The organism is Mesorhizobium calcicola (assembly GCF_042682105.1).
Lineage (GTDB): Bacteria > Pseudomonadota > Alphaproteobacteria > Rhizobiales > Rhizobiaceae > Mesorhizobium > Mesorhizobium calcicola.
The window spans coordinates 1-101,597 of record NZ_JBHUGY010000002.1; the positions used below are offsets into that span (position 1 = coordinate 1).

At 63.7% G+C, this 101,597-nt stretch carries 102 protein-coding genes and 1 pseudogene; 59 read left to right on the plus strand and 44 right to left on the minus strand.

The genetic code is table 11. The features are described 5' to 3' along the window. The 7 genes from ACFSQT_RS00660 to ACFSQT_RS00690 form a co-directional block, all read right to left on the minus strand. A partial coding sequence (locus ACFSQT_RS00660; RefSeq protein ID WP_379016541.1) for a 3-deoxy-7-phosphoheptulonate synthase occupies positions 1 to 999 on the minus strand: 999 nt, incomplete at its 3' end. Positions 1,000 to 1,455: 456 nt separating this feature from the next. Next, entirely contained in the window at positions 1,456 to 2,250 is a 795-nt protein-coding gene (locus tag ACFSQT_RS00665; RefSeq protein WP_379016542.1) for an SDR family oxidoreductase, read from the minus strand. Positions 2,251 to 2,275: 25 nt separating this feature from the next. After that, positions 2,276 to 3,277 carry an inositol 2-dehydrogenase gene (iolG, locus tag ACFSQT_RS00670; protein ID WP_379016543.1) on the minus strand — a complete coding sequence of 334 codons (1,002 nt, stop codon included), beginning with the start codon at positions 3,275 to 3,277 and terminating at the stop codon, positions 2,276 to 2,278. 112 nt (positions 3,278 to 3,389) lie between these two features. Then, positions 3,390 to 4,157, minus strand: coding sequence for an ATP-binding cassette domain-containing protein (locus tag ACFSQT_RS00675; protein WP_095083257.1), 768 nt, complete (start codon positions 4,155 to 4,157; stop codon positions 3,390 to 3,392). 2 nt (positions 4,158 to 4,159) lie between these two features. Next, the gene (locus tag ACFSQT_RS00680; protein WP_379016545.1) at positions 4,160 to 5,236 is read right to left on the minus strand and encodes an ABC transporter permease; all 1,077 of its coding nucleotides are present in this window, start codon (positions 5,234 to 5,236) and stop codon (positions 4,160 to 4,162) included. Between the two features lie 101 nt (positions 5,237 to 5,337). Beyond that, positions 5,338 to 6,279, minus strand: coding sequence for a sugar ABC transporter substrate-binding protein (locus tag ACFSQT_RS00685; protein ID WP_379016546.1), 942 nt, complete (start codon positions 6,277 to 6,279; stop codon positions 5,338 to 5,340). A 300-nt stretch (positions 6,280 to 6,579) separates the two neighbouring features. Beyond that, the gene (locus ACFSQT_RS00690; protein WP_379016548.1) at positions 6,580 to 7,611 is read right to left on the minus strand and encodes a LacI family DNA-binding transcriptional regulator; all 1,032 of its coding nucleotides are present in this window, start codon (positions 7,609 to 7,611) and stop codon (positions 6,580 to 6,582) included. 167 nt (positions 7,612 to 7,778) lie between these two features. Here ACFSQT_RS00690 and ACFSQT_RS00695 point away from each other — a divergent pair, with 167 nt between their 5' ends. The 6 genes from ACFSQT_RS00695 to ACFSQT_RS00720 all read left to right on the plus strand — a co-directional run bounded on the left by ACFSQT_RS00695 (position 7,779) and on the right by ACFSQT_RS00720 (position 12,811). Next, the gene (locus ACFSQT_RS00695) at positions 7,779 to 8,870 is read left to right on the plus strand and encodes a fatty acid desaturase family protein (protein WP_379016549.1); all 1,092 of its coding nucleotides are present in this window, start codon (positions 7,779 to 7,781) and stop codon (positions 8,868 to 8,870) included. Between the two features lie 37 nt (positions 8,871 to 8,907). Continuing rightward, entirely contained in the window at positions 8,908 to 9,222 is a 315-nt protein-coding gene (locus tag ACFSQT_RS00700) for a MocE family 2Fe-2S type ferredoxin (protein WP_379016550.1), read from the plus strand. Continuing rightward, a complete protein-coding gene (locus ACFSQT_RS00705) occupies positions 9,219 to 10,457 on the plus strand; it encodes an NAD(P)/FAD-dependent oxidoreductase (RefSeq protein ID WP_379016552.1) in 1,239 nt (412 codons plus the stop codon). Before ACFSQT_RS00700 ends, ACFSQT_RS00705 begins: the two co-directional genes overlap by 4 nt. Before the next feature lie 311 nt (positions 10,458 to 10,768). Then, complete coding sequence (locus ACFSQT_RS00710; protein WP_379016553.1) at positions 10,769 to 11,722, plus strand: transglutaminase family protein; 954 nt, start codon at positions 10,769 to 10,771, stop codon at positions 11,720 to 11,722. Beyond that, a complete protein-coding gene (locus ACFSQT_RS00715) occupies positions 11,698 to 12,552 on the plus strand; it encodes a colicin E5-related ribonuclease (protein WP_379016554.1) in 855 nt (284 codons plus the stop codon). The genes ACFSQT_RS00710 and ACFSQT_RS00715 overlap by 25 nt, the downstream gene beginning before the upstream one ends. Continuing rightward, complete coding sequence (locus ACFSQT_RS00720; protein ID WP_379016555.1) at positions 12,524 to 12,811, plus strand: hypothetical protein; 288 nt, start codon at positions 12,524 to 12,526, stop codon at positions 12,809 to 12,811. The genes ACFSQT_RS00715 and ACFSQT_RS00720 overlap by 29 nt, the downstream gene beginning before the upstream one ends. Here ACFSQT_RS00720 and ACFSQT_RS00725 read toward each other — a convergent pair. The 6 genes from ACFSQT_RS00725 to hslV form a co-directional block, all read right to left on the minus strand. Next, positions 12,803 to 13,756, minus strand: a complete 954-nt coding sequence (locus ACFSQT_RS00725) for a DUF1402 family protein (RefSeq protein ID WP_379016556.1) — start codon at positions 13,754 to 13,756, stop codon at positions 12,803 to 12,805. The genes ACFSQT_RS00720 and ACFSQT_RS00725 overlap by 9 nt on opposite strands. A 229-nt stretch (positions 13,757 to 13,985) precedes the next feature. Next, positions 13,986 to 15,299: an ATP-dependent protease ATPase subunit HslU gene (gene hslU, locus ACFSQT_RS00730; RefSeq protein WP_379016557.1), complete on the minus strand. Its 1,314-nt coding sequence runs from the start codon at positions 15,297 to 15,299 to the stop codon at positions 13,986 to 13,988. A gap of 4 nt (positions 15,300 to 15,303) precedes the next feature. Further along, complete coding sequence (locus tag ACFSQT_RS00735) at positions 15,304 to 15,903, minus strand: DUF2585 domain-containing protein (protein WP_379016559.1); 600 nt, start codon at positions 15,901 to 15,903, stop codon at positions 15,304 to 15,306. Between the two features lie 48 nt (positions 15,904 to 15,951). Beyond that, a complete protein-coding gene (locus ACFSQT_RS00740; protein WP_379016560.1) occupies positions 15,952 to 17,112 on the minus strand; it encodes a hypothetical protein in 1,161 nt (386 codons plus the stop codon). Further along, a complete protein-coding gene (locus tag ACFSQT_RS00745) occupies positions 17,109 to 17,624 on the minus strand; it encodes a GNAT family N-acetyltransferase (RefSeq protein WP_379016561.1) in 516 nt (171 codons plus the stop codon). Before ACFSQT_RS00745 ends, ACFSQT_RS00740 begins: the two co-directional genes overlap by 4 nt. Next, complete coding sequence (hslV, locus tag ACFSQT_RS00750) at positions 17,614 to 18,165, minus strand: ATP-dependent protease subunit HslV (RefSeq protein WP_379016562.1); 552 nt, start codon at positions 18,163 to 18,165, stop codon at positions 17,614 to 17,616. The genes ACFSQT_RS00745 and hslV overlap by 11 nt, the downstream gene beginning before the upstream one ends. 213 nt (positions 18,166 to 18,378) lie before the next feature. Here hslV and hisB point away from each other — a divergent pair, with 213 nt between their 5' ends. From hisB to coaA, 9 genes are read left to right on the plus strand one after another with little or no spacing between them, the layout of a single operon-like run. Further along, positions 18,379 to 18,978 (plus strand): imidazoleglycerol-phosphate dehydratase HisB, encoded by a 600-nt coding sequence (gene hisB, locus ACFSQT_RS00755; protein WP_379016563.1) that lies wholly within the window; start codon positions 18,379 to 18,381, stop codon positions 18,976 to 18,978. A gap of 4 nt (positions 18,979 to 18,982) precedes the next feature. Further along, positions 18,983 to 19,459: a DUF2628 domain-containing protein gene (locus tag ACFSQT_RS00760; RefSeq protein ID WP_379016564.1), complete on the plus strand. Its 477-nt coding sequence runs from the start codon at positions 18,983 to 18,985 to the stop codon at positions 19,457 to 19,459. Position 19,460: 1 nt separating this feature from the next. Then, on the plus strand, positions 19,461 to 20,111 hold the full coding sequence (hisH, locus tag ACFSQT_RS00765; protein WP_379016565.1) for an imidazole glycerol phosphate synthase subunit HisH: 651 nt from the start codon (positions 19,461 to 19,463) through the stop codon (positions 20,109 to 20,111). A 6-nt stretch (positions 20,112 to 20,117) separates the two neighbouring features. After that, positions 20,118 to 20,408 (plus strand): DUF1330 domain-containing protein, encoded by a 291-nt coding sequence (locus tag ACFSQT_RS00770; RefSeq protein WP_379016566.1) that lies wholly within the window; start codon positions 20,118 to 20,120, stop codon positions 20,406 to 20,408. A 4-nt stretch (positions 20,409 to 20,412) separates the two neighbouring features. After that, positions 20,413 to 21,156 carry a 1-(5-phosphoribosyl)-5-[(5-phosphoribosylamino)methylideneamino]imidazole-4-carboxamide isomerase gene (hisA, locus tag ACFSQT_RS00775; RefSeq protein ID WP_379016567.1) on the plus strand — a complete coding sequence of 248 codons (744 nt, stop codon included), beginning with the start codon at positions 20,413 to 20,415 and terminating at the stop codon, positions 21,154 to 21,156. After that, positions 21,153 to 21,989 (plus strand): arginase family protein, encoded by an 837-nt coding sequence (locus tag ACFSQT_RS00780; RefSeq protein WP_379016568.1) that lies wholly within the window; start codon positions 21,153 to 21,155, stop codon positions 21,987 to 21,989. The genes hisA and ACFSQT_RS00780 overlap by 4 nt, the downstream gene beginning before the upstream one ends. After that, positions 21,986 to 22,780, plus strand: a complete 795-nt coding sequence (hisF, locus tag ACFSQT_RS00785; protein WP_379016569.1) for an imidazole glycerol phosphate synthase subunit HisF — start codon at positions 21,986 to 21,988, stop codon at positions 22,778 to 22,780. The genes ACFSQT_RS00780 and hisF overlap by 4 nt, the downstream gene beginning before the upstream one ends. Positions 22,781 to 22,788: 8 nt before the next feature. Then, positions 22,789 to 23,112 carry a phosphoribosyl-ATP diphosphatase gene (locus ACFSQT_RS00790; protein WP_379016570.1) on the plus strand — a complete coding sequence of 108 codons (324 nt, stop codon included), beginning with the start codon at positions 22,789 to 22,791 and terminating at the stop codon, positions 23,110 to 23,112. 24 nt (positions 23,113 to 23,136) lie between these two features. Beyond that, a complete protein-coding gene (gene coaA / locus ACFSQT_RS00795; RefSeq protein WP_379016571.1) occupies positions 23,137 to 24,096 on the plus strand; it encodes a type I pantothenate kinase in 960 nt (319 codons plus the stop codon). A 19-nt stretch (positions 24,097 to 24,115) separates the two neighbouring features. Here the strand turns inward: coaA and ACFSQT_RS00800 are convergent, their stop codons facing one another. Further along, entirely contained in the window at positions 24,116 to 24,757 is a 642-nt protein-coding gene (locus tag ACFSQT_RS00800) for an alpha-ketoglutarate-dependent dioxygenase AlkB family protein (RefSeq protein WP_379016651.1), read from the minus strand. Positions 24,758 to 25,150: 393 nt separating this feature from the next. On the opposite strand from ACFSQT_RS00800, the gene ACFSQT_RS00805 reads away from it, so the two are divergent. Genes ACFSQT_RS00805 through ACFSQT_RS00815 form a run of 3 tightly spaced genes read left to right on the plus strand, consistent with a single transcriptional unit; the run spans position 25,151 to position 28,178 of the window. Next, positions 25,151 to 26,218 carry a type III polyketide synthase gene (locus ACFSQT_RS00805; protein ID WP_379016572.1) on the plus strand — a complete coding sequence of 356 codons (1,068 nt, stop codon included), beginning with the start codon at positions 25,151 to 25,153 and terminating at the stop codon, positions 26,216 to 26,218. After that, on the plus strand, positions 26,215 to 26,934 hold the full coding sequence (locus ACFSQT_RS00810; protein ID WP_379016573.1) for a methyltransferase domain-containing protein: 720 nt from the start codon (positions 26,215 to 26,217) through the stop codon (positions 26,932 to 26,934). The genes ACFSQT_RS00805 and ACFSQT_RS00810 overlap by 4 nt, the downstream gene beginning before the upstream one ends. Further along, complete coding sequence (locus ACFSQT_RS00815; RefSeq protein WP_379016575.1) at positions 26,931 to 28,178, plus strand: NAD(P)/FAD-dependent oxidoreductase; 1,248 nt, start codon at positions 26,931 to 26,933, stop codon at positions 28,176 to 28,178. The genes ACFSQT_RS00810 and ACFSQT_RS00815 overlap by 4 nt, the downstream gene beginning before the upstream one ends. Positions 28,179 to 28,298: 120 nt before the next feature. Here the strand turns inward: ACFSQT_RS00815 and arfB are convergent, their stop codons facing one another. Continuing rightward, on the minus strand, positions 28,299 to 28,736 hold the full coding sequence (gene arfB / locus ACFSQT_RS00820; RefSeq protein WP_379016576.1) for an alternative ribosome rescue aminoacyl-tRNA hydrolase ArfB: 438 nt from the start codon (positions 28,734 to 28,736) through the stop codon (positions 28,299 to 28,301). Between the two features lie 86 nt (positions 28,737 to 28,822). Continuing rightward, entirely contained in the window at positions 28,823 to 30,433 is a 1,611-nt protein-coding gene (locus ACFSQT_RS00825) for a phosphoenolpyruvate carboxykinase (RefSeq protein ID WP_379016577.1), read from the minus strand. A gap of 343 nt (positions 30,434 to 30,776) precedes the next feature. On the opposite strand from ACFSQT_RS00825, the gene ACFSQT_RS00830 reads away from it, so the two are divergent. From ACFSQT_RS00830 to ACFSQT_RS00890, 13 genes are all read left to right on the plus strand, one after another. Then, a complete protein-coding gene (locus tag ACFSQT_RS00830) occupies positions 30,777 to 31,478 on the plus strand; it encodes a response regulator transcription factor (protein ID WP_010912942.1) in 702 nt (233 codons plus the stop codon). Between the two features lie 85 nt (positions 31,479 to 31,563). Beyond that, a complete protein-coding gene (locus tag ACFSQT_RS00835) occupies positions 31,564 to 33,348 on the plus strand; it encodes a stimulus-sensing domain-containing protein (protein WP_379016578.1) in 1,785 nt (594 codons plus the stop codon). A gap of 382 nt (positions 33,349 to 33,730) precedes the next feature. Continuing rightward, positions 33,731 to 34,192 (plus strand): HPr kinase/phosphorylase, encoded by a 462-nt coding sequence (locus ACFSQT_RS00840; protein WP_379016579.1) that lies wholly within the window; start codon positions 33,731 to 33,733, stop codon positions 34,190 to 34,192. 164 nt (positions 34,193 to 34,356) lie between these two features. After that, entirely contained in the window at positions 34,357 to 34,758 is a 402-nt protein-coding gene (locus tag ACFSQT_RS00845; RefSeq protein ID WP_056589309.1) for a PTS sugar transporter subunit IIA, read from the plus strand. Then, positions 34,755 to 35,051, plus strand: a complete 297-nt coding sequence (locus tag ACFSQT_RS00850; RefSeq protein ID WP_379016580.1) for an HPr family phosphocarrier protein — start codon at positions 34,755 to 34,757, stop codon at positions 35,049 to 35,051. The genes ACFSQT_RS00845 and ACFSQT_RS00850 overlap by 4 nt, the downstream gene beginning before the upstream one ends. Positions 35,052 to 35,232: 181 nt before the next feature. Beyond that, on the plus strand, positions 35,233 to 36,633 hold the full coding sequence (ahcY, locus tag ACFSQT_RS00855) for an adenosylhomocysteinase (RefSeq protein WP_379016581.1): 1,401 nt from the start codon (positions 35,233 to 35,235) through the stop codon (positions 36,631 to 36,633). Positions 36,634 to 36,833: 200 nt separating this feature from the next. Then, the gene (locus tag ACFSQT_RS00860) at positions 36,834 to 39,389 is read left to right on the plus strand and encodes a sensor histidine kinase (protein WP_379016582.1); all 2,556 of its coding nucleotides are present in this window, start codon (positions 36,834 to 36,836) and stop codon (positions 39,387 to 39,389) included. Between the two features lie 8 nt (positions 39,390 to 39,397). Then, positions 39,398 to 40,909, plus strand: a complete 1,512-nt coding sequence (gene tsaE / locus ACFSQT_RS00865) for a tRNA (adenosine(37)-N6)-threonylcarbamoyltransferase complex ATPase subunit type 1 TsaE (protein WP_379016583.1) — start codon at positions 39,398 to 39,400, stop codon at positions 40,907 to 40,909. After that, positions 40,906 to 41,634: a nucleotidyltransferase family protein gene (locus ACFSQT_RS00870; RefSeq protein WP_379016585.1), complete on the plus strand. Its 729-nt coding sequence runs from the start codon at positions 40,906 to 40,908 to the stop codon at positions 41,632 to 41,634. Before tsaE ends, ACFSQT_RS00870 begins: the two co-directional genes overlap by 4 nt. Continuing rightward, positions 41,631 to 44,765, plus strand: coding sequence for a double-strand break repair protein AddB (addB, locus tag ACFSQT_RS00875; protein ID WP_379016586.1), 3,135 nt, complete (start codon positions 41,631 to 41,633; stop codon positions 44,763 to 44,765). Before ACFSQT_RS00870 ends, addB begins: the two co-directional genes overlap by 4 nt. Then, positions 44,762 to 48,274, plus strand: a complete 3,513-nt coding sequence (gene addA, locus ACFSQT_RS00880; RefSeq protein ID WP_379016587.1) for a double-strand break repair helicase AddA — start codon at positions 44,762 to 44,764, stop codon at positions 48,272 to 48,274. Before addB ends, addA begins: the two co-directional genes overlap by 4 nt. Before the next feature lie 75 nt (positions 48,275 to 48,349). Further along, positions 48,350 to 48,673 (plus strand): thioredoxin, encoded by a 324-nt coding sequence (gene trxA, locus ACFSQT_RS00885; RefSeq protein ID WP_111545430.1) that lies wholly within the window; start codon positions 48,350 to 48,352, stop codon positions 48,671 to 48,673. A 132-nt stretch (positions 48,674 to 48,805) separates the two neighbouring features. After that, the gene (locus tag ACFSQT_RS00890) at positions 48,806 to 49,087 is read left to right on the plus strand and encodes a cupin domain-containing protein (RefSeq protein ID WP_379016588.1); all 282 of its coding nucleotides are present in this window, start codon (positions 48,806 to 48,808) and stop codon (positions 49,085 to 49,087) included. Positions 49,088 to 49,117: 30 nt separating this feature from the next. On the opposite strand, the gene ACFSQT_RS00895 is transcribed toward ACFSQT_RS00890, so the two are convergent. From ACFSQT_RS00895 to ACFSQT_RS00920, 6 genes are all read right to left on the minus strand, one after another. Continuing rightward, a complete protein-coding gene (locus ACFSQT_RS00895) occupies positions 49,118 to 49,537 on the minus strand; it encodes a VOC family protein (protein ID WP_379016589.1) in 420 nt (139 codons plus the stop codon). A 35-nt stretch (positions 49,538 to 49,572) separates the two neighbouring features. Continuing rightward, the gene (locus ACFSQT_RS00900; RefSeq protein WP_379016591.1) at positions 49,573 to 50,898 is read right to left on the minus strand and encodes a bifunctional folylpolyglutamate synthase/dihydrofolate synthase; all 1,326 of its coding nucleotides are present in this window, start codon (positions 50,896 to 50,898) and stop codon (positions 49,573 to 49,575) included. A gap of 129 nt (positions 50,899 to 51,027) precedes the next feature. Then, positions 51,028 to 51,948 carry an acetyl-CoA carboxylase, carboxyltransferase subunit beta gene (accD, locus tag ACFSQT_RS00905; protein ID WP_379016592.1) on the minus strand — a complete coding sequence of 307 codons (921 nt, stop codon included), beginning with the start codon at positions 51,946 to 51,948 and terminating at the stop codon, positions 51,028 to 51,030. A 36-nt stretch (positions 51,949 to 51,984) separates the two neighbouring features. Beyond that, the gene (trpA, locus tag ACFSQT_RS00910) at positions 51,985 to 52,824 is read right to left on the minus strand and encodes a tryptophan synthase subunit alpha (protein WP_379016652.1); all 840 of its coding nucleotides are present in this window, start codon (positions 52,822 to 52,824) and stop codon (positions 51,985 to 51,987) included. A 2-nt stretch (positions 52,825 to 52,826) separates the two neighbouring features. After that, on the minus strand, positions 52,827 to 54,077 hold the full coding sequence (trpB, locus tag ACFSQT_RS00915; protein ID WP_379016594.1) for a tryptophan synthase subunit beta: 1,251 nt from the start codon (positions 54,075 to 54,077) through the stop codon (positions 52,827 to 52,829). A gap of 87 nt (positions 54,078 to 54,164) precedes the next feature. Continuing rightward, the gene (locus tag ACFSQT_RS00920; protein ID WP_379016595.1) at positions 54,165 to 54,824 is read right to left on the minus strand and encodes a phosphoribosylanthranilate isomerase; all 660 of its coding nucleotides are present in this window, start codon (positions 54,822 to 54,824) and stop codon (positions 54,165 to 54,167) included. A 113-nt stretch (positions 54,825 to 54,937) separates the two neighbouring features. Here ACFSQT_RS00920 and ACFSQT_RS00925 point away from each other — a divergent pair, with 113 nt between their 5' ends. Continuing rightward, positions 54,938 to 55,156: a hypothetical protein gene (locus tag ACFSQT_RS00925; protein ID WP_379016596.1), complete on the plus strand. Its 219-nt coding sequence runs from the start codon at positions 54,938 to 54,940 to the stop codon at positions 55,154 to 55,156. 105 nt (positions 55,157 to 55,261) lie between these two features. On the opposite strand, the gene ACFSQT_RS00930 is transcribed toward ACFSQT_RS00925, so the two are convergent. The 3 genes from ACFSQT_RS00930 to ACFSQT_RS00940 all read right to left on the minus strand — a co-directional run bounded on the left by ACFSQT_RS00930 (position 55,262) and on the right by ACFSQT_RS00940 (position 57,396). Next, complete coding sequence (locus ACFSQT_RS00930) at positions 55,262 to 56,020, minus strand: M48 family metallopeptidase (RefSeq protein WP_379016597.1); 759 nt, start codon at positions 56,018 to 56,020, stop codon at positions 55,262 to 55,264. A gap of 203 nt (positions 56,021 to 56,223) precedes the next feature. Beyond that, complete coding sequence (locus ACFSQT_RS00935; RefSeq protein ID WP_379016598.1) at positions 56,224 to 56,706, minus strand: DUF2852 domain-containing protein; 483 nt, start codon at positions 56,704 to 56,706, stop codon at positions 56,224 to 56,226. A gap of 225 nt (positions 56,707 to 56,931) precedes the next feature. After that, positions 56,932 to 57,396: an Lrp/AsnC family transcriptional regulator gene (locus tag ACFSQT_RS00940; RefSeq protein ID WP_095083161.1), complete on the minus strand. Its 465-nt coding sequence runs from the start codon at positions 57,394 to 57,396 to the stop codon at positions 56,932 to 56,934. Positions 57,397 to 57,559: 163 nt separating this feature from the next. On the opposite strand from ACFSQT_RS00940, the gene ACFSQT_RS00945 reads away from it, so the two are divergent. Next, entirely contained in the window at positions 57,560 to 58,573 is a 1,014-nt protein-coding gene (locus ACFSQT_RS00945) for a 1-aminocyclopropane-1-carboxylate deaminase (RefSeq protein ID WP_379016599.1), read from the plus strand. 88 nt (positions 58,574 to 58,661) lie between these two features. Here ACFSQT_RS00945 and ACFSQT_RS00950 read toward each other — a convergent pair whose 3' ends face one another. Together ACFSQT_RS00950 and ACFSQT_RS00955 are read right to left on the minus strand one after the other, a co-directional pair. Next, entirely contained in the window at positions 58,662 to 59,846 is a 1,185-nt protein-coding gene (locus tag ACFSQT_RS00950) for a benzoate/H(+) symporter BenE family transporter (protein ID WP_379016600.1), read from the minus strand. Beyond that, positions 59,846 to 60,616, minus strand: coding sequence for an alpha/beta hydrolase (locus ACFSQT_RS00955; protein ID WP_379016601.1), 771 nt, complete (start codon positions 60,614 to 60,616; stop codon positions 59,846 to 59,848). The genes ACFSQT_RS00950 and ACFSQT_RS00955 overlap by 1 nt, the downstream gene beginning before the upstream one ends. 224 nt (positions 60,617 to 60,840) lie before the next feature. On the opposite strand from ACFSQT_RS00955, the gene infC reads away from it, so the two are divergent. From infC to ACFSQT_RS00995, 8 genes are all read left to right on the plus strand, one after another. Beyond that, positions 60,841 to 61,377, plus strand: a complete 537-nt coding sequence (gene infC / locus ACFSQT_RS00960) for a translation initiation factor IF-3 (protein ID WP_010912915.1) — start codon at positions 60,841 to 60,843, stop codon at positions 61,375 to 61,377. Positions 61,378 to 61,577: 200 nt separating this feature from the next. Continuing rightward, positions 61,578 to 62,204 carry a methyltransferase family protein gene (locus tag ACFSQT_RS00965; RefSeq protein WP_379016603.1) on the plus strand — a complete coding sequence of 209 codons (627 nt, stop codon included), beginning with the start codon at positions 61,578 to 61,580 and terminating at the stop codon, positions 62,202 to 62,204. Between the two features lie 226 nt (positions 62,205 to 62,430). After that, positions 62,431 to 62,634, plus strand: coding sequence for a 50S ribosomal protein L35 (rpmI, locus tag ACFSQT_RS00970; protein ID WP_006201248.1), 204 nt, complete (start codon positions 62,431 to 62,433; stop codon positions 62,632 to 62,634). 93 nt (positions 62,635 to 62,727) lie between these two features. After that, entirely contained in the window at positions 62,728 to 63,129 is a 402-nt protein-coding gene (gene rplT, locus ACFSQT_RS00975) for a 50S ribosomal protein L20 (protein WP_006201247.1), read from the plus strand. A 143-nt stretch (positions 63,130 to 63,272) separates the two neighbouring features. Beyond that, complete coding sequence (gene pheS / locus ACFSQT_RS00980) at positions 63,273 to 64,370, plus strand: phenylalanine--tRNA ligase subunit alpha (RefSeq protein ID WP_379016604.1); 1,098 nt, start codon at positions 63,273 to 63,275, stop codon at positions 64,368 to 64,370. Next, on the plus strand, positions 64,367 to 64,789 hold the full coding sequence (locus tag ACFSQT_RS00985; RefSeq protein ID WP_379016605.1) for a GFA family protein: 423 nt from the start codon (positions 64,367 to 64,369) through the stop codon (positions 64,787 to 64,789). The genes pheS and ACFSQT_RS00985 overlap by 4 nt, the downstream gene beginning before the upstream one ends. Further along, on the plus strand, positions 64,786 to 67,194 hold the full coding sequence (gene pheT / locus ACFSQT_RS00990) for a phenylalanine--tRNA ligase subunit beta (RefSeq protein ID WP_379016606.1): 2,409 nt from the start codon (positions 64,786 to 64,788) through the stop codon (positions 67,192 to 67,194). Before ACFSQT_RS00985 ends, pheT begins: the two co-directional genes overlap by 4 nt. Before the next feature lie 39 nt (positions 67,195 to 67,233). Further along, positions 67,234 to 67,836: a nucleotidyltransferase family protein gene (locus ACFSQT_RS00995; RefSeq protein WP_379016608.1), complete on the plus strand. Its 603-nt coding sequence runs from the start codon at positions 67,234 to 67,236 to the stop codon at positions 67,834 to 67,836. Between the two features lie 260 nt (positions 67,837 to 68,096). On the opposite strand, the gene ACFSQT_RS01000 is transcribed toward ACFSQT_RS00995, so the two are convergent. Then, a complete protein-coding gene (locus ACFSQT_RS01000) occupies positions 68,097 to 69,092 on the minus strand; it encodes an aldo/keto reductase (protein ID WP_379016609.1) in 996 nt (331 codons plus the stop codon). Positions 69,093 to 69,274: 182 nt separating this feature from the next. On the opposite strand from ACFSQT_RS01000, the gene ACFSQT_RS01005 reads away from it, so the two are divergent. The 8 genes and pseudogenes from ACFSQT_RS01005 to dapA all read left to right on the plus strand — a co-directional run. Then, on the plus strand, positions 69,275 to 70,165 hold the full coding sequence (locus ACFSQT_RS01005) for a LysR family transcriptional regulator (protein ID WP_379016611.1): 891 nt from the start codon (positions 69,275 to 69,277) through the stop codon (positions 70,163 to 70,165). Between the two features lie 186 nt (positions 70,166 to 70,351). After that, complete coding sequence (locus ACFSQT_RS01010; protein ID WP_379016612.1) at positions 70,352 to 70,930, plus strand: cytochrome b; 579 nt, start codon at positions 70,352 to 70,354, stop codon at positions 70,928 to 70,930. A gap of 70 nt (positions 70,931 to 71,000) precedes the next feature. Continuing rightward, entirely contained in the window at positions 71,001 to 71,576 is a 576-nt protein-coding gene (locus ACFSQT_RS01015) for a YceI family protein (protein ID WP_379016613.1), read from the plus strand. A 79-nt stretch (positions 71,577 to 71,655) separates the two neighbouring features. Then, positions 71,656 to 72,642, plus strand: a complete 987-nt coding sequence (locus ACFSQT_RS01020; RefSeq protein ID WP_379016615.1) for a Gfo/Idh/MocA family protein — start codon at positions 71,656 to 71,658, stop codon at positions 72,640 to 72,642. Positions 72,643 to 72,722: 80 nt separating this feature from the next. Continuing rightward, complete coding sequence (locus ACFSQT_RS01025) at positions 72,723 to 74,381, plus strand: FAD-binding dehydrogenase (RefSeq protein WP_379016616.1); 1,659 nt, start codon at positions 72,723 to 72,725, stop codon at positions 74,379 to 74,381. A 196-nt stretch (positions 74,382 to 74,577) separates the two neighbouring features. Further along, on the plus strand, positions 74,578 to 74,769 hold the full coding sequence (locus ACFSQT_RS01030) for a hypothetical protein (RefSeq protein WP_379016617.1): 192 nt from the start codon (positions 74,578 to 74,580) through the stop codon (positions 74,767 to 74,769). A gap of 20 nt (positions 74,770 to 74,789) precedes the next feature. Next, the gene (locus ACFSQT_RS01035; protein WP_379016619.1) at positions 74,790 to 75,011 is read left to right on the plus strand and encodes a hypothetical protein; all 222 of its coding nucleotides are present in this window, start codon (positions 74,790 to 74,792) and stop codon (positions 75,009 to 75,011) included. A gap of 443 nt (positions 75,012 to 75,454) precedes the next feature. Continuing rightward, positions 75,455 to 76,333, plus strand: a pseudogene (dapA, locus tag ACFSQT_RS01040) (4-hydroxy-tetrahydrodipicolinate synthase); the annotation flags it as partial. 607 nt (positions 76,334 to 76,940) lie between these two features. On the opposite strand, the gene ACFSQT_RS01045 reads toward dapA, so the two are convergent. From ACFSQT_RS01045 to bcoG, 7 genes are all read right to left on the minus strand, one after another. Further along, positions 76,941 to 77,876, minus strand: a complete 936-nt coding sequence (locus ACFSQT_RS01045) for an alpha/beta hydrolase (RefSeq protein ID WP_379016620.1) — start codon at positions 77,874 to 77,876, stop codon at positions 76,941 to 76,943. Between the two features lie 222 nt (positions 77,877 to 78,098). Further along, positions 78,099 to 78,881 (minus strand): carnitinyl-CoA dehydratase, encoded by a 783-nt coding sequence (locus ACFSQT_RS01050; protein ID WP_379016622.1) that lies wholly within the window; start codon positions 78,879 to 78,881, stop codon positions 78,099 to 78,101. Then, positions 78,874 to 80,952, minus strand: coding sequence for an acetate--CoA ligase family protein (locus ACFSQT_RS01055; RefSeq protein ID WP_379016623.1), 2,079 nt, complete (start codon positions 80,950 to 80,952; stop codon positions 78,874 to 78,876). The genes ACFSQT_RS01050 and ACFSQT_RS01055 overlap by 8 nt, the downstream gene beginning before the upstream one ends. Positions 80,953 to 80,955: 3 nt before the next feature. Further along, a complete protein-coding gene (locus tag ACFSQT_RS01060) occupies positions 80,956 to 82,119 on the minus strand; it encodes an acyl-CoA dehydrogenase family protein (RefSeq protein ID WP_379016624.1) in 1,164 nt (387 codons plus the stop codon). Positions 82,120 to 82,123: 4 nt separating this feature from the next. Then, positions 82,124 to 83,227, minus strand: a complete 1,104-nt coding sequence (locus ACFSQT_RS01065; protein ID WP_379016626.1) for a carnitine 3-dehydrogenase — start codon at positions 83,225 to 83,227, stop codon at positions 82,124 to 82,126. Then, a complete protein-coding gene (locus ACFSQT_RS01070; protein WP_379016628.1) occupies positions 83,224 to 83,853 on the minus strand; it encodes an HD domain-containing protein in 630 nt (209 codons plus the stop codon). Before ACFSQT_RS01070 ends, ACFSQT_RS01065 begins: the two co-directional genes overlap by 4 nt. A 100-nt stretch (positions 83,854 to 83,953) precedes the next feature. Further along, complete coding sequence (bcoG, locus tag ACFSQT_RS01075; RefSeq protein ID WP_379016629.1) at positions 83,954 to 84,871, minus strand: 3-dehydrocarnitine:acetyl-CoA trimethylamine transferase BcoG; 918 nt, start codon at positions 84,869 to 84,871, stop codon at positions 83,954 to 83,956. A 133-nt stretch (positions 84,872 to 85,004) separates the two neighbouring features. Between bcoG and ACFSQT_RS01080 the strand changes: the two genes are divergently transcribed. Continuing rightward, a complete protein-coding gene (locus ACFSQT_RS01080; protein ID WP_379016630.1) occupies positions 85,005 to 85,988 on the plus strand; it encodes a GlxA family transcriptional regulator in 984 nt (327 codons plus the stop codon). Here ACFSQT_RS01080 and ACFSQT_RS01085 read toward each other — a convergent pair. The 4 genes from ACFSQT_RS01085 to xylA form a co-directional block, all read right to left on the minus strand. Then, entirely contained in the window at positions 85,972 to 86,730 is a 759-nt protein-coding gene (locus ACFSQT_RS01085; RefSeq protein WP_379016631.1) for a TIGR01458 family HAD-type hydrolase, read from the minus strand. The two genes, ACFSQT_RS01080 and ACFSQT_RS01085, sit on opposite strands and share 17 nt — an antisense overlap. A 77-nt stretch (positions 86,731 to 86,807) precedes the next feature. Further along, on the minus strand, positions 86,808 to 87,011 hold the full coding sequence (locus ACFSQT_RS01090) for a hypothetical protein (RefSeq protein WP_379016632.1): 204 nt from the start codon (positions 87,009 to 87,011) through the stop codon (positions 86,808 to 86,810). Between the two features lie 165 nt (positions 87,012 to 87,176). Beyond that, positions 87,177 to 87,590, minus strand: coding sequence for a GNAT family N-acetyltransferase (locus tag ACFSQT_RS01095; RefSeq protein ID WP_379016633.1), 414 nt, complete (start codon positions 87,588 to 87,590; stop codon positions 87,177 to 87,179). A 285-nt stretch (positions 87,591 to 87,875) separates the two neighbouring features. Then, positions 87,876 to 89,201: a xylose isomerase gene (gene xylA, locus ACFSQT_RS01100; RefSeq protein WP_379016634.1), complete on the minus strand. Its 1,326-nt coding sequence runs from the start codon at positions 89,199 to 89,201 to the stop codon at positions 87,876 to 87,878. Positions 89,202 to 89,336: 135 nt separating this feature from the next. Here xylA and ACFSQT_RS01105 point away from each other — a divergent pair, with 135 nt between their 5' ends. Next, positions 89,337 to 89,699 (plus strand): nuclear transport factor 2 family protein, encoded by a 363-nt coding sequence (locus ACFSQT_RS01105; protein WP_379016636.1) that lies wholly within the window; start codon positions 89,337 to 89,339, stop codon positions 89,697 to 89,699. Between the two features lie 32 nt (positions 89,700 to 89,731). Here the strand turns inward: ACFSQT_RS01105 and xylB are convergent, their stop codons facing one another. From xylB to ACFSQT_RS01125, 4 genes are all read right to left on the minus strand, one after another. Next, the gene (xylB, locus tag ACFSQT_RS01110; RefSeq protein WP_379016637.1) at positions 89,732 to 91,186 is read right to left on the minus strand and encodes a xylulokinase; all 1,455 of its coding nucleotides are present in this window, start codon (positions 91,184 to 91,186) and stop codon (positions 89,732 to 89,734) included. Between the two features lie 82 nt (positions 91,187 to 91,268). Beyond that, on the minus strand, positions 91,269 to 92,591 hold the full coding sequence (locus tag ACFSQT_RS01115) for a tetratricopeptide repeat protein (protein ID WP_379016638.1): 1,323 nt from the start codon (positions 92,589 to 92,591) through the stop codon (positions 91,269 to 91,271). Positions 92,592 to 92,639: 48 nt separating this feature from the next. Then, positions 92,640 to 93,263: a LysE family translocator gene (locus ACFSQT_RS01120; RefSeq protein WP_111545008.1), complete on the minus strand. Its 624-nt coding sequence runs from the start codon at positions 93,261 to 93,263 to the stop codon at positions 92,640 to 92,642. 156 nt (positions 93,264 to 93,419) lie between these two features. Then, complete coding sequence (locus tag ACFSQT_RS01125) at positions 93,420 to 93,701, minus strand: hypothetical protein (protein ID WP_379016639.1); 282 nt, start codon at positions 93,699 to 93,701, stop codon at positions 93,420 to 93,422. 80 nt (positions 93,702 to 93,781) lie between these two features. Here ACFSQT_RS01125 and ACFSQT_RS01130 point away from each other — a divergent pair, with 80 nt between their 5' ends. The 3 genes from ACFSQT_RS01130 to ACFSQT_RS01140 all read left to right on the plus strand — a co-directional run bounded on the left by ACFSQT_RS01130 (position 93,782) and on the right by ACFSQT_RS01140 (position 96,554). Beyond that, positions 93,782 to 94,549: a L,D-transpeptidase gene (locus ACFSQT_RS01130; RefSeq protein ID WP_379016641.1), complete on the plus strand. Its 768-nt coding sequence runs from the start codon at positions 93,782 to 93,784 to the stop codon at positions 94,547 to 94,549. An 84-nt stretch (positions 94,550 to 94,633) separates the two neighbouring features. After that, complete coding sequence (locus tag ACFSQT_RS01135) at positions 94,634 to 95,800, plus strand: diphosphate--fructose-6-phosphate 1-phosphotransferase (protein WP_379016642.1); 1,167 nt, start codon at positions 94,634 to 94,636, stop codon at positions 95,798 to 95,800. Positions 95,801 to 95,834: 34 nt separating this feature from the next. Then, positions 95,835 to 96,554: an MBL fold metallo-hydrolase gene (locus ACFSQT_RS01140; RefSeq protein ID WP_379016654.1), complete on the plus strand. Its 720-nt coding sequence runs from the start codon at positions 95,835 to 95,837 to the stop codon at positions 96,552 to 96,554. A gap of 134 nt (positions 96,555 to 96,688) precedes the next feature. Here the strand turns inward: ACFSQT_RS01140 and ACFSQT_RS01145 are convergent. Further along, positions 96,689 to 97,634, minus strand: a protein-coding gene (locus ACFSQT_RS01145) for an IS630 family transposase (RefSeq protein ID WP_379016644.1) whose coding sequence is annotated in 2 segments (ribosomal slippage) — positions 96,689 to 97,294 and positions 97,296 to 97,634 — 945 coding nt in all. Because the reading frame shifts where the segments join, the coding sequence is not laid out codon by codon here. Positions 97,635 to 97,858: 224 nt separating this feature from the next. Here ACFSQT_RS01145 and ACFSQT_RS01150 point away from each other — a divergent pair. From ACFSQT_RS01150 to ACFSQT_RS01170, 5 genes are all read left to right on the plus strand, one after another. Then, entirely contained in the window at positions 97,859 to 99,382 is a 1,524-nt protein-coding gene (locus tag ACFSQT_RS01150; RefSeq protein WP_379016646.1) for a DegQ family serine endoprotease, read from the plus strand. Positions 99,383 to 99,533: 151 nt separating this feature from the next. Next, complete coding sequence (locus tag ACFSQT_RS01155; RefSeq protein ID WP_379016647.1) at positions 99,534 to 100,145, plus strand: sulfite oxidase-like oxidoreductase; 612 nt, start codon at positions 99,534 to 99,536, stop codon at positions 100,143 to 100,145. Then, the gene (locus tag ACFSQT_RS01160; RefSeq protein ID WP_379016648.1) at positions 100,142 to 100,891 is read left to right on the plus strand and encodes a ferredoxin reductase; all 750 of its coding nucleotides are present in this window, start codon (positions 100,142 to 100,144) and stop codon (positions 100,889 to 100,891) included. Before ACFSQT_RS01155 ends, ACFSQT_RS01160 begins: the two co-directional genes overlap by 4 nt. 88 nt (positions 100,892 to 100,979) lie before the next feature. Then, positions 100,980 to 101,213, plus strand: coding sequence for an AbrB/MazE/SpoVT family DNA-binding domain-containing protein (locus tag ACFSQT_RS01165; protein WP_379016649.1), 234 nt, complete (start codon positions 100,980 to 100,982; stop codon positions 101,211 to 101,213). After that, positions 101,210 to 101,597 (plus strand): type II toxin-antitoxin system VapC family toxin (locus ACFSQT_RS01170; protein ID WP_379016650.1); only part of this gene is annotated, 388 nt, incomplete at its 3' end. The genes ACFSQT_RS01165 and ACFSQT_RS01170, both read left to right, overlap by 4 nt.

Sequence of the window (101,597 nt, forward strand, 5' to 3'; positions counted from 1 at the left end):
GGTCGCCCAGTCGATGCAGCCATCGGTGATGCTCTGGCCGTAGACGAGCGGCTTGCCGGGCACCCCGTCCTGCCGGCCGGCGACGAGATTGCTCTCGATCATGACGCCGATGATGCGCTCGTCGCCCGCCGCCACCTGGCCTGCGACATCGGCCGCGACCTTCGGCTGGTTCTCGGGCTTCTTGCCGCTGTTGGCGTGGCTGACATCGATCATTAGCCTGGGGGCCACGCCGATGCGGGCGAGTTCCACGCTGGCGGCCTCGACGCTCGTTGCGTCATAATTGGGCGCGATGCCGCCGCGCAGGATGACGTGGCAGTCCTCATTGCCGGTGGTCGTCGCGATGCCGCTGCGGCCGCCCTTGGTCACCGCCATGAAATGGTGCGGCTGGGCGGCCGATTTCACCGCCTCGGCGGCGATCCGCAGGTTGCCGTCGGTGCCGTTCTTGAAGCCGACCGGGCAGGACAGGCCGGAGGCGAGCTCGCGATGGATCTGGCTCTCGGTCGTGCGCGCGCCGATGGCGCCCCAGGCGACGAGGTCGGCGATGTATTGCGGCGTGGTCATGTCGAGGAATTCGGTTGCCGCCGGCAGGCCGAGATTGTTGACGGCGGAAAGCACGTTGCGCGCCATCCGCAGCCCCTTGTCGATGTTGAAGCTGCCGTCGAGGTCGGGATCGTTGATCAGGCCCTTCCAACCGACCGTCGTGCGCGGCTTCTCGAAATAGACCCGCATCACGATCTCCAGCCGGTCGGACAGGGCTTCGCGCAGCGCCGCCAGACGGCTGGCATAGTCTACTGCCGCGACCGGGTCGTGGATCGAACAGGGGCCGACGATGACGAGCAGTCGATCGTCGGTCCCGTTCAAGATGGCGTGGGTTGCATTGCGTGACGCGGCAACGGTGCGCGTCGCCGTCAGAGTGCGCGGTATCTCCCGCATCACCTGGTCCGGCGTGCTCAGTTCTCGGATTTCCTTGACCCGAAGGTCGTCTGTGGTGGTCAACACGGCTTTCTGCTCCTGATTGGGAGACCTGCCGGCTGAAACAAAAAAGCCGCCAGGTCTGGCGGCTGTTCGGATCTTGTTGCTGCAATCTTCAGATCGAGCGCAATCCTCCCGCCGCCAGCGAGCTCCTAAAGTACCAATACGTGGCGGTCAGGTTGATCATGAGGCTCATATAGTCGAAGCGGAGGCGCTTGTCACGTGTCTGATGACAGCCAATTCGGGATTGGCCGAAGCGCCTAAACTTCGTCATCCCTGGGCGGAGCAGGAGCGAAGCTCCGTCGCGGAGACCCTGGGATCCATGCCGCGACATTAGCCGACGAATGCTGCGGGGCAGAATTCTGCACCGCAGCAGCGCTTTGAAGTCGCGGCATGGATCCTCGGGTCTGCGCTGCGTCGCTACGCTCCTTGCTCCGCCCGTGGATGACGAAGCGAGGGCGTTTTCGCTAGACTTCCGTGATCCTACTCCGGTGACGCCCCGGCAATGCTCTGGTCATAGTCGACCAGCGATCCGGTCATCACGCCGGACTGCGGGCTGACCATGTAGCTGATCAGCCGGGCAAGCTGGTCCGGCTTCACCAATTGACCCATCGGCTGCGCGGCTTCGGCCTTTGCCAGCCAGTCGTCCGGCGCGTCGTGCCATTTCTTCTGCACGATGTCCTCGCCCTCGGTGTCCATCCAGCCGGGCAGCACAGCGTTGCTGCGGATGCGATTGTGCCGATACGCATTGGCGACGTTCTTGGTTAGCGTCATCAGCGCGCCCTTGCTTGTGGAATAGGGCGTCAGGAACGACTGGCCGCAATGCGCCGACATCGACAGCACATTGACGATCGAGCCGGGCGCCTTGCGCTCCAGCAGATGGGCGACCAACCCCTGCATCAGGAAGAAGGGTCCACGCACATTGGTGTCGAAGATCTGGTCGAAAAGCTCTTCGCTCGTCTCGACCAGCGACCCGCGCGCCGATGTCGCGGCGGCATTGACCAGCGCATTGATGGTGCCGAAATGCGAGATCGCGGTGGCGACAGCGCGCTTGCAGTCGACCACCTTCGAGACGTCGGCGCTGATGAAGATCGCGTCGACGCCCAACTTCTTGAAATGAGCGACGGCCTTGTCGCCCTTTTCCTGCGAGCGCCCGACCAGTGCCAAGGCCCGGCAGCCTTCGTCGGCCAGCGCCTCGGCGACGGCAAAGCCGATGCCTTGCGCGCCGCCGGTGACGATGGCGCGTGTTTCATGATTGCGACCGGCTGATGCGCTCATCGCTGTGCTCCTGTGTCTGGCGTTCTTACTTTGCCGCGTCGAGGCGGACGGTCTTGCCCGATGTCGCCGACTTCAGTGCCGCATCGGCCAGCTTCAGGGCCACGAGGCCGTCCGCACCGCTCGGCGCCGCCTTCTTGCCTGACGTCGCTGCCGTGATGAAGGCGGCGATCTCGATGGCATAGGCGTCGAGGTAGCGGGTCATGAAGAAGTCGTGCAGCGGCGGCCGCGTATAGCCCTTCTCGTTGGCCAGTTCGATCGACACCGGCCTCTGGTTCTCGGCCGCTACCATGCCCTTCGAGCCATGCACCTCGATGCGCTGGTCATAGCCATAGGTGGCGCGGCGCGAGTTGGAGATCACCGCCTGCTTGCCGGAAGCGGTCTCGAGGATGACGCTGACGCTGTCGAAATCGCCGGCCTCGCCGATCTTCTTGTCGACCAGCACCGAGGCATGGGCGCTGACCGCCACAACCTCTTCACCCAGCAGGAAGCGCGCCATGTCGAAATCATGGATGGTCATATCGCGGAAAATGCCGCCCGAGCGCTTGATGTAGTCGATCGGCGGCGCGCCCGGATCGCGCGAGGTGATGGTGACCATCTCGACGGTGCCGATGGCGCCGTCGTCGATCGCCTTGCGCACGGCGGCGAAGTGCGGATCGAAGCGCCTGTTGAAGCCGACCATCAGCGTCGCCTTGGCCTTCTCGACCACGGCCAGGCACTTCTCGACGCGCTTGACGTCGAGGTCGATCGGCTTCTCGCAGAAGATCGCCTTGCCGGCCTTGGCGAAACGCTCGATCAGGTCGGCATGGGTGTCGGTCGGCGTGCAGATGACGACGGCGTCGATGTCTTTGGACTTTTCAATGGCGTCGATGCTGCGCACTTCGGCGCCATAGGCCGTTGCCAGTTCGGTCGCCGCTTTCTCGAAGGCGTCGGCAACCGCGACCAGTTTGGCCTGCGGGTTGGAGCCGACGGCGCGGGCGTGGACCTTGCCGATGCGGCCGGCACCGAGGAGGGCGAAGCGGAGTACCATGGAATGTCCTTTGAGGATGGTTCGAAGCGGGGCGCCGGTCATGGGCGCGGTTGATTTTCCGGTCAAGACGACATCGACAGGGAGGCGATGACCATCGCCTCCGTGCCCGGCCCTAGGCCGCGAGTTCCGCCTCCCCGGTCTTGGCGCCGGTGATGTAGGAGACGATATCGTTTCCGTCGGTGTCCTGCTTGCGCAAATTGGCGACGATGCGGCCGCGGCGGAAGACGACGATGCGGTCGCAAAGGTCGAACACCTGGCGCATGTTGTGGCTGATCAGGATCAGCGGCTCGCCATTGTCCTTCAGCGTGCGGATGATGTTTTCGACCTGCGCGGTCTCCTGCACGCCGAGTGCGGCCGTCGGCTCGTCCATGATGATCAGCTTGGAGGCGAAGGTCGCGGTCCTGGCGATCGCCACGCACTGGCGCTGGCCGCCCGACATGTGGCGGATGGTGTTGGACAGGTTGGGGATCTTCACCGCCGTGCGGACCAGCGCTGCCTCGGTCGCCTTGCGCATGTATTTGCGGTCCAGGATCGAGAAGGGCCCGAGATTGAACAGCACCTTTTCGCGGCCGAGGAACAGGTTCGACGGCACGTCGAGGTCGTCGGCCAGCGCCAGGTTCTGGAACACCGTCTCGATGCCGGCTTCGCGCGCCGCGATCGGCCCGGTGAAGTTCACTTCCTTGCCGTCGAACCAGATCTTGCCGTCGGTGCGCTGCTCGACGGCGGTGATCTGGCGCACGAAGGTCGACTTGCCGGCGCCGTTGTCGCCCATGATGGCGACATGCTCGCCCTTGCGCAGTTCGAAATTCGCGCCTTCCAGCGCATGCACGCCGCCATAGCGCTTGGTCAGGTTTTCGGTCTTCAGGACGATGTCTGCCATGATCAAGCCCTCATTGCCCGCAGGCGTTGACGCCACTGGTCGAGAACGACCGCACCGACGATGATCACGCCCTTGACCATCTCCTGGTAGTAGGCGTCGAGGCGCAGGAAGGTGAAACCGGAGATGATGACGCCGAAGATCAGCGAGCCGATCACCGTGCCGACGATCGAGCCGCGGCCGCCCGACAACGAGACGCCGCCGATGACCGCCATGGCAATCGCGTCGAGTTCGTACATGACGCCCATGCCCGACTGCGCGGTGAGGTTCTTGGAACTCAGCACCACGGCGGCGAGCGCGGCGAGCACGCCGGCGATGACGTAGACGAGGATCTTGTGGTTGGCGATCTTGATGCCGGACATGCGCGCGGCGTCCTCGTTGGAGCCGATCGCGTAACAGTGCTTGCCGTAGCGCGTGTAGGTCATGATCAGCTGGAACAGCACCGCCAGCGAGAGGAAGATGATGACCGGCATCAGGCCTTTGCCGATGCCTGCGAAACTATCGGTGGGAAACGAGATCGGCTGTCCCTTGGACCACCATTTGGCGATGCCGCGCGCGGTCACCATCATGCCGAGCGTGGCGATGAACGGCGGAATGCGCGTGTAGGCAATCAAGGCGCCGTTGACCAGGCCGGCGAACAGCCCGCAGCCGATCGCCACCAGCAGCGGCACGATGACAGGCAGGTCGGTCCAGCCCTGGGCCAGGAACATCGCCTTGGGGTTGGGGTTGCCGTTGACGGTCGCCACCTGGGCAAAACTCATGGCGATCATCGCGGTCGCGCCGACGATCGAACCCGAGGACAGGTCGATGCCGCCGGTGATGATCACCTGCGTGACGCCGATGGCGATGATGCCGACAATCGATACCTGCAGGATGATGATCTGCAGGCGCGCCTCGTTGAAGATCGCGCTGACGTCGCTGCGGGTGTTGAACAGGAAGCTGTCGCCGAGAAAGATCCGGCCGATCAGTTCGAAGACGACGACGAGGATGACGAGCGCCAGGAAAACGTTGATTTCGGCGGGCCATGCGCGCTTCTTCGCGTCATAGCCGACCCCGCCGACGCCATGAGATGTCTGTGCCAAAGCTTCTATCCTCCGTCAGCCGCGGTCGCCCCTCGCTGCCTTGCCGGCGCTGAGGGAAAGGGAGGAGCGGCGCTCTAAGCGCCGCTCCTTATGTCCGCTGCTCAGTTCTTCTTCAGGAACTTGTCGATATTTGCCGGCGTCACCAGCTGGAAGGGCACGTAGACCTTGTGTTCGACCTTCTCGCCCTTGGACAGTTTCAGGGCCGCGTCCAGCGCGCCCGCGCCCTGGCCGGCCGCGTCCTGGAACACGGTTGCGTCAAGGTCGCCGGCCTGCATCGCGGCAAGCGCGTCCTGGGTGGCGTCGACGCCGCCGACCACGACCGACTTCATGTCGATGTTGGCGGCCTTCATCGCCTGGATGGCGCCGATGGCGCTTTCGTCATTGTTGGCGATGACGCCATCGAACGGCTTGCCGGTCGACAGCCAGTTGGTCATCAGGTTCTGGGCCTCGTCGCGGTTCCAGTTCGACGTCTGCTTGTCGATGATCTTGATGAAGCTGCAATCCGGCGTGGCGATCACCTCTTCGATATCCTTGGTGCGCTGCACGGCGGCCTGGTTGGACAGCTCGCCCATGATCACATAGACGTTGGCTTCCTTCTTGCCGGCTTCCTTGAACAGGCGGCAGACTTCCTTGGTCTCGAGCGTGCCGGAATCGGCCTCGTTCGAAGCGACGAAGGCCTGGTTGTCCGGCAGTTTGTCGACATTGACCGGTTCGCGGTTGACGTAGACCAGCGGGATCTTGGCGGCCGCCGCGGCGTCCGACATCGCCTGCGTGGCCGAAGTGTCGACCGGATTGACGATGATCGCGTCGACGCCCGAGGCGGCGAAGTTCTTGATCTGGTCGAGTTGCTTGGCAACGTCGTTCTGCGCGTCCTCGACCTGCAGCTCCACGCCGCTCATGCCCTTGGCCTGCTCGATCATGCCGTTGCGCAGCACGGTCAGGAAGTTGTCGTCGAACTTGGCCATCGACACGCCGACCTTGGCGGCCATGGCGGATGAACTCATCAGCGCCGCGAAAGCGACGCCCAAAACCAGTTTCTTCATTGTGTTTCTCCTCCACATATTGGTGTCCGGTTGCACCGATCTATCCGGAATCCCCGATCTCCCCGGGGAATCTCTCCCTGATATCGCTTCGCTCCCTGTGGCATTCCCTGTTTGGGCTGGAACGCCAAACCCTCTGTTTGAAACAGACGTTCCGGAACGAAAGAACCAAAATGCGCGGTTGGTGAAATATTTATTCCATTTCAACGGAACGTCAAGGGCGATTCCGCGGCCTGCCGCCGGATTTTCGGATCGTTCTGATGGATTCTATCATTTCCGGCGGCTGCTCTCGCCCGGCAAAGGTTAGATATTTTCCGGCAGATAGATGTCGAAGGGCAGGAAGGTCTGGCCAGGCGCGTTGGCTGCGCCGGTTTCGATGGCATGCACCATCCGATCGACCAGTTCGCGACAGAGCGCGGCCAGCGGCGTCGAGATCACCATGGTGAGGATGTTGTCGGCGAGTGCCGCGCGCGACTCGGCGTTGATCTCGTTGCAGACGACCACAGGCATATGTGCGGGTCTTGCTGCCCGCAGCGCCGAGACCGCGCCTTCCATGCCACCGCCCGCGACGTAGCAGCCGGCAAGATCCGGATAGCGCGCCAGAAGATCGATCATCGCATCATGGGTTACCTGGTTTGCCTCCAGGTTGACCAGCGTTTCCAGCACGCTGAAGTCGGGTGCATGCTCGCGAAAGAAAGAGCGGAAGCCGATCTCGCGCAGCTCATGGCCATGGAAGCGATGGCTGCCGACGAACAGCGCGACCTTGCCCGGCCGCCTGGCGGCCTTCGAAATCATCCAGGCCGCGGTGCGGCCGACCTTGCGGTTGTCGAGGCCAACATAGCCCTCGCGGATACCGGCGGCAAAGTCGGACAGCAGTGAGAAGACCGGTTGCCCCTTCGCCTTCAACGCCTCGACCGCCGCCGTCAGGGTCGGATGGTCCGGGCCGACAACGGCGATGGCTCTCGATTTTGCCGCCAGCCTGCGCATCTGGGCGGCGATCTCGTCGGGGACCAGGGAACTGGCGAAGTCGATGGTTGCGACACCACGGAATCGCTGCGATTGCGAGACCGCCAGTTCGAGCTCCGCTGCGAAATCGCCGTAGAAGACATCGTTGCCTCGCAAAAGCAGGAAGCCGAGCCGGTACTCCGGCAGTTCATGGCGCATCCGCTGCTTGATCAGGCCGGCCGCGTGATAGCCGATCTCGGTCGCGGTCTCATAGACGCGCCGCGCGGTCTCCTCGCGCACCGGCAGGCGGTTGTTGAGCACGCGGTCCACCGTGGCAACGCTGACGCCGGAGATGCGCGCCAGATCGGATATGGTCGGCCGTTTCGCCATGCTTGCCCCCTTGGATTGTTCGCTCTTCATACATCATTCTGATAGGAAATGATAGAAACTATCTTCGTGATGTTGAGTCTATCATGCATCGGCGTTATTTTCAGCCTCGAAGCCAAAGGGCTATCGGGCATTCGCTGTGGCGAGCGCCTTTGCCAAGGGAGGCAACCATGTCCACTGCGCCGTCCCGGCGTGACTACAGCCTGATCGGCCGCGACGCCAAGCTCGCCGTCGAGACCGGCCTGTCGGCGGCCGAGTGGTATCATACCGACATCCCGCGTAAGCAGATGAAGGAGCTGATGCAGCGCTCCGACGGGCCGGCGATCCGCGACACCATCATCTGGCTCGCCGCCTTGATCGTCAGCGGCGCCGGCGGCGCCTGGTTCTGGGGCACATGGTGGTGCGTGCCGTTCTTCTTCGCCTATGGCGTTCTCTACGGCTCATCCACCGATTCACGCTGGCACGAATGCGGCCATGGCACCGCCTTCCGGACGCAGTGGATGAATGATGCGATCTATCAGATCGCCAGCTTCATGATCATGCGCAATCCGGTGACCTGGCGCTGGAGCCACACGCGCCATCACACCGACACCATCATCGTCGGCCGCGACCCGGAAATCTCGGTCATGCGGCCGCCGGATCTGCTGCGCGTCGTCCTTGCCTTTGTCGGCGTGCTCGACGCCTGGCATGCGATGAGCGACATGCTGCGCAACGCGGCCGGCAACATCAGCGCGGCGGAAAAGACCTTCATTCCCGAGCAGGAGCAGCCGAAGGCGATCCGCATCGCCCGCATCTGGACGGCGATCTATGCCGCAACCATCGCGCTGGCGCTCTCTACCGGCTCGTTCCTGCCTTTGATGCTGGTCGGCCTGCCCAGGCTCTATGGCGCCTGGCACCACGTCATGGTCGGGCTGCTGCAACATGGCGGCCTGGCCGACAACGTCACCGATCACCGCCTCAACAGCCGCACCGTCTACATCAACCCGATCAGCCGGTTCATCTACTGGAACATGAACTATCATGTGGAGCATCACATGTTTCCGATGGTGCCCTATCATGCGCTGCCGAAGCTGCATGAATTGATCAAGCATGATTTGCCGGCGCCGACCCCGTCGATCCTGGCCGGCTACCGCGAGATGATCCCGGCCTTCCTGCGACAATTGCGCAACGAGGACTATTTCCTCAAGCGCGAGCTGCCGCCGACCGCCAGGCCATACCGCGAGGAATTCCACGACGATGCCGTCGCCGCCGCGGCGGAATGATCGCGCGCTGGCTATCCGATTTTCCAGGGAGGACCGAATGAGCGACTGGGTCGAGGCGTGTGCCGCCGGCGATATCGACGAAGAGGATGTGATGCGCTTCGACCATGGCGGCCGCACCTTCGCCATCTATCGCAGTCCCGACGATGACTATTTCGCCACCGATGGCCTTTGCACGCACGAAAAGGTGCACCTTGCCGATGGCCTGGTGATGGACGACATCATCGAATGCCCCAAGCACAATGGCCGCTTCAACTACAAGACGGGGGACGCCCGCGGTGCGCCGGTCTGCGTCAACCTCAAGACCTATCCGGTCAAGGTCGACGCCGGCAAAGTCCTGATACGGATCGGATGACTGGTGTGGCGCGGGGAATGGTCATCATCGGCGCCGGCGAATGCGGCGGCCGGGCAGCACTGGCGCTGCGCGATCTCGGTTATGAGGGGCCGGTGACGCTGGTCGGCGACGAACCGCATCTGCCCTACGAGCGCCCGCCTCTGTCCAAGGAGGCGATGGCCAGCGATGCGCCCGAAATCAAGGCGATCGCCAGCGACGCAATTCTGGCCGAAAAATCGATCCGCCATATCCATTCCGTCCAGGCGGTGGCGATCGACCGTGCCGCGCACAGGGTGCGTCTGTCGGACGGTTCGGCCCTGCCTTACGAGAAGCTGCTGCTGGCCACCGGCTCGACCCCGCGCAAGCTGCCGATGCCGGGATTGGGGGCGCGCTGCGCCTATCTCCGCACCTTCGCCGATGCGCTGGCCATTCGCGCCCATCTCAGCGCCGGCAACCGTATCGCCATTGTCGGCGGCGGCTTCATTGGCCTCGAACTCGCCGCCGCGGCCCGCAAGCTCGGCGCTGCGGTCACCGTCATCGAGGCGCAGCCGCGCATCCTGATGCGTGGCGTCCCGGCCGAGATTGCCGAGATCGTCCATGATGCGCATATCGCCGAGGGCGTCGACATTCTGTGTGGCGACGGCATTGCGTCCATCGCCGACGACGGCAAGGAGGTGCGCGTGACGCTTGCCGGCGGATGGGAGATATCAGCCGATCTCGCCGTCATCGGCATCGGGGCCGTGCCGGTGACCGGGCTGGCCGCCGAAGCGGGGCTGGCGATCGACAACGGCATCGCTGTCGATGCCGAGCTGCGCAGCAGCGATCCCGACGTCTTTGCAGCCGGCGATTGCTGCTCGTTTCCGCTCGCCGTCTACGGCGGCCGCCGCGTGCGGCTGGAAGCCTGGCGCAATGCCCAGGAGCAGGGCGCACTGGCGGCGAGGAACATGCTGGGCGCCGGCGAGGCGCATGCCGCGGTGCCGTGGTTCTGGTCGGATCAGTATGGCCTGTCGCTGCAGATCGCGGGGCTTTCCGACGAAGGCCGCAGCGTCGTGCGCCGCGATCTCGGCGACGGCGCCTTCATCCTCTTCCACCTCGCCGAAGACGGCAGGCTGGTGGCAGCCAGCGGCATCGGCCCCGGCAACGCGGTCGCCCGCGACATCCGGCTGGCCGAAATGCTGATCGGCAAGCGGGCGAAGCCGGCGCCTGAAGCGCTGGGATCCCAGGCCGTCAAGCTGAAGTCGTTGCTGGCGGCCTGAGCCGTGGTTTCACAGCATGCTCTCGGCGCGGTTGCCGAGGAGTTGCGCAAATTCGACGCGTTTCTGAGGTCCGAACAGTAATGGAGTGTACCTCCATTTCACTTGTTCCCTGCTGTTCGACGGCATTTCGCATACCCGGTCCTAGGCTGGCATGTCGGACGTTGTCTTGTCTCACCCTGGAAACAAAACTCATCCACAACTTTCAGCGCCTAACTTTCATACGGCTCTATCTCTGGTTGGGCAAATAAAGGTATCAATCCTGCACTTGCGGTCAGTGGCGAGCGTGCATGATTAGACGGCTAATAGCTGGATTGACCTTTGCATTACTGCTCGGCCTGACTGTTGGCCGTCCGGCCGCGGCGGATCAATTGCCGACGTCGAATCCCGCAACTTTCGTGCGGATACTGCTCGATGCGCGGGAAGGCGAGACGGATTTTGCCCGCGCCAAGCTTGCTGTCGACAGGTTCATCGATCCTTCCGTCGATGAAGCCGCCGCGCTTGCTGAAATCGACGGCATGGTGGCGACCGTCAACAAGATGCTGGGCACGCTGCCGCCAGATGCCGCTTCAACCAGCATGGAGAAGATGAAGGCCCTGCGTACGTTTCTCTACGAGGGCGGCTGGTGGAACAATGGCAGGCCGTTCCAGTACGATCTTTCCGACCCCTGCGGCCAGCAACCCGGCGCACAGCTGCTTTCCAACTATCTCGCAACCCGAAAAGGCAACTGCGTCTCGATGCCGGCCCTATTCCTCGCCTTGGGGGAGCGGCTGGGGCTGAATTTGACGCTGTCGACGGCACCGCTACATGTGTTCGTGAAGTTCACCGACGACGCGACGGGCAAGACGTGGAACCTCGAAACCACGAGCGGTGCGGGTTTTACGCGGGACATATGGTATCGGCAAAAGCTCGAGATAACCGACAAGGCAATCGTCAACGGCGTCTATCTCAAGACGCTGTCGCGCCGGGAAGCGCTGTCGATCATCGCAACGGCGGTTCTCGACAACCTCACCACCACCGGCCGCTATGACGAAGCCATCGCTGTCGCCGATGTGCTGATCGAGGCCTATCCGGCCAACGCCTATCCGTTGGTGAAGAAAGGCACGGCCTACTATCGGCTGCTCGACGCCAACATCATCAAGAAATACCCGAAGCAGAGCGACATTCCGGCCGACAAGATCGCCTATGCGAACGACCTCTACCGGGCCAATCAAGACGCTTTCGCTAAGGCTGAGGCGCTCGGATGGCGCCAACCGAAGCTGAATTAGAGACCAAGGACGATTTGAGAGGCGGGGGATATGATGATTGGATCGAGCGGCACAGGATCGTTCAACGCATACTGGCGGCGGTGCTGGCTATCTCCATAGTGGTTTCGGGCACGGCAGGGGCCTATGCGGCGTCCGCATTTGGCCCGCACATGCTGTGGCAACGCACGCAATCCGACATTCTGCCTGCCCGTTTCATCTCGCCCGATACGATGGACCCGACATTGCCCGGCGTCGGCACTAATCGCTATTCGTATTCGCAGAATGACCCGATCAATAAATCCGACCAGAACGGACATACGGCAGGTGTTGAAGCGGGCGTAAAAGGCCTCTTGGGCGCTCTCCACGATTTTTTCGGTGGACTATTTGCAGGAGCAAGCGAAGGGCTTGGTGCAAGAGCCGGTGCATTCTTGGGTGGGCCTATTGTCGGAGTTGTAGTTGCCGTGATGGCACCCGTGCCGATGGCCGACGGCAAGTTAACTGACAAAGACCGTGCCGATGCCGCAGCCAGTGCTGCCTCATCGCCTTCCGATCCTGGAGATGATAAGGACAAAAAAGATAAAAAGGATGAAAATAAAACTGATGAGACTAAGACTAGGGCAAGCGATCCGATTAAGGATAAGGCAAAATTAGAAAAACAAATGGCTGAGCGTGGCTGGACACCCGATCAACTCGAAGAGGCCATAGCGAAAGGCGAGAAACATCCGGCTGTAAACAATCAAACAGGTGAACCAGCTACGCGATATGTAAGCCCTACAACAGGTCGGTCTGTTGTGGTGGACAACAAAACAGGCAGTATAATACATGTTGGTGGCGATGGATTCCAATACTAATTCGGCCGAAAAATTCATCATTCATGTGGTTCTGTTAAGTGAGAATGTTTATGTATCGCGCCCAGTGCTGGCAAAAAAAATAGCAAAAAAAATATTCTTTATTTGCGAACAGAAAGTACCTGACCATGAGGTCTGGGAATTTGAACCCGGTACTTTTGTGTCTGTAGAGGAGAGGCGTGGTGACGACGAAGCGTATCTTCTAGCTGTGGCGGTCGCCAAGGGCGGACGTCAAAGCCGAAGCGCTCGGCCTTTAAAATAACGCCTTCAGCTCCGGCAGCTTGTCGTTGACCAGCCAGCCGTAATAGTTCTCTTCCGGCAGCTTTTCCGGTTCGCCGGCGGCGCGGCGCTTGTCGTTCTCCGCCTTCAGCGCATCGGCGCGCTGCTCCGGATTGCCGACATTGTAGAGCGTCGCGGTAACCCCCGGATTGCCCGAAATGTCGAAGCCGGCAATGTTCTTGTAGGCATCGATCGATTTCCGGATCGTCGCGGCGACGTAGGGCAGCGTCAGGTCCGGATCCATGATGGTCTTGTAGACCGAATTGGGATCGGCGACGTCGAGCTTCGGCAGGCCGGAAACCTTGTGTACGAGATCGCTCATCTGCAAGGCGGTCAAAGGATTGAGCTGGCCGAGGCCGAAGGTCTGGCCGGCATAGTAGGGCTGGAAGAAGGTGGCGCCGAAACGGTCGTCGGGGAAGCTTTCGCCGCCGACGCTCTTGCCGCGAAACGAATGGTTCCACACCTGCTCGCGGCATTCCCACAGATCATAGCTGTCGCCCGCGCATTTCTTGAATTCCGGCCGTTGCACGAAATCGGTGATGTCCTCGCCGTCATAGGCGAAGGAGAGCTTGCTCGAGAGATAGGAGATTGCCTTGACGTAGTAGGTCTGCAGCCGGTCGTAGGCGTCGACATTGTAGGTGTGCTCGCCGACGATGGCGCCGACGATGTGCAGCGGATCGATACCGTAGGCGGCCGCCGCCTTCTTGATCTTGCCGCGCAGATCGGCATCGTTTTGCAGCAAGGCGTAGACTTTGCGGTACTTTGCCTGGAAGGTGGTGTTGGTCGCTTGCGTGCGCCGGCTCGAGGCGCCGGGTATATCGGGCTGCTCGGCATTGCGGTTTCCCGGCGGCACCAATGTCGCCGCATCGGCGGCGAACAGCGTCGCCGCCAGCGTCAAGCCGAGAATGACCAGTGTCAGTTTTTTCATGCGCCGCCGCCTGCGAATTTGCGGGCAAACTAGGGTAGTGCTCTGGGTTGAGTCGAGAGCACCCCTTCACCCGGTAAGACGAAAGGTGGCCAGATGGTACCATCTGGCCACACATGATCTGTTTGCCGGACCGTGTTGCAGCGCATCGGCCCAAAATCGGAATCGATTTTTGGAAAGCACGATGCGCCACTTTGAAGAAGCCCGCGCCGGAAAAGCCCGGCGCCGTCGTTTAAAGGATGAATCGCGACAAATCTGTGTTTCTGGAGAGATCGCCGACATGCTTTTCCACATAGGCGGCGTCGATGGTGACCGTCGTGCCGTTGCGGTCCGGCGCGTCGTAGGAGACCTCGTCCAGCACCCGCTCCATCACCGTCTGCAGCCGCCTGGCGCCGATGTTCTCGACGCTGTCGTTGAGGTCGACGGCGATGCCGGCCAGCGAATCGATGGCGTCGGCGGTGAAGGCCAGGTCGACGCCCTCGGTCTTCATCAGCGCGATATACTGCTTGATCAGGCTGGCTTCGGTCTCGGTCAGGATGCGGATGAAATCGTCCTTCTCCAGCGCCCGCAATTCGACGCGGATCGGCAGGCGTCCCTGCAATTCCGGCAACAGGTCCGACGGCTTCGAGACATGGAAGGCACCGGAGGCGATGAACAGGATGTGGTCGGTCTTCACCGGCCCATATTTGGTCGCCACCGTGGTGCCTTCGATCAGCGGCAGCAGGTCGCGCTGCACGCCTTCGCGAGAAACGCCGGCGCCCATGCCGCCTTCACGCGACGCGATCTTGTCGATCTCATCGAGGAAGACGATGCCGTCATTCTCCGTCGCATCGAGCGCCTGGCGCACCACCTCGTCCTGGTCGAGCAGCTTGTCGGACTCGTCGTTGACCAGCAGCGCGTAGGACTCCTTGACCGTCGTCTTGCGCGACTTGGTCTTCTTGCCGCCCATCGCCTTCGACAGCATGTCGTTGATGTTGAGCACGCCGATATTGGCGCCCGGCATGCCGGGAATCTCGAAGCCGGGCATGCCGCCATTGCCGGTGTCGGCCACTTCGATCTCGATCTCCTTGTCGTCGAGTTCGCCATCGCGCAGCTTTTTGCGGAAACTATCGCGCGTGGCCGGGCTCGCCGTCTTGCCGACAAGCGCCTCCAGCACGCGTTCCTCGGCGTTGAGGTGGGCGCGCGCCTTGACGTCCTCGCGCATCTTCTCGCGCACCAGGCCAATGGCAATCTCGACCAGGTCGCGGATGATCTGTTCGACGTCGCGGCCGACATAGCCGACTTCGGTGAACTTGGTCGCCTCGACCTTGACGAAAGGCGCCCCGGCAAGGCGCGCCAGGCGGCGCGAGATTTCGGTCTTGCCGACGCCCGTCGGCCCGATCATCAGGATGTTCTTCGGCATCACCTCTTCGCGCATCTGGCCTTCCAGCTGCTGGCGGCGCCAGCGATTGCGCAGGGCGATGGCCACGGCGCGCTTGGCGTCCTTCTGGCCGATGATGAAGCGGTCGAGTTCCGAAACGATTTCGCGGGGAGAAAATGTGCTCATATCACTAAATTCCACTTTGCCACTGCTTGATGGCCTCGAACGGATGCAGCAGCATGATCACGTTGAGTGTCAGATTATCCCTGATGAGATAGCCGGTACCCAGTTCGAAGATGACGGCGAGGCTGACGATCACCCATATAGGTAGCCTTCGCGCCATCACAAATCCCAGCACCATGGCCAGTGTATCGGACACCGAATTGATGACGCTGTCGCCGTAATAATCGAGCGAGATGGTGCCGGCGCGGTAGCGGTCGATGATGAACGGGCTGTTCTCGAGCAACTCCCAGCCGCCCTCGATGAGGACCGCGAATGCCAGCCTCAAGCCGATTGGCGAGCGCGGAAACAGGAACCGCGCCAGCGCGTAGAACAGGAAGCCGTGGATGATGTGCGAGAAGGTGTACCAGTCCGAAATGTGCTGGGAGTTCTCCGAACTCTGCACGACACCATGCCAGAGCTTCACATAGCCGCAGGTGCAGATCGGTGTCCGGCCCATCAGGTAGAGCGTGACGGCCTGGACGATGACCAGGCCAAGCACGATCAGCAGCCCCATCCGCCAGCTGTTTTCGTAGGCCGAGAGCTCTTTGTCCTCGACGGATGCGATCATGCCTTATTCCCCCTCATGCGCGTTGCGTCTCGACCATCACAAAGCCCGTCACGCCTTCAGCGGCGGCAGCCGGCGAATCACGGCCGCCGGCAAAGTGGGTTTGACGACAATCCGCCGGATACGCTGCCAGCCAGCCCCGAACAGAATAATCAGCGCGCCGACAACTACCAGGATCAAGGCAAAAGGCGGGATACCCGTCGAATCGGAGGCTGAATTCACCAGATAATAGATACCCAGCGAGCCGAAGTAAGCCAATGTAGGAACCAGAAGCGAACGGCGGTCTATGGCGAGCGCGACATAGAGGAAGCCGAGGATCAGGACCGTCAGCATGATGGTTGCATTGGCGTCCGGCGCGATATGTCCGAATACGACGTTCTGGCCGGTTGCCATGATAAAGAGCGGATGCACCAGCATAGGCGCCGAGACGACATGCAGCCAGAAAGCGCAATCTGACCAGATCTTGCGTCGATCCCTATCGTAAATGTCAAAAGCTACACCCGTCGCGAACACGATCAGGCCGCAGACCAGCGGCATGTAGAGTGCCGCGCGGAGCAATTCGGGAACATCCTCAAGGCGTGGCGGCGCAATCGCGCCCGTTGTCACACTATCATACAGGATTATCGCCGTTTGCAGGAAGGCAAGCAGTGTGAAGGCGATGGCGATAGCCCCGGCAATGATGGGGACGCGAAAGCGCCAGAAATAGATCGCCGCCGCAATTATTCCTCCTCCCAGGAACAGATATCCGGCCCGGGACGCCGTCTGGCGCAACGCCAATAGCTGCCAGATAGTCTCCGGCTTGCGTATGCCGAAGCTGGCCTCCACTCGTAGCGCCAGAGCGACCAGAATGGCGGCCATGAAAATCAGGGCAAGCACGGACGACGATAATTTCATCCGGTGCTGACGCGTGACAATTTCGGCGAGCCCCCAGGCGAAAACCGCGAGGATGCCAGCGATCCAGAATGTCTGGCCTGGAAGCAAGGTGGTGAGGACAAAGAAGAAGCCGGCGCTAAGCAGAACTGTTCCCACGGTGACGAACAGATCGTTGCCGCCGCCGACCAGCCGCAGGTTTTCCTCGTCACCCTCGTCATCGGCGCGCCTGGCCTCGGGGGCGAGAGCGCCCGCGCGTTCCATGGCCTCCAACTGATCGCGCAGGGTTTGCGAGATCAAACCTTTCGCGACCGCTTTGTCGAGTGTTTCGGCGCTGATCAATTGGGCTCCTGCGGCGCGTCGCGCGCCATCATCAACGCCGGGCCGAACTCCGATGTTCTGGTGTCAAAGGCAACAAAGCCAGCCTTTTCATAGGCCCGGATGGCCCGAGCATTGCCCCGGTCGGGGTCGATGATGACGCGCGGCACGCCTTCCTCGAACAGCTGCTCGACGAATTGCCGCACGATCGCCGAGCCGTGGCCGAGGCCGACCAGTTCCGGCCGGCCGATCGACAGGTCGATGCCGAGCGTCCCAAACGGCTGGTCGGCATAGGGGTGGTCGTCTTCAAGATGCGGGTCGTAGCTCTGCAAATAGGCGATCGGCTTTCCGTCGAGCTCGACGATCAGCGGCTCGACGGAAATGCTGTCGATATGGTCGCGAATCTCGGCGATTTCCGTCTCGGGGTCGTCCCACCATTCCGCGACATGCGGTTCGGCGAGCCAGCCGGCGATCATCGGCAGGTCTTTTTCCGTCACCGGCCGAAAATCGTAGAGCACGGCCTGCTCAAGCGGCATCGAGCGTTTCGACGACGAAGTTGTTGTTGGTGTAGACGCAGATGTCGGACGCGATCTGCATCGCCTTGCGGGCGATCTCCTCGGCGTCCTTGTCGGTGTCCATCAGCGCGCGCGCGGCCGCCAGCGCGTAATTGCCGCCGGAGCCGATGGCCATGACGCCATGTTCGGGTTCGAGCACGTCGCCGGTGCCGGTCAGCGCTAGCGAGACCGACTTGTCGGCAACCAGCATCATCGCCTCCAGCCGGCGCAGATAGCGGTCGGTGCGCCAGTCCTTGGCGAGTTCGACGCAGGCGCGCGTCAGCTGGTCGGGATATTGTTCGAGCTTGGCTTCCAGCCGCTCCAGCAGCGTGAAGGCATCGGCGGTGGCGCCGGCGAAACCGGCGATCACATTGCCGCCCTTGCCGATGCGGCGCACTTTCCTGGCGTTGCCCTTCATGATGGTCTGGCCGAGGCTGACCTGGCCGTCGCCGGCAATGACCACCTTGTTGCCCTTGCGCACCGTCACGATGGTCGTGGCGTGCATGGTCAGTGTATCAGACATTTCCTGGCTCCGATTCGCGCGATCCCTAAAAGGCGATTGGCGCGGTACGAGTGACTTGACCGGCCATATGTATGCACAGGCCCGGTGATTGCAAACGGCTCGATAGCGACCCGGATGGCAACTGGCAATCGCTGGATCATGCTGCTAGAAGGCTCTCGTTTTCAAGCCGGTGACGGCTTGGAACGCGTGAAACCCTGGGACAAGGACAAGGTCATGTCGCCCCGTTCCGCCGAAGCAAGCCGCAAGACCAAGGAAACCGATATCGCCGTATCGGTCCATGTCGACGGCTCGGGCAAGTCAGATATCTCGACGGGCGTCGGTTTCTTCGACCATATGCTGGATCAGCTGTCGCGCCATTCCTTGATCGACATGACGGTCAGGGCCAAGGGCGATCTGCATATCGACGACCACCACACCGTCGAGGATACCGGCATCGCGCTCGGCCAGGCACTGGCCAAGGCACTCGGCGAACGGCGCGGCATCATGCGCTATGCCTCGATCGACCTCGCCATGGACGAGACGCTGACGCGCGCGGCGATCGACGTTTCCGGCCGGCCGTTCCTGGTCTGGAACGTTTCCTTCTCGTCGCCGAAGATCGGCACGTTCGATACCGAACTGGTGCGCGAATTCTTCCAGGCGCTGGCGCAGAATGCCGGCATCACGCTGCATGTCACCAATCATTATGGCGCCAACAACCACCATGTCGCCGAGACCTGCTTCAAGGCGGTGGCGCGTGCGCTGCGCGCCGCACTTGAACGCGACCCGCGCCAGCCGGACGCAGTTCCCTCCACCAAGGGATCGTTGAAGGGGTAAGGTGATGGCCATCTATGTCGTGATGGAACCGCCCGGCCGCAGCGACAAGGCCGATGCAACGGCCTTTGTCCGCGATGGCTTCGCCTGGCTCGGGTTCCTGGTGCCGCCGCTATGGTTCGCCTGGCACCGGCTGTGGATCGAAGCGGCGCTCGCCTTCGTCGCCGCCGGCCTGCTTTCGATGCTCGGCCAAAAGCTTGGCCTTGGGCTGGCCGGCTCGCTGCTGTCGCTTCTGGTTTCGCTCTATGTCGGACTGGAAGGGCAGGGGTTGCGGATCGCGGCGCTCCGCCGCCGTGGCTGGCACGAATGGGGTGTGATCGAGGCCGGTCGGCTCGACGAAGCCGACATGCGCTATGCGCTGGAAGCGGAAGCACTTTCCGATCAAGCCGTGCCAGTGCCGCGCATCGTCCCGGATGCCGCCATGGCGCGCCCGGCGCAGCCCGGCATGGCGCTGGGCCTGACCCACATTCCGGGAAGATCCTGACATGCGGGTTGCGATCATCGATTACGGTTCGGGCAATCTGCGCTCGGCCACCAAAGCCTTCGAGCGCGCCGCGCGCGAAGCCGGCATATCGGCTGAAATCGACCTGACTGCCGATGCCGAACGGGTCCGCACCGCCGACCGCATCGTCCTGCCCGGCGTCGGCGCCTATGCCGACTGCGCGGCCGGCTTGCGTGCCGTCGACGGCATGTGGGAAGCGGTGGAAGAGGTCGCGATCGCCAAGGGTCGACCCTTCCTCGGCATCTGCGTCGGCATGCAGCTGATGTCAGAGCGCGGCCTGGAAAAGACCATTACCAACGGTTTTGGCTGGATCGCCGGCGACGTCAAGGAGATCACCCCGGCCGATCCGGCGCTGAAAATCCCGCAGATCGGCTGGAACACGATCGAGCTCAGGCGCCAACACCCGCTGTTTTCCGGCATCCCGACCGGGACCAACGGACTGCACGCCTATTTCGTGCATTCGTATCATCTCGATGCGCAGAAGTCCGACGAGGTTCTGGCGATCGCCGACTATGGCGGCCCGGTAACGGCCACCGTCGCCCGCGACAACCTGGTCGGCACGCAGTTCCATCCAGAAAAAAGCCAGGCCCTTGGCCTGGCGTTGATCACCAATTTCCTGCGCTGGAGGCCCTGAAGAAACATGAACAAGAAGGGCTACTGGATGGCGATGATCGATGTCCGCGATCCCGAAATGTACAAGCAGTACATCGAGGCGAATGCCGTTGCCTTCACGAAATACGGCGCGAAATTCCCCGTGCGGGCCGGTCGCTACGAGAATCCGGAAGGACCGACCGGCAATCGTCATGTACTGGTCGAGTTCGAATCCTACGACCAGGCGGTCGAATGCTATCATTCGCCGGAATATCAGCACGCCTCGAAGTTCCGGCTTGCCGCCTCGACCGGCCATTTCGTCATTGTTGAAGGCGCTTGAACGGATGATCCTTTTTCCCGCCATCGATCTCAAGGACGGCCAATGCGTGCGCCTGAAGCAGGGCGACATGGCGACCGCGACCATCTACAACGACGACCCGGCCGCCCAGGCAAAAGCCTTTGAGCAACAGGGCTTCGAATGGCTGCATGTCGTCGACCTCAATGGCGCCTTCCAGGGCCAGAGCGTCAACAGCGCGGCGGTCGGAGCCATCCTGAAGGCGACGAAGAACCCGGTCCAGCTCGGCGGCGGTATCCGCTCGCTGGAGCAGATCGAGGATTGGCTCGATCGCGGGCTGGCCCGAGTCATTCTCGGCACGGTGGCTGTGCGCGACCCCGATCTGGTCAAGCAGGCCTGCAAGGCGTTCCCGGGCAAGGTGGCCGTCGGCATCGATGCCAAGGGCGGCAAGGTGGCCGTCGAGGGCTGGGCCGAGGCGTCGAGCCTCGGTGTCATCGAACTGGCGAAGAAATTCGAGGGCGCCGGCGTCGCCGCCATCATTTACACCGACATCGACCGCGACGGCGTGCTGACCGGCATCAACTGGGATGCCACCATCGACCTCGCCGACGCCGTGTCGATCCCCGTCATCGCGTCCGGCGGCCTCGCCTCGATCGCCGACATCGTGCGCATGACCATGCCCGATGCACAAAAGCTTGAGGGCGCGATCTCAGGCCGGGCGCTCTATGACGGCCGCATCGATCCGGCCGAGGCGCTGGCGATCCTGCAAGGCAGGCCGGAGACGCGGCCGTGAAAGTCTCCATCATCCTGGCCTCATACGACAGCGGTCACTACCACGGCGGCATGGGCCAGGGCCCGGACGCGCTGATATCGGGCGGGCTCGTCGAAGCCCTGACCATGGCCGGTCACGACGTCGCGGTCGAGGACATCGGCAGGGTCGGAGAGGCCCAGGAGCGCGAGATCGCCACTGGCTTTGCCGTCTGCAACGCGGTCGCGGCCGAGGTTCGCCTTGCCCGCGACAGCGGTCGCTTTCCCATCGTGCTGGCCGGAAATTGCCTGACCAGCGCCGGTGCGGTCGCCGGCGAGGGTGCCGATGCGATCATCTGGGCCGACCAGCATGGCGACCTCAACACGCCCGAGACATCGATATATGGCTTTCTCGACGGCATGGCGCTGGCGACCGTGCTTGGCCTTTGCTGGCGGCCGATGGCGGCCGCCATTTCCGGCTTCCAGCCGATCGATCCGTCGCGCTGCGTGCTCGTCAACGCGCGCGATCTCGATCCGGCGGAAAAACAGCTTCTCAAGACATTGCCCATCGTTCGAACGGAATGTCCCGGGGTGGCCCAGGCGACCGAAAGGCTTAAGGCCGCCGGCGCCAAACGCGTCCACATGCATCTTGATCTGGACGTGCACGATCCGGAAGACCTGCAGGCGAACCGCTACGTCAGCCAGGGCGGGCCGAGCCCGGAACAATTGCGCGGCGCGGCTTGCGCCATGGCGCTTGCGGTGCCGGTCGTCGGCATCACCGTTTCCGCCTACGATCCGGCCTTCGACGCGCAGGGCGACGTCCCGCCGCTGGTCGGCGAACTGCTCAACGATCTCATCGCCACGATAGAGGGAAGGTGATGCTGAAAGCCCGTGTCATCCCCTGCCTCGACGTCAAGAACGGCCGGGTCGTCAAGGGCGTCAACTTCGTCGATCTCATCGACGCCGGCGATCCGGTCGAGGCGGCCAAGGCCTATGACGCAGCCGGCGCCGACGAACTCTGCTTCCTCGATATCACCGCTTCATCGGACAATCGCGAGACCATCTTCGACGTCGTCGCCCGCACCGCCGAACAATGCTTCATGCCGCTGACGGTCGGCGGCGGCGTGCGCCAGGTCGCCGACATCAGGAAGCTGCTGCTGGCTGGTGCCGACAAGGTGTCGATCAACACGGCGGCGGTGAAGAACCCGGATTTCGTCGCCGAGGCGGCCGATAAGTTCGGCAACCAGTGCATCGTCGTCGCCATCGATGCCAAGAAAGTGTCCGGCGCCGGCGAAGCCGACCGCTGGGAGATCTTCACCCATGGCGGGCGCGAGAAGACCGGCATCGACGCGGTCGAATTCGCGCGCCAGATGGTCGATCGCGGCGCCGGCGAGATCCTGTTGACCTCGATGGACCGAGACGGCACCAAGGCCGGCTACGACATCGCGCTCACCCGCGCGATATCAGACGCGGTGCGCGCGCCAGTCATCGCTTCCGGCGGCGTCGGCACGCTCGATCATATGGTCGAAGGCATCCGCGACGGCCATGCCGGCGCGGTGCTGGCTGCCTCCATCTTCCATTTCGGCACCTACACGATAGGGCAGGCCAAGGCGCATATGGCCCGGGCCGGGCTGCCGATGCGGCTGGACTCCGTGAATAATCGGACCTAAACGGCGCAATGGCTGAGTTTTCGCTGTCAGATCTGGAAAAAATCATCAGGGAACGCGCCCATTCCGGCGACGCGGAATCGTGGACGGCGAAGCTGTTTGCGCGCGGCATCGACAAGGCGGCGCAAAAGCTCGGTGAAGAGGCGATCGAGACGGTGATTGCCGCCGTCAAGGGCGACAAACAGGCCCTCGTTTCGGAAAGTGCCGATCTTATATATCATTGGCTTGTCGTTCTCGGCATCTCAGGGGTTCCGCTGAGCGACGTGCTTAGGGAGCTCGAAGGCCGCACCGGGCGTTCGGGCATTGCCGAGAAGGCGTCACGGCCCAAGGGCTGAGCGCGAGGGAGGGCAGGTATCTCGATGGATCAGCTCGCGCCGACCGAGAAATATTCCCCCTTTCGTTTCTTCTCCGCCGAGCAATGGTCGCAATTCCGCGCCGACACGCCGCTGACGCTGAGCGAGGATGAATTCCGCCGCCTGCGCTCGCTCAACGACCCGGTCGACCTCGAAGAGGTCAAGCGCATCTATCTGTCGCTGTCGCGGCTTTTGTCGGCGCATGTCGAGGCCAGCCAATTGCTGTTCAGGCAACGCCAGGCCTTCTTCAACGCGGTGGACGTGGAAAAGACGCCTTTCATCATCGGCATTGCCGGCTCCGTCGCGGTCGGCAAATCGACCACCGCCCGCGTGTTGAAGGAACTGCTGGCGCGCTGGCCCTCGAGCCCCAAGGTCGATCTCATCACCACCGACGGTTTCCTGCTGCCCAACGAGATCCTGCGCCGCGACAATTTGATGGAACGCAAGGGCTTTCCCGACAGCTACGATGTCGGCGCGCTGCTGCGCTTCCTGTCGAGCATCAAGTCGGCGCAGCGCAATGTCCGTGCGCCGGTCTATTCGCACCTGACCTATGACGTCATTCCCGGCGAGTTCGTCACCATCGACCGTCCGGACATCCTGATCTTCGAAGGCATCAATGTCCTGCAGCCGGGCAAGCTGCCGCAAGACGGCAAGATCGTGCCCTTCCTGTCGGACTTCTTCGACTTCGCCATCTATATCGATGCCGACGAGAAGCTGATCCACCAGTGGTACACCGCCCGTTTCATGCGGCTGCGCGAGACCGCCTTCCGCAATCCGGACTCCTTCTTTCACCGCTATTCGCAGCTTTCGGAAGATTCTGCCCGCGCCATCGCCGAAGGCTTGTGGACCAACATCAATCTGAAGAATTTGCGCGAGAACATCCTGCCGACGCGGGCCCGCGCCGACCTCATCCTGCGCAAGGGCGCCGATCACCTGATCGAGGAAGTGGCGCTCAGGAAACTCTGACGACGGCGACCAGGCATGCCTATCGCCCATCTCCGGAGACTTCGTTCGCCGGGCGCGTCACCCGCCTCAGCGTCAGATTGATCCGGCCGCCATTTTTCAGCACCGCCGAGGTCGAGGGATAGATGCGGTCGACGCCGTGAAAGCTGAGACGCCCCTCGCCGCCGAGCACCACCACGTCGCCGCTTTTCAGCCTGAACGACTTCGTGCCGCCCTCGCGCGTCGTTTGGCCGACCCTGAACAGGCAATCGTCGCCCAGTGAGATGGAAACCACCGGCGCCGAAAAATCAGCCTCGTCGCGGTCCTGGTGGAGGCCCATTTTTGCATCCGGGGTATAGAAATTGACCAGGCAGGCTTCCGGCGGGTGCCGATAGCCCGACACCTGCCGCCATAGTTCGAGCAGCCCGTCCGGAATTGGTGGCCATGGCAATCCGGTCACCGGGTGCGTCGGCTGGTAGCGGTAGCCACCTTCCTTGTCGGTGACCCAGCCGAGCGGGCCGCAATTGGTCATGCGCACGCTCATCTCCTTGCCGGTGCGCGGCATGGCCGGCACGAACAGCGGCGCCTGCTGCACGATGCTTCTCACTTCCTCGACCAACGCTTCCTGCACGGTGCGTGACAGGTAGGCCGGCATGTGGCGTATGCCTTTGGGCAGGACGAGCATGAGGTCGGTCGCTTGATCCGTTTCGTCGGAAGCCAAGCATGCCACTGCCAAATGAAAACGGCGACCCGAAAGCCACCGCTCCTGTCAAATTGGCAAACGCCCCGATCAGGCGAGGTCTGGGCCTGGGGCATACGAAAGGGACGACATGGCGGTGATATCGAGTCTGCTCTTTCGCCCCTTGCGATGAGCCGCGCCACCCGCCGGCAGGAGGCCTGAGCTACGGCAAGATCAAGCCGGGCCGGCAGGCGGCCGCCCCGTCAGGGACGAAATTGGTTTCTCAAACGTTTATCGAACAGGCAACGCCCAAACCAGGCGCCCTACACTGGTGCCAATTGAAACAAAGGCCCTCCGGCAGCTGGCGCCACGCAGCGCAGGGCGCCCAGGGAGAACGGAATGCCCGCTAACGCCTATATCAACCGGATCGCGACAGCGGTCCCGGAACATGAGGTTCATCAATTCTATCTGCGGTTCGCGGCTTCCATGCTCGCTGCCAATCGCCAAAGGATATTCGAACGCATGGCCGGCCTTGCCGGTATCGACAGCCGCTATTCATGCTTTGCACCTGCCCTGGACCCCACGGGGCAATCCGTCGATCTTCAGGGAGACTTCATCCGCGGCGCGTTTCCCGGAACGGCCGCGAGAATGGCGCTGTTTCGCAAAGCCGCCCCCATACTGGCGCAAAAAGCCGTCGACGGATTGCAGCTTGGCGACCAAGCGTCACGCATCACCCATCTCATCGTGACCACCTGCACGGGGTTTTCCGCCCCAGGTATCGACTTGGACCTGGTTCGGCGTTGTGGCCTGTCGGACAGGGTCGAGCGCACCATGATCGGGTTCATGGGCTGCTACGCTGCGGTCAACGCCCTCAAGCTTGCCCGTCACATCGTCAGGTCAGATCCGCAAGCCAGGGTCCTGCTGGTCAATATCGAGATCTGCACCTTGCATCTCAAGGAAACCCCCGAACTGGAAGAGCTGCTGTCCTTCTGCCTCTGGGGCGACGGCTGCGCGGCCGCACTTGTCACCGCCGAGCCGTCCGGCATCGAACTCGACAGCTTTCATTGCACCGTCGTCGACGAGCGGCGGGACCTGATGCGGTGGGACATTCGCGACCACGGCTTCGACATGGTTCTCTCCGGCCAGGTGCCGGCAGCGATTCATGAAACTTTGCGAAGCAAGCAGGGCGCCATCCTCGGCGACCGCCCAACCGAAGCGATCGATCTCTGGGCCGTGCACCCCGGTGGACGTTCAGTACTCGACGCCGTCGAAAGAGCGCTGAACCTCGCGCCCGCCGCACTCGCGGCGTCGCGCGAGGTGCTGCGGCGATACGGCAACATGTCGTCGGCGACGATCATGTTCGTGATGGAAGAGATGCTGCGGGCGCCGCCCGGGCTGCTTGGCTGCGGCATGTCGTTCGGACCCGGATTGACGGCCGAAACCATGCTTTTTCGAACCGTGTCATGAACACGCTCAGCCATCGCAGCCTCGTCCCGGAAATCCTTGACGGGCTTGCGGCCGACGATCCGCGGGCGCGCGCCTCGCGCCGTGACCTTCGTCGTATCAATGCGTTGATGTTTCAGGCGCCGATCATGGCGTCATTGCTGCGGAAATTTGTGCCAACGCCACAGCGCCGCATTCTGGAGATTGGCGCTGGCGACGGCACATTCATGCTCGCGGTGGCGCGGCGCATCGCCAGGCACCGGCCTGCGGTCGAGCTGACGCTCCTCGATCGCACCGGCCTCGTCACGGCTGCGCTTGCCGCCGATTTCGGTAGGCTCGGATGGAAGATCGAGACCATCACCTGTGATGTCTTCGATTGGGCGGAAAGGCCCGACGGTAAGCACTTCGACGCAATCACCGTCAATCTGTTCCTGCATCATTTCCATGACGCCCAACTGGTGCATCTGTTTTCGTTGCTGATGCCCAAAGCCCCGTTGCTCCTGGCGACCGAACCGCTGAGGGCGATGCCGGCGCTAGCCGCGACCCGACTTCTGCCAGTGCTCGGCGCCAACGACGTTACTCGACATGACGCAGCCCAGAGCGTGCGCGCAGGCTTTCGCGGCAGCGAGCTTTCCGCTCTCTGGCTTGCGGCGAACGGCAAGCCGCTCGAGGAGCGGCGTGCCGGTCTCTTTTCCCACATCTTCGTCGGCGCCAGCACCAAAGCCGGTGGTAACCCATGACGCGATTGTCGACCTACGATGCGGTCGTCATAGGCGCCGGCCCGGCAGGTTCCTCCGCCGCGCTGACGCTGGCCCGGCGCGGATGGGCGGTGGCGATTGTGGAAAAGAGTGCATTCCCGCGCCGCAAGGTCTGTGGTGAATACGTCTCGGCGAGCAACATCGGGCTGCTCGACCGCCTGGGGATCGGCGACGCGTGGCGCGCAAATGCCGGCCCCGAAATCCGCCGCATCGGCTTCTTTTCCGGCGAGACCTGCGTCGAGGCGCCGATGCCGGCCGCAAAATATGGGCCTCCCGCAAATGACGGCTTCGGCCGGGCACTGGGCCGTGACCTTCTCGACACGCTGCTCTTGCAGGCGGCGCGATCGGAGGGCGCCGAAATTTTCCAGCCTTGGCGGGCGGTCGCTATCGAGCGGGATGGAGACATGCACAGGGTGCACATTCAAGCGAGGGACGACAAATCCGCCGATGCGACGACGACCTTGCGCGCGCCGGCGATTATCGCCGCGCACGGTTCCTGGGAGCCGGGAGCGCTGCCAAGCCAGGTTGAAAAGACCAGCCGCCCGTCGGACCTGCTCGGCTTCAAGGCGCATTTCACCAGTGCCGCGCTCGCGCCCGATCTGATGCCTCTGCTGGTGTTTCCCGGCGGCTATGGCGGCATGGTTTCGACCGATCATGGCCGGCTGTCGATCTCGTGCTGCATAAGGCGCGACATGCTCGCGCGGCTGCGCAGGAGCCATGGTTCCGGACCTGAAGCCAGACAGGAGGGCCATGGGTCGGCCGCTGACGCGGTCTTTCGTCATCTCACGGCTTCTTGCCGGGGCGTGAGCGATGCACTGGATGGAGCCTGCCTCGACGGTCCGTGGCTTGCAGCCGGTCCGATCCGGCCTGGCATCCGCATCTGCTATGAAAGAGATATCTTCCGCGTCGGCAATGCCGCCGGGGAATCTCATCCGATCATCGCCGAAGGCATCTCGATGGCGCTTCAGTCCGGCTGGCTGCTGGCCGAGGAACTCGTGCGCGCGTCAAGCGGCCGAGCCGGGCGTGAAGTGGCCGGCAGACGCTATCAAGCGGCCTGGAGAGACTTGTTTTCGACGCGGGTTCACGCGGCTGCGGTCCTCGCGCGGATGGCCCTCGGCCCCGCCGGCCCCGCCTTGATGGCAGCGGCTGTTCGGCATTTCCCACAAGCACTGACGCTGGGTGCCCATATGAGCGGCAAGACGAGGCCGATCCCCGGTCTTGTTTGACCGGTGCTGCCGACGTTTGGCCATCTGCACCAGGCCGGCACGGAGGCGTTCATCGTCTCCACCGCCAAGCCATCTGTCATGAATGCCATGCAATCGGACGGGGACGCGCCATCGTGGTGCTTAATCGCTTTCCACCCGGCCGCGCAGTTTCTTGATCGTGCCGCGTCCGGCCTTGCTCTTCAGCCGCCGCTCCACCGCGCCTTTCGACGGCCGCGTCTTCTTGCGGGGTGGCGGTGGCGGTTCGGCGGCCTTGGCGACCAGTGCCGTAAGCCTTGCCCGTGCGTCGGCCCGGTTCTGTTCCTGGGTGCGAAAGCGGCCTGCCTCGATGACGATGACACCGTCCTTGGTGGCGCGTTGGCCGGCAAGCTTGATCGTCCGGATGCGCACGCGCTCCGACAGGCCCGTCGCATTTTGCGCGTCGAAGCGCAGTTGCACCGCCGTCGCCACCTTGTTGACGTTCTGGCCGCCAGGCCCCGACGAGCGGATGAAGTCCTCGTGCAGGTCGCCCGGATAGATCACGGCATCGTCGGCAATGATGATGTTGTCGTCGGTAGGCATGCCGCAGTCATGGCGCGGCGGGCCGAAAAAGAAAAGGCCCGATCGAGACCGGGCCTTTCAAGGATAGGTCGCGCGGGATGTCGCGATTACTCGGCCGCTTCCTGCATGCGGGGGGCGGCACCCAGCACCACGGCGTCGACATGGCTTTCGAATTTCTCGAAGTTGACGGCGAACATGCCGACCAGCCTTGCCGCCTGCCGGTCATAACCGGCCTTGTCGCCCCAGGTCGATCGCGGATCGAGAATGGCGCTGTCGACGCCGCGAACTGCCACCGGCACCTCGAAACCGAAATGCGGGTCGGTGCGGAACTCGGTTGCCTTCAGCGAGCCGTCGAGTGCGGCGGCAAGCAGCGCCCGCGTTGCCTTGATCGGCATCCGCTTGCCGGTGCCAAAGGCGCCGCCGGTCCAGCCGGTGTTGACCAGCCAGCAATCGGCGTCATGGCGGGCAATCAGCTCGCGCAGCAAATTGCCGTACTCCGACGGATGGCGCGGCATGAACGGTGCGCCGAAACAGGTCGAAAACGTCGCTTCGGGCTCGGTCACGCCCTTTTCGGTTCCGGCCACCTTGGCGGTGTAGCCGGACAGGAAATGATACATCGCCTGCGCCGGGGTCAGCCGGGCGATCGGCGGCATCACGCCAAAGGCATCGGCGGTCAGCATGATGATGTTGTTCGGATGATTGGCGCGTCCCGTCTTGCTGGCGTTGGGGATGAAGTCGAGCGGGTAGGCGCAGCGCGTGTTTTCGGTCAGCCTTGCGTCGTTGAAATCCGGCACGCGGTTCGCGTCCAGCACGACATTCTCCAGCACCGTGCCGAAGCGCTGCGTGGTGGCGAAGATTTCCGGCTCGGCTTCCGCCGACAGCTTGATCGTCTTGGCGTAGCAGCCGCCTTCGAAATTGAAGATGCCGTGCGGTCCCCAGCCATGCTCGTCGTCGCCGATCAGCGTGCGCGAGGGATCGGCCGACAGCGTCGTCTTGCCGGTGCCAGAAAGGCCGAAGAAGACGGCGGCGTCTCCGTCCGGCCCTTCATTGGCCGAGCAATGCATCGGCATCACGCCCTTCGCCGGCAACAGATAGTTGAGCATGGTGAACACCGACTTCTTCATCTCGCCGGCATAGGAAGTGCCGCCGATCAGCACGATCTTGCGCGTCAGGTCGACGGCGATCACCGTTTCGGTGCGGCTGCCGTGGCGGGCGGGATCGGCGCGGAAGGACGGCAGGTCGATGATCGTCATCTCGGGCACGAACTGCCCGAGCTCGGCGGCATCCGGGCGGATGAGCAGATTGCGGATGAACAGCGAGTGCCAGGCAAACTCGGTGATCACCCTGGTGGGCAGTTTCAGCTCCTCATCGGCGCCGCCGACCAGATCCTGCACGTAAAGGTCCTTGTCCGCGGCATGGGCGCGGAAATCGGCGAGCAGCGTATCGAACTGGGCCTGCGAGATCGCCTTGTTGTTGTCCCACCAGACATGCGGTTCGGTGGCGCTGTCGCGGACGACAAATTTGTCCTTCGGCGAGCGGCCGGTGTGCTGGCCTGTCTCGGCGACCAGCGCGCCATGCGCGGTAAGCCGGGCTTCGCCGCGCCTGATCGATTCCTCGTAAAGGGCGGCCGCGCCGAAATTATAGCGCACCACGCCGGTGGTTTTCAGGCCGATATGATCGATCGCGCAGGCAGAATTGCGTTTGCCGACTTCCGACATCAAGTGTCCCTCTTCGATTTTCCGCATCGTTGCCGGCACGTTTCCGGCATGCCCACGACGTAGGCTGAGATGGTCAGAACCAGAAAAGCCGAATGATATCAAATCATTAATCGATTTAAATATTTTGAAAGTTGTTTAAATCGTTTATATGTGCAAAAAGTTTCACGGTTGCCCAAAGGATTGGCGGTGTTCGTTCGTCCAATCCATATCGAGGTGGGATTGTGGCCGCCGGCATGCCGCGCGTGACAGCGGACAAGGCCTATGCCACATTTTGTACCTAATTTGTCCTGCAAAAGCCCCTTCTCTACGAAAGAAGGGACAGCTCATGAGGGAGCCGCTTGAAATGGCAACAATCGCGCTTGTCGATGACGACCGCAACATTCTGACGTCGGTGTCGATCGCCCTTGAATCCGAGGGTTATCGCGTCGAGACCTACACGGATGGTGCGTCCGCGCTGGAAGGACTGGCGGCCCGCCCGCCGAATCTTGCCATCCTCGACATCAAGATGCCGCGCATGGACGGCATGGAACTGCTGCGCCGCATGCGCCAGAAGTCCGACCTTCCGGTGATCTTCCTGACCTCCAAGGATGACGAGATCGACGAATTGTTCGGCCTCAAGATGGGCGCCGACGACTTCATCCGCAAACCGTTCTCGCAGCGTCTGCTGGTCGAACGGGTGCGCGCCGTGCTGCGCCGCGCCAGTGCCCGCGAGGCCGCGGCCAAGGCGCCCAGCCAGCAGGCCCGCTCGCTCGAGCGCGGCCAGCTCGTCATGGACCAGGAGCGCCACACCTGCACCTGGAAGGGCGAGCCGGTGACGCTGACCGTCACCGAATTCCTGATCCTGCATTCGCTGGCGCAGCGTCCCGGTGTCGTAAAAAGCCGTGATGCGCTGATGGATTCGGCCTATGATGAACAGGTCTATGTCGACGACCGGACCATCGACAGCCACATCAAGCGGCTGCGCAAGAAGTTCAAGGCCGTCGACGACGACTTCGAGATGATCGAAACCCTTTACGGAGTCGGATACCGGTTCCGCGAAGCGTAAGTCGATGCATGTCGCCCAAAAGTGGTCCCGGTTTTGGGACAACGACATGCATCAAACCAAAGACTAGGCAGGGAACTGCTATTCGATGGCAGTGGAAACACAGCGAACAAGACCGGCGGGCGCTGCCAGGCGGCCGTCGCGCATCATGCCGTCATTCGTGTCGAAAATCACGGTGCCGATGCGCCGCTTCCTCGGCCATCATATCTTTTCCAGCCTGACGCGGCGCATTCTCTTCCTCAACCTCGCCGGGCTGGCTGTCCTGGTCACCGGCATCCTCTATCTCAACACCTTCCGCGACGGGCTGATCGACGCCCGCGTCGAAAGCCTGATGACCCAGGGCGAGATCATCGCCGGCGCGATCGCCGCGTCGGCGACGGTCGAGACGGATTCAATCAGCATCGACCCGGAAAAGCTGCTTGAGCTGCAGGCCGGCGAAAGCCTCGGGCCGGGCTCGGATCAGCTCGACAATCTCGACTTCCCGATCAATCCGGAGCGCGTCGCGCCGGTGCTGAGAAGGCTGATCTCGCCGACCCGGACGCGCGCCCGCATCTATGACCGCGACGCCAATCTGCTGCTCGATTCGCGCCATCTTTATTCGCGCGGCCAGATCCTGCGCTACGACCTGCCGCCGGTCGACGAGGAAGAGCCTGATCTGGTCGAGCGCATCCAGAAATTCGTCTTCGATTTCTTCCGCAACACCGAGCTGCCGGTCTATCACGAGCAGCCGGGCGGCAACGGCGCCGCTTTCCCGGAGGTGGTCAAGGCGCTCACCGGCAGCCCGTCGACCATCGTGCGCATCTCGGAACAGGGCGAGCAGATCGTTTCGGTGGCGGTGCCGATCCAGCGTTTCCGCGCCGTCCTCGGCGTGCTGATGCTGTCGACCGAGGGTGGCGACATCGACAAGATCGTCGCCGCCGAGCGCAAGGCGATCCTGCGCGTCTTCGGCATCGCGGCCCTTGTCACCGCCATCCTGTCGATGCTGCTCGCCTCCACCATCGCCAATCCGCTGCGCCGGCTGTCGGCGGCGGCGGTGCGGGTGCGGCGCGGCGTCAAGAGCCGCGAGGAAATCCCCGACTTTTCCGACCGCCAGGACGAGATCGGCAATCTGTCGATCGCCATACGTGACATGACCAATGCGCTCTATGCCCGCATCGAGGCGATCGAAAGCTTTGCGGCTGACGTCTCGCACGAATTGAAGAACCCGCTGACGTCGTTGCGCAGCGCGGTGGAGACCTTGCCGCTGGCCAAGAACGACAATTCGCGCAGCCGGCTGATGGATATCATCCAGCACGATGTCAGGCGGCTGGACCGGCTCATCACCGATATTTCCGACGCCTCACGCCTTGATGCCGAGCTGGCGCGTGAAGATGCCGGGACGGTCGACCTGAAGAAATTCATCACCGATCTCGTTGCCGTTTCGCGTGAAGCCACGCGCAACAAGAAGGCGGTCGAGATCGAGTTCAAGGTCGCCAAGCTGCCGCAGGGCGTCAAAGGCTATATGGTCGTCGGCCATGACCTGCGCATCGGCCAGGTCATCACCAACCTGATCGAGAACGCCCGCTCCTTCGTCCCCGAGGACCATGGCCATATTAGCCTGTCGCTGGCGCGCGTCGGCAAGTTCAACATCGTCACCGTCGACGACAATGGTCCCGGCATTCGCGCCGACAACATCGACCGCATCTTCGAACGCTTCTACACCGACCGGCCTGCCGGCGAGGCATTCGGCCAGAATTCGGGCCTCGGCCTGTCGATATCCAGGCAGATCGTCGAGGCCCATGGCGGCACCTTGACCGCCGAAAACATCCCCGGCACCAAACCCGGCGAGATCAAGGGCGCGCGTTTCGTCGTGACGCTGCCGGCCGAAGCATGATCCCGAAAAGTGGGAACCGGTTTTCGGACAGGATCATGCTTCATGCAAAAGGCATGATCCCGAAAAGTGGGAACCGGTTTTCGGACAGGATCATGCTTCATGCAAAAGGCATGATCCCGAAAAGTGGGAACCGGTTTTCGGACAGGATCATGCTTCATGCAAAAGGCATGATCCCGAAAAGTGGGAACCGGTTTTCGGACAGGATCATGCTTCATGCAAAAGGCATGATCCCGAAAAGTGGGAACCGGTTTTCGGACAGATCATGCTTCATGCAAAAGGCATGATCCCGAAAAGTGGGAACCGGGTTTCGGGCAGATCATGCTTCATGCAAAAGGCATGATCCCGAAAAGTGCTTCATCCGAAAACATGATCGGGCAAGATCGTGCCTGATCCAGTTGCGCAGCCTGAAAACATTCACGGAACCGCGATCCTGATCGGCGAGCGCGGCGTCCTTATCACCGGGCCGTCAGGCGCCGGCAAGACGACACTGGCGCTGACACTGGTGGACCATTGCCGGGCGCGCGGGCTGTTCTCGCGGCTGATCGGCGACGACAGGCTGCTTGCCGCGGCCCGCGCCGGGCGGCTGGTCTGTCGCGTGCCGGCGCCCATCGCCGGTCTCGCCGAAGTCCCTGGGTTCATGCCGCGGCCGCTGCCGTTCGAGCCGGGCGGAGTGATCGACCTGCATGTGAGGCTGGTGCCAAAGGCAGAGATGGCCCGTTTCCAGGAGGAAATCAGCGAGCCGGTCGCAGGCTGCCCGGTGCCGCGTATCGACCTTGCCGAGCGTAACGCCGCCACGGCCTTGCCGGCCGTGATGGCGCGGCTGTCGATCGCGCCTTTTCTATGATCCGCTTCGGATTTTTTGCTGCAATGCGTCAAAATGGCATGGGCCGGCGCAATTTTGGGCTTGTCAACGGGCCGCGCGTCGACAAGATAGCGCTCCCGCCGCCTGGAATGGCTGGCGAGCATAAAATGCGCCTGTGAAGCGGCGATGACGGGAGCCACCAAAGAATGATCGGACTCGTGCTTGTAACGCACGGTCAACTGGCCGCCGAGTTTCGACATGCCGTGGAACATGTCGTCGGGCCACAAGACAATTTCGAAACCGTGGCGATCGGCGCCGATGACGATATGGAGCAGCGTCGCCGCGATATTGTCGACGCTGTTGCCCGTGTCGACACCGGGACGGGCGTCATCGTGCTGACCGACATGTTCGGCGGCACACCCTCCAACCTTGCCATTTCGGTGATGGAGTCCGGCCGCACCGAGGTGATCGCCGGCATGAACCTGCCGATGCTGATCAAGCTCTCCTCGATCCGCAAGGGCGACAACATGGCGGCCGCACTTGACGAGGCGCAGGCGGCCGGCCGCAAATACATCAATGTCGCCAGCCAGCTTTTGAGCAGCAAATGAACGCGCTGCCCCCGGAAAGAGATCTGATCGTCCGGGACTTCCCCATCATCAACCAGCGCGGCCTGCATGCACGCGCCTCGGCGAAATTCGTCCAGCTCGCCAGCGGCTTCGACGCCTCGGTGCATGTCGAGAAGGATGGCGTCAAGGTCGGCGGCACCTCGATCATGGGCCTGATGATGCTGGCGGCAAGCCCGGGCTACTCGATCCGTGTCACCGCCAGCGGGCCGGAGGCGTTGCAGGTCATCGACGCGCTGGAGCAACTGGTGGCGTCCCGCTTCGGCGAGGAAAGCTGATCCTCTACATCGCCAAAACATGTCCACAAGGACATGCACGGATAAAGATTTCTTTATATCCCATTGTCGTCCAAGCCCCGATCTGCTAGTCAGGCCGGCAATTCGCGCCCTTCGACGCGCCGACCGGCGTGGGCGCATCCGCAACCAATTCGCAGCACAACAATTCGCAGGGAGTACTGCCATGACGGGTAGCAAGGACTATGTGGTCGCCGACATCTCGCTTGCCGGCTGGGGCCGCAAGGAAATCGAGATCGCCGAAACCGAAATGCCGGGCCTGATGGCCAGCCGCGAGGAATTCGGCGACAAGAAGCCGCTCAAGGGCGCGCGCATCACCGGCTCGCTGCACATGACCATCCAGACAGCGGTGCTTATCGAGACGCTGAAGGCGCTCGGCGCCGACATCCGCTGGGCTTCCTGCAACATCTTCTCGACCCAGGACCATGCGGCCGCGGCCATCGCCGAAGCCGGTATCCCAGTGTTCGCCGTCAAGGGCGAGTCGCTCGAGCAGTACTGGGACTACACCGACAAGATCTTCCAGTGGGCCGACGGCGGCACCTCCAACATGATCCTCGATGATGGCGGCGACGCCACCATGTACATCCTGATCGGCGCCCGCGCCGAGGCCGGCGAGGACGTGCTGTCCAACCCGCAGAGCGAAGAGGAGGAATACTTCTACGCCCAGGTCAAGAAGCGCCTGAAGGCTTCGCCAGGCTTCTTCACCAAGCAGAAGGCGGCGATCCGTGGCGTCACCGAGGAGACGACCACCGGCGTCAACCGGCTTTACCAGCTACAGAAGAAGGGCCTGCTGCCTTTCCCCGCCATCAACGTCAACGACTCGGTCACCAAGTCGAAGTTCGACAACAAATACGGCTGCAAGGAATCGCTGGTCGACGGCATCCGTCGCGGCACCGACACCATGATGGCCGGCAAGGTCGCGGTCGTCTGCGGCTATGGCGACGTCGGCAAGGGCTCGTCGGCCTCGCTCAAGGGCGCCGGCGCCCGCGTCAAGGTTACCGAGGTCGACCCGATCTGCGCCCTGCAGGCGGCGATGGACGGTTTTGAAGTGGTTACGCTGGAAGATGCGGCACCCACCGCCGACATCATCATCACCACCACCGGCAACAAGGATGTCGTCACCCTCGACCACATGCGCTTGATGAAGGACATGGTGATCGTCGGCAACATCGGTCACTTCGACAACGAGATCCAGGTGGCCGCGCTGCGCAACCTGAAATGGACCAACGTCAAGCCTCAGGTCGACATGATCACCTTCCCGGATGGCAAGCGGATGATCCTTTTGTCGGAAGGCCGCCTGCTCAATCTCGGCAACGCCACCGGCCACCCGAGCTTCGTCATGTCGGCATCCTTCACCAACCAGGTGCTGGCCCAGATCGAGCTGTACACCAAGCCCGGCCAGTACGAGAACCAGGTCTATGTCCTGCCCAAGCATCTCGATGAAAAGGTCGCGCGCCTGCATCTCGACAAGCTCGGCGCCCGCCTGACCGAACTGTCCGGCGAGCAGGCTGCCTATATTGGCGTCACGCCGCAGGGCCCGTTCAAGCCGGAACACTACCGCTATTAACCAAAGCTGAAATTACTACCAGATATTGAGGCCGGGCGATTGACTTTTCGCCCGGCTTTATTTTTGCGCGCCACCAGCCTTCACGGCGATTCGGCGAGGGTTTATTGTCCGGTGATTCGCGACGCTTCCTGCCCGAGAGGGGATCTGGAGAGGCGCGTATCAGGGCGGTCTTGCATTCAGGCGGCGGAGAGGACCAAGACATGCCGGGGCAACACCCGCACAGAGCGGGACGGGCCGTTTCCGGCGGCCATGACGATTCGGGGATCACTGGCTCCGCCTTGCAAGGCGGAGACCTGTCATTGCGCGCCCGCGTGGCGCTGTTCCTTGCCACATCCGCGTTTGCCGGCCCCTTGGCCAATGCGGTTGCGCATGCGCAAGCCGCCGGCGTGGCCACGGCCGGGGTGTCGATCGGCACGGTCGAGGTCATGCAGTTGGCCGTGTTTGTCGGCGTGACGGGCGCCGCGTTTCTGTCGGCCATCGTCCTCATCCGCGAAAGAGCCCGCACCTCGGCGGAAAATGTCGAACTCAGGAGCCGCCTCGCCGACATCAACGCGGCCCTGCGCCGCTCGGAGGCGCTGCTCAATCTGCGCGACCAGCGCGTGGTCGTCTGGGCCGCGGAAAACAAGAAGCCCGAACTTATCGGCACATTGCCCGTCGAAAGCGGCGCTCCCGAGGACCGGGCCGCTTTCCTCGCTTTCGGCCGCTGGCTGATGCCGCGTTCGGCGGCGGCGCTCGAACATGCCGTCGCCGGATTGCGCGAAAAGGCGAAACAGTTCGACCTCGTCATCGAATCGCAGGCCGGCGCACCGCTTGAGGTGCATGGCCGCAAGAGCGCGGCACATGTGCTCGTGCGTTTCGTCTCGCTCTCGGAGACGCAGCGCAGCCAGGCCAGGCTGAAGATCGACAACCAGCGGCTGGCCGCCGACCACGACACGATGATCGGCCTGCTCGACGCGCTGAATATGCCGGCATGGCTTCGCAGCGAGGATGGGCGGCTGAAATGGGTCAACCGGGCCTATGCCGACGCGGTCGAGGCCGACAATGCCGAAGCCGCGGTTCGGGAGGCAAAAGAATTCCTCGGCGGCCAGGCACGCGACGCGATTGCCGCCCAGCACAAGACGCATCCGGTCTTCGAGCAGTCGCTTTCCACCGTGATCGAAGGCGACCGCCGTGTGTTTGCGGTCACCGATTTCGCCGGCGCGGATGGTTCGGCCGGCCTTGCCTGCGACACCAGCGCTATCGAGGCGGTTCGCGGCGAGTACGAACGGACCGTCAGGAGCCACGCCGACACGCTCGACCAGCTCAATACGGCGGTCGCCATCTTCGACACCGACGAGAAGCTGCGCTTCTTCAACCAGGCTTTCCAGAAGCTGTGGGGTCTCGACAGCGGCTTCCTGCACAGCGCTCCCGACAATGCCTTGCTGCTCGACCGGCTGCGCAGCGAGGGCAAGATCGCCGAGCAGCCGGAATGGCGCCGCTGGAAGGAAGGTCTGCTCGGCGCCTACCGCGCGGTCGAATCGCAGGAACATTGGTGGCATCTGCCGGACGGCAAGACCATCCGCGTCGTCGCCAATCCGCAGCCCAAGGGCGGCGTGACCTGGGTGTTCGAGAACCTGACCGAGAAGATGGACCTCGAAAGCCGCTACCAGACAGCGGTGCGGGTCCAGGGCGAGACGCTCGACAATCTTGCCGAAGGCGTGGCGGTGTTCGGTCCCGATGGCAGGCTTCGGCTGTCGAACCCTGCCTTTGCCAGGCTCTGGGGCCTGAGCGGCGAAGCGGCCAAGCCCAATGTGCACGTTTCCACGATCCGCGACCTTTGCGACCGGCAGGCGGCGGACAGTCCCTGGCCGGGCTTCGTCGCCGCCATCACCGGGTTCGACGACGAGCGCCGCGATCGCCACGGCCTGACCGAACTCAACAACGGCAATGTGCTGAGCTACGCCATGATCCCGCTGCCCAACGGGCAGGTGATGATGACCTTCGTCGACGTCACCGACAGCGTGCATGTCGAGCGGGCGCTGAAGGACAAGAACGAGGCGCTGCAGAAATCCGACCAGCTCAAGAACGAATTCGTCCAGCATGTCTCCTACGAATTGCGCTCGCCGCTGACCAATATCATCGGCTTCACCGAGCTGCTGTCGCTGCCGGCAACCGGCCCGTTGACGCAGAAGCAGCGCGAATATGTCGAGCATGTCGGCTCGTCCTCCTCGGTCCTGCTCACCATCGTCAACGACATCCTCGACCTAGCGACGGTCGACGCCGGCATCATGCAGCTCGACATTTCCGAGGTGCATGTCGACCGCACCATCGCGGCCGCGGCCGAACTGGTGGCCGACCGGCTGGAAGAGCATTCGATCAGGCTCGAGGTCGACGCGGCAGCGGCGCCGAAGACGTTTCACGGCGACGAGATCCGCGTCCGCCAGATACTTTACAATCTGCTCAGCAACGCCGCCAACTACGCGCCGGAAGCCAGCACCATCCGGCTGACTTGCCGCCATCTGGCGGACGGGGTGGAATTCTCGGTTCATGACGACGGCCCCGGCATGCCGCCGGACCTGCTCGATTCGGTGTTCCGCCGTTTTGAGCCGCGCGCCAATGGCGGCCGCCGGCGCGGCGCCGGTCTCGGTCTGTCGATCGTCAAGAGCTTCGTCGAGCTGCATGGCGGCAGCGTTCGCATCGAAACCGGCAAGGACAAGGGCACGACCGTCATCTGCACCTTTCCCGACATGCCGGGCATCCGCGCCGCGGCCGAGTAGCGCGCTTGATGACGGGATTGGTGCTGGAGCGTTTGCTCGCCGACGAGACACAGACAGCTTTGCTGGGCGAGGATCTGGCGTTGTCGCTGCGTCCAGGTGACGTCCTGGCGCTCAAGGGCGACCTCGGTGCCGGTAAGTCCACCTTGGCGCGGGCGTTGATCAGGGCTTTGGCCGACGATGCCGGCCTCGATGTTCCGAGCCCGACCTTCACGCTGGTGCAGAGCTACGACACCCGCGTCCCGGTCCATCATTTCGATCTCTACCGCCTGTCCTCGGCGACTGAGATCGATGAATTGGGTTTCGAGGAAGCCCTGGTGCAAGGCGCTGCCCTGGTCGAATGGCCGGAACGGGCGCAGGACTATCTGCCGAAAACGTCGGTTCTGGTCGAACTCGTCCAGCATGGCGAGGGTCGGCTGGCCCGGCTGTCGGGCGAGGGTGCTGCCTTCGACCGCGCGGCGCGGTCGCTGGCCATGCGCCGCTTTCTCGAGAATGCCGGCTGGGGCGAGGCAAGGCGCCGCCATTTCATCGGCGATGCCTCGGCCCGCTCCTACGAGATCGTCTCGCTTGCGGGCGCGGAGCCGCGTGTGCTGATGAACTCGCCGCGGCTGGTGCTCGGCCCGCCGGTCCGCGACGGCAGGCCCTATGCCGAGATCGCCCACTTGGCGCAATCCGTCACGGCCTTTGTCGCCATCGACCGCGCCTTGCTGGCTCAAGGTGTCAGCGTCCCCGTGATCCACGCCAAGGACCTCGATCAAGGTTTCCTGCTCACCGAACATCTGGGTTCCGAGAGCTTTCTCGACAGCGATGGCCTGCCGGTGGCCGAACGCTACGCGGCAGCGGCCGAACTGCTGGCCATGATGCATGGCAAGGCATGGCCGGAGCGGATTGAGGCGGCGCCCGGCGTCTTCCACGACGTGCCACCCTTCGACCGCGATGCCATGATGATCGAGGCCAGTCTTTTGGTCGACTGGTATGTGCCGATGATTACCGGAAAGCCGGCGAGCGAAGCCTTGCGGGTTGGCTATGACAGGGAATGGAACGCGCTCCTCGACCGGCTGCAAGGTCGCGAATATACGCTGATGCTGCGCGATTTCCATTCGCCCAACATCATCTGGCGTGGCGACCGCACCAAGCATGATCGGCTGGGCATCGTCGATATCCAGGACGCGCTGATCGGTCCGTCCGCCTATGACGTCGCCTCGCTCGCCATGGATGCTCGTGTTACCATCTCGCCCGAGATAGAGAGACAGACGCTCGACGCCTATGTCGCGGCGCGCCACGCAGCCGGCGTTTTTGATGAAGCAAGCTTCCTGGAATCCTACGCAATCATGGCGGCGCAGCGAAACTCCAAGATCCTCGGCATCTTCGTTCGCCTCGAAAAGCGCGACGGCAAGCCCTATTATCTGAAGCACCTGCCGCGCATTCGCGATTACCTGCGCCGGGCGCTGTCTCATCCGGCGCTGGCAAGCCTGCGGGAGTTCTACGACGCCAACGGTTTGCTGGAGGAGCGGGCACTGTGACAGCAAGACCGGACACTGCGATCGTGCTCGCCGCCGGGCTTGGCAAGCGCATGCGGCCGATCACCGACACCATTCCCAAGCCGCTGGTCAAGATTGCCGGCAAGACGTTGCTCGACTGGGGGCTCGACAGCCTGGCCGCCGCCGGTGTCGGCAAGGCCGTGGTCAACGTCCACTATCTTCCCGAGCAGATCGTTGCCCATGTCGCCGCGCGCCGTGCGCCGCGGATCATCATTTCCGACGAGAGCGAAAAGCTGCTGGATTCCGCCGGCGGCATTGTCAAGGCGTTGCCGGAGCTGGGCGAGCAGCCTTTCTACATCCTCAACGCCGATACCTTCTGGATCGACCAGGGTCCTCTCAATCTCGGCCGTCTTGCCCTTGCATGGGACGCCGCGAAAATGGATATTCTGCTGATGCTGGCGGATCTCCATCAGGCGACCGGACACTGCGGCAGCACCGATTTCCTGGTGGCGCCGGATGGCGCCTTGCGGCGTTCAAAAGGTGATCCGGCGGGCCGGATCTATGCCGGGGCGGCGATCATCCATCCGCGCCTGTTCGAGAATGCACCGGCCGGACCGCACTCGCTCAACGCCTATTTCGACACGACTATTGCCACCGGCCGCCTGTTCGGCATGCCGATGCATGGCCATTGGATCACCGTCGGCACGCCGGATGCCATTGCGCTCGCGGAAGCGGCGGTCGCCGGCGCGCTAACCGATTCGCAATGAGCGGCTCAAGCCGCGTTTTCTCAATTCCTTCCGGAGCGCCGTTTCTGCCGACGCTTGCCGAGGCGCTGCTTGCCGGCCGTCTCGTCCCGGGGTTTCGGTTTGACGGCGATCCGCTCGCTTTGGCCGATGTCACCATCTACGTGCCGACGCGCCGTGCCGCGCGTGCCTTGCGAGGTGTCTTCGTCGACAGCCTCGCGGCACACGGTGGCGGCGGTTCGGCGATCCTGCCGGTCATCCGGCCACTCGGCGAGTTCGACGAGGATGAGGCGGCATTCGAGACCGAGGCGTCCGCCGCGATCGACCTCGCGCCGCCGATCGCGGCAACCGAACGCCTGTTGCTGCTGGCGCCGCTGGTGCGCGCCTGGAAACGCCGGCTGCCGGCGCATGTCGCCGCACTCTTCGCCGAAGAGATCGTCATCCCGGCCTCCACCGCCGATGCGATCTGGCTGGCGCGCGATCTCGCCCGGCTGATGGACGAGATCGAGACGGAAGGCACCGACTGGGCCAAGCTCACCGACCTGGTGAGCGGCAACCTTGCCGGATGGTGGCAGGTGACGCTCGAATTCCTCGGCATCGTCACCGACGCCTGGCCGAAATTCCTTGCAGAGCGCGATCGCTCCAACCCGGCCGCGCATCGCAGCGCATTGATCCGCACCGAGGCCGCGCGGCTGCAACGCAATCCGCCTGCCGGGCCGGTCATCGCCGCGGGCTCGACCGGCTCGATACCGGCCACGGCCGAACTGCTTGCCGCGATCGCGCGCCTGCCAGGCGGCGCCATCGTGCTGCCTGGTCTCGACCGCACGCTGGACGAAGCGTCGTTCCAGGCAATCGCCGCGCCCGGTGCGCGTCCGGCCGTGCTCGGCCATCCGCAATACGGTCTCGCCAGGCTGATCGGCAAGATCGGCGTGCTGCGCGGCGATGTCGAAGAGATCGGCTTGGCCGAACCGCGGCTCGCGCTTCGCGCCGCCCTGGTCGGCGAAGCGCTGCGGCCGGCCGAGACCACCGAATTGTGGGCCGGGACGCGGAGCAGTTTTTCGGCGTCCGACGTCGCCGGGGCCTTCGCCGGCGTGACCCTGCTCGAAGCGGCCAGCGAACGCGACGAGGCCGTCGCCATCGCCGTCGCGCTCAAGCGCGCGGTCGAAGAGCCGGGCCAAAGGGCGGCTCTCGTCACCGGCGATCGCGCGCTGGCGCGGCGCGTCTCGGTCGAGCTCCAGCGCTTCGGCGTCGTTGCCGACGATTCCGGCGGCACGCCGCTCGCCAACACGCCGGCGGCCAGCCTGCTCGGGCTGGCGCTCGAGGCGGTGTTCCGGCCAGGCGATCCGGTCGGCCTTTTGTCGCTGCTCAAGCATCCGCTGCTTGGCCTTGGCCTCGAACGGGCTGATGTGCGCCATGCGGCGGAACTGGTCGAACTGGTGGCGCTGCGCGGCGGTACTGGCCGCCCCGACATCGTTTCGCTGCCGGAACTGTTCGAAACCCGCCTCACCGGCCTTGGCGGCGGCAGCCGGCAGCCCTTCTGGTTTTCCCGGCTGACCGTGCGCTCCATCGAAAGCGCGCGGAATTTGCTCGAACGCCTCACACAGGCACTGGCGCCGCTAGCGGTGTTTCGCGGCCAGGATGACGCCGACCTTGCCGCGCTGGTCGGGGCCAGCGTCGTGGCGCTCGAAAATCTCGGCCGCACGGCGGATGGCGGCCTTGGCGAACTCTATGCCGGCGACGCCGGCGAAAAGCTTGCCGAACTGCTGCGCGGGCTGGTCGCGGCTTCGGCGCCGCTGTCGTTCGCCGCGAGCGAGTGGCCCGATGTGATGGCGGCGCTGGTCGCGCCTGAAACCGTCAAGCCCGCACAAGGCACCGACAGGAACATCGCCATCTGGGGCGCGCTGGAAGCGCGCTTGCAGAATGTCGACACGCTGGTCATCGGCGGGCTCAACGAAGGCGTGTGGCCGCGCAAGCCCGAGAGCGACCGCTTCATGTCGCGGCTGATGAAGACCGGCATCGATCTCGAACCGCCCGAACGCCGCATCGGCCTTGCCGCGCATGATTTCCAGATGGCGATGGGCGCGAAGAGGGTGGTGCTGGCCCGCTCGGCGCGTGCCGGCGACGCACCTGCCGTGCCGTCGCGCTGGCTGCAGCGCCTCCTCACCTTCATCGGCGACGACCAGGCGGCGGAACTGCGCCGGCGCGGCGATGAGCTGCTCGCCTGGGCGCGCGCGCTCGATACCGGCCCAAGGCGGGACTTCGTGCCGCGGCCGCAGCCGAAGCCGCCCCTGTCGGTGCGGCCAAGCCATTTCTCGGTCACCGAGATCGAGACCCTGCGCCGTGATCCCTATGCCGTCTACGCAAGGCGGATCCTCGGCCTGATGCCGCTCGATCCGGTGATCCGCGATCCCGGCGCCGCCGAGCGCGGCACGCTGTTTCACGCCATCCTGCATCTGTTCTCGGCGCGCGTCGCCGATCCGCGCGCAGCCGACGCGCTCTCCGGCCTGATCGCTGCCGGCCGCGCCTGTTTTGCCGAAGCCGCACTCCCAGCCGATGTCGAAGCCGTGTGGTGGCCGCGTTTCGAAAAACTCGCCGCCAACATCATCGAGTGGGAGCGCACGCGCGCCGACGCGGTGATGCGACGGCATGCCGAAGAGCGCGCGGGAAAGACCGTCGTCGGCCACTCCGGCGTGACGCTGTCCGGCTATGCCGACCGGGTCGACCTGCTGGCCGGCGGCATGGCCGACATACTGGACTACAAGACAGGCTCGTCGCCGTCCAAGGCGCAGGCGCATACGTTGCTTGCGCCGCAACTGGCGCTGGAAGGCGCACTGCTCAGGCGCGGCGCCTTCAAGGATTTGGGCGCACGCGAACCCTCTCAGTTGGCCTTCGTGCGGCTGAAGCCGAATGGCGAGGTGTTCGAGGAATCCATCCTCGAACACAACCGCCAGCCGAGAACCGCTACCGATCTTGCCGAAGAGGCCTGGTCGCGGCTGGAAAAGCTGTTGATCCACTATGCCGACCCGGCGACCGGCTATCTGTCGCGCGCGCTGCCGTTTCGCGAAGGCGAGACCGATGGCGACTACGATCATCTCGCCCGCGTACTCGAATGGTCGGCCGGCGGCGATGCCGGCGACGAGGGAGGGGAGGCATGAAGAAGGCCTATCCCATCCCCAGCGACACCGCGACCAGCCAGGCCCGCGCCGCCGACCCCGGCAATTCCGCCTGGGTCTCGGCCAATGCCGGCTCCGGCAAGACCCATGTGCTGGCTCAGCGCGTCATCCGGCTGCTGCTGCGCGGCACAGATCCGTCGAAGATCCTGTGCCTGACCTATACGCGCGCCGCCGCCGCCAACATGTCGAACCGGGTGTTTTCGACGCTGTCGGAGTGGACGACACTGGGTGACGCGGATCTGGCGTCGAAAGTTGAGGCGCTGGAAGGCCGCCGGCCCGATCTTGAGACCATGCGCCGGGCGCGGCGCCTGTTCGCCGAGGCGCTGGAAACGCCCGGCGGGCTGAAGATCCAGACCATCCACGCCTTCTGCGAATCGGTGCTTCACCAGTTCCCGCTGGAGGCCAACATCCCGGCCCACTTCGAGATGCTCGATCCGCCGATGGAGGCATCGCTGTTTGCCGCCGCCCGCCGCGACATGATTTCCGGCACAGCCGCCGGCGACAGGGATCTGCCCGAAGCGTTTGCCACCATCCTCGATCGCGGCGGCGAAGCCGGGCTCGACGCCTTGCTGGGCGAGATCGTGCGCAAGCGCGACGGCTTGCGCAATTTCATCGACGCCGCCGGGCGTGACGGCACGCCTTTCCAGGCATTGTTCGACGAATTCCATTTCCGCCCCGGCCAGACCGCCGAAGGCATAGCGGCGTCGATCTGGCCGTTGCCGGGTTTTCTGCCCGACTATTTTGCCGGCTTCATGCAGGCCGCCAATGCCACCGACGCCAGGACGGTGCTGAACAACATCCTGCCCTATGCGCATCAGGCTTTCACCGAGGCCGACCCGGTTCGCCGTCTGCAGCAGCTTGCAAGAGCCTTCCTCAAGACCGACGGTGGCGCCTACGATCCGGCCAAGGCTTTCAAGAAGGCGCTGGTCGACCGGCTGCCGGACCTGGCGGAACGCTACGTTTCGGCGGCCAATGCCATCGTCGAAACCACCGATCGGCTGGCGCTGTTCCGGATGCTGGAAGGCACGCGCGCCGCGCTGACCATCGCCGACTGGCTGATCGCCCGCTACGAAGTGCTGAAGCGCAGCCGCGGCTTTCTCGATTTCAACGATTTGATCACCCGCACGGTCAACCTCTTGGCGCGACCCGATGCCGGCCCCTGGGTGCAATACAAGCTCGATCAGGGCATCGACCACATCCTGCTCGACGAGGCGCAGGACACCAGCCCGGATCAATGGGAGGTGGTGAAGCGGCTGGCGGAGGAGTTCTTTGCCGGCTTCGGCGCCCGCGACAGGGTCCATCGCACGGTCTTTGCCGTCGGCGACGAAAAGCAGTCGATCTATTCCTTTCAGGGTGCCGCGCCGGACTCCTTTGCCGACAGCCGGCTGTTGTTTGCCGGAAGGGTGCGGGACGCCGAGGCATCCTTTGCCGATCTCAAGCTGACCTGGTCGTTCCGCTCGACCGATGACGTTCTGGCCGCCGTCGACCGCGTCTTTGCCGATCCCATCGTGCGGCGCGGCATCAGCCATGATCCCGATCCGCTGAACCACAAGGCGATCCGCACCGATGCACCCGGCTATGTCGAAGTTTGGCCGTCGGTCGGCGCCGACGTCGTCGACGAGCCGGACGACTGGACGCAAGCCATCGACCATGCGCATGCGCCGGCAGTGCGCGTCGCCGAGAATGTCGCGGCCACCATTGCCGGCTGGATCGGCGCCGGCGAGATCATCGAAGGCCGCGGCAAGCGGCTGCGGCCGGGCGACGTGCTGGTGCTGGTGCGCAAGCGTGATCGCTTCGTCCATGCGCTGACCCGCGCGCTCAAACGCCGCGACATCGCGGTCGCCGGCGCCGACAGGCTGAGCCTGCCCGGACACATCGCGGTCAAGGATCTGATCGCACTCGGCCATCTGCTCATCCAGCCGCAGGACGACCTGTCGCTCGCCGCCGTCCTGCGCAGCCCGATCTTCGACCTGCCGGAGGAGACGCTGTTCACCCTCGCGGCGGAGCGGCTGCCTGGCCTGTCGCTGATCGCATCGCTGCGCCAGCATGCCGGCGAAAGCGAGCTACTGGCGGCGGTCGTCGCCCAGCTCGACATCTGGACGAGCGAGGCCGCCTTCAAGCCGGTGTTCGAATTCTATGCCGGCCTGCTGGCGCGCGATGGCGTGCGCCGGATGATGATCGCGCGGCTCGGACCCGAGGCCGGCGATATTCTCGACGAGTTCCTGAGTTTCTGCCTTGCCGAGGAGCGAACCGGCCTGCCGGGGCTGGAAGCCTTCCTGTCGACGCTGGAGAATTCCGGCCCCGAGATCAAGCGCGAAATGGACCAGACCCGCGACGAGGTCCGCGTCATGACCGTGCACGCCGCCAAGGGCCTTGAGGCGCCGGTCGTGTTCCTGGTCGATGGCGGTTCCGCCCCGTTCAGCGACCAGCATTTGCCGCGCCTGATGCCCTTCGATGCCTCGGGCTGGTACGGCAAGGGCTATCTCTGGCGCTCGGCCAGCGACGTCGCCAATGGTTTTTCGAAAGCGGCGGCGGCGCGGGCACGGGAACTCGCCGACGACGAATACCGCCGGCTGCTCTATGTCGGCATGACCCGCGCCGAGGACCGGCTGATCGTCTGCGGGTACCACGGCAAGCGGGCGCCGAACACCGGCAGCTGGCATTCGATCGTCAGCCGCGCGCTGATCGGCGCGCCGGAAAGCGAACAGCGTCCGCATCCGGCCGGCGGCGAGCCGGTGCATCGTTTTCACGTCACCAGGCTGCCGCCTGTCGGCTTGGTTTCCAGCGAGCAGGCACGGCCAGCGCACACTTTCGGGCCATTGCCGGCGACGCTGTTCCGGCCCTTGCCGCCTTTCGAGGACCTGCCACGTCCGCTGTCGCCGTCAGGCGCCTCGGCGCTCATCGACGAAGGCAAGGAAGCCGTGGTCGACAAGGCTTCGCCGGTGCTGGACGCTGATGCCGAGCCGGGCTTTGCCGTGCTGCGCGGGCTCGTTTTGCACAAATTGCTGCAGATGTTGCCCGCCATTGCCGAGCAGGATCGCCAGGGCGCGGCGGAACGCTATCTCGCCCGCACCGGAGCTCAATGGCCTGCCGGCGAGCGTGAAAAGGCCCTGGCGTCGGTCACCGCCATCTTTGCCGATCCCGGCTTCGGTCCGCTGTTTGCGCCATCGTCGCGGGCCGAGGTCGCGATCATGGGCAGCCTGGCGGTAAAGGGCAAAAAGCGCTCGATTTCCGGCAAGATCGACCGGCTGGCGGTGACATCCGACACGGTCTCGATCGTCGACTACAAGACCAACCGGCCGGCGCCCGCCTCTCTGGCCGAGGTCCCGCCGGCCTATGTCCTGCAGCTGGCGCTCTATCGCGCCCTGTTGCAGCCGCTTTATCCTGGACGTGCGGTCCAGGCGGCCTTGCTATTCACCGAGGTGCCGCGGCTGATCGAACTGCCGGCCAGCGCCATGGACGACGCCCTTGCTCGACTCACGGGAGCGTGACACAACACCTGCTTGAAGAAGGGCCCGATCACCACCACATTTGGTGCGACAAAAACTTTCGAAAGGATTTTCCGCATGACCACCGTCAAGGTCGACAAGAGCAATTTCCAGGCCGATGTGCTTAACGCCAGCGTACCGGTCGTCGTCGATTTCTGGGCGGAATGGTGCGGTCCCTGCAAGATGATCGCTCCGGCACTGGAGGACATCGCCACCGAACTCGGCGCCAAGGTGAAGATCGCCAAGCTCAACATCGACGAGAATCCCGAGCTCGCCGCGCAGTTCGGCGTGCGCTCGATCCCGACCCTGATGATCTTCAAGGGCGGCGAAGTGGCCGACATGAAGGTTGGCGCGGCACCCAAGACGGCGCTGTCGCACTGGATCAACGGCAGCCTTGCCTGATCCGTCCGAAATTCCTGATATCAAGCCCGGCCTCGCGCCGGGCTTTTTTGTTGGCGTCATCGGTGGGTGGTTCTGGCCCTCACGTCGAGGCACGCCATGTCTTCTGTTGGCGCGAGAAGCAGGGAGAACGCTATGACTGGATCCGCCAAGGCCACCGTCTTCATCGACAATGAGCGCGTCATCGTCACCGAGTACCGCTTCGCGCCGGGCGACAACACCGGCTGGCACCGCCACGGCCACGACTATGTCGTCGTGCCGCTGATGGACGGCAAGGTGAAGCTGTTGACCAAGGACGGTGAATCCTTCGCCGAGATGAAGAAGGGCGCGCCCTATTTCCGCACGGAGGGCGTCGAACACGACGTCATCAATGCCAATGAGGGCGAATACGCCTTCATCGAGATCGAGCTGAAGTAACCCGCGAAGGCCATCAGGCGGCAGGCGCGGCTACCAGTCGGCGATGCGATCGCCTCCGGTGAATTGCGCACTTTTCCCGGTATATTCGAACAGCTCGATCTTCACGTCGTTGGGGTCGCGGATCCAGGCCTGGAAGGTGTCGTCACACGCGTGCTTCTTTGCCGTGACGTCGATGCCCTTCGACCTGATGTGGGCGATCGCTGCGTCGATGTTTTCCACTTCGAGGCAGAAATGGTTGATCTGGTTCAGGTCGCTGTAGCGGGCTCCGTCCTTCTGGAACACCTCGACGTGGCTGCGGCCACCGCAATTGAGGTAGAACCCGAAAATCTTGCCGTCGCGCAGGAAATTGAACTGCGTGTCCAGGCCGAGGACATTGCGATAGAAGCTTCGCGTCGCCTCCAGGTCACTGGCGAAGATGCAGACGTGAGCGACCTGCTTGACCTTGATCATGACTGCTCCCTTGCGGTGATCGCCGAAAGCCGGCCTCAGGTCGGCGGCGTGCCGTTCTCGGCCAGCACGGCACCGGCAAGGTAAAGCGACCCGCCGATCAGGATGCGCGGCGCCGGGCCGTCCCAGGTGTCGCGCAGCAGCATCAGCGCGCTGGCGACGGAACTCATCGGCTCGGCCGTCAGCCCGGCTTCCGTCGCGCGGACCGCCAGTTCGTCGTTCGGCACGCCGGCGTCGCTGAGGCTCACCGGCACCGTATAGACATGCCGGGCGAGGCCCTTGAAGGCACGGAAATAGCCGCTCTGGTCCTTGGTGTTGATCATGCCCGAGATGAGGAACAGCGGACGCGGGTTCTTTTCTTCCTGCTCGGCCAGCGCCTCGGCAACGACCACGCCGGCGCCCGGATTGTGGCCGCCGTCGAGCCAGATCTCGGCGCCCTTCGGCGCCAGCTCGGCCAGCCGGCCCTGCGCCAGCTTCTGCATGCGGCCGGGCCAGGCGACACTGGTCATCGCCTTCTCGGCGGCACGATGGCCGATCTCGAAGCCGGCCGCCTTGACCGCGGCGATCGCCGCCGCCGCATTGGCGAACTGGTGGCGCCCTGGCAGCCGCGGCGGCGGCAGGTCCATCAAGCCGTCTTCGTCCTGGTAGACCATGCGGCCGTTCTCCTCGAAGGCGAGGAAATCCTGGCCGTAGACGAAGGTCGGACACTCAAGCCGCTCGGCGGTTTCGATCAGCACCTGCAGCGCCGTCTCGCTCTCCTGCGCACCGATGACCACCGGGCAGCCGCGCTTGATGATGCCGGCCTTCTCGGCGGCGATCAGTTCGACGCGGTCGCCGAGATAGGCTTCATGGTCGAGCGACACCGGCATGATGACTGAAACCGCCGGTTCCTTGACGACATTGGTGGCGTCGAAACGGCCGCCAAGCCCGACCTCGATGATGACGGCATCGGCCTGGTGCTCGGAAAACAGCAGGAAGGTGACGGCGGTGAGGATCTCGAAGACAGTGATATGCTCGCCTTCATTGGCCCTGGCGACGCGGGCGATGGCATCGGCGAACACCCTGTCGTCGACCAGCCTGCCGCCGCCATCGGCGGCCAGCCGGTAGCGCTCATGCCAGTTGACCAGGTGCGGCGAGGTATGGACATGGACGCGGTAGTCCGCCGCTTCGAGCAGTGCGCGCGAAAACGCTGCACACGAGCCCTTGCCGTTGGTGCCGGCGATGTGGATCACCGGCGGCAGCCGGTCCTGCGGATTGTCCAGCCGCTCCAGCAGCCGCGAAATGCGGTCGAGCGAAAGGTCGAAACCTTTCGGGTGAAGCGCCATCAGGGCTTCGATTTCGCGGTCGGCGGCAAGCGTTGTCATGGGAGAATCCTAGCGCATGGCCCCGAAAATCGGAATCGATTTTCGGAAAGGATCATGCGCATCAAGAAGCTACAGCGCGCGATGGATCGCGCGCAATCGCGGTTTGCGGCCAGGAATGTCGCGTCAGGCCTATGGGCGGGCTTCCTGGGAAATCACCGCCGGCGGCAGGATTTCGGGCTCCAGCGGCTTTTGCTCCTCCGGCACCTTGAGCAGCATCTTCAGCAGCCTTGCGATGGTCTGGCGCATCTCCAGGCGCGACACCACCATGTCGACCATGCCGTGTTCCATCAAATATTCGGAGCGCTGGAAACCGTCCGGCAGTTTTTCCCGGATGGTCTGTTCGATGACGCGCGGTCCGGCAAAGCCGATCAGCGCGCCGGGCTCGGCGATGTGCACGTCGCCCAGCATGGCGTAGGAGGCGGTGACGCCGCCGGTGGTCGGATTGGTCAAAACGACGATGTAGGGCAGGCCGGCTTCCTTCAGCCGGTCGACGCCGACCGTGGTGCGCGGCAACTGCATCAGCGACAGGATACCTTCCTGCATGCGGGCGCCGCCTGAGGCGGCGAACAGGATCAGCGGCCGCTTGCGCTGCAGGGCGACTTCGAAACCGTGCACGATGGCGTCACCCGCGGCCATGCCGAGCGAGCCGCCCATGAAGGCGAAGTCCTGCGCGGTCACCACCACCGGCAGGCCTTCGACGGTTCCCAGCGCATTGATGATCGCGTCTTCCAAGCCGGTCTTGGCCTTGGCGTCTTTCAGCCGGTCGACATAGCGCTTCTCGTCGCGGAATTTCAGCGGATCCTGCGTGACCTTGGGGTTGTCCAGGGTCTCGTATTTGCCGTCGTCGAAAAAGAACTTCAGCCGCTCCTTGGCCGAAATCTTCATATGATGGCCGGAGGACGGAATGACGAACTGGTTGGATTCCAGGTCCTTGTGGAACACCATCTCGCCGGTCTCCGGGTCCTTGATCCAGAGATTCTCGGGCATGTCGGTGCGCCGGCCGAGCATCGAATTGATCTTCGGGCGAACGTAATTGGTGATCCAGTTCATCGCTTCGGCTCCTGTCGTGACGAAGACGTAGGAAAACTATTCGGCGGCAGCAAGGCGGGCCGAGCGCACACCTTGCGCAAGGCCGCTGACCAGCGTGGCGACGGCTTCGGCCGGGTCGGCGGTCTTTTCGCCCTTCGGCCCCAGCACATTGGCCACCGCATTGACGATCGCGGTGCCGACGACGACGCCATCGGCATTGGCGCCGATCACCCGCGCCTGCTCGGCGGTCTTGACGCCGAAACCGACGCAAACCGGCAGGTCGGTGTGACCCTTGATGCGCTTGACCGCCGCCGCCACCTTGCCGGTGTCGGCCAGCGCCGAACCGGTAATGCCGGTCATCGACACGTAGTAGACGAATCCCGACGTGTTCTGCAGCACCTTGGGCAGGCGCTTGTCGTCGGTAGTCGGCGTCGCCAGCCGGATGAAGTTGATGCCGGCTTTGAGCGCCGGGATGCACAGCTCCTCGTCCATTTCCGGCGGCAGGTCGACGACGATCAGCCCATCGATGCCGCTGGCGATGGCGTCCTTGAGGAAGCGGTCGACGCCGTAGATGTAGATGGGATTGTAGTAGCCCATCAGCACGATCGGCGTCTCATTGTCGCCGGCGCGGAATTCCGACGCCATCTTCAGTGTCTTGACCAGCGTCTGGCCGCCTTTCAGCGCCCTCAGGCCCGCCGCCTGGATCGCCGGGCCGTCGGCCATCGGATCGGAGAACGGCATGCCGAGCTCGATGATGTCGGCGCCCGCTCCAGGCAGGGCCTTCATGATCGACAGCGAGGTGACGTAGTCTGGATCGCCACCCATGAAATAGGTGACCAGCGCCGGGCGGCCTTCGGTCTTCAGCTTCGCCATGCGGCGGTCGATGCGCGTGGTCATCATCAGATCTCCATGCCCAGCATGCTGGCCACCGTATGCACGTCCTTGTCGCCACGGCCGGACAGGTTGACGATGACGATCTGGTCCTTGTCCATGGCCGGCACGATCTTCACCGCATGCGCGATGGCGTGCGCCGATTCCAGCGCCGGGATGATGCCTTCGACGCGCGTCGTCAGCTTGAAGGCCTCCAGCGCCTCGTCGTCGAGGATCGGCACATAGTCGACGCGGCCGGAATCGCGCAGCCAGGAATGCTCCGGGCCGACGCCGGGGTAGTCCAGCCCGGCCGAGATCGAATGCCCGTCCATGATCTGGCCGTCGGCATTCTGCAACAGATAGGTGCGGTTGCCGTGCAGCACGCCCGGCGCGCCGGCATTCATCGAGGCGCAATGCTCGATGCCGTCGAGGCCTCGGCCGCCGGCCTCGATGCCGATGATGCGAACCTCTTTGTCGTCGAGGAAGGGATGGAACAGGCCGATGGCGTTGGAGCCACCGCCGACAGCGGCGATGATGGTGTCCGGCAACCGGCCTTCCTGTTCGAGGATCTGCGCGCGGGCCTCGGTGCCGATCACCGACTGGAAGTCGCGCACCAGTTCCGGATAGGGATGTGGGCCGGCAGCGGTACCGATCAGGTAGTAAGTGTCCTCGACATTGGTCACCCAGTCGCGCAGCGCCTCGTTCATGGCGTCCTTCAGCGTGCCGTGGCCGGCGGTCACCGGCCGCACCTCGGCGCCAAGCAGCTTCATGCGGAAGACGTTGGGGCTTTGGCGGGCGACGTCGGTGGCACCCATATAGACGACGCAGGGAAAACCGAAGCGGGCGGCAACCGTGGCCGACGCCACGCCATGCTGGCCGGCACCCGTCTCGGCGATGATGCGCTTCTTGCCCATGCGCTTGGCCAGCAGGATCTGGCCGAGGCAGTTGTTGATCTTGTGCGAGCCGGTGTGGTTCAGATCCTCGCGCTTGAAATAGACTTTTGCGCCGCCCCCGAGGCCCTTCGCCGAGGAAACCTCACGAAGATGCCTGGTCAGCCCTTCGGCGAAATAGAGCTTCGATGGCCGGCCGGCATAGTGGGTCGACAGGTCCGTGAGTTCAGCCTTGAAATCCGGATCGTTCTTGACCTCGTTCCAGTGCCGCTCCAGATCGAGGATCAGCGGCATCAGCGTTTCGGCAACGAAACGACCACCGAAGATGCCGAACATGCCCTGTTCGTCGGGTCCGGTGCGGAAGGAATTGGGTGTCGCCGGCTTGTCCATCGCCGATCTCCTGGTCTCGATGTGGGAGCATGTCCTTGTCGGAAAACCGGTTCCCACTTTTCCGGGACATGCTCAGGTTTGAGCCGGTCAGGCGGCGCGGTTGTCGCGCGCTGCCCTGACGGCCCGGAAAAACTGTTCGATCAGCGCCGGGTCCTTGACGCCCGGCGCGCTTTCCACGCCTGAGGAAATGTCTATTCCGGGCGGATTGGCAAGCCGAAGGGCGTCGCCGATGTTGGCGGCGTTGAGCCCACCGGAAAGCATGTAATCGACGCCGGCGTCAAGGCCGGCGAGGATGCGCCAGTCGAAGGCCACCCCATTGCCGCCCGGCAGCTCAGAGCCCTTTGGTGGCTTGGCGTCGAACAGGAACCGTTCGGCAATGCCGACAAACGGCTTTATCCGTTCGAGATCTGCGGCCTCGCTGACCGACAGCGCCTTCATCACCGGCAGCCCATAGCGGGCCTTGATCTCCGCCACGCGGGAAGGCGTTTCCGAACCGTGCAGCTGCAGCATGTCGGGCTGCATCGCGGCCACGATCTCGTCCAGGAAGGCGTCGCTGGCATCGACGGTGACAGCGACCGCTTTTGCCTTGCCGCGCGCCGCCTCGCGCAGACGGCCAGCCTCGGCCGGTTCGACATAGCGTGGACTTTTGGCGAAGAAAATAAAGCCGACATGACTGGCGCCGCCGGCCAGCGCCGCGGCCATTGCCGCGTCGGTCTTCAAGCCGCAGATCTTGATGTCGAGCGCCATGGCGCGGGAATTGGCACGAAAAGCGCGAAGAGTCGAGAAAAAGCATGCTGTTTGCCGGCAAGGCCAAAGGCGCTACCTATTGAAGGACAGGGACACAAGGCGGGAGCAAGACCATGGCCGACAGAACCATTCCCGAACTCAGGCAGAAGATCGCGCAGGCGCGCGAGGTGATCGCCCATCTGATGGACAAGGCCGCCTTCAACGGCGCCGAAGCGCATCGCGCGCTCGACTATTTCGGCGGCGATGAATTCGACGGCAACTTCCTGCCGTGGCCGCATCATGGCGATGAAGGGCTGCGGCCGGAGGAGCTCAACGCGGCGAATGACGATTGAGCCCGTGCGGCCAGTAGGAGCGTAACGCTGGGGGCAGAGGGGGGAAGGATCGCCACAGACGGCTTTCTTTCTCCGCCTCCGCATCACGCCGCCGGTGCAGACGCCCTACTCGAAAGCAATCGCTTGCAGCGCGCCGCCATTGCGCTTCAGCCAGGCCTTGCAGCGCTCGGTGTCCGGGCAAAGCTGCTCGCACAGCTTCCAGAATTTCGGACCATGGTTCATCTCCTTGAGATGCGCCACTTCATGCGCCACGAGGTAATTTATGACCGGCGACGGCGCCATCATGATGCGCCAGGAAAACGACAGATTGCCGTCCGAGGTGCAGGAGCCCCAGCGGCTCGACGTGTCCTTGAAGCGGATCGCCTTGGCGCGCTTGCCCAGCGCCTCGGTGTGTTTGCCCACCAGCTTCTCGATCTCGCGCTTGGCCTCGCGCTTGAGGAAATCGGCGATGCGGCGCGGCAGGTGCACGCGGTCGCCATGCACGATCAGCAGTGGACCGCGCTCGTCGCTCGATATGGTCACCGTGCCGCGCTGTGAAGGCTCATGCACGATGCGGTGCGGCACGCCGCGTACCGGGATCTTGATGCCCGGCCGCACCTGCGGCCGGGCCGGTACCTTGGCCAGCCGCTGCTCCAGCCAGTCCTGGTGACGGTCGAGGAACTTTTCCACCTCGCCGCGGCGCAGGCCCGGCGGCACCGTGATGCGCAGGCCCTGACCGCCCGAATCGATGCGCAGCGTCAGCCGCCTTGCGCGGTCGTTCTCAACGATCTTGAGCGGCAGGGTACGGCCGGCGACGCAATATTCGCGCTCCACGACGGGCGTGCGCTTCGGCTTGGTCAGATTGCGGAAGAATCCGAGGGTCATGGCGGGACGATACGTGATTCGAGAAAGACGAATAGAACAAAAAAGAAACGGCGCCGCTCGCGCGACGCCGTTTTTTCACGATGTGGCTCGTCGCCCGGCCATTAGAGCGACGTGTGTCCAATTGGACGCACAAAGTGCGCTCTAACACTTTTGAATCTACGCATCGTGCTTTCCGAAATCGATCTCGATTTCGGGCCGATGCGCTAGTCGTCAAGCAGGTTCGAGCCCTTGCCACGCTTGGTGGTCGTCGTCCCGGTGCTCGGATCGGTCTTCGTCGGCGCCGTCGACTTGTTGCGGTTCGCCATGAAGCGGTCGAACTCGTCCTGGTCCTTGGCGCGGCGCAATTCGCGGGCGTAGTCGTCGAACTCGGTCAGCATCTCGTCGAGTTTGCGGCGTTCCTCGGCGAGGCGCTCCAGTTCCTTTTCGCGCCAGTCGTCGAAAGCGACGTTACCGGTGCGGGAGGAACCATGGCCCCAGCGCGCAGCCTTGTCGGAACCGCGGCGGCAGCCGGCGAAGATGCCGTCGGTCGCGCGGTTGACGTCACGCTTGAAGCCATCGAGGCGGTCGCCCCAGATGATGTAGGCAAGCATGGCGAAGCCGAGTGGCCAGAACACCATGAAACCGATCACCATCAACGCGATGGTTGCCGGCGTCCAGGCCGGACGGATCAATGCAGATGTGTTCATTTTCTCCCATTCCTTCGGTTGGAGACAGCCAAACCCGGCTGCGTGGAATCGAAATGGGAAGGAGAAAACGGCGATTCAAGACAATGTCGGCCAAAACCGGACAAGCTCATGAAATGATTATCGCTTTTCGAGCGTATCGAAGAAAAACACGACCAGGCATGAGAAACAGTGGCAGTGCCGCCGGCGGTGCAATGGTTTGATGCATCGGCGGGGGACCCATTCCTATCAAAAATCCAGCGGCGCGTTGTCGACGACCTCCTTCATGACGAAGAACGTCCTCGTCTGGCGAACGCCGGGCAATGCGATCAATTGATCCCCGTGGATCCGGTTGAAGTCCGCCATGTCGCCGACCCTGATCTTCAGAAAATAATCGAAGTCGCCTGCCACCAGATGGCAATCAAGAATGAACTTCAGTTTCGCGACTGCCTTCTCGAATTCCGCGAAACTTTCCGGGGTCGAGCGGTCGAGCACGACGCCAACCATCACCAGCGCGCCTCTGTCGACCTTCTGCGGCGTCACCACTGCCCTGACATGGCTGATGTAGCCTTCATCGAACAAGCGCTGCGTGCGGCGGTGGCACGTCGCCGGGCTGACAGCAACCGACTGCGCCAGCTCCGCATTGGTCAGCCGCCCATTGTCCTGGAGCAGGCGCAACATTTTGAGGTCGATCCGGTCGAGCGATGCTTTCATGGAAGATTCTTCCGTGATTGTGGCGATTCATCGAAGTAATATAGCATTTTGGACGCCAGAAAGTAGGATTTCTGGCATTTTCTGATCGCTCTTAGAGAGCACCTTTCAAGCGAAAACTGATAGTGTTTCCAGCATCAAAATCACAATCAGAGGAGGATATCTCATGCTGGAGAAGTTCGAACGCTATCCGCTCACATTTGGACCGACCCATATCGAGAAACTGGATCGGCTCAGCGCTCATCTCGGCGGCAGGGTCGATCTCTATGCCAAGCGGGAAGATTGCAATTCCGGCCTCGCCTTCGGCGGCAACAAGCTGCGCAAGCTCGAATACATCATCCCGGACGCGATCGCCTCAAACGCCGACACGCTGGTTTCGATCGGCGGCGTACAATCCAACCATACGCGCATGGTGGCAGCCGTGGCCGCGAAAATCGGCATGAAATGCCGCCTCGTGCAGGAAAGCTGGGTGCCCCACGAGGACGCCGTCTATGATCGCGTCGGCAACATCCTTTTGAGCCGGATCATGGGCGCCGATGTCCAGATGGTCGATGAGGGCTTCGACATCGGAATCAGGGAAAGCTGGGAACAGGCGATCGCCGATGTGAAAGCCAAAGGCGGCAAGCCTTATCCGATTCCGGCCGGAGCTTCGGTGCATAAATATGGCGGTCTGGGCTACGTCGGCTTCGCCGAAGAGGTGCGCGCGCAAGAGAAGGAACTCGGCCTTGCCTTCGACTACATCGTCGTCTGTACCGTAACCGGCTCGACCCATGCCGGCATGGTGGTCGGCTTCGCCAAGGACGGTCGCGAGCGCAAGGTGATCGGCATCGACGCATCCTGCACCCCGGCGCAGACCAAGGCGCAAGTGCTGGACATCGTGCGGACCACGGCGACGCTGGTCGAACTCGGCAAGGAACTCGGTGAAGACGATGTGATCCTCATCGAGGATTATGCCTACCCGGTCTACGGCGTACCCTCGCAGGAGACGAAGGAAGCGATCCGTCTCTGCGCGCGCCTTGAAGGCATGATCACCGATCCTGTCTACGAGGGGAAATCCATGCAAGGCATGATCGACCTCGTGAGGAAGGGCTATTTCCCCGAAGGGTCGAAGGTGCTCTACGCCCACCTTGGGGGCGCTCCAGCCATCAACGGCTATGCTTATACGTTTCGTAATGGCTGAATGCCCGCAGGGCGTGGCAGGTGACCTCGGACGACTATCCCGCCCGCCGCAGCATGTTGCGGTGGACGGGAAGGGGAAAGGCGGCGCTTCAGGACAATGTCCGCCAAATCCGGACAAGCGGCCGAAACGATTGCCGCATTTTGAGTTCTTCGAGGAAAAGCACGACCACCCCGGCGACCAGGCCCCAGAATGCCGCGCCGACGCCGAACAGCGTCAAACCCGAAGCGGTGACGGCAAAGGTGACGGTGGCGGCCATACGGTGACCTTCGTCCTTGAGCGCGATCGACAGGGCGTTGGCAAGCGGCGCCATCAGCGCGAGACCCGCCACCAGCACGATCAGGCTCTGCGGCAGAACGGCGAAGATCGCCACCAGCGACGCACCGAAGATGGCGAAGACAAGATAGGCGAGCGCATAGAACGGGCCGGTCTTCCAGCGTTCGGCGGGGTCGGGGTGGACGTCCGGCCCGGTGCAGATCGCCGCCGAGATCGCCGCCAGATTGGTGGTCGAGCCGCCAAACGGCGCCGACAGCAGCGAAAACAGGCCGGTGACGCCGATCAGCGGGCCGGGCTCCGGGTGATAGCCGGCGGCGCGCAGCACGGCGAGGCCGGACAGGTTTTGGGAAGCCATGGTGACGAGGTAGAGCGGCAGCGCCAGGCCGATGATCGCGGCGACGCTGAAGTGTGGCGCGATCAGCGTCAGCGTCGACAGTTCCGGTGTCGGCAAGCCGCCGACGCGGCCGGTCAAGAAAGCGGCGAGGCCGCCGCCGATCAGCACCACCAGCACCGACACCGCCGGATTGAACAGCCGAATGACGAAGAAGGCCGCGATCAGCGGCAGCATCAGCCAGGGATCGGCGGGGATGGCCTTGACCGCGTTGATGGCGAAGCTGACGAGGATGCCGGCCAGCATGCCCGATGCCACCGACGGCGGTATCCTGGCGATCAGCCGCGTCAGCGGTCCGAACAGGCCAGTGGCGATCAAGAGGATGCCGGTGACGATGAAGGCGCCGACCGCTTCGCCCATCGAGAAGCCGCTCGACGCGGCGATCAGCGCCAGGCCCGGCGTCGACCAGGCGGTGATGACCGGCATCTTCGTGCGCCAGGACAGCCACAGGCACTCGATTGCCATCGCTAGGCAGATCGCCGTCACCCAGCTCGCGGTCTCGATCTGTGTCGCGCCGACCGCCTTGGCGGCGGCGATGACGATGGCCAGCGTGCCGCCGAAGCCGACGATTGCCGCGACAAAAGCGGATATCGGAATGGAGATGCGCATCAGTTTCCCCTCTGCGCCATGGCGTCGACGGCCCGCACCAGCATGTCGAGATCCTGGGGACGCGACAGGCGGTGGTCGCCGTCTGATATCAGCGACAAGGTCACATCGTCGGCCGGCAACAGGCTGACCAGCTTCAGCGCGTGGCTTGCCGGCACGTCCGCATCGGCCAGTCCCTGCAGGATGTGGACTGGGCAATGCGTGTCGATCGGGCCGGTCATTGTCAGGTTGTTGCGGCCGTCCTCGATCAGCGCGCGGGTGTAGATGTAAGGCTCGGCGGAATAGTCCGACGGCTCCTCGAAGAAGCCTTTTTCGGCGAGGGCGCGTTTCTGCGCCTTGGTCAGCGCCGGCTCGACCAGTTCAGCGGTGAAGTCCGGGGCCGGCGCCAGCAGCACCAGGCCGGCGACGTTTGTGTCGCCCGCCTTGCGCAGCTCCTGCACCATGCGCAGCGCGATCCAGGCACCCATGGAGGAGCCGACCAGGATCTGACTGCCCCTAGTGAAGTGGCGGAACACGGCGAGGCTCTGCGAAAGCCATTTCGAAATCGTGCCGTCGGCAAAGGCGCCACCGGATTCGCCATGACCGGAATAGTCATGGCGCAGGAAGGCGCGGCCTTCTCTTGCCGCCCAGTCCGACAGCGTCTGTGCCTTCGTGCCCAGCATGTCGGACTTGTAGCCGCCGAGCCAGACGATGCCGGGCACGGCGCCTGTCGTATGGCGCACCGCTATGCTCGATCCGTCGACATCCAGAAAGACAGGAGGCGTGTCGGTCATGGTTTCTTCCTTACGCCCGTCTTTTTGGCGCAGGGCGTCTTGTGGCACAGCCAATGGCGTGGCGAAAAGTGCTCGCGATGGTTCTTTGTTTGGTGCAGGGCAGCGATCAGGGTGATTTCCTGTCAATGCTGTGCTATTGACTTCGCCCGCGCGCTTACCACATTGGCGCGTCCACGCATCAAGATCCGCAAACCCTGAACGAAACGGCCAAGGAGACCACGACCATTCGCAGACCTTTCAAAGCAGCGGCGCCGACCAAGGATGGCCCGCGCTCCAACCGCGATATCCGGGTTCCCCGGGTCCAGCTTATCGACGCCGAAGGCCAGAACCGCGGCGATGTTTCCATCAACGACGCATTGCTGCTCGCCGAAGAGGCTGGGCTCGATCTCGTCGAGATATCGCCCAATGCGGTGCCCCCCGTCGTAAAGATCCTCGATCTCGGCAAGTTGAAATACGCCAACCAGAAGAAGGCGGCCGAGGCGCGCAAGAACCAGAAGGTCATCGAGATCAAGGAGATCAAGATGCGCCCGAACATCGACAGCCATGACTACGAGACCAAGATGAAGGCAGTTCGCCGCTTCTTCGAGGAAGGCGACAAGGTCAAGCTGACATTGCGATTCCGTGGCCGCGAGATGGCGCATATGGAACTCGGCATGCAGCTTCTGAACAAGGTTCGCGAGGAAGTGGCGACCATCGCCAAGGTCGAAGCGGAACCGAAGCTCGAAGGCCGCCAGATGATGATGGTGCTGGCGCCGCGCTAGATCACGATGACGTCAGGCCTGTTATCGCGATCTAAATCCGCCTGAATTGTGCTACAGGGCGTCCCGGCGACCGGCGGGACGCCTGTTTCTTGTCCAGATGCTGCGATCGCCGGCTCTGTTTTTATGCATGTCGTCCTCCCATAACCGGGGCCATTTTTTGGGCGACATGCATTAGGCTCTTCGACGATCGGATTCCGACTTTGGACAAAGAACTCAAATACGGGCTGGGTAACTACCAGCGCACGCGCAGGATGGTGCTTGCCGGGCTCGTGGTCGTGCTGTTCGCAGCGCTGCTGTTTGGCCAATCCACCTTCCCGCCCGACACGCCGATACATGAAACGATCGAGATGTTCGGCGTGCTGCTGATTTTCCTCGGCATCGTCGGGCGCCTTTGGGCGACGCTCTACATAGGCGGGCGCAAATCTTCCGAGGTGGTGACGGGCGGGCCTTACTCGATCACCCGCAACCCGCTCTATGTCTTCTCGACCGTGGCTGCGGCCGGCGTCGGCGCGCAGATCGGCTCGTTCTCCGGCATCATTCTCTTCGCTGTTTTGTGCGCGGGCGCCTTCCACATCGTCATCCTGCGCGAGGAGAAATTCCTCAAGGAAGCGCTCGGCGCTCCATATCAGGCCTATCTGGCGAAAGTGCCGCGCTTCTTCCCGAAATTGTCGCTCTACCAGGAGGGCGATACGGGCAGCTTCAAGCCGCGCCTGCTGTTGACCACGCTGCTCGACGGCCTGGTGTTCCTCGTCGCGCTGCCGGCCTTCGAACTGATCGACGGCGCCCAGCAGTCAGGCATTTTGCCGGTATTGTTTACGCTCCCCTGATCGAGGACCGAGCGTCGCGTCCCGACATCGCGGAAATGCGGGCGCAGTGGGTGTTGCACAGCGGGCTGCTTTGACGTATAGGACCGCGTTCCAAAAAACCGCCCGGCAGGGCATGCCGTGGCGGTTTCATTTGCTTTTCGGGCTTTGGTCGGCCTGAAGCGAACAAAACAAGAGGTGCTGCGTGCCAGAGGCACGGACAGCGACCTCATAGAAACGGAGTAGCAAAATGCCCAAGATGAAGACCAAGTCCGCCGCCAAAAAGCGGTTCAAGATCACAGGTACGGGTAAAGTCCTGTCGGCTGCGGCCGGCAAGCGTCACGGCATGATCAAGCGTTCCAACAAGTTCATTCGAAATGCCCGCGGCACGATGGTTCTGGCTGAACCGGATGGCAAGAAGGTCATCAAGAATTTTCTGCCGAACGGCCTCTAAGGCATTCGGTCCGGACACGCATTTGTTTTACGCAATTCCGAACGGAAAACCGCTAGGCACTTTTCCTGGAATTGCTTTTAAGGAGATCATGACATGGCACGCGTAAAGAGAGGCGTCACCTCGCACGCCAAGCACAAGAAGGTCCTGAAAGCCGCCAAGGGCTTCTACGGCCGCCGCAAGAACACCATCCGCATCGCCAAGCAGGCGGTGGAAAAGTCGCTGCAGTACGCTTACCGCGACCGCAAGAACCGCAAGCGCTCGTTCCGCGCGCTGTGGATCCAGCGCATCAACGCAGCGACCCACGAGCACGGCCTGACCTATGGCCGCTTCATCGACGGCCTCAACAAGGCCGGCATCGAGATCGATCGCAAGATCCTGTCGGACATGGCCATCCATGAGCCGCAGGCTTTCGCCGCGCTGGTGGCCAAGGCCAAGGTTGCGCTCGAATATCTGAAGAACACCACGCCGAACGCTTTTGAAAGCGCTGTCGCCTAAGCCAGCGCTTCCCAAGCATTCGCAATTCTGATTTTGGGGAACCCGCGCTGGCACGGCTGGCGCGGGTTCTTTTTTGACCCTGATGTAACCAAGTTGGTGACAGGCCTGATGGAGGTGGGTCGCCCGATCGAGAGAGTTTCGCCGTGAACGCCACCGCTGGAAATCTTGAAGCCCTGGAAGCTTCGCTGCTTGCCGACATCGCCTCAGCCGCCGACGAGGCGTCGATCGAAGCTGTGCGCGTCGCCGCCCTCGGCAAGAAGGGCTCGGTTTCCGAGATGCTGAAGACGCTCGGTGCGATGAGCGCCGAGGAGCGCCAGCTGAAGGGTCCGGCCATCAACGGCCTCAAGAACCGCGTCACCGATGCGCTCTCGCTGCGCCGGGCAGAGCTGAGGGATGTGGCGATCACCGCCCGCCTGGCCGCCGAAAGGGTCGACGTGACGCTGCCGGTGCGGCAGTCGCCGGCCGAGCGCGGCCGCATCCATCCGATCAGCCAGGTCATCGACGAGATTGCCGCGATCTTCGGCGATCTCGGCTTCTCGATCGCCGAAGGTCCGGACATCGAGACCGACTATTACAATTTCACCGCGCTGAATTTCCCGGAAGGCCATCCGGCGCGCGAGATGCACGACACCTTCTTCTTCCAGCCGGACGAGAAGGGTGAGCGCAAGCTTTTGCGCACCCACACCTCGCCGGTGCAGATCCGCACCATGGAGACGAAGAAGCCGCCGATCCGCATCGTCATTCCCGGGAAAACCTACCGCCAGGATTCGGACGCCACCCACTCGCCGATGTTCCATCAGGTCGAGGGGCTGGTGATCGACAGATCAGCCAATGTCGCCAACATGAAGTGGGTGCTGGAGGAGTTCTGCAAGGCCTTCTTCGAGGTGCCGAGCGTGAAAATGCGCTTCCGGCCATCCTTCTTCCCGTTCACCGAACCCAGCCTCGAGGTCGACATCCAGTGCGACCGTTCGCGGCCGGGCGAAGTGCGCTTCGGCGAAGGCTCCGACTGGATGGAGATCCTCGGCTGCGGCATGGTGCATCCCAATGTGCTGCGCCATGGCGGGCTCGACCCGGACGAATATCAGGGCTTCGCCTGGGGCATGGGCATCGATCGCATCGCCATGCTGAAATACGGCATGCCGGACCTGCGCGCCTTCTTCGATGCCGATGTCCGCTGGCTGTCGCATTATGGTTTCAGGCCGCTCGACATGCCGACGCTGTTCGGAGGCTTGAGCGCATGACGGCGCCCCATACCGGCGGCTGCCGCTGCGGCGCCGTGCGGTTCGAGGCATCGGTCGAACCGCATCACGTCAGCTATTGCCATTGCGGCGATTGCCGGCGGGCCAGCGGCGCGCCGGTGTCGGCCTTTGTCGGCTTCCTCGTCGATCAGGTGGCGTTCACCGGCAAGGCGCTGAAGATGTACGAGAACGGGCCGGTGACGCGTTCGTTCTGCGGCGTCTGCGGCTCACCGATCGCCTATGTCGACGAGCGGCTGGAGGACGTCATCTATTTCACGCTCGGCGCCATGGACATGCCGGCCGATTTCAAGCCGACGCTGCACGCCTATGTCAGCGAGCAGCTTCCCTTCCTGCATATGTCCGACGATCTGCCGAGACATCTGAAAACAAGCGTCAAAAGACCAGACGGAACAGTCCCATGAAACTCACCCTCTCCTGGCTCAAGGACCATCTCGAGACCGACGCCACGCTCGACGAGATCGTCGAGCGGCTGACCTCGATCGGCCTCGAAGTCGAGCATGTCGACGACAAGTCGAGCCTGAAACCGTTCGTCATCGCCAAGGTATTGACGGCGGTGCAGCATCCCGATGCCGACCGGCTGCGCGTGCTCACCGTCGATACAGGCGACGGCAAGCCGCCGGTGCAAGTGGTGTGCGGGGCGCCTAACGCCCGCGCGGGTCTGATCGGCGCCTTTGCTGCGCCCGGCACCTATGTGCCCGGCATCGACGTGACGCTTGCGGTCGGCAAGATCAGGGGCGTCGAAAGCCATGGCATGATGTGTTCCGAGCGCGAGCTGGAGCTTTCCGACGAGCACAACGGCATCATCGATCTGCCTGAAGATGCGCCTGTCGGCATCAGCTTCGCCAGCTATGCGCATCTCGACGATCCGGTCATCGAGATCAACCTGACGCCGAACCGGCCGGACGCCACCAGCGTCTACGGCATTGCCCGCGATTTGGCGGCGAGCGGGCTTGGACGCCTGGTCGGTGGCGCCATTATGCCGCATGTCGGCAACGGCATGTGTCCGGTCAAGGTGACGATCGAGGCGCCGGAGCTCTGCCCCGGCTTTGCGCTGCGGCTGGTGCGTGGAGTCAAGAACGGCCCATCGCCGAAATGGCTGCAGCAGCGGTTGATCGCCATTGGGTTGAGGCCGATCAGCGCGCTGGTCGACATCACCAACTACGTCACCTTCGACCGCGGCCGGCCGCTGCATGTATTCGACGCCGGGAAGGTCGCAGGCAATCTGACCGTGCGGCGCGCGCGCGATGGTGAAAAGGTGCAGGCGCTCGACGGCCGCGAATACGCGCTGACGCCGGAGATGTGCGTCATATCAGATGAGGACGGCGTCGAGTCGATCGCCGGCATCATGGGCGGCGAGCATTCGGGCTGTGACGAGAACACGTCGGACGTGCTGATCGAGTCGGCGCTCTGGGATCCGATCACCACCGCCCGCACCGGCCGCACGCTCGGCATCATCACCGACGCGCGCTACCGCTTCGAGCGCGGCGTGGACCCTGAATTCATGGTGCCCGGCGTCGAATTGGCAACGAAACTGGTGCTCGATTTCTGCGGCGGCACGCCGACGGAGACCGAAGTCGTCGGCTACGCCGGCCACCAGCCCAAGATCGTTTCCTTCCCGCTTTCGGAAGTGAAACGGCTGACCGGCATCGAGGTGCCGAGCCGGACAAGCCTCGACATCCTGTCGCGCCTCGGCTTCGAGCCGCGGGGCTCGGGCGAAATTGTCGACGTGAAGGTTCCGTCCTGGCGTCCCGATGTCGACGGCAAGGCCGACCTTGTCGAGGAGGTGATGCGCATCCACGGCGTCGACAACATTGCACCGCAGCCGCTCGGCGCGCATAACGCGGTCAATGCCAGGATCCTCACCACGCTGCAGGTCCGCACGCGCACGGCCAAGCGCGCGCTTGCCGTGCGTGGCATGATGGAGGCCGTCACCTGGTCGTTCATTCCGGCCAAGCATGCCGAGCTGTTCGGCGGCGGCCAGATGGCGCTGAAGCTCGCCAACCCGATCGCCGCCGACATGTCCGACATGCGGCCGTCGCTGCTGCCGGGGCTGATCGCCGCTGCCCAGCGCAATGCCGACAGGGGCATTGGCGACGTCGCCCTGTTCGAAGTGTCGGGCACCTACGAGGGCGACGGCGCCGACCAGCAGCGGCGCGTTGCCGCCGGCGTGCGGCGCGGCACGGCAAAGCTCGACGGCTCAGGCCGCAACTGGGCCGGCAATTCAGGCCCGGTCGGCGTGTTCGACGCCAAGGCCGATGCGATCGCCGCACTCGAAGCCTGCGGCGCGCCGGTCGACCGATTGCAGGTCGAGGCCGGGGGGCCGGCCTGGTATCATCCCGGCCGCTCCGGCACGATCAAGCTCGGGCCGAAAACCGTGCTCGGCACCTTCGGCGAATTCCATCCCAAGACGCTGGAGGGGCTCGATGTCTCCGGGCCGCTCTGCGGCTTCGAAGTCTTCGTCGACGCCGTGCCCGAGCCGAAGGCCAAGCCGACGAAAACCAAGCCGAAGCTGGAACTGTCCGCCTTCCAGGCGGTGAAGCGCGATTTCGCTTTCGTCGTCGACAGAGCGGTCGAGGCCGGCACGCTGGTGCGCGCCGCCCTTGCCGCCGACAAGAAGCTGATATCAGGCGTTTCGGTCTTCGATATTTTCGAGGGGACGTCGCTCGGCGCGGCCAAGAAGTCGATCGCCATCGAAGTGTCGATCCAACCGGTCGAGAAGACGCTGACCGACGAGGATTTCGAGGCCTTGGCCAGGCGCATCGTCGAGAATGTCGGCAAGCAGACGGGTGGCGTGCTCAGGACTTGAGGGATTGCGGGCAAGTGGCGAATCGCTCTCCAAAGGGCGATGGACCATCTGCGCTATTCCGGGCTCCCGTTCGAAGCACAACGTGCGGCGTTTCTCGACATCGTGTCGAGAGACGCGATGCTGAGTGACGCTTTGGGCCTGGCGCGGCGTCTTGCCTTGCCCGACTGGCTGCTGGTGTCCGGCGCGCTCTACAACACCGTCTGGAACGAGCTGACAGGCAAGCCATCGGGCTACGGCATCAAGGATGTCGACCTGTTCTATTTCGATGAGAGCGACCTCTCCTATGAGGCTGAGGACGGCGTCATTCGGCGAGCTGCAAAGCACTTCGAGGGGCTGACGCTGCCGGTCGAGGTGCGCAATCAGGCCCGCGTTCATCTCTGGTATCCGCTGAAGTTCGGACAGCCGTGCCCGCGCTATACAAGCTCCAGCGACTCGGTCCGCCACTTCGCCTCCAAAACCCACGCGGTCGGCGTCCGCTTCGATGCAGCCGGGCAACTCGAACTTGTGGCGCCGTTTGGCCTCGACGACATCTTCTCGTTTCGCATCACGCCCAACCGGGTGATGGACAACCGGCAGACGCATGAGGCCAAGGGGGCGCGTGCGAAGGGTAATTGGCCGGAGATATCAGTCGTGCCGTGGTAGGCATAGAGAAGATTACATGTCGCGGGACAGCACCCCCCTCTGTCCTGCCGGACATCTCCCCCGCAAGGGGGGAGATTGGATGTCACGCCGGCCTTCGCTAGTCGCCAGCGTTGGAGAAAAGGCGATAGCCGTGGAACTGCCAATCTCCCTCCTTGCGGGGGAGATGTCCGGCAGGACAGAGGGGGGTGTTTCGCGCCAACATCTCGCACAGCAATCGAAGGGGCGCCGCAGCGCCCCTTCGATTGATCCGAGGTCAACGCTCACCTATTCACCAGCGCCAGCAGCTCCTCGGTGTAGCGCTTGCCGACCACCTTGTCCGGTGACAGTGCGTCGCCGATGGCTTGCACCTCGGCCGCGCTCAGCTCGATCCCGGCCGCCGCCGCGTTCTGCTCCAGATGACGGATTTTCCGCGCGCCGGGGATCGGCACGATGAAGTCGCACTGGTGCAGCACCCAGGCCAGCGCCAGCTGCGCCGACGTCACGCCCTTCTCGGCCGCCATCTTTTCCAGCGTGGCGATGACCGCGGCGTTGGCGGCCATGGCGTCGGCCTGGAAGCGCGGCAGGCCGCGGCGCCAGTCGCCGTCGCTCAAGGCTTCGGGTTTGGCGATCGTGCCGGTCAACAGGCCACGGCCGAGCGGGCTGTAGGGAACGAAGCCGATGCCAAGCTCGCGGCAGACGGCGAGCACCTCGTCTTCCGGGTCGCGGCTCCACAGCGAGTATTCGCTCTGCACGGCCGATATCGGATGCACGGCATGCGCCCGGCGGATGGTTGCCGCGCTCGCCTCCGACAGGCCGAGCGCCCGCACCTTGCCTTCGCGCACCAGTTCGGCCATGGCGCCGACCGTATCCTCGGTCGGCACGTTGGGATCGACGCGATGCTGGTAGTAGAGGTCGATGACATCGGTGCCGAGCCGCTTCAGCGACGCCTCGGCCACCGCCTTGACATGTTCGGGGCGGCTGTCGACGCCGGCCATGCGGTCGATGCCTGTGCCTTCCTCCAGGATCTTGAAGCCGAATTTCGTGGCGATGGTCACCTTGTCACGCACCGACTTCAGCGCCTTGCCGAGCAGGATCTCGTTCTCGTAGGGGCCATAGACTTCAGCCGTGTCGAAGAAATTCACACCGATCTCGACGGCGCGGCGCAAGGTGGCGATCGCCTCGGCCTCCGGCTGGCCGCCATAGACGAAGCTCATGCCCATGCAGCCGAGGCCGACGGGGTAGACGTTCAATTCAGTTCCTAGCTTGCGGGTTTGCATCACGCGTCTCCTTGTTGTGATGCTTAAAGCGCGTCGACAACGCGCTTTAAGTCTTTGTTTTATGCAATCGTTGCCCCCAAAACCGCTGCGGACTTTTGGGCGACATGCATGAGGAGATAGCGCCTTGCAGTCTGTTCGATAATCAGCTCTTCTTCGTACGGGCTGTTCCAAGAAATAGATCAATGAACCGAGCACATCTTTCACAGCTTGCCGTGCTGGCAACCGTTGCCCAATGCGGCAGTTTTCGCGGCGCTGCCAGGGAATTGGCCATTGCGCCGTCGGCGGTCAGCCATGCGGTATCCAGCCTGGAGGCGCGGCTCGGCGTGCGGCTCTTGGCGCGCAGCACCCGCAGCGTCGCGCCGACGGAAGAAGGCGCGCAGCTGCTGGAGCGATTGCATCCGGCTTTATCGGAAATCGACCTGGCTCTGGAGACGGCGGTCGAGTCGCGCGACCGGCCGGCCGGCAATCTCCGGCTCAGCGTGCCGCGCACCGCCGCCCATCTGGTGTTGACGCCACGGCTCGGTGCGTTCGCGGCGGCCTATCCCGACATCGTCCTGGAGATTGTCATCGAGGACCGCTTCACCGATGTGGTGGAAGGCGGTTTCGATGCCGGCGTGCGGCTTGGCGAGAGCCTGCAGCGCGACATGATCGCGGTGCGTATCGGGCCGGACATTCGCGGCGCAGTGGTTGGCGCGCCATCCTATTTCGCGGCCATGCCGAGACCGCATCATCCGCGCGACCTTGCCGATCATCGCTGCATCCGCTTCCGCTTCTCCAGCGGCGTTCTCTACCGCTGGGAATTCGCGAAGGGCGGCGAGGAAATCGAGATCGCCGCGCAGGGGCCGCTGATCCTCGACGAGGACCATCTGATCGCGCAAGCGGCGGTCGACGGCACCGGGCTCGCCTTCGTCTTCGAGGATTATGTCCGCACGCCGCTCGCCGACGGCCGGCTGATCCGCGTGCTGAAGGACTGGTGTCCGCCCTTCGACGGTTTCTTCGTCTACTATCCCAGCCGCCGCCAGATGCGGCCGGCACTCAGGGCCTTCGTCGATTTCTTCAAGGTGAGCGGATGAAGCGCGACCACCCTCCCCTTGTGGGGAGGGTCGATCCGTGAAGCGGAGCGGGGTGGGGGTACTCGTAGGGCGCACCCCCACCCCGTCTCGCAATCTCCGCTTCGCTCCGACTGCGAGCCGACCCTCCCACAAGGGGGAGGGTGAAGAACGCTGGAAGAAACCCGCCCCACCCATCGTTCACGTTCCATGCAGGCATCCATCACAAACAGCACGACCCGCTACGGTTGGGGGGCGATCATTCTTCACTGGCTGATTGCGCTGATCTTCATCGGCCAGTTCGGGCTCGGCTTCATCATGGTGCGGCTGACCAGCCAGCGCACCGCCTTCGAACTGATCCAGCTGCACAAATCCTTCGGCTTTCTGCTGCTCGGACTGGTGATCCTGCGCATCGGCTGGCGCCTCGGCAATGTCTGGCCGGCGCTGCCGCGATCGGTCGGAACCTTGGAGCGGCGGGCCGCGCCGCTCGCTCACCTTGCGCTCTACGCGTTCCAATTGGCCCTGCCTTTGTCCGGCTGGGCGCTGGTGTCGGTGTCGATGCTGGAGATCCCCAGCCTGCCGTTCAATCTTTTCCTCATGCCGAACCTGCCGCTGGCCGAATCGGATGCGGCCGAAAGCTTCTGGGCGGCGGCGCATTGGTATCTCGCCTATGCCGGCATGATGCTGGTTGTGCTGCATGTCGCGGCGGCGCTGCGTCACCATTTCCAGCTCAGGGATGCCGTGCTCACGCGCATGATCACGCCTTCGTCAGACGATGGTGCGGAATAGAGCGGCCGGATCATTCGTTCATGGGGTGAGGCGCGCAGGAAATGCGCTGCCTACAACAAGGAATAACCCCATGTATATGCGCATCCTCGGATTTGCGGCGGTCGCCGTTTGCCTTGCCATGCCGGTTTCAGCGGCCGTCGAGCTTGGTGACGCCGCCGGCAGCTATGGGATCAGCCCGGCCGGCTCCAGCATCCGCTTTTCCATCGGCAAGGTCGGTGGCGGCGGCCTCAATGGCGCCTTCGCCCGCTTCAAGGGCTCGATCCGCATCGACAACACCGACGTCGCCCGCTCGCAGGTCAATTTCACCATCTTTCCCGAAAGCGTCGGCACCGGCCAGGGCCGCATCGATTCCTTCCTGCGCTCCGACGCGGTGTTCGACGCCGCCAACAGCCCGGAGATCCAGTTCCGCTCGACCAGCGTGACCCGCACCAGCGACACCACGGCTCTCGTCAGCGGCCGGCTGACGGCGCGCGGCAAGACGTTCCCGGAGAAGTTCACAGCCGAGCTTGGCGGGCTGAAGGCAGGCACGATCAAATTCCATGTCACCGGCCAGGTGCTCAGGTCACGTTACGGCATGGATGTCGGCACGCCGATCTATTCGAATATCGTCGACTTCGACATGACGCTGACCGGCAAAAGGGGCTGAGCGGAACTCAGCACCCGCATTGGCTTTTCCCGAGATTTCGGGCAAACCTCGTCGCCTGTAGTCGATAGGGAGAAGCCTGATGTTCCGATGGGGTGTTTTGTCGACGGCCAAGATCGGCCGCGAGCAGTTGTTGCCGGCAATGGTCGAGGCGGAGAACGGCGTTCTGGCGGCGATCGCCAGCCGCGACCTGTCGAAGGCCAAGGCACTGGCCGAACGCTTCGGCGCGCGCCACGCTTTCGGTTCCTACGAGGACCTGCTCGCCTCCAGTGAGATCGACGGCGTCTACATCCCGCTACCGACCTCCCAACACGTCGAATGGACAGCCAAGGCCATCGAGGCCGGCAAGCATGTGCTGGTCGAAAAGCCGCTGGCGCTCGACGCCAAGGACATTCTCCCGCTGATCAAGCTGCGTGATGCCAAGAAAGTGCTGGTCTGCGAAGCCTTCATGGTCATCTACCACCCGCAATGGATCAAGGTGCGCGACCTGATCGCCAGCGGCGCCATCGGCCGGCTGCGCCATGTGCAGGGCGCGTTCTCCTACTACAACGTCGACCCCAGCAACATGCGCAACCAGCTCGATCTCGGCGGTGGCGCGTTGCCCGATATCGGCGTCTACCCGACGGTGTCGACGCGCTTTTCCACCGGCAAGGAGCCGCTGCGGGTGCAGGCGACGATCGAGCGCGACAAGACATTCGGCACCGACATCTATTCCTCGATCCGTGCCGATTTCGGCGATTTCGAACTGTCCTTCTACCTGTCGACGCAGATGGCGGCCCGCCAGGTCATGGTCTTCCACGGCGAGAAGGGTTTCATCGAGGTGTTCTCGCCCTTCAATGCAGGGCTCTACGACCACCACCGCGTCGAACTGCACAACCAGAGCCACACGGAGGCGCAGGTCTTCCGCTTTCCCGGCACCCAGCAGTACCGGCGGGAAGTCGAGACCTTCGCGCGGGCCGCACAGGGCGGCGAGGAGCGTGTGTTCACGCTGGAGGAATCGGTGCTCAACCAGAAGGTCATCGACGCCATCTTCCGCGCCGGCGGCAAGGACGGCTGGGAGGCCGTCTGACCCTTGCTTGATGCATTCCGGAGGGAAAGTTTTTTCACGTTTTGCCTGAAGTTGATTTAGCCGGCTAATTGGGAGAAAAGATGGCTGACGACGCGGATGTGATCATTGTCGGCGCCGGCCTCGCCGGGCTGGTTGCCGCCGCCGAGCTTGCCGAGGCCGGCAAGAAAATCATCATCGTCGACCAGGAGCCGGAACAGTCGCTCGGCGGCCAGGCGTTCTGGTCGTTCGGCGGCCTTTTCCTCGTCGATTCGCCCGAGCAGCGGCGCATGCGCATCCGCGATTCGCATGATCTGGCGCTCGAGGACTGGCTGGGCACCGCCGCTTTCGACCGCCCGGAGGATCTGTGGCCGCGCCGCTGGGCTGAAGCGTATGTCGGCTTCGCTGCCGGCGAGAAACGCTCGTGGCTGATGCAGCGCGGCCTGAAATTCTTCCCCGTGGTCGGTTGGGCCGAGCGCGGTGGCGGCAATGCCATCGGCCACGGCAATTCGGTGCCGCGCTTCCACGTCACCTGGGGCACCGGGCCCGGCGTGCTTGAACCCTTCGTCCAGCGCGTCCGCGAAGCCGAGAAAAGCGGATTGATCCGCTTCAAATTCCGCCACCAGGTCAACGAATTGACCCGCACGGGTGCCACCGTCGACGGCGTGCGTGGCGACATCCTGCAGCCGAGCCCGGTCGAGCGCGGCCACAAGAGTTCACGCGACATATCAGGCGATTTCGAGCTTCACGCGCAAGCGGTGATCGTCGCCTCCGGCGGCATTGGCGCCAACCATCAGCTTGTCCGGGAAAACTGGCCGCGGCGGCTCGGCGCGGCACCGAAGCGCATGATCACCGGCGTGCCCGACCATGTCGACGGCCGCATGCTGGCGATATCAGAAGCGGCTGGCGGCTCAATCATCAACCGCGACCGCATGTGGCACTATGTCGAGGGCATCAAGAACTGGGCGCCGATCTGGACCGACCATGCGATCCGCATCCTGCCCGGCCCGTCATCGCTGTGGCTCGATGCCAGGGGCAAACGGCTGCCGGTGCCGCTCTATCCCGGCTTCGACACGCTGGGCACGCTCAGCCACATCATGAGCACCGGCTTCGATTATTCCTGGTTCATCCTGACCAAGAAGATCATCCAGAAGGAGTTCGCGCTGTCGGGTTCCGAGCAAAACCCCGACCTGACCGGCAAGAGCTGGCGCCAGGTGCTCGGCCGCGCCACATCGGGCATTCCAGGACCGGTGAAAGCCTTCATGGAGAAGGGTGAGGATTTCATCGTCGAGGTCGAGCTGCCGGCGTTGGTCGCCCGCATGAACAAACTGGCCGGCGGCGAGCCGTTGCTCGAGCTCGGCCAAGTCGAACGCGAGATCCGTGCCCGCGACCGGCAGCTCGACAATCCGTTCTCCAAGGACATGCAGGTCACGGCGCTGCGCGGTGCCCGCGCCTATCTCGGTGACAGGCTGATCCGCACGGCAAAGCCGCACAAGATGCTCGATCCCGCGAATGGCCCGCTGATTGCGGTGCGCCTCAACATCCTGACCCGCAAGACGCTGGGCGGCCTGCAGACCGATCTCGACAGCCGCGTGCTGGGTGCGGATGGCCAGCCGGTGGCGGGGCTTTTTGCCGTCGGCGAAGCTGCCGGTTTCGGCGGCGGCGGCGTGCATGGCTATGCGGCGCTCGAAGGCACGTTCCTCGGCGGCTGCATCTTTTCTGGCCGCAGCGCCGGCCGAGCGGCGGCCGCCGCGGTGGCGTGAGACAGCGCCATCTCGGTCTGGTTTCCTGCGTGGGCCCCACATGCGCCCCGGCGATAAACATATGACTTTTTTATATTTTTCAGTTTTGGGCCGCCTCGAAATGCGGATGCTTTTATCTTTCTGAGTGCAGCCGGTCCTGAGCCGCTGCAGGCAGTCACCACCTCGTGGCGACAGTTAAGAAAGAAAGAAGTCTTCGATGTTCCTTTCAGACGGGCTCTATCTGCCCACCCATCGTCCGCTGCCGGCGTCGCAGCTCGAACAAATCAGGCGTGCTGCCAACAACAATCGTCGGCCGGCCAGCCTGGTCGCTCCCTTCACGCCGACGTGGTGGCTTCTGGTCGTTGGCGCCTTGCTGGCCGCCGCCGCTGTCGCTGCCCAGCTCTCCTGATCGCAAGGCAGGAGATCAAGATGCAACGTTCTCATATTCCCCCTGACGGAAACGCGCTTCACCGCTTCGTGGTCGGACGCGACGGCGAAGGTTACTGGATTGCGCGTGACGAGGAAGGCCTGACCGGCGGGGTTTTTGCCGACAGGAGTTCCGCTGTCCGTTTTGCCACGATGGAAAGCGGTCATCGGGCCGGCGCGATACGCTTCGCGCCGGCGAGCATCCGCCTTTCCCTGTTCAATTGATCCTGTTTCCGGCCGCATCATCTTGCGGAAATCTGACCATGGACACTTCCAGCACTGCCGACCTGACAGGGTTGCTTGATCGCCTGCCGCATGTCGGCAGGCTGCTCGAACACCAGCTGTGGGAAGCCGCCTACGCTCTGTCGCTGGACAGATCATCCCGGCAAGGCCGCCGGTTTGCCGGCCTGGTCGAGGCCGGCGCCACGCTCGACGCCGTCCTCCTGCTCGTCGCCCTGTCGAAGCCGGAGCGTTCGGTGTCATCGATCGGCAGGATCGGCGAGCGTTGGCTTTGCGGCATTCAAGCCATGCCTGAAGGAACGCCGGGCAAGTCCGGCAAATTCGAAGCTGACCACATCGACCTGGCTGCCGCGGTGCTCTCGGCCTTGCTTGCCTCGCATCTCGAACAGGCATCGTACCAAACAATCACCAAGGAGAATTTGATTCCCATGACGTCAGAACAAGCACGAACGCGCCTGACCGGAGCGATGACCGCACTGGCAACGCCATTCACCGACGGCGAGGTCGATCTGAAACAGCTGACCACGCTGTTGCGTTGGCAGATCGAGCAAGGGATCAACGGGCTGGTGCCGTGCGGCACCACCGGTGAGTCCCCGACCCTATCGTGGGAGGAGCGCCTCGACATCATCGCGCTCTGCGTGAAAATCGCCGAGGGCAGGGTGCCGGTCATCGCCGGCACCGGGACGAACAGCACCGAGACGACGATTGCCCTTTCGACAGCCGCCGAAGCTTTCGGCGCCGACGCTGCCCTGATCGTGACGCCGTACTACAACAGGCCGAGCCAGGAGGGGATTTTCCGCCACTTCGAAGCCGTCGCCAGCAAGGTCAAGATACCGATCATCGTCTACAACGTCCCGGCGCGAACCGGCGTCGACCTGTCGTTGGAGACGGTCGAGCGCCTGGCGCAGATTCCAACCATCGTCGGCATCAAGGACGCCACCGGCGATGTGAATCGCCTGTCATCGCTTCCCGCGGTGCTCAGGCGTCGCTTCATCTGTCTGGCCGGCCACGACGCGACATCGTTCGGCTTCAACACCATGGGCGGGCGAGGAACGATCTCCGTGGTCTCCAACGTCGCGCCTCGACTGTGCGTCGAGATGCATGATGCATGCCGGCAAGGCGACCACCACACCGCCCGGGCCATCCATCATCGCTTGCTGCCGCTGATCGCCGCACTTGAGCTGGAGAGCAATCCGATACCGGTCAAATACGCCCTGCATCTGGCGCTGGGGCTGAGACCGGACGTCCGCTTGCCAATGACGCCTGCCCGTCCTGAAACCGTGACGGCAATTCGAGAGGCGATGGTGGCCCTGAACGAGGGTGGATCCGGCCAAAAGCAATTCCAGGAAAAGTGTGAAACGGTTTTCCCGGGAAAGGCGCGTAGCGCTTTCCCTTGGGAATTGCGTCAGAACAGAGAGACGGAGCGGCCTTGCCGTTTCCGTGAAACGGTGAACCGCTCCAGTGCAATCAGGGCGGATTGCGGCCGCGCCCGCGCAGCAGCGGCTTTGACGGAGCGGCCTTGCCGTCGGCGGCATAGACCAGGCCCGGCTGGACGATCCATTCGCCAGTCCAGAGCGCTTCGACATCGAATCGTCCATTGGCGTCGCGCGTTGCAACGCCGACATAGCGATATCGGGATCCGCTCGCATCGACGACCGTATCGGCGATCGGATGGCCGGCCAGCCGGCCGATGATCGCGCCCTGTTCTCTGAGGTTTGCCAGGACAAAATATTCCGTCGGCACCCTGCGGCTGACCCTGGAGGTCAGCCAGACTGAATGTGATCTCATGTTTGAAGCCAATCCGTCGTTCCGGCCGCCAGTCAGGCGGCTGGGAATTACATAGTCGCGGGCCGCATAGGAATTCGAGAGCAGGTTTTGGCCTGAATTATATACGCCGCATATGGATGACGGCGCTCACGGGATCCATTCGCCCCTTCCCAAGGCTGCTACCGCCTCAGTGATCCGGGTGAAGCTCGCGCGGGCGCGGCCGACCGTATTCCGTGCCCTGAGATAGCCGTGCACCAGGCCTGGTTCCTCGAACCAGGTGGCGCGCCCGCCCGCTGCGACGATGCGGTCGCGATAGGCCTCGCCGTCGGATGACAGCGGGTCGCACTCCGCGGTGATCAGCACCGTCGGTGGCAGGTTGGAGAAGTCGGTGTCGGCAAGCGGAGCCAGCGTCGGATCGCCGTTGCGGTCCTGCCCGCCGGTGCGGATGTGCTTGTAGAATTCGAGATCGCGCATGGTCAGCATCGGCGGCTCGGCATGCCTGAGATAGGATCCCTTCGAGCGGTCGCCGCCGAGGCCGGGACAGATCAGCACCTGGCCGACCGGCCTTTTCGCGTGGCCGCGCGTCGCATGGCTGACGGCGGCGCAGAGATTGCCGCCGGCGCTGTCGCCGCAAAGCACGACAGGGTGTGAGCGGGTAGCGGCGGCCCATTTGAAAGCACTCTTCACGTCGTCGAAGGCCGCCGGATGCAGGTGTTCCGGCGCCAGCCGGTAGTCGACAGAAACCACCTCATAACCGGTGCGGGCGCAGAGTTCGGCACAGACATCGTCATGGCTGTCGAGGCCGCCGAGGATAAAACCGCCGCCATGGACATAGAGCACAGTCACTGCTGCTTGTGCGCTTCTGTAGATGCGGATCGGGATGTCGTGCGTGGGCGTGGCAATGGCAGAGGTTTCGACCGCAACGCCATCGGGATAGCCGGCAAAGAATTCGCGGCACATCCGGTCGTAAGTCTGGCGCTGCTGCGCGATCGTGTAGTCGATCGCATCGGGCGGATAATAGGAATTGGTCCGCTCGATGAAGGCCCAGGTCTCGGCGTCGGTGAGGGTTTTGTAGTCGGTCATGGGCGTGGCAAGGGGTGCGAAGGTTGAGCCCAGGCACCCCCCTCTGGCCTGCCGGCCATCTCCCCCGCAAGGGGGGAGATCGGCGGCTCCACCCGCGGCGCTCTTCTTGCAGCATCGACAATTGGCGAAAGCGGAAATGACATCCAATCTCCCCCCTTGCGGGGGAGATGTCCGGCAGGACAGAGGGGGGTGGGAAGGAACGCCATCACGTCGGTAAACCCTTCACTTCCCCTTCCACACCGGATCGCGCTTCTCGCCGAAGGCGCGAAAACCTTCCATATTGTCCTCGGAGCCATAAAGCGCATCGACGGTCGGCAACTGGCGGCGCGTCACCTTGTTCATGGCGTCCTGGAAGGTGAGCGCCTCGGCCACGCGCGCGGTCTCCTTGATCGCGGCAAACACCAGCGGCGGGCCGCTGGCGAGCAGCCGGGCGATCTCCCAGACGCGGTCCTCGAGCTTCTCCTTGGGCAACACCTCGTTGACCAGGCCCCAGCGATGCGCTTCGGCAACATCCATCCAGCGGCCGGTGAGCAACAGGTCCATGGCGACATGATAGGGGATGCGCTTCGGCAATTTGATCGTCGCCGCATCGGCCAGTGTGCCGGCACGGATCTCGGGCAGCGCGAAGGAGGAATGATCGGAGGCGTAGATGAGGTCGCAGGACAGCGCCAGCTCGAAGCCGCCGCCCACCGCCATGCCGTTGACGCAGGCGATGACCGGCTTGTTGAGGTCGCGCAGTTCCTGCAGCCCGGCGAAGCCGCCGACGCCGTAGTCGCCGTCGACCGCATCGCCGCCGGCCGCCGCCTTGAGGTCCCAGCCGGCGCAGAAGAACTTGTCGCCGGCCGTCTTGACGATGGCCACACGTAGGCTCGGATCGTCGCGGAACGCCTTGAACGTCTCGCCCATCAGCCGCGAGGTCTTGAGGTCGATGGCGTTGGCCTTGGGCCGGTCGAGCGTGACCTCGAGGATCGTGCCCTCGCTGCGGGTCGAGATGACGTCAGGCATCCTTCTTGTCTCCCAGCACCAGCAGCGCGTCGGCGATCCAGGCACCCTTGCCCTCGGTGCAGACGATCAGCGGGTTGATGTCGAGCTCCTCGATCTCGCCGGCATTCTGTTGCACGAAGGCGGCAATGCCCGAGATGGCGTCGATGGCCGCCGAAACATCGGCCCTCGGCCGGCCGCGATAGCCTTCGAGCAACGGGAACAGTTTGAGGCCGCGCAACGCCGCCTCGATGTCGTCGCGAGTTGCCGGCAGCATCAGCGTGACGCTGTCGCGCAACAGCTCGACCAGCACGCCGCCAGTGCCCAGCGTCATCACCGCGCCGAACATCGGATCGCGGGTGAAGCCTACGATGAGTTCGGCGACACCGTCGCGCACCATGCGTTCGACATAGAGGCCGGAGCCGAGCGGCAAGAGATCGTGCGCCGCCGAGCTGACGGATTCGGCATCCTTCAGGTTGAGCCTGACTGCACCGACCTCGGATTTGTGGGTGACGCCCAGCGCCTTCAGCGCCACCGGGAAGCCGAGTGCCATCGACGAGATCACCGCCTCGACCGCATTGACGGCGCTTTCGCCCTTGGGCACCGGCAGGCCGGCCTTGATCAGCCGCGCTTTCGCCTCGGCCTCGTCGGGGGTGATGTGGTCGCCACCGGGCGCGCCGGAGGCGGACGTGTCGATCGGCTGCGCCTGCGGCTCCCGCCACGCCCAGCCGATGAAGGCTGCCGCCTGGGCGGCATCCATCGCTTCGGAAATGCCGAACAACGGCACCATGCCGCGCGCCATCAGCCCTGCCGTATATTCCTCAGGCAGGTTCTCCGGCAGCGAGGAGACGATGGCGCCTTGCGCCTTGTTGGTCTTCAGCGCCGATTCGAAGGCGCGCAGCGTCGCCCACCAGTCGGTGTCCGAGCAGCGGTCGGGGCGCGGGAAGTCCAGCACCAGCATGTTGAGGTCGAAGCCGCCCGACACCATGGCGGTGAAGGTGGCGGTCATCGCCGGCTCGTTGTTCCAGATGAAGGTGTGGTAGTCGAGCGGGTTGGCCACCGCGACCAGCGGCCCGAGCGTCGATTTGACATGGGCGCGGTGGGTGCCGGTCAGGTCGGGGAAATTGACCCAGCGGCCCTCGGCACTGTCGGCCATGACGGACGCTTCGCCGCCCGAGCAGCTCATCGACGACAGCCGATAGCCCGGCAAGGGTCCGGTGACGTGCAGCAGCTTCAGCGCTTCGATGAAGGCGGGAATTGAATCGACACGGGCGATGCCAAGCCGCTTCAGGAAGGCACCCGAGGCCGCGTCCGAGCCAGCCAGCGAGGCGGTGTGCGAGACTGTCGCCTGCCGCGCCTGTTCGGAGCGGCCGACCTTCATGGCGATGATCGGCTTCCTCAGCTCACGAGCCCGCGCCGCCAATCGCTCGAAGCCGGCTACCGAGTCAAAAGCCTCGATATGCAGGCCGAGCGATGTGACCCGCTCGTCCTCGATCAGGCCGAGCGCCATTTCGGACAGGCCGGTCTGCGCCTGGTTGCCGGCGGTCATCAGGAAGGCGATCGGCAGGCCGCGCTTCTGCATCGTCATGTTGATGGCGATGTTGGACGACTGGGTGATGATGGCGACGCCTTTGCCGCCCTCGGCCAGCCTGATGCCGCCATGCTGGTCGGGCCACAAAAGGGCGCCGTCGGCATAGTTGATCAGGCCATAGCAATTCGGCCCGATGATCGGCATCCGGCCCGCCGCGGCAACCAGCTCGGCCTGCAGCCGCTCGCCGTCGTCGTCATAGGCCTCGGTCTCGAGAAACCCTGCGGCGAAGCAGACGGCGCCGCCGGCGCCGCGTTCGGCCAGCGCCTTGACCACCTCGATGGTCAGGTGCCTGTTGACGCCGACAAACGCGGCGTCCGGCGCGCCGGGCAGATTGGCCACCGAACGATAGGCCTTGCGCCCGGCGACCTCGTCCTTGGTCGGGTGCACCGGCCAGATCTCGCCGGCAAAACCCATCTTGATCGACTGCGCGACGACGGCGGCAGCCTGTGCGCCGCCGAAGACAGCAATCGACTTCGGTCGCAGAAGGCGTTCGAGTGTATGCATGGATCAGGCTCCAAACGGACGCAGCAGCGCCCGCGAAATGATGTGGCGCTGAATCTCCGACGTGCCTTCCCAGATGCGCTCGACGCGGGCGTCGCGCCAGATGCGCTCCAGCGGCAGGTCGTCCATCAGCCCCATGCCGCCATGGATCTGGATCGCTTCGTCGGCGACGAAGGCGAGCATTTCGGTAGCCTTCAGCTTGGCCATGGCCATGTCCTGGTCGGTGACGGTGCCCTGATCGTACTTCCAGCCGGCTTCGAACACCATCAGGTCGGCGGCCTTCAGTTCGGTCGCCATGTCGGCAAGCTTGAACGACACGCCCTGGAACTTGCCGATCTGCTGGCCGAACTGCTGGCGCTGCGCGGCATATTCGATGGCATGGCCAAGCGCCCGCTCGGCGCGGCCAAGACAGGTGGCGCCGACCTGCAGCCGGGTGGCCCCCAGCCAGGAGTTGGCGACGTCAAAACCCTTGTGGACCTCGCCGAGCACCTGGCTTGCGGGAAGCCGGCAATCGTCGAATTCGAGGATGGCGTTGGTGTAGCCGCGATGCGAGACGTTGCGATAGCCGTCGCGTACGGCAAAGCCCTTGGTGCCCTTGTCGACGAAGAAGGCGGTGATCTTCTTGCGCTTGCCGCGCGGCGAATCCTCTTCGCCCGAGGCCATGAAGACGATGGCGAAGTCGGCGAGATCGGCATGGCTGATGAAATGCTTGGTGCCGTTCAGCACCCAATCGTCGCCGTCCTGCACCGCGGTCGCCTTCATGCCGCGCAGATCGGAGCCGGCGCCCGGCTCGGTCATCGCCAGGCAATCCCATTTCTCGCCACGGATGCAAGGGAACAGATACCTCTCGCGCTGCTCCGGCGTGCCGGCCAGGAGGATGTTGGACGGCCGCGCCACGCAGGTCCAGTGCAGCGCGTAATTGGCGCGGCCGAGTTCCTTTTCGTAGAGCAGCCAGGTCACCGTATCGAGCCCGGCGCCGCCGACGTCGGCCGGCATGTTGGCGGCATAGAGCCCGGCCTCGATCGCCTTGGCCTTGATCTCCTCGATCAGCTCGCGGCGCAGCACGCCGGTGCGTTCGACCTCGCGCTCATGCGGGTAAAGCTCGTTCTCGACGAAGGCGCGCGTCGTCTCGACGATGAGCTTCTGTTCCTCCGACAGCCCGAAATCCATGCTCTCAGCCTTTCTTCTTGCCGGTCTTCTTCTTCGGCTTTTCGGCTTTCTTCACCGGTTTCAACGCCTTGGCCTTCTCGGCCGCCTTGGAGGCCGTCGGCTTGCTTGCCGCCAGTTTGGCCAGCTGCTTGGTATAGTCCTTGTGCAGGGCGCCGGCACCCCAGCCCTTGCCCTTGTTCTGCTTCGACAGGGCATCCATGATCGCGACCAGATTGTCGTCGCGGATCTTTTCCAGCTCGCGGATCGACAGTCCATGCGCCTGGTCGTCGGACTGCGTGGCGATCAGGTCGACCAGCTCGTCGTTGAACTCCGGCACATCCATCAGCTTAGTCCACGGCCACTTAAGGCACGGACCGAACTGCGCCATGAAGTGGCGCATGCCGGCCTCGCCGCCGGCGACGCGATAGACCTGGAACATGCCCATCTGCGCCCAGCGCAGGCCGAAGCCATAGCGCATGATGTCGTCGAGTTCCTCGACCGTGCAGATGCCGTCCTTGATCAGCCACAGCGCCTCGCGCCATGCCGCTTCGAGCAGGCGGTCGCCGACGAAGGCTTCGATCTCCTTGCGGATGACGACAGGCTTCATGCCGATCGAGGCATAGATCTCCTTGGCGACCTCGATCGCCTCGGGAAAGGTCTGGTCGCCGCCGACGATCTCGACCAGCGGCAGCAGATAGACAGGGTTGAACGGATGGCCGACGACCAGCCGCTCCGGATGCTTCTTCATCGCCACCTGCATGTCGGTCGGCTTGATGCCGGAGGTGGAAGAGCCGACAATGGCGTTGGCTGGCGCATGGGTATCGATCTCGGCCAGAACGCGATGCTTGAGATCGAGCCGTTCCGGCACGCTTTCCTGGATGAAATCGGCGTCGGCCACCGCCTCGGCGATGGTCTTGGCAAAGGTCAGTCTGCCCTCTTTCGGCAGGCCGCCGGGCACCATCTGCTTGTAGGCGCGGCGCGCGCCCTTCATCACTTCGCTGACCTTGCGTGACGCCTCGGGATCGGGATCGAAGATCGATACGTCGATGCCGTTGAGCAGCAGGCGCGCCACCCAGCCGGCGCCGATGACGCCGCCGCCGATGGCGGCCGCCTTGTTGATGATACTCATGCTGGGGCTCCGGTTCTTATCGTGGCGGTTGGGGGATCGATGAGGGGCACGCGCTCGCCGGCGCGGATCACGGACGCGTCGTAGGCCTTGCGGGCAAAGACTTCGAGCACGAGGGGCCGGAAGAATTCGATCGGCAGCGTGTCGTAGTCGGGGTCGAAGCTCGACTGGTCCCAGCGTTCGCAGAACTCATCGCAATCGTCGGAATAGGCGTGGCCGGCGAAGCGGTCGCGGGCATGGCGGTTGCCGCCGAGGTGATGGGCATAGTAGAGCCGCTGGAAGTCGCCATGCTTTTCCACCACCCAGGTGCATTGCTCGCGCACAAAGGGTTTTAGGATCGAAGCGGCGTACTCATCGTGATTGTAGGGTGCGTAGATGTCGCCAATGTCGTGCAGCAGCGCGCAGGCGATCCAGTCGGTGTCGGCGCCGTCGCGCCAGGCGCGGGTCGCCGCCTGCAGCGAATGGCCGAGCCGGGTGATCTTGTAGCCCGACAGGCCCTCGTCGAGCTGGACCAGCGCGTCGAGCAGCCGCTCGCCGGTCCTGGCCGCGTAGTCGATTTCATGCGCGGTCAGGAACTCGTAGTCGTCCCGGTCGCCATCCTTCATCGCGGTGAATTTTACGGTAGTCATACCGACCTTCCAGCGAATTAGTCTTTTTGTTTGAGCATGATCTCTGGACAAACGGTTTCGTTTGTCCGGGAAAACCCGTTCCCACTTTTCGGGATCATGCTCATGCCGCTATCGGCGCCCGTTTGGTCAGGTTCAGCTTCTTGCGCACTTCCTCGGGTCCAAGGATCCTGGCGCCGAGATTGGTGACGATGCTGGCGGCACGCTCGACCAATTGCGCATTGGTCGCCAGCACGCCCTTGTCGAGCCACAGATTGTCTTCCAGCCCGACGCGGACATTGCCGCCGGCCAGCACCGCGGCGGCGGCATAGGCCATCTGGTTGCGGCCGATGGCGAAGGCCGACCAGTTCCAGGTCGACGGCACATTGTTGACCATGGCCATGAAGGTGTTGAGGTCGTCAGGCGCCCCCCACGGCACGCCCATGCAGAGCTGCACCAGGGCGTCAGGATTGAGCACCTTCTCTTCGACCAGCTGCTTGGCGAACCACAGATGGCCTGTGTCGAAGGCCTCGATCTCCGGCTTGACGCCGAGCGCCGTCATCATGCCGCCCATGGCGCGCAGCATGCCAGGCGTGTTGGTCATGACATAGTCGGCCTCGGCAAAGTTCATGGTGCCGCAGTCGAGCGTGCAGATTTCCGGCAGGCACTGGCGCACATGTTCCATGCGATTGGTGGCGCCGCCCATGTCGGTGCCTTTTTCGTTGAGCGGCAGCGGCGCCTCCGGCGAGCCGAACACCATGTCGCCACCCATCCCGGCGGTCAGGTTCAGGATGACGTCGACGTCCGCCGCGCGGATGCGCTCGGTCACTTCGCGGTAGAGATGCACGTCGCGCCTGGGCTTGCCGGTTTCGGGGTCGCGCACATGGCAGTGCACGATCGCGGCACCCGCCTTGGCGGCATCGATGGCCGAATCGGCGATCTGCTTGGGCGAACGCGGCACATGTGGGCTGCGCTCCTGCGAGCCGCCGGACCCGGTCACGGCACAGGTAATGAAGACCTCACGGTTCATCGCAAGCGGCATCGTCTCTCTCCCAATTCGATCAGCCATGCATGTCGCCCAAAGGTGGGAACCGGTTTTGGGATAACGGCATGCACAAGAACCAGCCAACAATGCCCGACTTGCCGGAAACTGTTTTGCGTTTTACGAAGTTTCCATGATCAAAAGCGAAAAGCCAACGATCTTTCGCGCCGAGCGCTCGCCGCTCAAGGTGACGCTGCTGGTGTTTTCCGGCTCGTCCATCATGTGCGTCGCGTCGGCCGTCGATCCTTTGCGTGCCGCCAACCGCATCGCCGGCGAGATCCTGTTCGATTTCAGGCTGGTCTCGGTGACCGGCGAGGCTCCGGTCACCACCTGCGGCCTGCCGGTAGCGGTCAGTGGCCGCTTCGACGCGGCCGAGCCAACCGACGTTCTTGTCGTCGTCGCCGGCTTCGGCACCCAGAATTATGCCACGTCAGCCCTGCTTTCAGGTCTGCGGCGCGCCGCGCGGACAGCACGCGCCTGCGGCGGCGTCGAGGCCGGCACCTGGCTGGTGGCGCGCGCCGGCCTGCTGGAAGGGCGCAGCGCCACCACCCACTGGGAGGACATGGAGGATTTCTCGTCGGCCTTCCCCGGCGTCGACGTCCGTCCCGACCGCTACGTCATCGACGGGCCGGTCTTCACCTCGGGCGGTGCCTCGCCGACCTTTGACCTGATGCTGCATCTCATTCGCACCCGCCTTGGCATGGCCGTCGCGCTCGATGTCGCCAGCGTCTTCATCTACGACCAGGCGCGCGCCGCCACCGACGCACAGCCGCTGGTCTCGCTCGGCCGGCTCGACGGTTATGATCCGCGGCTGGCGCAAGCCATCCGGCTGATGGAGGCGCATGTCGACCAGCCGCTGACCATCGAGGCGGTGGCAAAACGCGCCGGCGTAACGGCGCGAACGCTGGAGAGCATCTTCCGCAAGTCGATCGGCGAGACGCCGGGCGCCTATTATCTCAGGCTGCGCCTGGGCGCCGCCCGCCGGCTGGTGGTCGATACCCGGGTGGCGATGGCTGATATTGCCGGGCGGACCGGATTTTCGTCCGCCGCGGCGTTTTCCAGAGCGTTTTCGAGAGCCTTTGGCGAGGCGCCAGTCAAACTTAGGCGCGGTTGGTGAGTATCCAGTCGGTCGCGGCGCCGAGGTCATCCACCAGTGCCGTCGGGGCCGGATCGAAACGTGTTTCGTCGTTTGGGCGATACTTGCCTGTCCGCACGAGCAGCGCCGCACCAAGCCCGGCGCGCAGCGCGCCGGCGACATCGCTCTCGGCATCGTCGCCGACCATGACCGCATCGGCCGCCGAGCAGTTCATATGGGCAAGCGCCGAAAGAAAGAAATCCGGTGACGGCTTGCCGAGCACGACGGGGCTTCGGCCACTGGCGAATTCGAGGGCGGCAACGAAGGCGCCCGTATCGAGGCTGAGCAGACCGTCTGCATCCTTGAAGGTGCGATTGGTGGCGAGCGCCACAAAATCGGCGCCGGCCACCAACTCGCGGAACGCCCGGTTGAGCCTGGCATAATCGAAGGCTTCGCCGGCATCTCCGACGACGACGGCTCGCCCATTTGCGCCGTCCAGACCGGAAAACTCAGGCTCCAGGTTGGGATGGACGAGCAGAAGCGGCGCGCGGCCATGCCCTCGCAGCCATTCGACGGCGGCACGCGCCGGCGTCGACAATTCCTCTTCTCCAACCTTGACGCCGAAGGCGGCAAGTTGCGCGATGATTGCCTTGTGTGGCGAGCGAGTCGTGTTGCTGACAAAGCCGAGCGGCAAGCCCGCATTGCGCAGGCGCTCGATTGCCGAGACAGCGCCCGCTATCGGGGTGTCGCCATCGTAGACGACACCCAAAAGGTCCAGAAGCACTGCGCGTACCATCGGTGAAGGATGACGAAACAGCCTCCGTTCGTCAAACCACAGGGATCATCCAGCCACAGGGATCATCAAGCGACATCACGGCTTTCGCGGACGATGCGCGAGCGCATGCTTTTGGCCAGCACCGTTTCAAGTCGCGCTGCAACCGCGCGGTCCCATTCGTTCGAACGGTGCGCACCATCCTTCGGATGCGGCATTGCCATCAACCGGTCGATGATCGATCCGGCCTCGCCAGGTGAGAGCAGGGCGTCGATTTCACGTTCGTGCTGCATATCGGTTCGCCTCCTTCTTCCTCTCCGCCACGAGCCACTCTTATACGAGATACGTGACGGCAGTTTGAAGGCAAGAGCGAGGTCATTGAAGGGCCGCAGAGGGCAAAACCGTGTCGTCGGCCACGGCCTTGCGCAAAGCTGTTCCTGCGTCCGGGCCAGGGACGTTTACAGCCGCTTCTCGAACAGCACGGTGGTGAAACCGCTGTCCCATTCGTCGTCGGGGTAGCGATCCGTCTCGACATAGCCGACCGCTTTGTAGAGCGTCTGGCTGCGCAGGTTGAACGTGTCGGTTTCCAGCCGCGCTTGCGCAAATCCGGCGGCACCAATCGCCTGTTCGGCATGGGAAAGCAGCTTGCGGCTGACACCTTGCCCTTGGCGCGACGCCATGACGTGCAGGGCTTCGATGAAGTCCGCGCGCCAATGGATCAGCCCGGCGACGTCGCCATCGATCTCGGCAACGGAAAATTCCGGCCAGCTCTGGTCGACATAGCGCCCGCCAATATCCGATTCGACGTAGCGCTGCGCCGATTCCTCGGTGATGTGCGGCAGCCAGGTGCCTTCGAACGTTTCCTGCAACACCCGCCGGGATGTCGCTTGCCTGCGCCCGGCGCACGATGATTCGATCCTCTGCCATTTTCCGCCTCCTGCCAATGCATGTCGCCCAAAAGTGCGCAGCGGTTTTGGGGCGACGACATGCATAAAAGTAAGGCCACCGCGAGGCCCTTTTCGGCGGTGCGGTACCTCGCGCAGGCCGCCAAAGATCCGTGCGATCTTCGGAAACCTGCGCGAAATAGGCTGACTAGCAGAAAGCGATGGCGGCGGCTTTCAGCCAGAGGTGGTGGATGTCGGTCCAGGGACCGGATTTCACACGTACCGGTTGACGATGTTTTCGAGCAATTCCTGGCGGCCCGACCTTGGCTGCGGCTCGATCTTCTTCTTGACGACGCGCTCGGCGATCTCTTCCAGCGTGCGCTTGCCGGCAAGCATCGCCTTGCCTTCGGCCGTGCTCCAGCCGGCATAGCGTTCGGCCAGCGGACCCGACAGCGCCTTGTCCTCGACCATGCGGGCCGCGGCCTTCAGGCCGCGCGCGCAGGAATCCATGCCGCCGATATGACCGATCAGCAGATCCTGCGGATCGAGCGACTGGCGGCGCAGCTTGGCGTCGAAATTGGTGCCGCCGGTCTTGAAGCCGTCGGCCTGCAGGACCTGGTAGTAGGCCAGCGCCATCTCCGGCACATTGTTGGGGAACTGGTCGGTGTCCCAGCCCGACTGGTAGTCGTTGCGGTTCATGTCAATCGAACCGAAGACGCCGAGCGCATTGGCCAGCGCCAGTTCGTGCTCGAAGGAATGGCCGGCCAGGATGGCGTGGCCCTGTTCGATGTTCAGCTTGACCTCCTTCTCCAGCCCGAAGCGCTTGAGGAAGCCGTAAACGGTGGCGACATCGTAGTCGTACTGGTGCTTTGTCGGCTCCTGCGGTTTCGGCTCGATCAGGATGGTGCCCTTGAAGCCTATCTTGTGCTTGTAGTCCACGACCAGGCTGAGGAAGCGGCCAGCCTGTTCCTGCTCGCGCGCAAGGTCGGTGTTGAGCAGCGTCTCATAGCCCTCGCGCCCGCCCCACAGCACATAGTTCTCGCCCTTCAGCCGCTTGGTGACGTCAATGCAGCTTTTCACCGTCGCCGCCGCATAGGCAAACACATCCGGATCGGGATTGGTGGCGGCACCCGACATGAAGCGGCGATTGGAGAACAGGTTCGCGGTGCCCCACAAAAGCTTGACGCCGGTCTGCTTCATCTTTCCTGCAAAGTAGTCGGCAATCTCGTCGAGGCGCGCCGCACTTTCGGAAAAATCCTTGCCCTCCGGTCGCACATCGGCGTCGTGGAAACAGAAATAGGGCGCGCCGAGCAGCGAGAACATCTCGAAGGCGACATCGGCCTTGAGTTTTGCCAGCTCCATCGTGTCGATGCCGCCGGCCTTGGGGAACCAGGGACGGTCGAAGGTCTGTCCGCCGAACGGGTCGCCGCCCGGCCAGGCGAAGGAATGCCAGTAGGCGACGGCAAAGCGCAGATGATCTTCCAGCCGCTTGCCGGCCACCACTTCATCGGGATTATAGAACCGGTAGGCCAGCGGATTGGTCGAATCCGGCCCTTCATATTTGATCTCTTTGATATCGCCGAAAAATCCGCTGCTCATGATCTTTGTCCTCTTCGCATAGTTCGCCCTGATTACCTCAGGTAATTCGCATTGATTACCTCAGGCGTAATTGGTTTCGTTCTTCCGCTGGTCGAAAAGGCTCATGTCAAAACCGCTCAACGAAGGAGACAGACCATGACCGACCTCAACAAGATCGCCGAAGGCTACATCACCGCCTGGAACGAGAGCGACGCCGACCGCCGGGCTGAATTGCTCAAGGCGACCTTCACCGAGGACGTCAGCTACCGCGATCCGCTGATGCAGGGTGACGGCCATCAAGGCGTCGCGGCTCTGATCGACGGCGTGCAGCAGCGCTTTGCCGGCTTCCGCTTCTCGCTGAAGGGCAGGCCGGATGGCTTTGCCGACAAGATCCGCTTCTCGTGGAATCTCGGCCCGGAGGGCACCCCTTCCGTCATCGAAGGCACCGACATCGGTGTCATCGAGAACGGCCGCTTGAAGAGCATCACCGGCTTTCTCGACAAGGTTCCGGCGCAATAACGTCGTCTCGGCGGGCGTGGGCGAGAAATCACTCACGCCGTGGCGCCCTTGATCGCCGGATACAGCGCCCTGTAGCGCTGATAGGCATCGGCGTAGACGCCGCCGAGCGCCGCGTCCGGTTCGATCGTGGCATCGGTTGCCGGTGCCGTGCAGATGCTCAGCGGATCCGCGCCCGTCGCGGCGATCAGGCCAAGCCGCGCGGCGCCGAAGGCGGCGCCGAAATCGCCGTCGGCGGGAATGTCGACGGGCAGGCCAAGCGCGGTGGCGATCGATTTCAGCCAGTAGCGCGAGCGCGAGCCGCCGCCGATCGCCGTCACCCGCGTCAAGGTCGTGCCGGCCTTGGCCAGTGCTTCGAGGCTGTCACGGAAGGCCAAGGCGACGCCCTCGAGCACGGCCTGTGTCAGCACGGCGCGGCTCGATTCATGCGCCAGCCCGGTGAACGCGCCGCGAATGGCGGAATCATTGTAGGGCGTGCGCTCGCCCGAAAGATAAGGCAGGAAGGACACGCCGCTCGGCGCTTTCAGCGTATCGCCGAGTTCGGCGGTCAACTCGCCGGCGCCTTTGCCCGATATTTCCGAAAGCCAGTTCAGCGAATCGGTTGCCGACAGGATGACGCCCATCTGGTGCCAGGTGTTCGGCAGCGCGTGGCAGAAGGTGTGGACGGCACTTGCCGGGTTGGGCAGGTAGGAAGCGTTGGCGGCAAACAGCACGCCCGAGGTGCCGAGCGATACAAAGGCGTGCCCCGCGCCGACCGTGCCCATGCCGCAGGCCGACGCGGCATTGTCGCCGGCACCGCCGGCGATCGGGATACCGGCCTGCATGCCCCATTTCGCGGCCAATTCGGCGCGCAAGGCTCCGGCCTTCTGCGTGCCCTCGACCAGCGACGGCATCTGCCTCTCGTCGAGCGACGTCGCCGCGAGCAGGTCCGCACTCCAGTGCCGCTTGCCGACATCGAGCCAGGACGTGCCGGCCGAATCCGACATTTCCGAAATGTGCTCGCCCGAAAGCCAGAGCCGCAGGAAATCCTTGGGCAGCAGCACTTTTGCGACCTTGGCGAAGACAGCCGGCTCGTTGTTCTTCACCCAGGCAAGCTTCGGCGCGGTGAAGCCTGGAAAGACGATGTTGCCGGTGAGCTTGCGGAAACGTGGGTCGGCGTCCAGCGCGGCGGCTTCGGCATGGCTGCGCGTGTCGTTCCACAGGATGCAGGGCCGCAGCACCTTATCGGCGGAATCGAGCAGCGTCGCGCCATGCATCTGACCCGACAGGCCGATGCCTTTCACCGCGGCAAGATGGCTTGGAAAGGAAGCTCTCAGTTCGGAAATTGCTTCTTCGCAGGCGCGTATCCAGTGAGACGGATCCTGTTCCGACCAGCCTGGATGCGGCCGCGATACGTCGAGCGATGCATGGCCGGAGCCAATGACGGTCTGGCCGGCATCGATCAGCAGCGCCTTGACGCCCGACGTGCCTAGATCAAGGCCGAGATACATGTTTTCCTCCCCATGCCATTAATTTTTTCGGATCTCGAAAAAATCTGGCTTGGCCAGTTTTTAAGACAAGATCGGCTTCGGGTCAATTCTCTGACAAATCGGCGGCGCGTCGCGAAAACAGCGCCGACAGCGGACTGTCCGGTCGCGCCATCGAACGGTCTGCCGTCAGCGCTCTGGCCAGCGCACCGTCACCGGCCCGCAAAGCCGCCTCGATCAGCGTCAGGTCGATGACGTCGCGCTGGGCGTGGCTGCCACCGAAACGGTGGGCGATCGCCCGGATCGGCCGGATCAGGCGAACAGTCTCGGCATAGTTCCTCTCGCCGAATGCCTTGATGGCGAGCGTCAGCGGATGGCCGACGTCCCGGGTGAAAGCCACGTTGTCGTCGCTGCCGCGCATGGCCTCGCGCTGCGCCTCCAGCAAGGTCAGAGCCGGCGCGTCGAGCCCGGCGCCGACAAAGGCCATCATGGCATGGGCATCGTTGAAGGCGTAATTGCCGGCGCCGGCCTTCGCCCAGTTGGCGGCCAGCGCTGCCCAACGGTCGCCGGCATCGACGCCGCCGAGATAGAGCCGCCACAGGATCGCCGAGGCATCGACCATGTTGAGCGCCAGCGTCGAGCGCTCGCCGTAGATCGGGCCGTCATAGAGCGCCAGCACCTGGTCGGTCTCGCCGAGGTCATAGTGGAACAGCGCCAAGTGCCACCAATTGTGCACCTTGAGGAAGCTCTCCTTCGTCCATGCTTCGGGATTGGCGCGCATCCAGGCAATGCCGTCCCTTTGTCGGCTTTGCATCTCCATGACATGGGCGACGGCATGCTGGGCCCAGCCGTCGCGCGGTTCCAGGTCGACCGCGGCGCGGCCAAGCCTCTCGGCCAGTGCATAGTCCCCCATTTCCTCCAGCCCGAAGGCCTGCATGCCGAGGATGGCGTGATAGCCCGGCATGTCGCCTTGCCAGGATGGCAGGGCGCGGGCGATGCGGTCGCGCAGCATGCGCGCATTGCCTGTGAAGAAATCGATCTGATGCCCGGTCTGCAGCGCCACCGCGTCGAGCGGGTAATCGACGGCGATATCCCTGAGAATGCCGCCGGCATCATGCCAGCGCCCGTTGGCAAGATGACCAAGGGCTGAGACATGCGCCTGCTCGCGCGCTGTCGCGGCAAGCGGCAATGCCGCGTCATGGCAAGCCTTGGCCACTTCCGTCGCCTCTCGCTCGGTGGCGAGGCCGAAGAGATAGCCCTTGAAGACATGCGCCATGACGAAGCCGGGATCTTCCGCGATGGCGCGGTCGACGGAGGCAACGGGATCGCCAATGAAGCACTGCAGTTCCCGCACCGCCTGGCTGTAGGGCGTTAAACCCGCCTCCGTTGCGCCCGAAAGTGTCAGGCCGAATGCGTCTCGGATTGCCATGCAATGTCCTCTGATCGGCCCCCGATCTTTCGGCCCAAGGCGATGTCCCTAATTGCCCGAACGCATCGCCACCGTGGCGATGCCGGCGCCGACCAGCAGTGTGCCGCCGGTGCGGTTGAAGATGCGGATCGCCTTGGGATTGCGCACAACGTTGCGCGCGCGTGCCGCGATCAGCGCATAGCCGAAGGCATTGGCGAAGGCGAGCGCCAGGAAGGTCGTCTCGAAGATCAGCATCTGCGTCCAGAAATCGGCGTGCCGGTCGAGGAACTGCGGCAGGAAGGCGACGAAGAACGTGATGCTTTTCGGGTTGAGCGCGGTGACCAGCCAGGCATGCGCCATCATCTTGGCCGACGACACCGCGTCGGTGCGCGGTTCGGCTTTCAGCGCGCCGCCGGCGCGAAACAGTTTCACGCCGAGATAGATCAGGTAGCCGGCGCCGATCAGCTTCAGGATGGTGAAGACGGTCGCCGAAGCAGCCAGCAGCGCGCCGATGCCCAGCATCGACAGCGTCATCGCGGTGAAGTCGCCCAGCGCCACGCCGACCGCCATCGGCAGTGCTGTGCGCCAGCCCTGGCCCAGCGCATAGGACACCACCAGAAGGATGGTCGGACCCGGAATGATCAGAAGGATCGTCGATGCGGCAGCGAAGGCGGCCCAGTTTTCGAAGGACATGATCGTCTCCTTTGAGCGTAAAGAAGAGGATAAATCCTTGCCGCCGGCAGAATGTAAAGAGGCTGGATTTTTGTTTTTACGCAATTCCGGACGGAAAACCGCGACGACTTTTCCTGGCATTGCTACGGCATCAATTGCGCCAACGGCACGTTGGCGTCAGTTCGCGCCGCTCAGCGTGCTCACGATATCGGCCAGGGTGACATTGGCACCGAGAACGGTTGCCGCCGCGACAATGGCAGCGGCAAAAAGCTTGATGTCGGTTTTTAAGATCTTGCACACGGATCCCCTCGGTAGCCGCCTGAGCGGCGTAGGAAACGCCGGCGCCAGGACTATGACCCGACCGAGGTCTTTTTGTGCAGCCACCCCTGACCGGCGGTCGGGCGGCAGGTTGAACGCCGGCAAGGCAACGCGCAAACGCAGGCGCTGCAAGGTCTTCACGCTTTATCAACCATGAATGATGAAAATGCGTTCTATCCGGCCGGACCGTGCTTCCCGCCGACAGTGTAGGGTTTGGGTACATGCGTGAGTTGCCGCAAGGTCTGACGCCGCCGCGAAACGGCGACGCAATCGAAACCGATCATCATCTTTCCCGTCGCGCCATCCTGTCCGGGGCAGGGGCGTTGGCGCTGCTCAGCGCCGCCGGCTGCTCGACCTCGGGCGGCGGTCTGCCGGCACTCGAACTCGACGATACGGTCACCGGTTCATTGCGGCCGATCCGGCCGAGCATCAGCGTCGACAAGAACATCACCAGTCCCGACTTGATGTATGCCTCGCTGACCGATGTCGGCTTCAACGTGCCGGAAGTGCCCTATCAGAAGGTCAAGCCGGAATTCCGCCGCCAGATCGTCGTCGACACCACCGGCGAGGCGCCCGGCACCATCGTCGTCCATCTGCAGGAGCGCATGCTCTATCTCGTCCAGCCGGGCGGCGACGCCATCCGCTACGGCGTCGGCATCGGCAAGGATGGCTTCCTCTGGTCCGGCCGCGCCAACATCCAGTACGGGCGGGAATGGCCGACCTGGACGCCGCCACCCGAGATGATCGCCCGCAAGCCGGAACTGGTGAAATGGCAGGCCGGCCAGCCCGGCGGCCTCACCAACCCGCTCGGCGCCCGCGCGCTCTACATCTATCAGGACGGCAAGGACACCGGCTATCGCATCCATGGCTCGCCGGAATGGTGGAGCATTGGCCAGGCGATGTCGTCGGGCTGCGTGCGCCTGATCAACCAGGACATCATCGACCTCTACAGCCGCGTCTCAAAGAAAAACCCGGTGGTGGTCGTCTGATCGTTTAGTCCGTCCGGTTCCCCGTTGCGCGATGCCGCAAGACAGGCGAATGTGCCTGCGAATTCAGCTCGGGAGACGTCAGGAATGGCCGGAACTTTTGTTATCGCGCAGGGCGGCGGCCCAACCGCCGTCATCAACCAGACCGTTGTCGGAGCGACGCTGGAGATCCGCAAACGGCATCCCGGCGCCAAGGTGCTGGGCTCCATCCACGGCGTGCGGGGTATTCGTGACGGCAACTATGTCGATCTTTCCGCCATCCCGGAGGACCGGCTGCGGCTAATTGCCGGAACCCCAAGTGCAGCCCTTGGCTCGACCCGCGACAAGCCGGATGCCGCCTATTGCGAGGTCATCCTCAACGGGCTGAAGAAGGCCGGCGCCGATGCTTTCATCTATATCGGCGGCAACGACACGTCGGGCACGCAGCAGATCCTGACCGACGCCGCCGGCGGCACGATCGCCTTCGTCCACGCGCCGAAAACCATCGACAATGATCTTGAGGAAAACGACCACACGCCGGGCTTCATCTCGGCGGCCGAGTTCGTCGCCGGCGCCTTCCTGTCCGTCGACCTCGATTTCCGCGCTCTGCCCGGCATCTATGTCGGCATCGTCATGGGCCGGCACGCCGGCTTCCTCACGGCTGCCGCCGCGGCCTGGCAACTCGACCCCGACAGCGGCCCGCACCTCGTTTACGTGCCCGAGCGCCCATTCTCGGCGGCCGGCTTCATCGACGACGTGCGCGCCACGCTCGACCGCCACAAGCGCTGCATCGTCGCCGTGTCGGAAGGTGTCAGCACCGCCGATGGCAAGGCGCTGGTCGAAAGCCTGGTGCCACCGGAGAAGCTGGAGCGCGACGCGCATGGCAACGTCAAGCTGTCGGGCAGCGACCTGCCGGCGGCGCTCGAGCGCGCGCTGGCCGAAGGTCTGCCCGGCAAGCGGGCCCGCGTCGATGCGCTCGGCTATATGCCGCGCGGCTATATCGGCGCCATCAGCGCGGTCGACGCGCGGGAGGCGTTCGATGCCGGCGCCTTCGCCGTCACCGTCGCCGAACAGGGCGGCGGCTCGGTGGCGCTGCAATATGACGGCACGAAGACGGTGCTGAAGAAGGTGCCGCTGAAGAATGTCGCCGGCAAGACCCGCCATATGCCGGACGATTTCATGAAGCCCGATGTCAATCAGCTGTCCGATACCGGCATGGCCTATCTCAAGCGGCTGGTGCCGGAAAAATACAAGGTCGGGAAGCCGTTCGTCTGATGCCTGGCTCACACTGATGCCAGGGTCACACATGATGTCGGGCTGGTTCAGCAAGAGCATCGTCGACGACAAGACGACGATGCTGACCGAGCCGTTCGTGCATGAGTACCTGCGCGCCAATATCTGGCATCTGCGCGGCCTCGACGCCGACCTGCTGGTCGACACCGGCATGGGCATCTGTCCGCTGGCGCCGGAGATCGAGACGCCGCAGGGCAAGCCGTTGCTGGTCGTCGCCACCCATATCCATCTCGACCATGTCGGCTCGCTGCACGAATTTCCGCTGCGGGCGGGGCCAAGGATGAGTGCCGCGCAGTTCGAGAGCATGGATGAGGCCGCGACCTATGCCTACATGTTCCACGATCTCGATGGCGCCGTTTCGAAACTGCCGGCGCCGGGCTGGAAGGCGGGCGACTACAAGATCCCGCTGGCGCCGTTGACGCGGACGCTTGACGAGGGCGATGTGGTCGATCTCGGCGACCGGCAGTTTCGCGTGCTGCATCTGCCCGGGCATTCGCCGGATTCGATCGCGCTGTTCGACGAGGCCGACGGCCTGTTCTTCAGCGGCGATGCCATCTACGACGATACGCTGATCGACGACCTGCCGGATTCCGATCGGACAGCCTATCGCCGCACGATGCAACGCCTGCTCGACCTGCCGATCCGCATCGGCCATGGCGGTCACGGGCCAAGCTTCGACGGCAAGCGCATGCACGACATCGCCACGGCCTATCTTGGGCGAACCGGCGCGGTCTGATGCCGCCGTCAGGCTGGGAAGACCGCCCACCCTGTCGCTTGACGACATTGTGACCGGCCGCCGTCCGGAGATTAAATCTTCGTAAGGTCGCCTGAAAACCCTAAATCAGGCCAATCCACGCCCTAGGTTCGCATTTAGGTTGACTTATAGCCTGCGCTTTCGATGTAGTTGTTGCATTCATTTGGGGTGACGTCGTCGAGGGTGCGGGCGATAGCGTTGTGTACGGCCTGGATGCTTCGTTTGGCGGCACGTCGCATGCAGTGCTTGAGCTTGGCGAAGAGCTTCTCGATTGGATTGAGATCTGGACTGTAGGGCGGCAGGAAGAAGAGCCGCGCTCCGGCGGCCCTGACGATGTCGCGGACGGCTTGGCCCTTGTGAGACCCGAGATTGTCGAGAATGACAATGTCGCCCGGCTTCAGTGTCTTGATGAGTTCGGTTTCGACATAGACACGGAAGGCCTGCGCATTGATGGGTCCGTCAATGACCCAAGGCGCCTCTACCCGATCATGCCGCAGCGCGGCGATGAAGGTCATCGTCTTCCAATGACCATATGGCGCGTGAGCCATCAGCCGCTTGCCGCGCACACCCCAGCCACGCAACGGCGCCATGTTGGTCTTGACCCACGTTTCATCCAGGAAGACCAGGCGCGTTGGGTCAATGCGGGTCTGATAGCGCATCCATTGCGCCCGCCGACGCATCAGCTTCGGCTTGAGCTGCTCAGCCGGCAGAACGGTTTTTTTTGAAGCTCTTGCCCTCGCGATGCAAGAAGCGACCGACGCTGGCGGGGTGGATGATGAGACCCCGGTCAGCCAGTGCGGCCGTCAATTCATGAAGCGTTATGTTGGCATCCCGCTCGACCTCGCTCAGGACGAAAGCACGATGCTCCCCGTCAATCAGATAGGGTCGATGACCGCCCATCTTGCCGGGTGCCGCACTGCCCAGCCGACGCTTGCGCGCCGCCCACTTGATCACGCTCGAAACTGCCACCTTCAGCGCCGCAGCCACCTCTCGGCTCGTCTCGCCTTCTTCAAGGCGAGCCAGTGCCCGTTCCCGCAAATCCATCGAATAAGGCTTGGCCATCTGTCCCGACCTCCAACGGTCAGAACATCGAATCTGATTTGCTCAATCTTGGGAATCCTGATTCAGACAAAACGCAAACCGCTCTAGATGCAGGGCTGTCGATCCGGTCGGCTGCCATGCCAGGCGAGACGGGCAATCGCGACCCCTCGACACGCCGGATGGCCGGTTTTCCCAGAGCGGAAGCGGCCAGGGCGCCGGATCAACTCTCGCCCGGACAAACGACCATGTCAGATATCCTTCGCAGACATCGCGTCGCGGCCTTGCTGGGCGCTGCGCTGATCATATCCCCCTTTGTCATCTCTTTTGCCCAGAGCGCGAGCAACGCCGTTCCGACAACCCAGACACCTGTCGCCGGCATCACGGCCCCCAACGGCTCGTTCGCCCCGATCGTGGCGGCCGACAAGCCGGCAGTGGTGACGGTGACCACCATCATGAAGGCACAGCCAGCCAGCACCGATGACGGCATGCATCTCGGCAACTCGCCGTTCGACGACTATTTCCGCCAGTTCTTCGGCGACCAGGGCATGCCCGCTCCGCAGACCCCGCCGCAGCAGGCCCCGCGTGCCGAGGCGCTCGGTTCGGGCTTCATCGTCGCGGCCGACGGAACCATCGTCACCAACAATCACGTCGTCGATGGCGCCTCTTCGATCAAGGTGACGCTCGACGACGGCACCGAGCTTCCCGCCAAGCTCGTCGGCCGCGATGCCAAGAACGATCTCGCCGTGCTCAAGATAAAGGCCGACAAACCGTTGCCGACCGTCAAATGGGGCGATTCCGACAGGCTGATGACCGGCGACCAGGTGCTGGCGATCGGCAATCCGTTCGGTATCGGCACCACGGTCACCGCGGGCATTGTGTCAGCGCGCGGCCGCGATCTGCACAGCGGGCCGTTCGACGACTTCATCCAGATCGACGCGCCGATCAATCATGGCAATTCCGGCGGTCCGCTGGTCGATGTCAACGGCAATGTCGTCGGCATCAACACGGCGATCTATTCGCCCAATGGCGGCAGCGTCGGCGTCGGCTTCGCCATCCCGTCGGACCAGGCCCAGAAGGTGGTCGCCAAGCTGATGAAGGACGGCTCCATCCAGTACGGCTACCTCGGCGTCGAGATTCAGCCGGTGACGTCGGATGTGGCGAGCGCCATCGGGCTCGATCATCCTGGCGGCGCGCTGGTTTCGCGGGTCAATGACGGTTCGCCGGCCGCCAAGGCCGGCGTCGAGACCGGCGACGTCATCACCGGCTTTGCCGGGCAGGATGTGAAGGATCCCAAGGACCTGTCACGGGCCGTCGCCGATGTAGCGCCGGGCGCCAGGGAGAGACTGGATATCTGGCGCAAGGGCAAGGCCATGGATATTTCCGTCGATGTCGGCCGCAACGGCGACGACGTGAAGACCGCATCGGTGACCGACGGGTCCGGCGCGCCCAGCGCCGGGCAAGGCAATCGAGCCCCCGCGATCGGCCTCGGCCTGATGGACATCACCCTTGACGTCCGCCAGGAGATGAACCTGGCAGCCAATCAGCACGGCGCGCTGGTCGCCAGCGTCAACCCGGACAAGCCGGCCTCTGCTTCGGGCATCCAACCCGGCGACATCATCGTTGCCGTCAATCAGGCGCCGGTGAAAACCGCTAGGCAGGTGACGCAGGCGATCGCCCAAGCCGGCAAGTCCGGCCGCAAGTCGGTGCTTCTGCTGGTCGAGCGCGATGGCGGCCAGATCTATGTCGCGGTGCCCTTTGCCAATGGCTGAGACATGGCGTTGACGTGAATACTGGGTCGGCAGGGCTTGTTGGTGACCAGCTTTGCCGGCCCCTGTCCATCAAGATTTCGGTTGCCCGCCACGGCATCTTCGAGAACATTGCACAAGGCCGATAGTGGCCTGACGCAAGGGGATTGCCGCGATGGTCACCCGAGGTTTCTCTTCAGGACGGCGCCCGCCGACCGACGGCGATGCGCGCATCCCGCCCGGCCAGTATCTCGAGCAGGGATTTCCGGTCCTGTCGGCCGGCCCGACGCCGCGGGTGCGCACCGAGGAGTGGTCGTTCACGCTGAAGCACGGGCCGCGGCCGATCAAGACATGGAACTGGGCCGAGTTCAACGCGCTGCCGCTGACCAAGATGACACGCGACATCCATTGCGTGACCGCGTGGACCAAGTTCGACACGCCATGGCAAGGCGTGCTGATCGACGACATTCTTGCCGATGCCGGCATCGAGCCGCCGACCGCCTTCACGCTGGCGCATTCGTTCGACGGTTACACCACCAATGTGCCGGCCAAGGACCTCACTGCGGGCAAGGCGATGGTGGCGCTGCTCTACGAAGGCAAGCCGATCACAGCGGACCATGGTGGCCCGGCCCGGCTGCTGGTGCCGCATCTCTATTTCTGGAAATCGGCCAAATGGCTGAACGGCCTGCAGTTCACGACGCGCGACGAACCCGGTTTCTGGGAATTGCGCGGCTATCACATCTATGGCGACCCCTGGCGCGAGCAGCGCTACACGAACGATCCATGAGCGACGCACAAGCGCTGCAATCGCCCTGGCAGACGGCCGGGATCGTCCGCATCGAAAAGCGCACGCCGCGTGTCACCAGCTTCTTTTTCCAGCCGTCGCGGCCGTTCATCTATCGCGCCGGGCAGCACGTCGATGTCAGGCTGACGGCGCCTGACGGCTATCAGGCGCGCCGCTCCTATTCCATCGCCTCCGCGCCCGAAGCCGGGGAGGTGATCGAACTGGCGATCGAAAAACTTGATGATGGCGAGGTCTCGCCCTTTTTCCACGACGTCGCCGCGGTTGGCGACGAGGTCGAACTGCGCGGGTCGCTCGGCGGCCATTTCATCTGGCCCGATGACGATGATAGCGGGTCGTTTTTGCTGGTCGGCGGCGGTTCGGGTGTCGTGCCCTTGATGTCCATGGTCCGTCATCGCGCCGCGTGCAACTCGAGCGTGCCCGTTGCTTTGGTCTTTTCAGCGCGGGTCTGGGACGAGGTGATCTTTCGCGACGAGTTGATCGCCCTGGACGACCGCAAGGACGGCTTCGATCTCGTGCTGACGCTGACGCGCGAAGCCGCACGCCGCCCGGCCGACTATTCGCGGCGGGTGGACGTCGCGATGATGGTGCAAGCCATGGCGCGGCTGCCCGAAGCGCCAGACATCGCCTTCGTCTGCGGCTCCAACGCCTTCGTTTCGGCCGCCGCCCAGGCGCTGATCGATGCCGGCGTCAGGGCGGAGATCATTCGCACCGAACGCTATGGAGTTTGAGCGCCCTTCGCAGCCCGGCGGCTCAAGCATTGAAATCCGATCCGCAAGGTAATACCTTGTCTAAAGATGGTATTACTAAGGAGCCAAGATGGCCACCACCGTTACGGCAAAGGGACAAGTGACCATCCCGAAGCCGGTTCGCGATCTCCTGGGGATCGTGCCGGGAAGCAAGGTCGATTTCCGACGCGCCGCCGATGGCAGTGTGGTGCTGGCTCGTGTTGACAAAAAGCAGCCTGTGAGCCGCTTTGCCAAGTTGCGCGGCCATGCCGGCGAGGGGCTCACGACCGACGCGATCATGGCGCTGACGCGTGGCGAAGCGTGACGCTAGTCGACACCAACGTTCTGCTCGACCTTGTCACGGACGATCCGAACTGGGCGGACTGGTCGGTTGCACAGCTTGAGGCAGCGAGCCTCAACGGGCCATTGCTGATCAATGATGCGGTCTACGCCGAACTCGCTGTTCGCTATATCAGCATCGAGGACCTTGAGGCGTTTCTCGATGCGGCCGGTCTTGAAATGGCGCCGATGCCAAGAGCCGCCCTTTTCCTTGCTGGAAAGGTATTTACGCAATACCGCCGATCGGGAGGGTCCAGGACCGGCGTATTGCCCGATTTCTTCATTGGCGCCCATGCCGCAGTCGGTCGGCTTCCACTCCTGACCCGTGATGCCGGTCGATACCGGACCTATTTCCCGTCTTTGAACCTGA

Excerpts from the sequence above, each read along its gene's own strand:
- ACFSQT_RS00815 (WP_379016575.1), top strand. The coding sequence starts at position 26,931 with ATGACGCGATTGTCGACCTACGATGCGGTCGTCATAGGCGCCGGCCCG.
- ACFSQT_RS01165 (WP_379016649.1), top strand. The coding sequence starts at position 100,980 with ATGGCCACCACCGTTACGGCAAAGGGACAAGTGACCATCCCGAAGCCG.
- ACFSQT_RS00995 (WP_379016608.1), top strand. The coding sequence starts at position 67,234 with ATGGACCATCTGCGCTATTCCGGGCTCCCGTTCGAAGCACAACGTGCG.
- trxA (WP_111545430.1), top strand. The coding sequence starts at position 48,350 with ATGACCACCGTCAAGGTCGACAAGAGCAATTTCCAGGCCGATGTGCTT.
- iolG (WP_379016543.1), bottom strand. The coding sequence starts at position 3,277 with ATGGTACTCCGCTTCGCCCTCCTCGGTGCCGGCCGCATCGGCAAGGTC.
- ACFSQT_RS00800 (WP_379016651.1), bottom strand. The coding sequence starts at position 24,757 with ATGCTCGTCCTGCCCAAAGGCATACGCCACATGCCGGCCTACCTGTCA.
- ACFSQT_RS00705 (WP_379016552.1), top strand. The coding sequence starts at position 9,219 with ATGACTGGTGTGGCGCGGGGAATGGTCATCATCGGCGCCGGCGAATGC.
- ACFSQT_RS01005 (WP_379016611.1), top strand. The coding sequence starts at position 69,275 with ATGAACCGAGCACATCTTTCACAGCTTGCCGTGCTGGCAACCGTTGCC.
- ACFSQT_RS01060 (WP_379016624.1), bottom strand. The coding sequence starts at position 82,119 with ATGGATTTCGGGCTGTCGGAGGAACAGAAGCTCATCGTCGAGACGACG.
- ACFSQT_RS01115 (WP_379016638.1), bottom strand. The coding sequence starts at position 92,591 with ATGGCAATCCGAGACGCATTCGGCCTGACACTTTCGGGCGCAACGGAG.
- ACFSQT_RS01055 (WP_379016623.1), bottom strand. The coding sequence starts at position 80,952 with ATGCATACACTCGAACGCCTTCTGCGACCGAAGTCGATTGCTGTCTTC.
- ACFSQT_RS01160 (WP_379016648.1), top strand. The coding sequence starts at position 100,142 with ATGAGCGACGCACAAGCGCTGCAATCGCCCTGGCAGACGGCCGGGATC.
- ACFSQT_RS00900 (WP_379016591.1), bottom strand. The coding sequence starts at position 50,898 with ATGACAACGCTTGCCGCCGACCGCGAAATCGAAGCCCTGATGGCGCTT.
- ACFSQT_RS00935 (WP_379016598.1), bottom strand. The coding sequence starts at position 56,706 with ATGAACACATCTGCATTGATCCGTCCGGCCTGGACGCCGGCAACCATC.
- ACFSQT_RS00860 (WP_379016582.1), top strand. The coding sequence starts at position 36,834 with ATGCCGGGGCAACACCCGCACAGAGCGGGACGGGCCGTTTCCGGCGGC.
- ACFSQT_RS00895 (WP_379016589.1), bottom strand. The coding sequence starts at position 49,537 with ATGATCAAGGTCAAGCAGGTCGCTCACGTCTGCATCTTCGCCAGTGAC.
- pheT (WP_379016606.1), top strand. The coding sequence starts at position 64,786 with ATGAAACTCACCCTCTCCTGGCTCAAGGACCATCTCGAGACCGACGCC.
- ACFSQT_RS00955 (WP_379016601.1), bottom strand. The coding sequence starts at position 60,616 with ATGACCGACACGCCTCCTGTCTTTCTGGATGTCGACGGATCGAGCATA.
- rplT (WP_006201247.1), top strand. The coding sequence starts at position 62,728 with ATGGCACGCGTAAAGAGAGGCGTCACCTCGCACGCCAAGCACAAGAAG.
- addA (WP_379016587.1), top strand. The coding sequence starts at position 44,762 with ATGAAGAAGGCCTATCCCATCCCCAGCGACACCGCGACCAGCCAGGCC.
- ACFSQT_RS00690 (WP_379016548.1), bottom strand. The coding sequence starts at position 7,611 with ATGGCGAAACGGCCGACCATATCCGATCTGGCGCGCATCTCCGGCGTC.
- ACFSQT_RS01015 (WP_379016613.1), top strand. The coding sequence starts at position 71,001 with ATGTATATGCGCATCCTCGGATTTGCGGCGGTCGCCGTTTGCCTTGCC.
- ACFSQT_RS01025 (WP_379016616.1), top strand. The coding sequence starts at position 72,723 with ATGGCTGACGACGCGGATGTGATCATTGTCGGCGCCGGCCTCGCCGGG.
- ACFSQT_RS00920 (WP_379016595.1), bottom strand. The coding sequence starts at position 54,824 with ATGGCGCTCGACATCAAGATCTGCGGCTTGAAGACCGACGCGGCAATG.
- ACFSQT_RS01050 (WP_379016622.1), bottom strand. The coding sequence starts at position 78,881 with ATGCCTGACGTCATCTCGACCCGCAGCGAGGGCACGATCCTCGAGGTC.
- ACFSQT_RS00745 (WP_379016561.1), bottom strand. The coding sequence starts at position 17,624 with ATGCCGCTTGAGCAGGCCGTGCTCTACGATTTTCGGCCGGTGACGGAA.
- ACFSQT_RS01000 (WP_379016609.1), bottom strand. The coding sequence starts at position 69,092 with ATGCAAACCCGCAAGCTAGGAACTGAATTGAACGTCTACCCCGTCGGC.
- ACFSQT_RS00770 (WP_379016566.1), top strand. The coding sequence starts at position 20,118 with ATGAACAAGAAGGGCTACTGGATGGCGATGATCGATGTCCGCGATCCC.
- ACFSQT_RS01080 (WP_379016630.1), top strand. The coding sequence starts at position 85,005 with ATGATCAAAAGCGAAAAGCCAACGATCTTTCGCGCCGAGCGCTCGCCG.
- ACFSQT_RS00845 (WP_056589309.1), top strand. The coding sequence starts at position 34,357 with ATGATCGGACTCGTGCTTGTAACGCACGGTCAACTGGCCGCCGAGTTT.
- bcoG (WP_379016629.1), bottom strand. The coding sequence starts at position 84,871 with ATGCCGCTTGCGATGAACCGTGAGGTCTTCATTACCTGTGCCGTGACC.
- ACFSQT_RS01065 (WP_379016626.1), bottom strand. The coding sequence starts at position 83,227 with ATGAGTATCATCAACAAGGCGGCCGCCATCGGCGGCGGCGTCATCGGC.
- hisH (WP_379016565.1), top strand. The coding sequence starts at position 19,461 with ATGCGGGTTGCGATCATCGATTACGGTTCGGGCAATCTGCGCTCGGCC.
- coaA (WP_379016571.1), top strand. The coding sequence starts at position 23,137 with ATGGATCAGCTCGCGCCGACCGAGAAATATTCCCCCTTTCGTTTCTTC.
- ACFSQT_RS01120 (WP_111545008.1), bottom strand. The coding sequence starts at position 93,263 with ATGTCCTTCGAAAACTGGGCCGCCTTCGCTGCCGCATCGACGATCCTT.
- ACFSQT_RS01150 (WP_379016646.1), top strand. The coding sequence starts at position 97,859 with ATGTCAGATATCCTTCGCAGACATCGCGTCGCGGCCTTGCTGGGCGCT.
- ACFSQT_RS00925 (WP_379016596.1), top strand. The coding sequence starts at position 54,938 with ATGGCCGACAGAACCATTCCCGAACTCAGGCAGAAGATCGCGCAGGCG.
- ACFSQT_RS00715 (WP_379016554.1), top strand. The coding sequence starts at position 11,698 with ATGGCGCCAACCGAAGCTGAATTAGAGACCAAGGACGATTTGAGAGGC.
- ACFSQT_RS00890 (WP_379016588.1), top strand. The coding sequence starts at position 48,806 with ATGACTGGATCCGCCAAGGCCACCGTCTTCATCGACAATGAGCGCGTC.
- hisB (WP_379016563.1), top strand. The coding sequence starts at position 18,379 with ATGTCGCCCCGTTCCGCCGAAGCAAGCCGCAAGACCAAGGAAACCGAT.
- ACFSQT_RS00850 (WP_379016580.1), top strand. The coding sequence starts at position 34,755 with ATGAACGCGCTGCCCCCGGAAAGAGATCTGATCGTCCGGGACTTCCCC.
- ACFSQT_RS01070 (WP_379016628.1), bottom strand. The coding sequence starts at position 83,853 with ATGACTACCGTAAAATTCACCGCGATGAAGGATGGCGACCGGGACGAC.
- addB (WP_379016586.1), top strand. The coding sequence starts at position 41,631 with ATGAGCGGCTCAAGCCGCGTTTTCTCAATTCCTTCCGGAGCGCCGTTT.
- ACFSQT_RS00830 (WP_010912942.1), top strand. The coding sequence starts at position 30,777 with ATGGCAACAATCGCGCTTGTCGATGACGACCGCAACATTCTGACGTCG.
- ACFSQT_RS01105 (WP_379016636.1), top strand. The coding sequence starts at position 89,337 with ATGACCGACCTCAACAAGATCGCCGAAGGCTACATCACCGCCTGGAAC.
- ACFSQT_RS01090 (WP_379016632.1), bottom strand. The coding sequence starts at position 87,011 with ATGCAGCACGAACGTGAAATCGACGCCCTGCTCTCACCTGGCGAGGCC.
- rpmI (WP_006201248.1), top strand. The coding sequence starts at position 62,431 with ATGCCCAAGATGAAGACCAAGTCCGCCGCCAAAAAGCGGTTCAAGATC.
- ACFSQT_RS01155 (WP_379016647.1), top strand. The coding sequence starts at position 99,534 with ATGGTCACCCGAGGTTTCTCTTCAGGACGGCGCCCGCCGACCGACGGC.
- ACFSQT_RS00685 (WP_379016546.1), bottom strand. The coding sequence starts at position 6,279 with ATGAAGAAACTGGTTTTGGGCGTCGCTTTCGCGGCGCTGATGAGTTCA.
- ACFSQT_RS01135 (WP_379016642.1), top strand. The coding sequence starts at position 94,634 with ATGGCCGGAACTTTTGTTATCGCGCAGGGCGGCGGCCCAACCGCCGTC.
- trpB (WP_379016594.1), bottom strand. The coding sequence starts at position 54,077 with ATGGACAAGCCGGCGACACCCAATTCCTTCCGCACCGGACCCGACGAA.
- ACFSQT_RS00835 (WP_379016578.1), top strand. The coding sequence starts at position 31,564 with ATGGCAGTGGAAACACAGCGAACAAGACCGGCGGGCGCTGCCAGGCGG.
- xylA (WP_379016634.1), bottom strand. The coding sequence starts at position 89,201 with ATGAGCAGCGGATTTTTCGGCGATATCAAAGAGATCAAATATGAAGGG.
- ACFSQT_RS00940 (WP_095083161.1), bottom strand. The coding sequence starts at position 57,396 with ATGAAAGCATCGCTCGACCGGATCGACCTCAAAATGTTGCGCCTGCTC.
- ACFSQT_RS00675 (WP_095083257.1), bottom strand. The coding sequence starts at position 4,157 with ATGGCAGACATCGTCCTGAAGACCGAAAACCTGACCAAGCGCTATGGC.
- ACFSQT_RS01130 (WP_379016641.1), top strand. The coding sequence starts at position 93,782 with ATGCGTGAGTTGCCGCAAGGTCTGACGCCGCCGCGAAACGGCGACGCA.
- ACFSQT_RS01010 (WP_379016612.1), top strand. The coding sequence starts at position 70,352 with ATGCAGGCATCCATCACAAACAGCACGACCCGCTACGGTTGGGGGGCG.
- ACFSQT_RS00805 (WP_379016572.1), top strand. The coding sequence starts at position 25,151 with ATGCCCGCTAACGCCTATATCAACCGGATCGCGACAGCGGTCCCGGAA.
- accD (WP_379016592.1), bottom strand. The coding sequence starts at position 51,948 with ATGAACTGGATCACCAATTACGTTCGCCCGAAGATCAATTCGATGCTC.
- arfB (WP_379016576.1), bottom strand. The coding sequence starts at position 28,736 with ATGCCTACCGACGACAACATCATCATTGCCGACGATGCCGTGATCTAT.
- ACFSQT_RS00945 (WP_379016599.1), top strand. The coding sequence starts at position 57,560 with ATGCTGGAGAAGTTCGAACGCTATCCGCTCACATTTGGACCGACCCAT.
- xylB (WP_379016637.1), bottom strand. The coding sequence starts at position 91,186 with ATGTATCTCGGCCTTGATCTAGGCACGTCGGGCGTCAAGGCGCTGCTG.
- ACFSQT_RS00950 (WP_379016600.1), bottom strand. The coding sequence starts at position 59,846 with ATGCGCATCTCCATTCCGATATCCGCTTTTGTCGCGGCAATCGTCGGC.
- ACFSQT_RS00700 (WP_379016550.1), top strand. The coding sequence starts at position 8,908 with ATGAGCGACTGGGTCGAGGCGTGTGCCGCCGGCGATATCGACGAAGAG.
- ACFSQT_RS00665 (WP_379016542.1), bottom strand. The coding sequence starts at position 2,250 with ATGAGCGCATCAGCCGGTCGCAATCATGAAACACGCGCCATCGTCACC.
- ACFSQT_RS00760 (WP_379016564.1), top strand. The coding sequence starts at position 18,983 with ATGGCCATCTATGTCGTGATGGAACCGCCCGGCCGCAGCGACAAGGCC.
- ACFSQT_RS00695 (WP_379016549.1), top strand. The coding sequence starts at position 7,779 with ATGTCCACTGCGCCGTCCCGGCGTGACTACAGCCTGATCGGCCGCGAC.
- ACFSQT_RS00790 (WP_379016570.1), top strand. The coding sequence starts at position 22,789 with ATGGCTGAGTTTTCGCTGTCAGATCTGGAAAAAATCATCAGGGAACGC.
- ACFSQT_RS01140 (WP_379016654.1), top strand. The coding sequence starts at position 95,835 with ATGTCGGGCTGGTTCAGCAAGAGCATCGTCGACGACAAGACGACGATG.
- ACFSQT_RS00930 (WP_379016597.1), bottom strand. The coding sequence starts at position 56,020 with ATGACCCTCGGATTCTTCCGCAATCTGACCAAGCCGAAGCGCACGCCC.
- ACFSQT_RS00725 (WP_379016556.1), bottom strand. The coding sequence starts at position 13,756 with ATGAAAAAACTGACACTGGTCATTCTCGGCTTGACGCTGGCGGCGACG.
- ACFSQT_RS00825 (WP_379016577.1), bottom strand. The coding sequence starts at position 30,433 with ATGTCGGAAGTCGGCAAACGCAATTCTGCCTGCGCGATCGATCATATC.
- ACFSQT_RS00985 (WP_379016605.1), top strand. The coding sequence starts at position 64,367 with ATGACGGCGCCCCATACCGGCGGCTGCCGCTGCGGCGCCGTGCGGTTC.
- ACFSQT_RS01030 (WP_379016617.1), top strand. The coding sequence starts at position 74,578 with ATGTTCCTTTCAGACGGGCTCTATCTGCCCACCCATCGTCCGCTGCCG.
- tsaE (WP_379016583.1), top strand. The coding sequence starts at position 39,398 with ATGACGGGATTGGTGCTGGAGCGTTTGCTCGCCGACGAGACACAGACA.
- hslV (WP_379016562.1), bottom strand. The coding sequence starts at position 18,165 with ATGTCTGATACACTGACCATGCACGCCACGACCATCGTGACGGTGCGC.
- ACFSQT_RS01045 (WP_379016620.1), bottom strand. The coding sequence starts at position 77,876 with ATGACCGACTACAAAACCCTCACCGACGCCGAGACCTGGGCCTTCATC.
- hisA (WP_379016567.1), top strand. The coding sequence starts at position 20,413 with ATGATCCTTTTTCCCGCCATCGATCTCAAGGACGGCCAATGCGTGCGC.
- ACFSQT_RS01020 (WP_379016615.1), top strand. The coding sequence starts at position 71,656 with ATGTTCCGATGGGGTGTTTTGTCGACGGCCAAGATCGGCCGCGAGCAG.
- ACFSQT_RS00735 (WP_379016559.1), bottom strand. The coding sequence starts at position 15,903 with ATGATCGCATCCGTCGAGGACAAAGAGCTCTCGGCCTACGAAAACAGC.
- ahcY (WP_379016581.1), top strand. The coding sequence starts at position 35,233 with ATGACGGGTAGCAAGGACTATGTGGTCGCCGACATCTCGCTTGCCGGC.
- hslU (WP_379016557.1), bottom strand. The coding sequence starts at position 15,299 with ATGAGCACATTTTCTCCCCGCGAAATCGTTTCGGAACTCGACCGCTTC.
- trpA (WP_379016652.1), bottom strand. The coding sequence starts at position 52,824 with ATGACCACGCGCATCGACCGCCGCATGGCGAAGCTGAAGACCGAAGGC.
- ACFSQT_RS00720 (WP_379016555.1), top strand. The coding sequence starts at position 12,524 with ATGTTGGTGGCGATGGATTCCAATACTAATTCGGCCGAAAAATTCATC.
- ACFSQT_RS01035 (WP_379016619.1), top strand. The coding sequence starts at position 74,790 with ATGCAACGTTCTCATATTCCCCCTGACGGAAACGCGCTTCACCGCTTC.
- ACFSQT_RS00810 (WP_379016573.1), top strand. The coding sequence starts at position 26,215 with ATGAACACGCTCAGCCATCGCAGCCTCGTCCCGGAAATCCTTGACGGG.